This is a genomic window from Neobacillus sp. Soil_C_43 (assembly GCF_057656715.1).
This window is the reverse complement of sequence record NZ_JBDGJV010000003.1, coordinates 1-115343: the sequence shown is the minus strand read 5'-3', so window position 1 is coordinate 115343 and position 115343 is coordinate 1. Positions and strand designations below refer to the sequence as shown.

Annotated in this window: 120 protein-coding genes, 5 pseudogenes and 1 riboswitch (1 of these 126 running past the window's edge); of the genes and pseudogenes, 108 read left to right on the top strand and 17 right to left on the bottom strand. The window is 37.5% G+C overall.

Annotation, left to right across the window (positions count from 1 at the left end; genetic code table 11):
* From AC3A54_RS06875 to AC3A54_RS06840, 8 genes are all read left to right on the top strand, one after another.
* Window positions 1-308 carry the final stretch of an ABC transporter substrate-binding protein gene (locus tag AC3A54_RS06875; RefSeq protein WP_487653898.1) on the top strand. 907 nt of this gene lie to the left of the window's left edge, so only the last 308 of its 1215 coding nucleotides appear in the window; its start codon lies off the left edge, out of view; its stop codon occupies window positions 306-308.
* Between the two features lie 491 nt (window positions 309-799).
* Entirely contained in the window at window positions 800-1753 is a 954-nt protein-coding gene (locus tag AC3A54_RS06870; protein WP_487653897.1) for an MBL fold metallo-hydrolase, read from the top strand.
* Window positions 1750-3270 (top strand): class I adenylate-forming enzyme family protein, encoded by a 1521-nt coding sequence (locus tag AC3A54_RS06865; protein ID WP_487653896.1) that lies wholly within the window; start codon window positions 1750-1752, stop codon window positions 3268-3270. The genes AC3A54_RS06870 and AC3A54_RS06865 overlap by 4 nt, the downstream gene beginning before the upstream one ends.
* 24 nt (window positions 3271-3294) lie before the next feature.
* Window positions 3295-4188, top strand: a complete 894-nt coding sequence (locus tag AC3A54_RS06860; protein ID WP_487653895.1) for a R2-like ligand-binding oxidase — start codon at window positions 3295-3297, stop codon at window positions 4186-4188.
* A gap of 135 nt (window positions 4189-4323) precedes the next feature.
* On the top strand, window positions 4324-5847 hold the full coding sequence (locus AC3A54_RS06855; RefSeq protein ID WP_487653894.1) for an aldehyde dehydrogenase family protein: 1524 nt from the start codon (window positions 4324-4326) through the stop codon (window positions 5845-5847).
* 19 nt (window positions 5848-5866) lie between these two features.
* The gene (locus AC3A54_RS06850; protein ID WP_487653893.1) at window positions 5867-7078 is read left to right on the top strand and encodes an iron-containing alcohol dehydrogenase; all 1212 of its coding nucleotides are present in this window, start codon (window positions 5867-5869) and stop codon (window positions 7076-7078) included.
* Between the two features lie 477 nt (window positions 7079-7555).
* Complete coding sequence (locus tag AC3A54_RS06845; RefSeq protein WP_487654002.1) at window positions 7556-8767, top strand: acyl-CoA dehydrogenase family protein; 1212 nt, start codon at window positions 7556-7558, stop codon at window positions 8765-8767.
* Window positions 8768-8923: 156 nt separating this feature from the next.
* Window positions 8924-9778 carry a GNAT family N-acetyltransferase gene (locus tag AC3A54_RS06840; RefSeq protein WP_487653892.1) on the top strand — a complete coding sequence of 285 codons (855 nt, stop codon included), beginning with the start codon at window positions 8924-8926 and terminating at the stop codon, window positions 9776-9778.
* A 44-nt stretch (window positions 9779-9822) separates the two neighbouring features.
* Here AC3A54_RS06840 and AC3A54_RS06835 read toward each other — a convergent pair whose 3' ends face one another.
* Window positions 9823-10584 carry a flagellar motor protein MotB gene (locus AC3A54_RS06835; protein ID WP_487653891.1) on the bottom strand — a complete coding sequence of 254 codons (762 nt, stop codon included), beginning with the start codon at window positions 10582-10584 and terminating at the stop codon, window positions 9823-9825.
* Window positions 10568-11371: a flagellar motor stator protein MotA gene (gene motA, locus AC3A54_RS06830; protein ID WP_308084193.1), complete on the bottom strand. Its 804-nt coding sequence runs from the start codon at window positions 11369-11371 to the stop codon at window positions 10568-10570. Before motA ends, AC3A54_RS06835 begins: the two co-directional genes overlap by 17 nt.
* Before the next feature lie 295 nt (window positions 11372-11666).
* On the opposite strand from motA, the gene AC3A54_RS06825 reads away from it, so the two are divergent.
* From AC3A54_RS06825 to AC3A54_RS06720, 22 genes and pseudogenes are all read left to right on the top strand, one after another.
* A complete protein-coding gene (locus AC3A54_RS06825; RefSeq protein WP_487653890.1) occupies window positions 11667-12509 on the top strand; it encodes a CheR family methyltransferase in 843 nt (280 codons plus the stop codon).
* Window positions 12478-13515: a protein-glutamate methylesterase/protein-glutamine glutaminase gene (locus AC3A54_RS06820; protein WP_487653889.1), complete on the top strand. Its 1038-nt coding sequence runs from the start codon at window positions 12478-12480 to the stop codon at window positions 13513-13515. The genes AC3A54_RS06825 and AC3A54_RS06820 overlap by 32 nt, the downstream gene beginning before the upstream one ends.
* Before the next feature lie 197 nt (window positions 13516-13712).
* Window positions 13713-15530 (top strand): flagellar hook-length control protein FliK, encoded by a 1818-nt coding sequence (locus AC3A54_RS06815; RefSeq protein WP_487653888.1) that lies wholly within the window; start codon window positions 13713-13715, stop codon window positions 15528-15530.
* A 16-nt stretch (window positions 15531-15546) separates the two neighbouring features.
* Window positions 15547-15984, top strand: a complete 438-nt coding sequence (gene flgD / locus AC3A54_RS06810; protein ID WP_430119492.1) for a flagellar hook assembly protein FlgD — start codon at window positions 15547-15549, stop codon at window positions 15982-15984.
* Between the two features lie 34 nt (window positions 15985-16018).
* Window positions 16019-16909, top strand: coding sequence for a flagellar hook-basal body complex protein (locus AC3A54_RS06805; protein WP_487653887.1), 891 nt, complete (start codon window positions 16019-16021; stop codon window positions 16907-16909).
* Between the two features lie 59 nt (window positions 16910-16968).
* Entirely contained in the window at window positions 16969-17943 is a 975-nt protein-coding gene (gene fliM, locus AC3A54_RS06800) for a flagellar motor switch protein FliM (RefSeq protein WP_430119487.1), read from the top strand.
* A gap of 1 nt (window position 17944) precedes the next feature.
* Window positions 17945-19069, top strand: a complete 1125-nt coding sequence (gene fliY, locus AC3A54_RS06795; RefSeq protein ID WP_487653886.1) for a flagellar motor switch phosphatase FliY — start codon at window positions 17945-17947, stop codon at window positions 19067-19069.
* A 30-nt stretch (window positions 19070-19099) separates the two neighbouring features.
* Window positions 19100-19462 carry a response regulator gene (locus AC3A54_RS06790; protein WP_487653885.1) on the top strand — a complete coding sequence of 121 codons (363 nt, stop codon included), beginning with the start codon at window positions 19100-19102 and terminating at the stop codon, window positions 19460-19462.
* Window positions 19463-19527: 65 nt separating this feature from the next.
* A complete protein-coding gene (locus AC3A54_RS06785) occupies window positions 19528-19929 on the top strand; it encodes a flagellar protein (RefSeq protein ID WP_487653884.1) in 402 nt (133 codons plus the stop codon).
* Window positions 19930-20105: 176 nt separating this feature from the next.
* On the top strand, window positions 20106-22265 hold the full coding sequence (locus AC3A54_RS06780; protein ID WP_487653883.1) for a methyl-accepting chemotaxis protein: 2160 nt from the start codon (window positions 20106-20108) through the stop codon (window positions 22263-22265).
* A gap of 236 nt (window positions 22266-22501) precedes the next feature.
* Complete coding sequence (locus AC3A54_RS06775; RefSeq protein WP_487653882.1) at window positions 22502-24505, top strand: chemotaxis protein CheW; 2004 nt, start codon at window positions 22502-22504, stop codon at window positions 24503-24505.
* Between the two features lie 21 nt (window positions 24506-24526).
* Window positions 24527-24970 carry a chemotaxis protein CheW gene (locus AC3A54_RS06770; RefSeq protein WP_487653881.1) on the top strand — a complete coding sequence of 148 codons (444 nt, stop codon included), beginning with the start codon at window positions 24527-24529 and terminating at the stop codon, window positions 24968-24970.
* 25 nt (window positions 24971-24995) lie between these two features.
* The gene (locus tag AC3A54_RS06765) at window positions 24996-25508 is read left to right on the top strand and encodes a chemotaxis protein CheW (RefSeq protein WP_487653880.1); all 513 of its coding nucleotides are present in this window, start codon (window positions 24996-24998) and stop codon (window positions 25506-25508) included.
* A gap of 14 nt (window positions 25509-25522) precedes the next feature.
* Window positions 25523-27730, top strand: coding sequence for a HAMP domain-containing methyl-accepting chemotaxis protein (locus AC3A54_RS06760; RefSeq protein ID WP_487653879.1), 2208 nt, complete (start codon window positions 25523-25525; stop codon window positions 27728-27730).
* A gap of 385 nt (window positions 27731-28115) precedes the next feature.
* Entirely contained in the window at window positions 28116-28559 is a 444-nt protein-coding gene (locus tag AC3A54_RS06755) for a YaaR family protein (protein WP_308079711.1), read from the top strand.
* A gap of 22 nt (window positions 28560-28581) precedes the next feature.
* Window positions 28582-29016 (top strand): hypothetical protein, encoded by a 435-nt coding sequence (locus tag AC3A54_RS06750; RefSeq protein WP_487653878.1) that lies wholly within the window; start codon window positions 28582-28584, stop codon window positions 29014-29016.
* Window positions 29017-29032: 16 nt separating this feature from the next.
* On the top strand, window positions 29033-29911 hold the full coding sequence (locus AC3A54_RS06745) for a flagellar hook-basal body protein (RefSeq protein WP_487653877.1): 879 nt from the start codon (window positions 29033-29035) through the stop codon (window positions 29909-29911).
* 24 nt (window positions 29912-29935) lie between these two features.
* Window positions 29936-30793, top strand: a complete 858-nt coding sequence (locus tag AC3A54_RS06740; RefSeq protein WP_487653876.1) for a flagellar hook-basal body protein — start codon at window positions 29936-29938, stop codon at window positions 30791-30793.
* A 155-nt stretch (window positions 30794-30948) separates the two neighbouring features.
* Window positions 30949-32550, top strand: a complete 1602-nt coding sequence (fliD, locus tag AC3A54_RS06735) for a flagellar filament capping protein FliD (RefSeq protein ID WP_487653875.1) — start codon at window positions 30949-30951, stop codon at window positions 32548-32550.
* A 340-nt stretch (window positions 32551-32890) separates the two neighbouring features.
* Window positions 32891-33220, top strand: coding sequence for a carbon storage regulator (locus AC3A54_RS06730; RefSeq protein ID WP_487653874.1), 330 nt, complete (start codon window positions 32891-32893; stop codon window positions 33218-33220).
* 110 nt (window positions 33221-33330) lie between these two features.
* Window positions 33331-34404 (top strand): flagellin N-terminal helical domain-containing protein, encoded by a 1074-nt coding sequence (locus AC3A54_RS06725; RefSeq protein ID WP_487653873.1) that lies wholly within the window; start codon window positions 33331-33333, stop codon window positions 34402-34404.
* A gap of 341 nt (window positions 34405-34745) precedes the next feature.
* Window positions 34746-34862 (top strand): annotated as a pseudogene (locus AC3A54_RS06720) (flagellin); the annotation flags it as partial.
* Window positions 34863-34920: 58 nt separating this feature from the next.
* On the opposite strand, the gene AC3A54_RS06715 reads toward AC3A54_RS06720, so the two are convergent.
* Window positions 34921-35850 (bottom strand): endonuclease, encoded by a 930-nt coding sequence (locus AC3A54_RS06715; protein WP_487653872.1) that lies wholly within the window; start codon window positions 35848-35850, stop codon window positions 34921-34923.
* A 165-nt stretch (window positions 35851-36015) separates the two neighbouring features.
* Between AC3A54_RS06715 and flaG the strand changes: the two genes are divergently transcribed.
* The 32 genes from flaG to AC3A54_RS06555 all read left to right on the top strand — a co-directional run bounded on the left by flaG (window position 36016) and on the right by AC3A54_RS06555 (window position 62507).
* On the top strand, window positions 36016-36378 hold the full coding sequence (gene flaG / locus AC3A54_RS06710; protein WP_487653871.1) for a flagellar protein FlaG: 363 nt from the start codon (window positions 36016-36018) through the stop codon (window positions 36376-36378).
* Window positions 36379-36394: 16 nt separating this feature from the next.
* Window positions 36395-36970, top strand: a complete 576-nt coding sequence (locus AC3A54_RS06705) for a DUF6470 family protein (RefSeq protein WP_487653870.1) — start codon at window positions 36395-36397, stop codon at window positions 36968-36970.
* A gap of 201 nt (window positions 36971-37171) precedes the next feature.
* Window positions 37172-37447, top strand: coding sequence for a flagellar biosynthesis anti-sigma factor FlgM (gene flgM, locus AC3A54_RS06700; RefSeq protein ID WP_308079701.1), 276 nt, complete (start codon window positions 37172-37174; stop codon window positions 37445-37447).
* 11 nt (window positions 37448-37458) lie between these two features.
* Window positions 37459-37944 carry a flagellar protein FlgN gene (locus tag AC3A54_RS06695; RefSeq protein WP_487653869.1) on the top strand — a complete coding sequence of 162 codons (486 nt, stop codon included), beginning with the start codon at window positions 37459-37461 and terminating at the stop codon, window positions 37942-37944.
* A 26-nt stretch (window positions 37945-37970) separates the two neighbouring features.
* Window positions 37971-39416, top strand: a complete 1446-nt coding sequence (flgK, locus tag AC3A54_RS06690; protein WP_487653868.1) for a flagellar hook-associated protein FlgK — start codon at window positions 37971-37973, stop codon at window positions 39414-39416.
* A 10-nt stretch (window positions 39417-39426) separates the two neighbouring features.
* Window positions 39427-40317, top strand: a complete 891-nt coding sequence (gene flgL, locus AC3A54_RS06685; RefSeq protein WP_487653867.1) for a flagellar hook-associated protein FlgL — start codon at window positions 39427-39429, stop codon at window positions 40315-40317.
* Window positions 40318-40448: 131 nt separating this feature from the next.
* Window positions 40449-41075: a flagellar brake protein gene (locus tag AC3A54_RS06680; RefSeq protein WP_335548698.1), complete on the top strand. Its 627-nt coding sequence runs from the start codon at window positions 40449-40451 to the stop codon at window positions 41073-41075.
* A 521-nt stretch (window positions 41076-41596) separates the two neighbouring features.
* Window positions 41597-42490 carry a hypothetical protein gene (locus tag AC3A54_RS06675; RefSeq protein WP_487653866.1) on the top strand — a complete coding sequence of 298 codons (894 nt, stop codon included), beginning with the start codon at window positions 41597-41599 and terminating at the stop codon, window positions 42488-42490.
* Between the two features lie 347 nt (window positions 42491-42837).
* Window positions 42838-43218, top strand: a complete 381-nt coding sequence (gene fliS, locus AC3A54_RS06670; RefSeq protein WP_487653865.1) for a flagellar export chaperone FliS — start codon at window positions 42838-42840, stop codon at window positions 43216-43218.
* A 14-nt stretch (window positions 43219-43232) separates the two neighbouring features.
* Window positions 43233-43580 (top strand): flagellar protein FliT, encoded by a 348-nt coding sequence (gene fliT, locus AC3A54_RS06665; protein WP_487653864.1) that lies wholly within the window; start codon window positions 43233-43235, stop codon window positions 43578-43580.
* 199 nt (window positions 43581-43779) lie between these two features.
* A riboswitch (cyclic di-GMP riboswitch) is annotated at window positions 43780-43865 on the top strand.
* A gap of 150 nt (window positions 43866-44015) precedes the next feature.
* Window positions 44016-44330, top strand: a complete 315-nt coding sequence (locus AC3A54_RS06660) for a hypothetical protein (protein WP_487653863.1) — start codon at window positions 44016-44018, stop codon at window positions 44328-44330.
* Between the two features lie 133 nt (window positions 44331-44463).
* Window positions 44464-45132, top strand: a complete 669-nt coding sequence (locus AC3A54_RS06655; RefSeq protein WP_487653862.1) for a glucosaminidase domain-containing protein — start codon at window positions 44464-44466, stop codon at window positions 45130-45132.
* Window positions 45133-45289: 157 nt separating this feature from the next.
* Window positions 45290-45682 carry a flagellar basal body rod protein FlgB gene (flgB, locus tag AC3A54_RS06650; RefSeq protein WP_487653861.1) on the top strand — a complete coding sequence of 131 codons (393 nt, stop codon included), beginning with the start codon at window positions 45290-45292 and terminating at the stop codon, window positions 45680-45682.
* Window positions 45683-45687: 5 nt separating this feature from the next.
* The gene (flgC, locus tag AC3A54_RS06645) at window positions 45688-46137 is read left to right on the top strand and encodes a flagellar basal body rod protein FlgC (protein WP_487653860.1); all 450 of its coding nucleotides are present in this window, start codon (window positions 45688-45690) and stop codon (window positions 46135-46137) included.
* 12 nt (window positions 46138-46149) lie between these two features.
* Entirely contained in the window at window positions 46150-46449 is a 300-nt protein-coding gene (fliE, locus tag AC3A54_RS06640) for a flagellar hook-basal body complex protein FliE (protein ID WP_487653859.1), read from the top strand.
* 30 nt (window positions 46450-46479) lie between these two features.
* Window positions 46480-48075 carry a flagellar basal-body MS-ring/collar protein FliF gene (fliF, locus tag AC3A54_RS06635; protein ID WP_487653858.1) on the top strand — a complete coding sequence of 532 codons (1596 nt, stop codon included), beginning with the start codon at window positions 46480-46482 and terminating at the stop codon, window positions 48073-48075.
* Window positions 48076-48080: 5 nt separating this feature from the next.
* Window positions 48081-49091 (top strand): flagellar motor switch protein FliG, encoded by a 1011-nt coding sequence (gene fliG / locus AC3A54_RS06630; RefSeq protein WP_308079687.1) that lies wholly within the window; start codon window positions 48081-48083, stop codon window positions 49089-49091.
* Complete coding sequence (locus tag AC3A54_RS06625; RefSeq protein ID WP_487653857.1) at window positions 49078-49896, top strand: FliH/SctL family protein; 819 nt, start codon at window positions 49078-49080, stop codon at window positions 49894-49896. The genes fliG and AC3A54_RS06625 overlap by 14 nt, the downstream gene beginning before the upstream one ends.
* Window positions 49883-51202 carry a flagellar protein export ATPase FliI gene (gene fliI, locus AC3A54_RS06620; RefSeq protein ID WP_487653856.1) on the top strand — a complete coding sequence of 440 codons (1320 nt, stop codon included), beginning with the start codon at window positions 49883-49885 and terminating at the stop codon, window positions 51200-51202. The genes AC3A54_RS06625 and fliI overlap by 14 nt, the downstream gene beginning before the upstream one ends.
* Window positions 51199-51633: a flagellar export protein FliJ gene (gene fliJ / locus AC3A54_RS06615; protein ID WP_430121570.1), complete on the top strand. Its 435-nt coding sequence runs from the start codon at window positions 51199-51201 to the stop codon at window positions 51631-51633. Before fliI ends, fliJ begins: the two co-directional genes overlap by 4 nt.
* A gap of 12 nt (window positions 51634-51645) precedes the next feature.
* Window positions 51646-52503 carry a MotE family protein gene (locus AC3A54_RS06610; protein ID WP_487653855.1) on the top strand — a complete coding sequence of 286 codons (858 nt, stop codon included), beginning with the start codon at window positions 51646-51648 and terminating at the stop codon, window positions 52501-52503.
* 26 nt (window positions 52504-52529) lie between these two features.
* A complete protein-coding gene (locus AC3A54_RS06605) occupies window positions 52530-53096 on the top strand; it encodes a flagellar biosynthetic protein FliO (RefSeq protein ID WP_487653854.1) in 567 nt (188 codons plus the stop codon).
* A 5-nt stretch (window positions 53097-53101) separates the two neighbouring features.
* Window positions 53102-53848, top strand: coding sequence for a flagellar type III secretion system pore protein FliP (gene fliP, locus AC3A54_RS06600; RefSeq protein ID WP_487653853.1), 747 nt, complete (start codon window positions 53102-53104; stop codon window positions 53846-53848).
* A gap of 17 nt (window positions 53849-53865) precedes the next feature.
* The gene (gene fliQ, locus AC3A54_RS06595; RefSeq protein WP_308079680.1) at window positions 53866-54135 is read left to right on the top strand and encodes a flagellar biosynthesis protein FliQ; all 270 of its coding nucleotides are present in this window, start codon (window positions 53866-53868) and stop codon (window positions 54133-54135) included.
* Complete coding sequence (gene fliR / locus AC3A54_RS06590) at window positions 54136-54915, top strand: flagellar biosynthetic protein FliR (protein ID WP_487653852.1); 780 nt, start codon at window positions 54136-54138, stop codon at window positions 54913-54915. It abuts the gene before it with no gap.
* Window positions 54916-54917: 2 nt separating this feature from the next.
* Complete coding sequence (gene flhB, locus AC3A54_RS06585) at window positions 54918-56012, top strand: flagellar biosynthesis protein FlhB (RefSeq protein WP_487653851.1); 1095 nt, start codon at window positions 54918-54920, stop codon at window positions 56010-56012.
* A complete protein-coding gene (gene flhA, locus AC3A54_RS06580; RefSeq protein ID WP_487653850.1) occupies window positions 56009-58042 on the top strand; it encodes a flagellar biosynthesis protein FlhA in 2034 nt (677 codons plus the stop codon). The genes flhB and flhA overlap by 4 nt, the downstream gene beginning before the upstream one ends.
* Complete coding sequence (gene flhF / locus AC3A54_RS06575; RefSeq protein WP_487653849.1) at window positions 58039-59346, top strand: flagellar biosynthesis GTPase FlhF; 1308 nt, start codon at window positions 58039-58041, stop codon at window positions 59344-59346. The genes flhA and flhF overlap by 4 nt, the downstream gene beginning before the upstream one ends.
* A 1-nt stretch (window position 59347) precedes the next feature.
* Complete coding sequence (locus AC3A54_RS06570; RefSeq protein ID WP_487653848.1) at window positions 59348-60232, top strand: MinD/ParA family protein; 885 nt, start codon at window positions 59348-59350, stop codon at window positions 60230-60232.
* A gap of 12 nt (window positions 60233-60244) precedes the next feature.
* Entirely contained in the window at window positions 60245-60583 is a 339-nt protein-coding gene (locus AC3A54_RS06565) for a hypothetical protein (protein WP_487653847.1), read from the top strand.
* A 46-nt stretch (window positions 60584-60629) separates the two neighbouring features.
* Window positions 60630-61433, top strand: a complete 804-nt coding sequence (locus AC3A54_RS06560; protein WP_487653846.1) for a sigma-70 family RNA polymerase sigma factor — start codon at window positions 60630-60632, stop codon at window positions 61431-61433.
* Between the two features lie 135 nt (window positions 61434-61568).
* The gene (locus AC3A54_RS06555; RefSeq protein WP_487653845.1) at window positions 61569-62507 is read left to right on the top strand and encodes a manganese-dependent inorganic pyrophosphatase; all 939 of its coding nucleotides are present in this window, start codon (window positions 61569-61571) and stop codon (window positions 62505-62507) included.
* 54 nt (window positions 62508-62561) lie between these two features.
* Here the strand turns inward: AC3A54_RS06555 and AC3A54_RS06550 are convergent, their stop codons facing one another.
* The 3 genes from AC3A54_RS06550 to AC3A54_RS06540 form a co-directional block, all read right to left on the bottom strand.
* Entirely contained in the window at window positions 62562-63107 is a 546-nt protein-coding gene (locus AC3A54_RS06550) for a DUF3231 family protein (RefSeq protein WP_487653844.1), read from the bottom strand.
* Window positions 63108-63296: 189 nt separating this feature from the next.
* Window positions 63297-64088, bottom strand: coding sequence for a hypothetical protein (locus AC3A54_RS06545; RefSeq protein WP_487653843.1), 792 nt, complete (start codon window positions 64086-64088; stop codon window positions 63297-63299).
* A 516-nt stretch (window positions 64089-64604) separates the two neighbouring features.
* Complete coding sequence (locus tag AC3A54_RS06540) at window positions 64605-65426, bottom strand: Cof-type HAD-IIB family hydrolase (protein WP_487653842.1); 822 nt, start codon at window positions 65424-65426, stop codon at window positions 64605-64607.
* 230 nt (window positions 65427-65656) lie between these two features.
* On the opposite strand from AC3A54_RS06540, the gene AC3A54_RS06535 reads away from it, so the two are divergent.
* Complete coding sequence (locus tag AC3A54_RS06535) at window positions 65657-68020, top strand: alkaline phosphatase PhoX (protein ID WP_487653841.1); 2364 nt, start codon at window positions 65657-65659, stop codon at window positions 68018-68020.
* A 116-nt stretch (window positions 68021-68136) separates the two neighbouring features.
* A complete protein-coding gene (locus AC3A54_RS06530; RefSeq protein WP_487653840.1) occupies window positions 68137-68712 on the top strand; it encodes a DNA-3-methyladenine glycosylase I in 576 nt (191 codons plus the stop codon).
* A gap of 74 nt (window positions 68713-68786) precedes the next feature.
* Here AC3A54_RS06530 and AC3A54_RS06525 read toward each other — a convergent pair whose 3' ends face one another.
* Window positions 68787-68948, bottom strand: a complete 162-nt coding sequence (locus AC3A54_RS06525) for a hypothetical protein (RefSeq protein ID WP_309863702.1) — start codon at window positions 68946-68948, stop codon at window positions 68787-68789.
* 302 nt (window positions 68949-69250) lie between these two features.
* Between AC3A54_RS06525 and AC3A54_RS06520 the strand changes: the two genes are divergently transcribed.
* The 3 genes from AC3A54_RS06520 to AC3A54_RS06510 are packed head-to-tail and all read left to right on the top strand — an operon-like array spanning window position 69251 to window position 71171.
* Window positions 69251-69901 carry a TetR/AcrR family transcriptional regulator gene (locus AC3A54_RS06520; protein ID WP_487653839.1) on the top strand — a complete coding sequence of 217 codons (651 nt, stop codon included), beginning with the start codon at window positions 69251-69253 and terminating at the stop codon, window positions 69899-69901.
* Window positions 69902-69937: 36 nt separating this feature from the next.
* Entirely contained in the window at window positions 69938-70672 is a 735-nt protein-coding gene (locus AC3A54_RS06515) for a GTP pyrophosphokinase (RefSeq protein ID WP_487653838.1), read from the top strand.
* Between the two features lie 31 nt (window positions 70673-70703).
* Window positions 70704-71171 carry a CBS domain-containing protein gene (locus AC3A54_RS06510; protein WP_487653837.1) on the top strand — a complete coding sequence of 156 codons (468 nt, stop codon included), beginning with the start codon at window positions 70704-70706 and terminating at the stop codon, window positions 71169-71171.
* 739 nt (window positions 71172-71910) lie between these two features.
* On the opposite strand, the gene AC3A54_RS06505 is transcribed toward AC3A54_RS06510, so the two are convergent.
* A complete protein-coding gene (locus AC3A54_RS06505; protein ID WP_487653836.1) occupies window positions 71911-73035 on the bottom strand; it encodes a metallophosphoesterase in 1125 nt (374 codons plus the stop codon).
* Window positions 73036-73225: 190 nt separating this feature from the next.
* On the opposite strand from AC3A54_RS06505, the gene AC3A54_RS06500 reads away from it, so the two are divergent.
* Window positions 73226-73987 (top strand): MBL fold metallo-hydrolase, encoded by a 762-nt coding sequence (locus AC3A54_RS06500; RefSeq protein ID WP_487653835.1) that lies wholly within the window; start codon window positions 73226-73228, stop codon window positions 73985-73987.
* A gap of 60 nt (window positions 73988-74047) precedes the next feature.
* Here AC3A54_RS06500 and AC3A54_RS06495 read toward each other — a convergent pair whose 3' ends face one another.
* Window positions 74048-74560: a DinB family protein gene (locus AC3A54_RS06495; protein WP_487653834.1), complete on the bottom strand. Its 513-nt coding sequence runs from the start codon at window positions 74558-74560 to the stop codon at window positions 74048-74050.
* Window positions 74561-74899: 339 nt separating this feature from the next.
* Window positions 74900-75352, bottom strand: coding sequence for a DinB family protein (locus AC3A54_RS06490; protein ID WP_487653833.1), 453 nt, complete (start codon window positions 75350-75352; stop codon window positions 74900-74902).
* Window positions 75353-75542: 190 nt separating this feature from the next.
* Here AC3A54_RS06490 and AC3A54_RS06485 point away from each other — a divergent pair, with 190 nt between their 5' ends.
* The 3 genes from AC3A54_RS06485 (at window position 75543) to AC3A54_RS06475 (ending at window position 78744) form a co-directional block, all read left to right on the top strand.
* A complete protein-coding gene (locus tag AC3A54_RS06485) occupies window positions 75543-76307 on the top strand; it encodes an MBL fold metallo-hydrolase (protein WP_487653832.1) in 765 nt (254 codons plus the stop codon).
* A 135-nt stretch (window positions 76308-76442) separates the two neighbouring features.
* Window positions 76443-77315 carry a LysR family transcriptional regulator gene (locus AC3A54_RS06480; protein WP_487653831.1) on the top strand — a complete coding sequence of 291 codons (873 nt, stop codon included), beginning with the start codon at window positions 76443-76445 and terminating at the stop codon, window positions 77313-77315.
* A 166-nt stretch (window positions 77316-77481) separates the two neighbouring features.
* Entirely contained in the window at window positions 77482-78744 is a 1263-nt protein-coding gene (locus AC3A54_RS06475; protein ID WP_487653830.1) for an SH3 domain-containing protein, read from the top strand.
* A 130-nt stretch (window positions 78745-78874) separates the two neighbouring features.
* Here AC3A54_RS06475 and AC3A54_RS06470 read toward each other — a convergent pair whose 3' ends face one another.
* Complete coding sequence (locus AC3A54_RS06470; RefSeq protein WP_487653829.1) at window positions 78875-80542, bottom strand: multicopper oxidase family protein; 1668 nt, start codon at window positions 80540-80542, stop codon at window positions 78875-78877.
* 262 nt (window positions 80543-80804) lie between these two features.
* On the opposite strand from AC3A54_RS06470, the gene AC3A54_RS06465 reads away from it, so the two are divergent.
* From AC3A54_RS06465 to AC3A54_RS06445, 5 genes are all read left to right on the top strand, one after another.
* On the top strand, window positions 80805-83231 hold the full coding sequence (locus AC3A54_RS06465) for a heavy metal translocating P-type ATPase (RefSeq protein WP_487653828.1): 2427 nt from the start codon (window positions 80805-80807) through the stop codon (window positions 83229-83231).
* A 10-nt stretch (window positions 83232-83241) separates the two neighbouring features.
* On the top strand, window positions 83242-84057 hold the full coding sequence (locus AC3A54_RS06460) for a hypothetical protein (protein ID WP_487653827.1): 816 nt from the start codon (window positions 83242-83244) through the stop codon (window positions 84055-84057).
* A gap of 97 nt (window positions 84058-84154) precedes the next feature.
* Complete coding sequence (locus AC3A54_RS06455; RefSeq protein WP_335548908.1) at window positions 84155-84499, top strand: metal-sensitive transcriptional regulator; 345 nt, start codon at window positions 84155-84157, stop codon at window positions 84497-84499.
* 12 nt (window positions 84500-84511) lie between these two features.
* Window positions 84512-84718 carry a copper chaperone CopZ gene (gene copZ / locus AC3A54_RS06450; RefSeq protein ID WP_335548907.1) on the top strand — a complete coding sequence of 69 codons (207 nt, stop codon included), beginning with the start codon at window positions 84512-84514 and terminating at the stop codon, window positions 84716-84718.
* An 87-nt stretch (window positions 84719-84805) separates the two neighbouring features.
* Window positions 84806-85576, top strand: coding sequence for a TatD family hydrolase (locus AC3A54_RS06445; protein ID WP_487653826.1), 771 nt, complete (start codon window positions 84806-84808; stop codon window positions 85574-85576).
* 163 nt (window positions 85577-85739) lie between these two features.
* Here the strand turns inward: AC3A54_RS06445 and AC3A54_RS06440 are convergent, their stop codons facing one another.
* Entirely contained in the window at window positions 85740-87014 is a 1275-nt protein-coding gene (locus tag AC3A54_RS06440) for an MFS transporter (protein WP_487653825.1), read from the bottom strand.
* Window positions 87015-87027: 13 nt separating this feature from the next.
* On the bottom strand, window positions 87028-88335 hold the full coding sequence (locus AC3A54_RS06435) for an alkaline phosphatase family protein (protein WP_487653824.1): 1308 nt from the start codon (window positions 88333-88335) through the stop codon (window positions 87028-87030).
* Between the two features lie 191 nt (window positions 88336-88526).
* Between AC3A54_RS06435 and AC3A54_RS06430 the strand changes: the two genes are divergently transcribed.
* The gene (locus AC3A54_RS06430) at window positions 88527-89447 is read left to right on the top strand and encodes an alpha/beta hydrolase (RefSeq protein WP_487653823.1); all 921 of its coding nucleotides are present in this window, start codon (window positions 88527-88529) and stop codon (window positions 89445-89447) included.
* A 55-nt stretch (window positions 89448-89502) separates the two neighbouring features.
* On the top strand, window positions 89503-89790 hold the full coding sequence (locus AC3A54_RS06425) for an HNH endonuclease (protein ID WP_487653822.1): 288 nt from the start codon (window positions 89503-89505) through the stop codon (window positions 89788-89790).
* 29 nt (window positions 89791-89819) lie between these two features.
* Here AC3A54_RS06425 and AC3A54_RS06420 read toward each other — a convergent pair whose 3' ends face one another.
* Window positions 89820-91904, bottom strand: coding sequence for a metallophosphoesterase family protein (locus tag AC3A54_RS06420; protein WP_487653821.1), 2085 nt, complete (start codon window positions 91902-91904; stop codon window positions 89820-89822).
* 224 nt (window positions 91905-92128) lie between these two features.
* Between AC3A54_RS06420 and AC3A54_RS06415 the strand changes: the two genes are divergently transcribed.
* The 22 genes and pseudogenes from AC3A54_RS06415 to AC3A54_RS06310 all read left to right on the top strand — a co-directional run bounded on the left by AC3A54_RS06415 (window position 92129) and on the right by AC3A54_RS06310 (window position 106742).
* A complete protein-coding gene (locus AC3A54_RS06415) occupies window positions 92129-92626 on the top strand; it encodes a flavodoxin domain-containing protein (protein ID WP_487653820.1) in 498 nt (165 codons plus the stop codon).
* Window positions 92627-92721: 95 nt separating this feature from the next.
* Window positions 92722-93759 (top strand): ATP-grasp domain-containing protein, encoded by a 1038-nt coding sequence (locus tag AC3A54_RS06410; RefSeq protein WP_487653819.1) that lies wholly within the window; start codon window positions 92722-92724, stop codon window positions 93757-93759.
* A gap of 72 nt (window positions 93760-93831) precedes the next feature.
* Window positions 93832-94107, top strand: a complete 276-nt coding sequence (locus tag AC3A54_RS06405; protein WP_487653818.1) for a hypothetical protein — start codon at window positions 93832-93834, stop codon at window positions 94105-94107.
* A 237-nt stretch (window positions 94108-94344) separates the two neighbouring features.
* Window positions 94345-94512: a hypothetical protein gene (locus AC3A54_RS06400; protein WP_487653817.1), complete on the top strand. Its 168-nt coding sequence runs from the start codon at window positions 94345-94347 to the stop codon at window positions 94510-94512.
* Window positions 94513-94706: 194 nt separating this feature from the next.
* A complete protein-coding gene (locus tag AC3A54_RS06395; RefSeq protein ID WP_487653816.1) occupies window positions 94707-95090 on the top strand; it encodes a MarR family transcriptional regulator in 384 nt (127 codons plus the stop codon).
* Window positions 95091-95108: 18 nt separating this feature from the next.
* Window positions 95109-95285 (top strand): hypothetical protein, encoded by a 177-nt coding sequence (locus AC3A54_RS06390; RefSeq protein ID WP_487653815.1) that lies wholly within the window; start codon window positions 95109-95111, stop codon window positions 95283-95285.
* Window positions 95286-95398: 113 nt separating this feature from the next.
* Window positions 95399-96271, top strand: coding sequence for an AraC family transcriptional regulator (locus AC3A54_RS06385; protein ID WP_487653814.1), 873 nt, complete (start codon window positions 95399-95401; stop codon window positions 96269-96271).
* 426 nt (window positions 96272-96697) lie between these two features.
* A complete protein-coding gene (locus tag AC3A54_RS06380; RefSeq protein ID WP_487653813.1) occupies window positions 96698-97351 on the top strand; it encodes an NAD(P)H-dependent oxidoreductase in 654 nt (217 codons plus the stop codon).
* Between the two features lie 32 nt (window positions 97352-97383).
* On the top strand, window positions 97384-97923 hold the full coding sequence (locus AC3A54_RS06375) for a GNAT family N-acetyltransferase (RefSeq protein WP_487653812.1): 540 nt from the start codon (window positions 97384-97386) through the stop codon (window positions 97921-97923).
* 310 nt (window positions 97924-98233) lie between these two features.
* Window positions 98234-99169, top strand: coding sequence for a DNA/RNA non-specific endonuclease (locus AC3A54_RS06370; RefSeq protein WP_487653811.1), 936 nt, complete (start codon window positions 98234-98236; stop codon window positions 99167-99169).
* A gap of 171 nt (window positions 99170-99340) precedes the next feature.
* Window positions 99341-99826 carry a GyrI-like domain-containing protein gene (locus tag AC3A54_RS06365; RefSeq protein ID WP_487653810.1) on the top strand — a complete coding sequence of 162 codons (486 nt, stop codon included), beginning with the start codon at window positions 99341-99343 and terminating at the stop codon, window positions 99824-99826.
* A gap of 194 nt (window positions 99827-100020) precedes the next feature.
* A pseudogene (gene fabZ, locus AC3A54_RS06360) lies at window positions 100021-100446 on the top strand (3-hydroxyacyl-ACP dehydratase FabZ).
* A gap of 236 nt (window positions 100447-100682) precedes the next feature.
* A pseudogene (locus AC3A54_RS06355) lies at window positions 100683-100972 on the top strand (N-acetyltransferase family protein).
* 57 nt (window positions 100973-101029) lie between these two features.
* Window positions 101030-101323: an RNA polymerase alpha subunit C-terminal domain-containing protein gene (locus tag AC3A54_RS06350; protein WP_487653809.1), complete on the top strand. Its 294-nt coding sequence runs from the start codon at window positions 101030-101032 to the stop codon at window positions 101321-101323.
* 106 nt (window positions 101324-101429) lie between these two features.
* Window positions 101430-101927: a DinB family protein gene (locus tag AC3A54_RS06345; RefSeq protein ID WP_487653808.1), complete on the top strand. Its 498-nt coding sequence runs from the start codon at window positions 101430-101432 to the stop codon at window positions 101925-101927.
* A 552-nt stretch (window positions 101928-102479) separates the two neighbouring features.
* The gene (locus tag AC3A54_RS06340) at window positions 102480-103205 is read left to right on the top strand and encodes an alpha/beta fold hydrolase (protein WP_487653807.1); all 726 of its coding nucleotides are present in this window, start codon (window positions 102480-102482) and stop codon (window positions 103203-103205) included.
* A gap of 79 nt (window positions 103206-103284) precedes the next feature.
* Window positions 103285-103578: pseudogene (locus AC3A54_RS06335) on the top strand (antibiotic biosynthesis monooxygenase family protein).
* Window positions 103579-103726: 148 nt separating this feature from the next.
* A complete protein-coding gene (locus tag AC3A54_RS06330) occupies window positions 103727-104107 on the top strand; it encodes a PaaI family thioesterase (RefSeq protein WP_487653806.1) in 381 nt (126 codons plus the stop codon).
* Window positions 104108-104352: 245 nt separating this feature from the next.
* Window positions 104353-104814 (top strand): DinB family protein, encoded by a 462-nt coding sequence (locus AC3A54_RS06325; RefSeq protein WP_487653805.1) that lies wholly within the window; start codon window positions 104353-104355, stop codon window positions 104812-104814.
* A gap of 194 nt (window positions 104815-105008) precedes the next feature.
* Window positions 105009-105215 carry a hypothetical protein gene (locus tag AC3A54_RS06320; protein ID WP_487653804.1) on the top strand — a complete coding sequence of 69 codons (207 nt, stop codon included), beginning with the start codon at window positions 105009-105011 and terminating at the stop codon, window positions 105213-105215.
* A gap of 124 nt (window positions 105216-105339) precedes the next feature.
* Window positions 105340-105528: a hypothetical protein gene (locus AC3A54_RS06315; RefSeq protein WP_487653803.1), complete on the top strand. Its 189-nt coding sequence runs from the start codon at window positions 105340-105342 to the stop codon at window positions 105526-105528.
* 185 nt (window positions 105529-105713) lie between these two features.
* On the top strand, window positions 105714-106742 hold the full coding sequence (locus AC3A54_RS06310) for a DUF1835 domain-containing protein (protein WP_487653802.1): 1029 nt from the start codon (window positions 105714-105716) through the stop codon (window positions 106740-106742).
* Window positions 106743-106946: 204 nt separating this feature from the next.
* Here the strand turns inward: AC3A54_RS06310 and AC3A54_RS06305 are convergent, their stop codons facing one another.
* Complete coding sequence (locus AC3A54_RS06305; RefSeq protein WP_487653801.1) at window positions 106947-107708, bottom strand: hypothetical protein; 762 nt, start codon at window positions 107706-107708, stop codon at window positions 106947-106949.
* Window positions 107709-108052: 344 nt separating this feature from the next.
* Here AC3A54_RS06305 and AC3A54_RS06300 point away from each other — a divergent pair, with 344 nt between their 5' ends.
* The 4 genes and pseudogenes from AC3A54_RS06300 to AC3A54_RS06285 all read left to right on the top strand — a co-directional run.
* Window positions 108053-108541 carry a CBO0543 family protein gene (locus AC3A54_RS06300; protein ID WP_487653800.1) on the top strand — a complete coding sequence of 163 codons (489 nt, stop codon included), beginning with the start codon at window positions 108053-108055 and terminating at the stop codon, window positions 108539-108541.
* Between the two features lie 11 nt (window positions 108542-108552).
* The gene (locus tag AC3A54_RS06295) at window positions 108553-108759 is read left to right on the top strand and encodes a hypothetical protein (protein WP_487653799.1); all 207 of its coding nucleotides are present in this window, start codon (window positions 108553-108555) and stop codon (window positions 108757-108759) included.
* The gene (locus tag AC3A54_RS06290; protein ID WP_487653798.1) at window positions 108756-109040 is read left to right on the top strand and encodes a hypothetical protein; all 285 of its coding nucleotides are present in this window, start codon (window positions 108756-108758) and stop codon (window positions 109038-109040) included. Before AC3A54_RS06295 ends, AC3A54_RS06290 begins: the two co-directional genes overlap by 4 nt.
* Before the next feature lie 47 nt (window positions 109041-109087).
* A pseudogene (locus AC3A54_RS06285) lies at window positions 109088-109174 on the top strand (excalibur calcium-binding domain-containing protein); the annotation flags it as partial.
* Window positions 109175-109439: 265 nt separating this feature from the next.
* Here AC3A54_RS06285 and AC3A54_RS06280 read toward each other — a convergent pair.
* Window positions 109440-110036: a hypothetical protein gene (locus AC3A54_RS06280; RefSeq protein WP_487653797.1), complete on the bottom strand. Its 597-nt coding sequence runs from the start codon at window positions 110034-110036 to the stop codon at window positions 109440-109442.
* A 230-nt stretch (window positions 110037-110266) separates the two neighbouring features.
* Between AC3A54_RS06280 and AC3A54_RS06275 the strand changes: the two genes are divergently transcribed.
* Together AC3A54_RS06275 and AC3A54_RS06270 are read left to right on the top strand one after the other, a co-directional pair.
* Entirely contained in the window at window positions 110267-110764 is a 498-nt protein-coding gene (locus tag AC3A54_RS06275; RefSeq protein WP_487653796.1) for a P-loop nucleotide/nucleoside kinase family protein, read from the top strand.
* A gap of 279 nt (window positions 110765-111043) precedes the next feature.
* Window positions 111044-111499, top strand: a complete 456-nt coding sequence (locus tag AC3A54_RS06270) for an NUDIX hydrolase (protein ID WP_487653795.1) — start codon at window positions 111044-111046, stop codon at window positions 111497-111499.
* A 64-nt stretch (window positions 111500-111563) separates the two neighbouring features.
* Here the strand turns inward: AC3A54_RS06270 and AC3A54_RS06265 are convergent, their stop codons facing one another.
* Entirely contained in the window at window positions 111564-112508 is a 945-nt protein-coding gene (locus AC3A54_RS06265; protein WP_487653794.1) for a helix-turn-helix transcriptional regulator, read from the bottom strand.
* Between the two features lie 148 nt (window positions 112509-112656).
* Here AC3A54_RS06265 and AC3A54_RS06260 point away from each other — a divergent pair, with 148 nt between their 5' ends.
* Together AC3A54_RS06260 and AC3A54_RS06255 are read left to right on the top strand one after the other, a co-directional pair.
* Window positions 112657-113160 carry a DinB family protein gene (locus AC3A54_RS06260; protein ID WP_487653793.1) on the top strand — a complete coding sequence of 168 codons (504 nt, stop codon included), beginning with the start codon at window positions 112657-112659 and terminating at the stop codon, window positions 113158-113160.
* Between the two features lie 684 nt (window positions 113161-113844).
* Window positions 113845-114621: a class I SAM-dependent methyltransferase gene (locus AC3A54_RS06255; protein WP_487653792.1), complete on the top strand. Its 777-nt coding sequence runs from the start codon at window positions 113845-113847 to the stop codon at window positions 114619-114621.
* Window positions 114622-115343: the final 722 nt, after the last annotated feature.

Here is a 115343-nt window from a genome sequence, read left to right as displayed (position 1 = left end):
TTATTGAATCAAAAAGCCCGGCTATTCCTGATTTTGCGAAGAAATATCAAGAAAAGTATGGAGAGACTCCTGGATCAGAAGCAGGTCTTAATTACATTGCGATGTACATCTTTGTAGAGGCAATGAAAGCAGCAGGCTCTGTTGACGATGCAGAAAAAATCCAGGCCAAAATGCAGGATGGCGTAAGCAATATTCCTGATAATGTGAAAATCTATGAGTTTACGAAATTTACTGGCGGCGGATTCGATGGTGAATTAGAGGTTGCAGCGGTAGAGGACGGAAAAATCGTACCAATCAAGATTAAATAATAGGTAACTATGTAACTCTCCCCCTTGTATCACATCCGACCACCACTTGGTGTTTAGTTTACAAGGGGGATTTTAATAGTTTTATGACATAATCTTTGTTTACTAGAAATATAGTCTATTGGTCAACCCTCCTTTGGACGTGATTGGTCCTACACGACTAAAATCATTTGACAAACGAAAAAAAGGTCTCCTATCAGGATTTTAGGCGACCGAAACAACTGAAAAAACGAAAGAAAGGTCTCCTATAAGTGTTCTATGCGACCGAACCAGCTGAAAAAACGAAAGAAAGGTCTCCTATAAGGCCTCTACGCGACCGAAACAACTGAAAAAACGAAAGAAAGGTCTCCTATGAGGGTTCTAAGCGACCGAAACAACTGAAAAGACGAAAGAAAGGTCTCCTATGAGGGGTTCTACGCGACCGAAACTTCTTGAAGTTCAAAAGATTTGGCGCATTCAAAGCCTCTTATCGTTCAGAAGGGAGGAGCCATCACATGTTTAAAATTATTCCTCTAGAGCTACAAACACACTTTGCCGAAGGAACGGTCAATGCCTTCTTGATCATTGGGGAAACCGTTACCTTAGTGGACACCGGAAACCCTGGCAGAGAGTCCTATCAACAGTTAAAGAAACAACTACATAATCATGGCATTCAATTAACAGATATTGACCATATTGTCCTCACCCACATTCATATAGACCATGCTGGTGCCATTCCATATCTTCAAGAAGAAGTCGATATTCCAATTTTTGTACATGAACAGGCGGCCGGGTCCATCAACTCTGATATTCACGAATATGAAAGAGTTCAGCAATTTTTTGACCAATTTGTAACAAGCTGTGGTGCCGACCCGAAAAAGCATATTATTAAGCGTCCATTTCATGAGGAAATTTGGCGGAATGTTACTTTTTTAAAAGAAGGAGACCAGGTTCCTCTAGGTGGAAAGAAGTTTGAGGTGGTGCATGTTCCAGGACACAGTCAGTGTGATCTGTTGCTGTGGAACCGTAAGACGGGGGTAACATTCGCTGGCGATCATTTATTAAAGGCTTTTTCCGTGAATGCCTTTATTGAACCGCCAAATCCGGGGGAGCTTAGTCGACCGCAACCATTATTACAGTATAGGGATTCGATGGAAAAAGTCAGTCGGCTGCCTCTTGGAACGGTATATCCTGGACATGGGGAGGTATTTACTGATCACGTATTATTAATCAAAACAAGATTGAGTGAACAGGAAAAACGCTGTGAACAAATTTTATCCATTCTTGATAGTAGCGAAAAAAATATTTTTGAGATTTGCAGCGTGATGTATCCCCGATTAAACGGTAGAACGGTGTTTTTGGGGCTATCTCAAATCCAGGGGCATTTAGATTTGCTTGAGCAAAGACAGCAGGTCAGTTACGAAAAACAAGGTTCTATAGTGGTGTACCGAAAGGAGCGGATTGGATGAAGCTTAAGGAGCTGCTTGAAACAAATATAACTAATTTTGGAGAGTACCCATTTTTATTTTTTAAAGAAAAGTCCTACACAAATGTAGAAACGAAACAATTTGCAGACCAATTTGCTCATGGCCTACGGAAACTCGGAATAAATAAGGGCGACCGTGTGATGATTTGCATGCCCAATTGTCCTGAAGTCCTTTTCTCCTATCAAGCGATCACAAGAGCGGGTTCCATCATAGTACCAGTCATGTTTACCCTTCACCCGAAAGAGCTTCACTATATTGTGGAAAAATCTGGTGCCAAAGCAGTGATTACCTCCTCGTATGTGTTAGCTAATGTGGAAAAATCGCTGGAAGGCTTAGCGGCCAAACCAGAGGTAATTGTGGTCGACCAACCTTCGTCGGGTCAGGTGAAAAACTTTTACGAGGTGATGGTTAAGGACAATGATCCACTAGATAAAGGGGTAACAGAAGAAGATACAGCAGTGATTTTATACACCTCGGGAACAACTGGAAATCCAAAAGGAGTTCTCTTGACCCATAAAAACTTATTTTCTAATGCTGAAAATTCGGCGAAGCATAACGAAACAGAACGGGGAACAACACTAGGGGTCCTGCCGCTTGCCCATGTCTATGGCCTAACAGTCTCCAATGTTTGCTACTTAACAGGCAGTTCGATCGTTGTTTTTTCGAGCTTTGATGTAAAAGAAGTGTTTAAAGCCATTGAAACCTATAAGGTTCGGACGTTTTCCGCAGTTCCGGCGATGATTCATGCGATGTTATCCTTTCCCGGGGCGGACCAATATGATACCTCCAGCCTAGAATCGGTCGGTTCAGGTTCTGCGCCGTTACCTGTTGCACTGCTGCATGCGTTTGAACAAAGGTTTGGAGCGAAGGTGTATGAAGGATACGGATTATCTGAAGCCGCACCGGTTGTGACGGCCCATCGTAAAGGGATCGAGATTAAACCTGGCTCAGTCGGCATTCCGATTCCAGGGGTCGAAGTGAAGGTAGTCAATGAGGAGGGCGAGGAGCTACCCACTGGTGAAGTGGGGGAGTTGATTGTCCATGGCGACAATGTCACGCCAGGTTACTATCAAAATCTAGAGGAATCGAACCGTGTATTAAGGGAAGGGTGGTTATATACAGGTGATATGGCTCGAATCGATGATGAGGGCTATGTCTATATTGTTGACCGCAAAAAAGATTTAATTATTCGCGGCGGCTTTAATGTCTATCCACGTGATGTAGAGGAAATCCTTAACGCTCATGAACAGGTGTTTGAGGCTGCTGTTATTGGCGTTCCAGATGAGCGAATGGGCGAAGAAATGGTGGCATGTGTCGTGAAGAAGCCAGCGTCTGAGGTAACTGAAGAAGAACTAATTCGTTACTGTCAGGATCATTTAGCGAAAAATAAAACTCCAAGAAAAATTGTTTTTCTAGAAGCGTTGCCTAGAAATGGTGTGGGAAAAATTTTAAAAACACACTTACGCCAAACTGCGTCCGAAATTGTAATCAAACCGTAAAGGGAAATGAGGAGGAAAAGCATTATGGAAAAAAGAACCATTTTAACGACGAGCTCGAGAGGTCTGCTGGAGGATTCCTTCCCGTATCGACTCTATCAAAAAGCCAAACGTTTAGGCACCTGGAATCCTGCTGATATTGATTTCAGCCAGGATCAACGCGACTGGAAAGCAATGAATGTAGAGCAGCAGCAGGATATTTTACGATTGATCTCTCAGTTTCAAGCGGGTGAGGAAGCGGTTACCCTCGATTTGCTGCCGTTGATAATGGCGATTGCCAAGGAAGGCAGACTGGAAGAAGAAATTTTTTTAACGACCTTCTTATATGAGGAAGCGAAGCACACAGAGTTTTTCCGACTTGTATTGAATGCGATTGGGGAGAAGGGGGATCTCTCCCATTTCCATACCGAGACCTATCAGAAGATATTTTATGAAATTCTCCCGACAGCGATGGAGCGTCTGGTTACAGATCAGTCTCCTGAAGCGATTGCTGAAGCATCTGTTGTGTATAACATGTTTGTTGAGGGCGTATTAGCTGAAACAGGCTATTATTCGTTCTATGCTGCATTGGAAACAGCCGGAATAATGCCTGGATTGCTTGAAGGAATTGGGAACTTGAAGAAGGATGAGTCGAGACATATCGGGTACGGCACGTTCCTTCTGCAACGATTGATTTGTGAGCACCCACATCTTTTTGATTTTGTTGCAGCTAAAATGGGCGAGTTGACGCCACTAGCGATTCGCCTAAACCAGGAAGGCATCGCAGGAAGGGAGGTTAGTTCATTCGGAGGAAATCCTGATGACATCATGAACTTTACACTCAAACAACTATCCGTACGAATGGAAATTTTAGCGAGAGCCAAAGGCAAAAAAATCGAAGAGATTTATAGATATTCAGATAGTGAGTTAGGAGTTTTGTAGGTTTATTGTGCCCGTGATCGGAAATTTGGAGACAAAATGGTCACAAAAAAATTTATTATGCCCTAAACAAGAGCAGTGGCGGCGAAACAGTCACAAAAAATGCAGATGTCGAAGATTAGTAGAGGAGGAGTTACGATGACAGTTAAAGTTGAGGTGCAAACATTTCCCCATTTTATCAATGGGAAATGGGAGCCAGCCAGCAGTCAGGAAACCTTTGATGTGTATAACCCTGCCAACGGAGAGCTAGTGGCAAAGGTAGCAAAAGGAACGAAGGAGGACGTGGATCGTGCGGTCATGGCTGCACGCGAAGCATTTGACCAGGGTGACTGGAAAAACATGAAACCAAAGGATCGCGCTAATGTTCTTTATGCCATTTCCCATCAAATTGTCGAACACGCACAAGAACTAGCTTACCTAGAGGCAATTAGCTCTGGCGGAACGGTACGCCGAATCGGCAACAGTGACATTTTACAAATGGTCGACTTATTCCAAACATTAGCGAAATTCACTTTAGAGTATCCATTTTCGGAAACGCTTCCAGTCCCGCCGTTCCCAGGTCCAGCACATAACTTTATTTGGCGCGAGCCAATCGGCGTATGTGCAGCGATTACACCATGGAATCTCCCAATGGTCATTGCCACCTGGAAGATTGCTCCGGCACTGGCCATGGGGAACACCATCGTCATGAAGCCGGCAAGCTACACACCGTTATCAACTTTGAAATTAGCAGAAATCATCTCCAAGGTCGTGCCTCCAGGTGTCATCAACGTGGTCGCAGGTCCAGGTGCTGAGGTGGGTGAAGCATTAGTCAGCCATCCAAAGGTAGATAAAGTGGCCTTCACCGGTTCAACAGAAGTCGGCAGAAACATTATGGCTCTTGCTGCAGGTACGATTAAAAATACCACGCTCGAGCTCGGTGGAAAGTCGCCCAATATTATCTTAGAGGATGCGGACCTGAACATCGCTCTCCCTGGAAGCCTCTTTGGAGTGTTTTTACACTCAGGTCAGCTTTGTGAATCTGGCACACGTTTATTTGTCCCAGATAAGCTCTATGACCAAGTAGTCGAAGGACTAGTGGCACTCGCTAGCAAATTAAAACTAGGCAATCCACTTGATCCGACAACTGACGTGGGTCCGGTTATTTCGAAAAAGCAGAAGGAATCCATTCTTTCCTATATCGAGTCAGGTAAGCAAGAAGGTGCTACGCTTGTTTGCGGCGGGAAGGAAGTGAAGGTGACTGGCTGTGAGGAAGGTCATTTCATTGAGCCAACCATTTTCGCAAATGTAACCAATGATATGAAAATTGCTCAGGAGGAGATTTTCGGACCTGTTTTATGTGTCATCCGATACTCCGATTTAGATGATGCGATTAAAATGGCGAACGATACTATTTATGGTTTAGCAGCGGGTGTCTGGACACGCGATGTGAATAAGGCCTACGAGGTGGCTAGAAACCTTCAGGCAGGAGTGGTTTGGATCAATGACTGGCATATGCTTCGCAGTGACGCACCATTCGGCGGTTACAAGCAAAGTGGAATCGGCCGCGAAATGGGTCAGCATTCCCTAGATGCCTATACACAGGTAAAACATGTTCATACATCGATGAGTCCGGAGCTTGAGAGACGCAACTGGTACGGAATTCTTTTTGGCCAAAACTAATGAAGAGGTGAAGATAACCATGAAAACAACCTTATCACAGTTCATGTTACGTACGGGAATCTACAGCGGCTCGAATTCACGGGCAATGGTTCCTAGTTTGTTTGCCGGCCTTGGTGCCAAACGAGTGCTGCTATTGAGTGATAGAGGATTAGAACAAGCAGGTGTGGTCGAAAAAGTGGCATCCATTTTTGACTTAACAGGACATGGCAGCGGTCCTCAATTAGTGGGCATGTATTTGGATATCAAACAGGATGCCGAAAGCCGCTGCATAAATGATGCCGTTCGTTATGCACGAGAAATTGGCGCTGATTCCCTGCTTGCTGTTGGTGGCGGCAGTGTGCTTGATACGGTAAAAGGGGTGAAGTATGCGCTCCACAAAGGGCTCGCTGATATTAAGGAAGCGATTCCTGGTGGCTTGCTGTACGAATCTTTTCCAAAGGCAAATTATATCCCGATTCCGCACATCGCGATTCCAACGACAGCGGGTACGGGTTCAGAGGTTTCCCCAATTGCCGTTATTTTTAATGAAGATATTCAAATGAAAACCAATATTATCAATCCATTTATTAGCGCCGATATGGCGATTTTGGACCCTGACTTAACGGTCGGTCTTCCGCCGCTAATTACGGCCTTTACTGGGTTTGATGCTTTAACCCATGCGATTGAAGCGTTGGCCTCACCTACTGCTACGGGCTTAACGGATGCCTATGCCCTTCATGCTATTCGTTTAATTGAAAAAAATCTTCCTGTGGCCGTGTCCGACGGAGGGAACCTAGATGCGCGCATGGATTTATTGCAGGCGAGCTTAATGGGAATCACGGCCTTCAGCTTTGCTTTGAATGCGATTCCAGTTCACAACATGGCTCACGCGTATGGTGCTTTGTTCCGTATTCCACACGGCCTGGCAAATGCTGTCTTTTTACCGGTAGTAATGGAAATGGTACCAGATTTATATTTGCCGAAGGTGGCAGAGCTAGCTCAGGCATTGAATGTGGATGTGGATGGTGATGATACGCCACGAGAGGCATTAGCTAAGGTTGTGGAAAAAATTAGATTGCTTCAGCATAAGGTGGGACTACCTGCTGACTTTAAGCAGTACAACATTAGCGAGGAGGCGCTTCAAACCGCGATTCCAGCTGTCATGAAGGACCCAGCGGCACTAAGCTTCCCAATGCCTGCAGAGTTAATTGCGGCGATTGGGCAGAAGGTTTGTCCGGTTGGGGTGAAGTGAGCGGGTGGGACACCTTTTTGGATGGGGACAGTCCCCCGGCGCGGTAGTGCGGTGAAGTGAATCCTGTGCAAAGGTGCAGTTTCCTGTACCTTTGCTTCTTTCATTATTGGTTATGAGGGTTTGGCTGATAGGGGCCAGGGTTAGCGACAGTAATTGTTGGTTGTGCGACAGTAACGGGTGGTCATGCGCCAGTAAATGGAGACTATACGCCAGTAAATGTGCTATCTGACAGTAATGGGTGGTTATCCGACAGTAAGGGCAGCTTATCCGACAGTAATCAATGACCAAACGACAGTTATTGGAGGTTATCTGACAGATAAGTTGTTCTAGGCTAATTAGACAAGCTTATCCGCTGATTGGATAGGCGTATCTGCTGATTGAGAGAGGTTATCCGCCAATTGGCACCGCTCATCCGCCAATGAACTACAATTTATATAAAGATCACACTTAAAACACGATGGGAGATGGAGCAAAATGATGGATTTTTCCTTTTCAGAGGAGCAAGAAATGTTAAGAAAGACCGTTCGCCAGTTTGTGGACAAGGAGATCATGCCGTATATTCGCGAATGGGATGAAAAACAGCATTTTGAGACAAATATCTTAAAACGACTCGCTGATTTAGGCTTAATGGGGGTTTGTATCCCTGAGCAATATGGCGGTAGCGGTATGGACTACAACTCATTGGCGATTGTCTGCGAGGAATTAGAACGTGGCGATACAGCATTCCGTACAGCCGTATCAGTCCATACCGGTCTAAACAGCATGACACTCCTTCAATGGGGCAATGAGCAACAAAAGCAAAAATATCTTACCGCACAAGCAAAAGGCTTTAAGGTTGGCGCATTCGGTCTAACGGAACCGAATGCCGGGTCAGATGTGGCAGCGATGCAGACAACTGCCACCAAACAAGGTGATTATTACATATTAAACGGATCAAAAACATGGATTTCACTATGTGATGTCGCGGATTACTTTTTGGTATTCGCCTACACCGATAAAAACAAAAAGCACCATGGCATTTCTGCCTTCATCGTAGAACGCGAGTGGGAAGGATTTTCCTCAAAGGCAATCAAAGGAAAGCTTGGCATCCGTGCTGGTAACACTGGCGAGCTCTTTTTCGATAACGTCAAGATTCCAAAAGAAAATCTGGTCGGGGAAGAAGGAGAAGGATTCAAAATTGCCATGTCTGCCCTTGATAATGGCCGTTTCACAGTCGCAGCCGGTGCCTGTGGAACAATCATGGCTAGCCTTGAGGCGAGCTTGAAATATTGCCATGAACGAAGCACCTTTGGTAAAGAGATTGGCAGACACCAACTCGTACAGCAAATGATTGCAAAAATGGAAGCAGGTCTGCAACAGTCAAGATTACTTGTTTTTAGAGCTGGATGGCTGAAAAATCAGGGAAAACGGAACACACGTGAAATGTCCCTAGCTAAATGGCAGGCCTGTGATTATGCCTATGAAGCAGCCAATGATGCAGTTCAGATTCACGGGGCTTACGGTTTTTCCAATGAGTATCCGGTCGAACGATACCTCAGAAATGCCAAAGCCCCAGTGATTTATGAAGGAACACGCGAAATCCATACGGTTATGCAGGCAGAATATGTGCTTGGTTATCGAGAGGATAAACCACTATCCAAGACTCTGCCGGCATGGCCTTTCCAGGAAGTAGAAGAAGTGGTCAAATAAACACGTCACCCAAATCCCATTATGGCTCTTAATGGGATTTTTCGAATAATCAAAAAACAGTTGCAAATGTAAGCGCTTTTTGATTTAATTAAAATAGACTGAATAGTCGATTTTAAACTTGATAATGAAAAGGCAATTTTTCATAGGAGGGGTGTTATGAACTTACAAATTAAGAGATTAACAGATTGTACCATACAAGAGATGATTACCGCTTGGAATAAGGGCTTCGAAGGGTATTTTGTTCAATTGGAAATGACTCCTGAGATGTTCTTCAATCGTCTGGTCAATGAAGGACTTTCGTTACCGCACTCCATCGTTGCCTTTGATGGTGAGGCACCCGTGGGCATTGTCTTAAATGGATTTAGAGTAATCGATGGGAAAAAGACGGCCTGGAATGGCGGTACCGGTATCGCAACGGAATATCGGGGCAAAGGGGTTTCCACGTTACTCATGGAAGAGATTCTAAAAATCTATGAGGAAGAGGGTTGCGAGGTCGCTACCCTTGAAGCGATTAAAGAGAATGAGAGAGCGATCCGTTTGTATGCGAGATTCGGCTATGACGTAACCGATTCGCTTGTCTATTTAGCTGGTACTCTTGAAGGTAAAAATAACTCTCTCGTACAATCCGAGTTTATTCGTCCTGAGCAGCTATCAACCTACTCTTTTTATAAACAAAATGTTCCATGGCAGTGCCAGTGGCAGAGTGTTAAGGCTGGTGAAGCACAAATTTATTTTGACGGAAGCCAGAACCCGGTAGGCTATTCACTTTTTAAACGAGTGTGGAACCAAGAAGGGCAGCTCGAGAAGGTATTTTTATTTCAAGTGGAGTTACTGGGAGAGGTAACGGATGAGAGATTGCAAGCAGTTTTCTCAGCGATAACCGAACAACAAACCCATCCTATCAGCTTTATGACCGTCAATGCCTCACAATCAAATCCAGTCATCCAATACTTGTTGGAGCAGGGGTTCAAGAAAACGACGGAGCAGGTACAGATGGTGAAAACCTTATAAATTCAAAAAGCCAGCTTCCGTGGTAAAAGGAAACTGGCCTTTTTTTAACCTTTGCGCAAGATCACAATATTGACGCGGCGATTTGCCTGTTTGTGTTCTTTCGTATCGTTTGGAAAGAGTGGCTGGTACTCGCCGTATCCAACAAATTGCAAGCGTTCTTTAGCAATGCTTTTTGATTCAAAAAAATGAAGAACGCTGACAGCTCGGGCTGAGGAAAGCTCCCAGTTAGACTGATACTTCGAATTTTTTATCGGAACATTATCTGTATGTCCCTCTATACTAATCGGATTGGTTACAGTTTTGGATAAGCCGACTAATACATCTAGAGTCTTAAATGAGATAGCTTTTAAATCTGCTTTTCCAGGGTCAAAAAGAATAACATCTTTCAAGGAGATTTCTACACCGCGTTTTGTATCTTGAAGAGTGATTACTGCTTGAAGGTTGTTGTCTTCAATATATTTAGTTAATTGTTGCTTCAATTGTTCAAGTTCGATTTCCTCTTTACTTTGTGCTTCTTCAACGACAGGAGCCGTTGCTTGTTCCTGTTGATCAGTCTTTTCGTCTGATTCCCTATCCGAAGGTTTAATGGAGAGTCCAGAATCCTTATTCTCAATTTTGGTTCCAGTTAATTCAGATTTAAAAGCTTCCATAATAGACTCATATTTAGCTTTATCAACCGTACTGGAAGCAAATAAGACAATGAATAATGCCAAAAGTAGAGTTAGAATATCAGCATATGGAATCAACCAGGATTCATCGATATGTTCTTCATGCTCTTCGTCAAAATTTCTACGCTGTTTTCTCATTCGCTACTTCCTCGTTTACCTTCTCAATCTTTTTACGTTCATTTGGCGCAATGTAGACAGTTAGCTTCTTTTCTAATGCGCTTGGAGATAGTCCTTGATAAACAGCAAGCAATCCTTCAATTGTAAGAAGCTTAAATTCCTGCTCGCGTTTTGAAAGACGTTTTAATTTATTTGCAAGGGGATGCCACATAACATAACCGGAGAATATACCAAGCAAGGTTGCAATAAATGCGGCAGAAATGGAATGCCCCAATTTTTCTACATCATTTAAATTTCCAAGTGATGCAATAAGACCTATTACAGCTCCAAGAACTCCTAAGGTTGGAGCATATGTCCCTGCTTGGGTAAAGATAAGAGCTCCTGTTTTGTGTCGTTTGTCAATGGCTGCTACTTCCTCCAATAATACTTCTTCAATGAATTCAATATCATGGCCGTCAATAATCATTTCAAGGCCTTTTTTGAAAAAGGGATCTTTCGTTTCACCAGCAATTTCCTCAAGCGCTAAAAGACCCTCTCTTTTCGCAATTTCAGCACATCTTACTAAGCTGGCAACTTGCTCCGACTTTGATGGTTGTTTTGGTTCTAATAGAGCAATTTTTAGAATGATAGGAAACTTTTTTATCTCGCTGAATGGAAATGCTATTAAAACTGCAGCTGCTGTGCCTCCAAAAATAATGAGATATGCTGCCGGATTGATTAATGCAGATAAGGAGGCCCCTTTTAATACCATACCTACTCCTATCGCTATTAACGCCAATAAAAAACCAATAATACTAGACATCATAATCTCCTTTATTGTAAAAGTTTTGTAATGTAATTGTACGCTAATCGCAAATTTTCGACAATAATGTTTTTTGTTTTATTTTGATTGTATCAAAATGTTTTTGTTAGTTCTTTCAAAAAAAATCTATTTGACGGTTACCTTTTTATCTAGTAATTTTATACTACATATTTGATTATATTGAAGTATGAGAGGCAACTAAGAACGGTTTATATAAACTACATAAAAGAGTGTGTGAAATAGAAAACATTGCTGCTCCTATTATTTATATGAAAGTGTAGCGAGGAAAAAGGTGATACACATGCTAGAGAATGGGTTATTAAGATTAAGCGAAATGGTATATGACTATTGTGGATTGGGATATCATGATCGGCTTCCAATTCTTAAAGATAAAATTTCTAAACGGATCATGGAATTAGGAATAACCTATGAGGATTATTGTGGTTTTTTAACAAAATCAGCTACGGAGTGGGATATCTTAATTGACTTATTAACTATTAATGAAACCTATTTTTATCGAGAAGAGGAACAATTAAACGAGTGTTGTTCTTTTGTATTGCCATTATTGAAAAGTAGAAATATGAACCGGCCAGTTAGGATATGGAGTGCTGCCTGTTCAAGTGGTGAGGAGCCATATACACTAGCTATGTTAATACAAGAAACTGGTCGGTTTTTACCAGGGACTGTAGAGATTATTGCAACTGATATTAATAAGAAGGTACTCGAGAAAGCGGAGATGGGATGGTATCATAATAGTTCTTTCGCTTTTCGACGAATACCTGAAAGCTTATTAAAAAAATATTTTATAGAAGAAAATGGTGGATACCAAATTAAAGCATCTACTAAAAGAATGGTGAAGTTTCAGCATTTAAACCTACTTAACCAAGAAAAGGTTGCAGAAATTGGCGAAGTTGATATCATTTTTTGCAGGAATGTATTGATCTATTTTGATCGAGATAAAACTAAACAAGTGATTCATAGTTTATATCAAAATTTATCATCTGATGGATACTTGTTTCTTGGCCATGCTGAATCGATAACAGATACGAACATGGGATTACAAAAAGTGCGCTCTGATAAGAGCTTTTATTATCGAAAGGAATCTGATTCGAATGAAACAATACGGAGTATTAGTAGTCGATGACTCTGCTTTTATGCGGAGGGCCATAAGTCTAATGCTGGAAACGGACCCTCGATTTTTTGTAATTGGAATTGCAAGAAATGGAGTGGATGCAGTTGATAAAGTGAAACGACTAAAACCCGATCTTGTTACAATGGATATAGAGATGCCCGAAATGAACGGTCTTTGTGCATTGGAGCAGATAATGAAAACAAATCCTGTTCCTGTAGTCATGATTAGCTCCCGGACTGGAGAAGGGGCTCAAGAAACTTTACAAGCTCTAGCACTAGGTGCGGTTGATTTCTTTTTAAAAGAAAACCTGATTAGAAATCAAAACGGAGACGATCAGAGTATAGATTTTAGACAGCGCTTAGTAGGGATAGTAGAAGCTAAACTGCCTACTGTTTTATCAAAAATTAAATTGCCTGAAATGGAAGTAAGTATTGAAACTAACCAAAATACGGAACTTATTTTTATTGGCTGTTCAACAGGGGGACCCAAAGCATTACAAACGATTTTACCTTGTTTTCCGAAAGATTTTCCCATCCCTATTGTCATTGCACAGCATATGCCACCTGGTTTCACAAAGCATTTGGCTGAAAGATTTGATTCCTTATGTCAAATGGAGGTACAAGAAGCTCAAAATGGAAAAGAAGTTAAACCAGGGACGATATATATTTGTCCTTCAGGGTACCAAACCCGTTTTGAAAAGATTGCAGGGACTATCGTATTCAAAGTGGACGATTGTGATAAGCTGAATGAATTATATAAGCCATCTATTGATATTACTCTCGGTTCAGCCGCTCCTATTTTCACCGATAAATTGTTATCAATCATTTTGACAGGAATGGGCGTCGATGGTGCAAAAGGTTGTGGGGAGGTAAAAAAGTATAGCGGAAAAGTGTTTGTAGAATCAGAAGAATCCTGTACAGTATATGGCATGCCGAAAGCTGTATTGGAAGCTGGTTTTGCAGATGGACAATTTGTTTTGTCGCAGATGTATAGTAAGATCACTTCATTTGTATTGTAATTTAGAGAGAACAAGGAGTATCTATGGATGCTGCTTGTTTTTTTATATGTTGGCAACAAAATCTATCAAAATATTTGTCGATATAAAAGACAAAAATTGAAAAAGTGATCGAAAATTGTCATGACGAATTCAAGTCCATGAGGTATAATGTAGATTAATTGAAACTTTGGATATTAGAAATGAGAGGAGGTAACTGTTTGGGTATCACTCCAATTGACATCAAAATAAATCAAACAAACGTGGGCAAACCCAAGATTGCTCTAAAATCAGGAGCTACAGAAAATTCCTTCAATCAAGTGTTAGCTATGGTTAATTTTATAGGTCAAACCCCTTCAATAGATGTACCGGTTAATAAATCCTCCTTGCAGAGTGTTTCAGCAAAGCAATTAGGAAATAATCCTACTGAACTAATTAAGTTCAACCAAGCTGACGTAAAGGTTAATTTGGATCTCTTACCGGAATATAATGGGGGGCCTGTTATAGTAAAGAATACTGACTCTGAGCAGGAATCTAACGGAATAATCGTAAGTTCTGATAGTTTAAAGCAAAATGATGCTGATACTGAATCTAGAGAAACTAACTTAATTTTCGGGAATTTGTGGAACTCTGATACTGAATCTAGTGAAACAAACTTAAATGATGATTACTCAATGAATAATTTTGTAATGTTCACTCCTGTATCTGGTATAAATAATCCTGTTAATCTAGAAAACAGCCAATCGAGCTTTGATGATATTAATGCAAATGAAGTCCAATCTAGCAAGGTACAATCTAATATTATAAACAACATATCTGACCGGGTTGATCTTCTTGATAAAAGTAAACCGATTGATTCATTAAAGGTAAGTGATGAAAATATTGCGCAGATAGATTCTATGTTGACTGCTCTGGCGAATGAGCTAAAAAAGCTTCAGCAGACACCAGGAATTATAAATAATTCTTTAGTTAGTGATTCTTCGCAAGTGGGGACAAAATTATCAGTTGATTCAAATAGTTTGAGCCAGGTACCTAACTCTTCCCAAGAGATTAATAAATTGGTAGCTCAGGGAGTGGAGTTGGTGGAAGCTGTGAAAACACAGTCGCCCGAGGATTCAACTCAATTGTTACATAAAGTAACCCAAATACTTGGGGAACTACAGTTCAATGATGATCAAAAGACTGCATTGAAAACTCCAGCTATTACTGAAGAGAAAATTCAAATAATTTTGAATGAAATAAATGCAGCACAAAAATCTGACACTTTTAAAGATGAGGTAAATCCGAAACTTATTGATGGAATAAAGCAAAATCTGAATACAAAAATAATCCATGGAGTAAGCTTGGATAAAAATCAAGTGCTTCATTCATCAGCTATACCAAATTCAGGGAATCCAATCCCGGAGGTTAATCGGTTATCTAGTACACCGTATATTCCAAAAGTAGATGATTTAAGCAAAACGAATGAACAACCCATTTTTATGAATCATCAACAACTGGTGTCAAGTAATGATTTAAGCGAAGTAAATTTACCTAAAAATGTAGAAGTTATTAGATTTGCTCCCGAAGTTAGTGAATGGATTAATCGTTTCATGAAGGTAACCAATGGGAACTCTGGTAGTACAGAGGCTAAATTTTCACTGTTTCCTGAGCATTTAGGTCATATTGAAATAAAAGTAACTACGCAGCATGGACAGGTCTCTGCACAAATATTGACAGATACACCAATGGCGAAGGAAGCCTTGGAAGGACAGCTTCAACATTTGAAGCAGACACTTCAACAATCTGGTTTGCATGTACAAAAACTAGATGTGGTTCAGCAAACTTCTACAACCACTGATTCGAGTCAGGCCGGGTTAGGTTTTTCCCAAGATGGATCACACTCTTCCCGTGAACAACGAACCTACACCTCTTCGCCAAATAAAAGCAAAGAGCAAAATGAGTTAGTTGAGCAAATAGATAGTGAAGGGGAAATCCAACCTGTGACTTATGGTGGAACTGCCCTGAAGACATCATCGCGAATTGACTTCACAGCATAGGAAGGAGCATCTGTTAATGAGTAATTGGGTAGATGTCACAACAGTGACTAAGAATAATTCCATTTACAGCAATGTAAAGCCATTTGAACAAAAGAGCGCCCTTGGTAAGGATGAGTTTTTAAAAATCTTGACAACACAATTAGCCCATCAAGATCCTTCAAGTCCGCTTCAGGATAAAGACTTTATTGCACAAATGGCAACGTTTAGTTCACTTGAGCAAATGACCAATCTTAATAAGGCTTTTGATAAATTTGCAGGAAATCAGATGAGTCAATATGCAGCGGTGATTGGCAAAGAAATTACCTGGACACCCGATGGGTCAGTACAATCTGTAACTGGTGTTGTTAATGGTGTATCCAACCAAGATGGCAATTACTATTATTTAGTTGGAAATGAAAAAGTCCCAATGTCAATAGTATCTCAGATAAAGGAAGTCACTTCCGAAACAAAATAATCAACATTATGATTGAAAAATAGGAGGAAACACAATGTTAAAGTCGCTATACTCTGGCGTTTCAGGGATGAAGGGGTTTCAAACGAAACTCGATGTAATTGGAAATAACGTCGCTAATGTCAATACAGTTGGATTTAAAAAAGGCCGTGTAATGTTTCAAGATATCATTAGTCAGAATATGGCTGGTGCTACAGCTCCATCAGGTGAGCGCGGCGGGGTTAATCCAAAGCAAATAGGTTTAGGAGTGAAAATCGGATCAATAGATACAGTTTTTACACCAGGAAGCCCGATGACAACCAACGTTGGAACCGATTTAACTATTGATGGTGATGCATTTTTTATTGTAAGTCCTGAAGCCAATGGTGGTGCAAACTTTTTAACTCGAGCAGGTAACTTTACACGTGATGCCAACGGGGATTTAGTTACTTCTAATGGATTCTATGTAATGGGTGTAAATGAAGCAGGAGACTCAATTCCAATTAACATCAAATCAGATGATAAAAGTGATATGCCTTTCACCTCCTATTCTATAGACTCCAACGGTTATATTTATGTAGTACGTGAAGATGGCGCGAGTGGGAAACTTGCTTTTGATACAGCTACGAAAGAATATTACTTAAATGATACTAACGATCAAACAAATAATATTTCTTTAGCAACAGCAGTGGTGTCCAATCCTGGAGGGTTAACTAAAGTTGGGAATACGTTCTTTCAAGTTAATGGGAATTCAGGTCCTGCAGTACTTAGCCGTATTGAAGATAATAAGGGTGGAACCATTAATGCCGGAGTATTGGAAATGTCAAACGTTGATTTGACAGAGGAATTTACGGAAATGATCGTAGCACAACGTGGATTCCAAGCAAATGCTAGAACAATAACTACTTCCGATTCTATTTTAGAAGAAGTAGTAAACTTAAAACGATAATAGCGTACTAATAGACTAAAATGATTGAATAACTCAGGGAAGAGTTAGGGGGATGCCCTTTGGCAGATGTATTATCACAGCAAGAGATCGATGCCCTGTTATCAGCCTTAAATAACGGTGAAATACAAGCGTCCGATGTAACGGTTAAAGATGAAAAAGTAAAACTATATGACTTCAAACGTGCCATGCGTTATTCCAAGGAACAGCTGAGAAGTATTACGAGAATTCATGAGAATTTTACTAGATTGCTAACTTCTTATCTTTCTGCCCAACTTAGAACCTATGTTCAAATTCAAATAGATTTGGTAGACCAAGTAAACTACCAAGAATATATCGCGTCTATCCCCTCGCGTACAATTTTGAACGTGTTTGAGGTTCAACCGATGGATGGAAAAATGGTTATGGAAATGAATCCTATAGTAGCCTACGCAATATTAGAACGTTTGCTGGGCGGACAAGGGGATACATCATCACGTAATGGATCATTAACTGAGATAGAAACTGTACTTTTACAAAAGATATTTTCAAGAGCTTCAGACATATATCAAAACGCGTGGAAAAACATTGAAAATATGAAAGTGAGATCGGAAGCGATTGAATCAAATCCGCAATTTATACAAATTTCTTCTCCAAATGACACAGTGATTGTCATAGCTCTCCACACTACTATTGGAGAAATAACAGGAAGAATGACTTTATGTATACCACATCTAATTGTGGAACCTGTTTTGCCAAAATTATCAACACATCAATGGCTTTCTTCGATGTCCAAAACAAGTGCACCTCAGCAGGATAAAATTAAGCAAAACCTGGATACAGTAGGTGTACCCGTTATTGCAGAGCTAGGAAGGGCTACATTACCGATATCCGAACTCTACAACCTGCAGGTTGGAGATGTGATTGGTATTGAAACGGGTAAAATTCAAGTCAAGGTGGATCAAGTGACTAGATTTATAGGCAATCCGGGTCTTCAAAAGGGACGTTATGCAGTCCAAATCGAAGAAACAATCGACTCTGAAGGAGATGACATATAAAATGAACGAGGGGTTATTATCTCAAGAAGAGATCAACGCACTGTTTAATCAAATGAACGAGACACCTAGTTTGTCTATAGATGATTTTTTGAGTTCCTTGGAGCAGGACGCTTTAGGAGAGATTGGAAACATTGCACTAGGGAGCTCTACCACCGCGTTATCTTCACTGCTGAACCAACGGGTAGAGATTACCACACCTACACTGGCTGTGATTGAGCAGGAGAAAATGGAAGAGTTAATAAGAGAAAAACATGTAGCAGTGCACGTGGATTATACAGAGGGCATCCGTGGAAAAAATTTGTTAATGATCAAAGAGAACGATGCTAAGATCATTGCCAATTTGATGATGGGTGGTGATGGTACTGTACTTGAACCTGAACTATCTGAACTGCATCTAAGTGCCGTTCAGGAAGCAATGAACCAAATGATGGGTTCTGCAGCAACATCAATGTCCACCATATTTAGCCAAAAAGTGGATATCTCGCCACCAACAATTGATGTACTTGGATTTCCACCTAAGAAATTAGAAGATCTTGAAGACGATATTATTTTAGAAATATCTTTCCAGTTGAAGGTAGGAAGTCTAATTGATTCCAATATGATTCAATTTATTCCTTTGTCCTTTGGAAAGGATATGATCCAAAAAATTATGTCGCCAAGTAAGCCTGCGGAACCAAGTGTGAAGATTGAAAAAGAAGCGACTCCAGCACCTAGTCAACCGGTTTCGATGCAAGAAGTTCCTTCTGCACATTATCAAGAACAGGTTGTTTCACAAAGCAGTACTCAGCAAACCTCATTCAATGCTAATGTTCAAAAAGTTGAATACAGTACCTTTACCGAAACTAGATCTGGTGATGCTCATCCTGGAAATATTGATATGTTATTTGATATTCCACTTGAAATAACAGTTGAGTTAGGGCGTACAAAAATGCAAATTCGCAAAATTTTGGAGTTAGGTCCTGGCGCTGTTATTCAATTAGATAAATTGGCAGGAGAACCTGTGGATATTCTTGCAAATCATAAGTTGATTGCCAAGGGTGAAGTGGTCGTAATAGAAGAAAGCTTCGGGGTACGAATTACAGATATTATCAGCCAAATTGACCGTATTACTAATATGACCAATTAATATCAACAAAGAATGTAGGAGGAGAAAACTATGGCTAGGGTATTAATCGTTGATGATGCAGCATTTATGCGTATGATGTTAAAAGATATATTGACTAAGAATGGGCTTGAGGTTATTGGTGAAGCAGTAAATGGAGCTGACGCTATTGATAAATACCGTGAACTCAATCCTGATATTGTGACAATGGATATTACAATGCCGGAAAAAGATGGAATTAGTGCTGTTAAGGAAATCAGAGCTTTTCATCCGCAAGCTAAAATCATTATGTGCTCAGCAATGGGGCAGCAGCCAATGGTATTAGAAGCTATTCAAGCTGGGGCAAAAGATTTTGTAGTGAAACCTTTCCAACCTGACAGAGTAATGGAATCAATTAAAAAAGTTTTAGGCAGCTAATCATTTACTATGCTCAGCATGGTTAGTAGCTATTAAATTCAATTTGTTAAAAGGGAGTGGGGCTCTTGGCCACGCCACAACTAGGTAATTGTCCAAAATGCAGGAAACTTTATCTTCGCATTAGAAATATATGCGATGAATGTTACCAAAAAGCGGAAGAGGATTATTTGAAAACAGCTGCCTATCTCCGTGAATATCCGGGAAGTAACATTCAAGAAGTGAGTGAAGAAACGAAAGTCTCCGTAGCTCAAATTCGGGAATATATATTAACTGGACGTATTCTAATGGGAAGTTTTCCTAACTTAACCTACCCTTGCGAAACATGTGGGAATATGATTCGGGTGGGCAGGGTATGCAAGAGCTGTACGACACAGATAAAACAGGTAGATCCTAACAGTCAAAAAGAAGTAGAGCGCAGCACAGAACGCGATGACAAGGCTGGCGGCTACATAACAAGATACTTATAAGTAGAAAGAGCGAGATGTTAAAAGAACCTTTCATGGTTCCTAGCACTCTCGCTTTTTTAATAAAATACCTATATAGAAAACTATCAAAAAATTTCGATTTCGAATCAAAATATATGCTACTATGTAGTATATATTCATTGATGTAGTAGTTGCGCGTAAAGGAGATGTAAGTAAAGTTGGAGAAAATAAGAAATTTATCAATGGGTGTTAAGCTATGGGGTAGTTTTATTATTGTACTGTTATTTTTGGGATCTATTTCTATCGCTTCATATAATAAGATTAATACATTAAGTGATCATGTCGGTGAAATGGGCAGTACCCAAGTACCAGTTCTAGAAATCATCGGAAATTTAAAAGAAGAAGTAACAAGTATTAGAATGTATGCCTCTCAGCATGCCTATGAACAAGACGCTTCAACCAAAGCTAACCTTGAAAATTATATTAAAGTAGAAGCAACAAAAGTAAGAAAAAATATTAAAGAGTTACAAAAACTAGAACCTACACCAGAAAACAAAAAGTTTTTAAACGAATTTAGTAAAGACTTTGAAAAATATGTAGCCTATACTCCTGACTTTTTTGAAAAATCTAAGAGTAATAATTATGAAGAAGTACACGGGAAGATGGGGCTATTATCAGCTCTTGGCGGTAAAACAATGGTTTCCCTTGATCATTTGTCAAAGAGTGTCAAAAAGACAAATGATGGAATCATTGAAAAGGCAGATAAGGATTCATCAAGTGCTATTATTGAAATCATTGTGGTTTCGATTATTGCTATGTTCTTTAGTATATTGGTTGCATTTCTTATTAATAACCTCATTAGACGGTCGGTGTCTGGAGTGGTTAAAAATGCAGAGATTACCACGAATTCTGCTGACGAAATAAAAAAATCAATCGATAAGACAGCAACAAGTGCACAAGAGTTAGAAGAATCTATGAATAAAGCGAACGATTCAGTAGGGGAACTGGTAGCTTCTATTCAACAAGTGGCCGGAAATACCAATGTAACTGCCTCGGGTGTCGATGAAATTTCTGCTGCTGTTGAGCAAATGAGTGCCTCAATTAATTTAGTTAAAGGTAGTGCAGATTATTTGTCAGCTTCAGCTGAGGAGACTTCTTCTGCTATCCAGGAAATGATGGCTTCTATTGAACAGGTTGCTGCAAGTACAAGTAATGTGAATGAAAGTGTAGAAAAATTCTCAGAAGCGATTGAGGGAATGAGTGAATCAATTAAAGGAGTCAGTGAATATGCAGTTAGTTTAACCGATACTGCTGAAAAAACTTCTGAAACCGTTGAGGAAATGGTTGTTTCCATTAAGCAGGTGGCTGCAAGTGCACAAACAGTTAACCAGCTAAGTAACGAAGTAAAAGATGACGCATATAAAGGAACAATCTCTCTAAATGAAACCCTAAATGGAATGAAAGAGATTTCTTATGTGATTGAACAAGCTAGTGATGTAATGGAGAACTTAGGTAAAAGTTCGGAGGAGATTGGAAGCATCGTTGCTGTAATTGATGATATTGCTGATCAAACAAATTTATTAGCACTTAATGCAGCAATTGAAGCTGCGCGTGCCGGTGAACATGGTAAAGGATTTGCGGTAGTAGCCGATGAAGTACGTAAGCTTGCAGAGAGATCGGCAAAAGCAACAAAAGAAATTGCAAGCCTAGTAAAAGGCATTCAAAATGAAACGACTGTAGCTGTAGCCTCTATTAAAGAGGGCGCTGATAAGGTAAAAGTAGGAAATGACCTAGCTGAACAAACGAATCAGGCAATTAAGAAAATCGCAGAAGGTATTGCGCAGGTAACAGATGAAATGAATCAAATCGCTAAAGCGACGGAAGAACAAACGAAGAATAGTGAATTTATTACTAAAGCGGTAGAAAGTGTTACGACTCAGGCTGTTCAAATGACTCAATCAGCACAAGAACAAACGGTTACTTCTGAAGCAATTGTTAAAGGGATTGTCGATACAAAAGAACAAATCCAACAAATTTCAATTGCAACAGCTGAACAAGCAAAAGGAAGCCATGCAATCGTAACAGCCATTGAAAATGTGACTAACCAATCTAGTTCAGTGACAAGTGCAACAAAAGAACAAGCATTAACTGCTGAAGAAATTGTACGAAATATTAACAGTATTAAAGATATGGTTCAACAAATGCTAATTGCAACAAATGACCAAGCAAGATATGGACAGGAGATTGCATTAGAGGTAGCAAATGTTCAAAAACAAACCGAAGAGTTGAATTCAAGCATCGAAACGCAAACAAAAGAAGTCGATGAGGTAGTACTAGCAATTACAGATGTAAACTCACAGATTAAGAAACTAAAATAAATAATCAAAGGGCGCTTTCGCGGTATTTGCGGAGGCGTTTTATTCATACTTTAGTATTTTGATGAATGCGATAAAATATATTTATGATTTTGCTATCAAAAACTAAAAAACTATCAAAAAATTTGGTTATATTTATCAAAATATATGCTAATATGAGGTATATATCTGTCTTTTTTTGGGTTATTAATGTATCTCTAGAACTACTTTTGTATGCTACTTAGCGAGGGGAAGTTGAAATGGATTTAAATAATTATTTAGAGATGTTTATCGAAGAATCAAAAGAACATTTACAGTCGATTAATGACGAACTTTTAAAGCTTGAATCAGATTCAACGAATACAGCTATTGTAAACGAAATATTTCGTTCTGCCCACACACTTAAAGGGATGGCTGGCTCAATGGGATTTGATGACCTTGCCTCATTAACGCACGAAATGGAAAATGTCCTGGATCTTCTTCGTAATTCTAAATTAACGATTACTTCAGAAATAATGGACGTTATTTTTAAATGTGTAGATTTAATAGAAAGAATGGTTGACAGTATTGAGTCGGGTGGAGATGGAAAAGAAAACGTCACAGAAGTTGTGTCTCAATTAAAAAAAATCCAAAATCCTAATCACACAGAACTTGTCAGTGCTTCACGTGAGGTAGCCGCCACTGCAGAATTTGTACTGGATGAGTTTCAAGCAACAGTCATAAGTGAAGCTACGAAATCTGGAATGAATATATATCAGATTAAAGTATCACTTGATGCTAACTGTGTAATGAAATCAATTAGAGCTTATTTAGTTTTTCAGGCTGCTGAAGAATTAGGGGAGTTAATTCAAACCATCCCAACTGTAGAACAAATTGAGGAAGAAAAATTTGAAGATTCTTTTACCCTTTTAATGTTGTCAGAGCGTAGCTCACAGGAAATACATGCCGCATTAATCAATGTTTCAGAGGTAAGAGAAGTCATTGTGGACGAGAGAACCGGAATAGAAAATCCAGAAATGGCAAACTCATCTGCAACAGTAGAATCGGAAAAGGTTGAGTCAGTGAACCGTCAGCAAAATAAAGATGATTCGAATGTGGCTAAGAAAAAACAACGCTCCAAATCCATTCGTGTCGATATAGATAAACTAGACCAGCTGATGAATTTATTCAGTGAATTAATTATTGACCGAGGAAGACTGGATCAGATTGCACGGAAATCTCAGCTTTCTGAATTGACTGAAACGGTTGAACACATGACGCGAATTTCAACGGATTTGCAAGGACTCATATTGAATATGCGTATGGTTCAGGTAGAGCAAGTATTTAATCGTTTCCCTAGGATGATCCGAGACCTTGCCAAAGAATTGAATAAAAAAGTTCAATTAGTTATTGAAGGTTCAGAAACAGAGTTAGATAGAACGGTGATTGATGAAATAGGAGATCCATTGGTACATCTACTAAGGAATGCTTTAGACCATGGACTTGAGACAGCAGAAGAGAGAGCTGCAACTAACAAAGTCGAAGAAGGAACCATTTCATTAAAAGCATATCAAAGTGGAAATCACGTATTTATTGAAGTTTCTGATGATGGAAAAGGTATCAATCGTGAAAAGGTATTAAACAAAGCAATTGAACGCGCCGTAGTTTCAGAGGCGGAAGCTAAAACTCTGACAGATCAACAGGTTTATTCATTACTATTCTCGTCAGGTTTTAGTACAGCAGATAAGATTTCAGACATTTCTGGCCGTGGTGTAGGTCTTGATGTAGTAAAAACGAAAATTGAATCATTAGGTGGTTTAATTACGATTGATTCTACCCCTGGTAATGGCTCTGTTTTTCATATCCAATTACCTCTGACTTTATCAATCATTTACGCGATGTTAGTGAAGGTGGAAGAAGAGACATTTGCTATCCCGTTTAACTCAATTGTGGAAATCACAACAGCTGATGAGAATCCAGTTACTACTCTTCAAGGTCAAAAAGTAATCCAATTTAGAGGACAGGTTGTTCCATTAGTATTCTTAAATGAAGTCCTGCAAGTTCCACTAACCAATGCATCGGTTGATAAGCAGCAACAATTTATTGTAATTGTTCGAAAGGGTAACCAAAGCAGAGGAATCGTTATTGATTCAGTAGTTGGACAACAAGAAATTGTCTTAAAATCATTAGGTGGATATTTAACAAATCTTCCTGTTATATCTGGTGCGACAATCCTTGGAAATGGACAAGTAGCACTAATTATTGACTCGAATCAGTTTTTTTAATAGAAAGGGTGAACCTAAGTTATGGAGAATATCAAAGTAATCGCTTTTTCATTACGAGATGAAGAGTATGGATTGAACATTGATTATGTTCAATCCATTGAACGGCTGTCTCCGATTACAAGAGTTCCCAATGTCCCGTCTTATGTAAAGGGTGTCATTAACCTCAGGGGAAATATAATCCCCCTGATTGATCTCCAAAGTAAGTTAAACCTAGGACAAGTGGAATACTCTGAAAGCGCGCGAGTTATTATTGTGAAACTTGAAGAGATTGAATTAGGTTTCATTGTAGATAAAACCAGTAATGTAATTAATATTCCTTCAGATGCAATAGAAGCTGCAGCATCCAGCGGTTTTAATACAGACTATTTTGAAGGAATTGCAAAATACGAGGGACGATTAATTATCCTTGTAAATTTAGAAGAAATAATAAAAACTGAGGCAAATGAATCGGACGTAGAGGACTAAGTAATTCAAGAAGAGGGGATCACGTATGAAAGATCAAGTCAAGTTTCAGGATGCTAAAGTACTTATTTTTAAATTAGGCCAGGAAGAATATGGTGTACATATCAATCAAGTTGTCTCCATTGAAAGAATGCAGACGCTTTCTATTACTCCCTATCCAAATCGGGCATCACATGTACTAGGAGTTGCCTCCATTCGTGATGTTGTGATTCCTATTGTTGACATGCGCGCGGCACTTACAGGGGAAGCACTGAAACAAACAGATGTGACAAGAATCATAATTGTAAGAGTGTTCGAAAAAGAAATTGGCATTATAGTAGATGCGGCGACTGATGTGCTCGATCTTCCAGCAGAATCGGTTGAGCAAACCAATATTTTGGAAACAAATAATGTTTCTTATCTGTTGGGTATTTCAAGGTTTGATAATCGTATAGTTATTCTTCTAGATATTGAAAAGCTATTGGAAAATACAACAAATCTTGATGATTTGAGAGATATGATCCAAAGTTTTATCAATAGCAATGAAGGAGCAGAAGCCTAAAGGAGAGGTATACAATGCTGAAAAAAATGCAGAAAAATGGTTCAAGTAAATCCTACAAGTATCTAAAGCTAGCAAATAATGTTTCTATGGGTGTCAAACTATGGGGCAGTTTTATCATTCTTCTAGTATTCTTAGGATCAGTTTCGATCGTGTCTTATTATAAAATAAATGTGTTAAGTGACGACGTAACTTATTTAGGGAATACTCAGTTGAAAGAGGCCCAAATCATCTCAAAACTTAAAGACAGCATTACAGACATTCGATTAAATTTAACCAAATATTCATATGAGAAAAGTGCAGATGAAAAAGCAAAGATAGAAGATATAGTAAACGCGGATATTAAAAAAGTTAAAAGTGATGTAAAGGATTTGGAAAAACTTGTAGTGAATTCAAAAGATAAAAAGCTAGTACAGCAGTTTAATATTAACTTCGGTTCATATGAAAATACCATTCCAACAATCTTTGAAGCGACTGAAGGTGAGAATTACTACACTACCCATGCAAGATTAGGGGTTTTACAACATAATGGGGACAATACCATCAGTTCGCTTGAGAGAATGGCCAAAAGTTCACAAACAAATACCAATAAGATTATCGATGATGCTAAGCAACGCTCAACTAATTCTCTTATTCAGATTATAGGTGTTTCTGTATTAGCAATGGTATTAAGTATTTTGGTCGCATTTTTAATTAATGGACTCATTCGTCGTACAGTAAGCAGAGTATTGAAAAATGCAGAAATCACCACTAATTCTGCTACAGAAATTAAAAATTCGATAGATAAAACAGCCATTAGTGCGCAACAACTAGATGCTTCTATGAATAAAGCAAATGATGCCATAAGCGAATTAGTTGCATCCATACAGCAAGTTGCTGGGAACACGAATATAACGGCTTCAGGCGTAGATGAAATTTCTGCTGCTATTGAACAAATGAGTGCTTCCATTAACTTAGTTGCAGCAAGTGCAGACCATTTTGCATCCTCTGCGGATGAAACTTCTTCGGCAATCCAAGAGATGATGGCTTCCATTGAACAAGTAGCAAGTAGTGTAGGTAATGCTGGTGCGAATGTGGAACAAATTTCTGTTTCGATTGAAGAAATGAGCCACTCTATTAAAGGTGTAAGTGAACATGCTGTAAGCCTAACTGATACGGCTAAACAAACAGCAGACACAGTGGAGGAAATGGTTGTTTCCATTCAACAGGTGGCTGCTAGTGCCCAGACAGTTAATCAGCTCAGCAATGCTGTTAAAGATGATGCCTATGAAGGAACCATTTCATTAAATGAAACATTGAACGGAATGAAGGAGATTTCTAAAGTAATTGACCAGACTAGTAGAGTAATGGAGAACTTAGGAAAAAGCTCTGAGGAAATTGGCAGCATTATTGCAGTAATTGATGATATCGCTGATCAAACAAATCTATTAGCTCTAAATGCAGCAATTGAAGCAGCACGTGCAGGGGAACACGGAAAAGGATTTGCAGTTGTTGCTGATGAGGTTCGTAAGCTTGCCGAAAGATCTGCAAAAGCAACGAAAGAAATTGCTGGTCTTATCAAGGGGATTCAGAATGAAACGACAGTTGCAGTATCTTCTATTAAAGATGGTGCTCAAAAAGTAAAAGTAGGAAACCAATTGGCGGATAAAACGAACCAAGCGATTAAGAAGATTTCTGAGGGGATCTCTCAAGTAACGGTTGAAATGAATCAAATTGCAAAAGCAACGGAAGAACAATCAAAAAATAGTGAGTTCATTACCAAAGCGGTGGAGAGCGTAACAAGCCAGGCTGAAGAAATGACTCAATCTACAAAAGAACAATCGATCACTGCTGAAGCAATTGTAAAAGGAATTACCAGTACGAAGGAACAGGTACAACAAATTTCTATTGCGACGGCTGAACAAGCCAAAGGAAGTCATGCTATTGTTGCTGCTGTAGAAAATGTAACACACCAATCAGGCTCTGTAACTAATGCAACGAAAGAACAGGCACTGACGGCGGCAGAAATCGTTCGCAATATTAATAGCATCAAAGAAATGGTTCAGCAAATGATGATGGCAACCAATGAGCAAGCAAGATATGGCCAGGAAATTGCGTTAGAGGTAGGAAATGTTCAAAAACAAACAGAAGAATTAAATTCCAGCATCGATACGCAATCAAAAGGTGTTGAAGAAGTCGTACTTGCCATTACGGATGTAAATAAACAAATTCAAAGATTAAAATAATTAATAGATGACGAAACGCCTTCGCAATATAAGCGAAGGTGTTTATTTTTGGCTGTGTTAAAGAACATTGTTGATTTTTATAACCTGTTGATTGGAGCGGAAGGCGCGAAGACTCCTGTGGGAGTACGGTTCAGGGGAGACCCCGCAGGCGCAAGCGCCGAGGAGGCTCGCCGAAACGCCCACGGAAAGCGAAGCGCCTGGAGCGGAAATCAACAGACAAGTTTAACAGAGTATTTTTTATAAAAAACTATCATCCTTTCAACATACTTTTCTCAACTTTTAATGAAATTTATGTTCACTTAAGGTATAATTACAACATAATTTTGATTTATTTTGATACTTTTGCAAAAGATGATTTTGAAGAAGTAAGATGGGGTGAATTCACTTGAAAATACAGGATCCGGTAAGAATAAATATAGGTGATTCCCGCCTCTCTCCTAGCGACCGTTCATCGACAAACACAGCATCCTTTCAAAAAATCATGAATACCTTTTCGAAAGAACTGACTAAAGAACATCTTCAGCAAATATTGCAAGAAATCGACCAACAGGGTCAGAGATTAAGTGAGAAACCGACCTTTGCTGAACTCAGGAAATATAAAGAAGTGGTCAAGCGGTTTATGGGTGAAGTAACAAAGAATGGTGTTGGTCTCTATCAAACAGATAGCTGGGACCCATATGGAGGAAATAAAACATTAAAAACTGTCCAAGTTCTCGACCGTAAATTAATGGAATTAACTGACCATGTTTTAAAAGAGCAGGATGAAGGGTTATCTATTCTGGATCGCATTGGTGAGATTAAGGGATTATTAATTAATTTATATACTTGATCAATAGAAAGGGGAAGAACACGTGCAAGAATATCTAAATGTAGCAACTTTAATAGTCAATTTTATCGCTGTGCTGTATTTAGTCATCAAGAGTTCTTTCCGAAAAAAATGGGACTATCAGCAGGAACTATCCTTAAAGATGGTATCCAATCAAGAAAAATTGATGCGTCAATTAACTGATATAAAAATAACTATTGAGCACCACCATATGATGACTCAAAGAGAGAATGAACAATGGAAGGTAGAATTGGTTCAAGCATTGAATGCGGTGAAAATTGAATCTGACTCTAATTCAAAAGCAAACAATGATCAGCATTTATTTTTGAATGATCGATATAAGGAAGTTTTTGATTTGAAAGCTAAAGGTCTCTCAGTGGAAGAGATTGCAAAGCAACTGGGTAAAGGCAATGGTGAAGTCGCTTTTATTCTCCAACTGGCGGAACAGGCACGTACTTAAGAAGAGAGGTTTTTTTATGCTAAGAGGGTTGTATTCTGCAGCTTCAGGAATGTTTTCTTTGGAGCGAAGACAAGAAACTTTATCAAATAATCTCGCAAATGCACAAACACCTGGGTTTAAAAAAGATGATACCGTCCTACGTGCATTTCCCAAATTATTAGTGGAACGAATTAGAGACTTTAATGAAAATATACCGGGTTCCACAGGATTGCCAGGACAAGGAGTACCTATCGGTGAATTAACGAATGGTGTGTATGCGCAGGAACGCATCCCAAGCTTCCTTCAAGGGACACTTGTTCAAACAGACCAACCCTTGGATATTGCCATCGAAGATCAAAATATCCCTCTGCAGGTTGTTAATGGTCGGACAGTAAAACCAACTGCATTCTTTGCCGTAGAGCTTCCAGATGGATCGGTTGGTTACACACGGAACGGAAAATGGGACTTAGATGCCAATGGGAATCTAGTCACATCGGATGGATATCGAGTCTTAGGAGCAGACCATAAACCGATTCAAATTACTGGTGGTATTAGTAAAGAGGATTTGTACATAAATGCTGATGGTCAACTGATTGCTAATCCTAACGATCCAGCTAAGTCTAGTAATGTTGGACAAATTGGTATTGCGGTCGTGCAAAATCCGTATGAGCTTACACGTCAGGGAGGCAATGTATATAAGTCTGAAAATCCATTGCCGTTTATTCAAGATGCGGGGGGAACAAATCCGGGTGTGGTCCTACACCAAGGGGTTATTGAACAGTCGAATGTAGATCCTGGTCAAACAATGGCTGACATGATGATGACAGTCCGTGCCTATGAGGCCAATCAAAAGGTGGTTGGAGTGTATAATCAATCGCTAGAACAACTTTACTCTGTAGGAAAAATTAACGGATAACCATACAGTTAGGAGAAAAGTCATTTGAATACGTCACTATATATTTCATCTGGTGCACTGCAGGCCTACCAACAAAAAATTGATACATCCGCAAACAATGTGGCCAATGTGAACACCCCAGGATTTAAACGAAAAGACCAAAGTTTCTCTGAAATATTAGCCTCTCAATTAAACAATCAAGGACGCGTTGATCAAGAAATCGGGCGCTTGACTCCGAATGGCGTGCGTGTTGGCTATGGAACCCGTACAGGACTTACGCAACTTGTCATGGAACAAGGCCAAGCCATTTCAACTGGAAATCCTTTTGATTTAATGATCCAAGGAAAAGGATTTTTCCAAGTAGGTTATCCTTCTGCAACTGCTGGCGGAGCGGACGAGGTAAGATATACACGCGATGGGAATTTTCATTTAAGCCCAAACCCTAACAAACAAGGAAGCTATAATTTAGTTAATGCGAACGGTGGTTATTTACTCGACCAAAATGGGAAACCAATTGAATTAGATGGGCAATATGATGTCAGTATTGATGCAAACGGTCAAATGAATTTGAGAAGCAAAGATGGTAGCGGTGCTCCGTCTATTTCGGCCCAGCAAGTGGGAATTGTTGATATTCAAAATCCTCATGTTTTAAAGAACATGGGTGGGAATGAATTTTCTATTGATACTACCGTGTTACCTAATGGATCTAACGCTTTAGACTATGTGAAAAAGATGCAGCCAGGAGAGGTGCAGGTTACATCTGGCTTTCTAGAAGGATCTAATGTGGATTTAACGAAAGAGATGACGGACCTTATGACCACTCAGAGAGGGTTCCAAATGAATGCTAGAGCAGTGTCTTATGCAGATCAGATGATAGGGATTGCTAACGGAATTTTAAGGTAGATTTTTAGTAGTGAGACGTTTTTTTGCGTCTCTTTTTTTGTATTGTGTAATAAAACTTAGGGAAAATACTTAACTATATGGTTTTTTCTCCGATAATAAAATACAAACTATTTTTTATCTAAATAATATAGATGATAGAAAAGGAGTGAAACGGAATGATTGATAGTAGTAATACATTGAGAGTCAGCGGGCTGGCTTCTGGTATGAATACGGATGAAATTGTGGCGAACCTTGTTAAAGCTCAAAGCAGCCGGTTATTCAAAATGCAGCAAAACAAAATCACGTCCTCTTGGAAACAGGATGCCTACCGTGACGTAAACAAAAAAGTAGACGAATTTCGAAAATCGATGGAAGCTTTGCGTTTGCAATCGACTTTTAATAAGCAGACTTCAAGTTCTTCGAATGAAGGTATTGTTTCTGCTATAGTAAGTGGCGTACCAACTCAAACATCTTACGAAATAACAAATGTGCAGCAAGCGAAACCAGCAACTGCAGCATCAGTGAAGTTTTTTCAATCAACCACTTTAGATACAACTAAGACATTGGCTCAATTAGGTGTTGCGGATGCTACAACGGATGGGAGTCGAAAAACATCATTAACAGTAAATGGAACATCTTATGATTTTAGTATTGATGCAACACTTTCTACGGTCTTAACTGAGATATCAACTAACACACCTTTAACTGCAAATTATTCAGCAACGGAAAAGTCTCTTACTTTTACTAATGATGCTGCTGGAATAAGTGATATAACTCTAGGTGGACAGGCTGATTTTCTTACTGCCCTAAAAATTCAAGCAGGTTCTACTATTGATCCAGCTCCTAGTGACCCTGCGGTTGAAGCAAGCTACGTAAATGGGTCAAATATGTCAGTAACAAAAGGCTCTAATGCTGAACAAGCTAAAATGTGGATTAACGGAATTGAATTTCGTTCTGATACAAATAAAATTACGTATGATGGAATGACATTTGATATTAAAGCAAGCATGACCAGCGGGACTCTAAGTGTAACAAATAAAAGTGACACTGATTCGGTTTTTAACAGTGTAAAAACTTTTGTGGATAAGTATAATGAGTTAATAGATGACTTAAACGGTAGATTGACAGAAAAACGATATCGAGATTATCCTCCATTACTTGATGATCAGAAAAAAGATATGAAAGACAATGATATTAAGTTATGGGAGGAAAAGTCAAAGAGTGGGTTGCTTGCAAGTGATTCAACCATAAGATCTTTTTTGACAGAAATGCGTGATAGTTTAGTAACCCCAATTCAAAATATTGCAGTAGCATTAGGTTCTACCTCATTAAAAGAAATTGGGATTAATTTTTCTACAAATTATAGAGATAATGGTAAATTAGTTTTGAATGAAGAAAAGCTAAAAGGAGTCTTAAATACAAATTTAGAGGATGTGAGTAAATTTTTTACAATGAAGGATCCAAGTGCAACTACAACCTCTACAACAGCGACAAGTAGTACCATACATGATAACAGTGGATTTGGCTGGAGAATATATGATAGGTTAAATGTGACAATTAAACAACTTGGTGCACTAGCTGGTTCTCCCAATTCCTCAGTAGATACCCAGAGTTTCATGGCAAAACAAATTAGATCATTGGATGATAACATTAGCAGGGAACAAGATAAAATAAGTGCATACGAACAAAGACTTTGGAAGCAATTTGGAGCGATGGAAAAAGCATTGCAACAGCTTAATTCACAAGGATCCTGGTTGTCACAACAATTAGGAATGTAATAAAAATAAGAACCGTTTATCTCAAAGGTATAAGCACTTTTGGATAAACGGTGTTTTTTATGAATTAATTAAATTAAAAACTATCAAACAAAATTTTTATAAAAATAGCTAAACAATATTTCTGTCATACCGATATATATAAACAAGAAGAAAATTCTTTAAATAGTAAAAACAAAGTATAAAATAATTACACATTTTGCTCATACAACCGATAAATAAGAATAACCAAGAATTATTTGTAGATCAAAACTGAAAAACTTTCAAAAAAATACTAAACAGTTCAAAAAGTTATCCGATAATAAGAATTGTAATAGTAAAAGAATCAATGGAGGATGGTAACGTGCTCATTGTAGGCAGAGAAATTGGGCAATCAGTGATTATTGATGATGTTATCAAGGTTACTGTCTTACAAGTTGGTTCAAAACTTCGCTTAGTTATTGACGCACCAAAGAGCATGTCAATTTCTAAATTGAAGGATAGTAAAAGTGGTAAATACTTAAAAAAAGGGACTAGAATTATAGAGTCCTCAACACAAATTGGTAAAAAAATAAAAATTACAATTTTACAAACTGAATCTGGTTTACTAAGGTTTGCAGTTGATGCACCTAAAGAAATTAGTATTTTCCGAGAAGAATTGTATAAAGGAAAACAAAAAGAACAAATTATTTGAGATTTGATTATTTTAATTTTGATAATAACCCTAAGGGTTTATTATAGATAATTTTTAGGGGATGTCCCCAAATAATTTATTTTGATTTAATTCTAAGGAGGAAAAATATTATGCGTATTAATCACAACATTGCAGCACTCAACACACACCGTCAGTTGAATGCCGCTTCAACAGCACAAGGTAAGTCAATGGAGAAACTTGCTTCAGGTCTTCGTATCAATCGTGCAGGGGACGATGCAGCTGGACTTGCAATCTCTGAAAAAATGCGTTCACAAATTCGTGGTCTTGATCAAGCAGCAAAAAACTCACAAGATGGAATCTCTATGATTCAAACAGCTGAAGGTGCATTAAACGAAACTCACGACATTTTACAACGTATGCGTGAATTGTCTGTTCAAGCATCTAATGATACTAATACTCTTGACGATCGTCAATCAATTGGTGACGAAATCTTTGAACTTAAAAAAGAAATTGATAGAATTTCTGAAACTACTAAGTTTAACGGTAAAGGATTATTGAATGGTGATATGTCAACTTCTCAAGATGCAACATCTACAGCGAAGCTTGGTACAGCTGTTGGTGCAGCAGTAGTATCCAAAGTAGATGTAAGTGGTGCTGTAGCTGGAACAACTTATACATTTGCTGATGGAACTGCAGCCGATGGAAAACTTACTCTTAATGCTACTGTAAACGGAAAAACCGTCTCAGAAACAGTAAGTGTGGCTGCAAATAGCCAAACATTAAACTTCTCAAGCCTTGGCATTAGCATTGAACTTGCCGGTACTGAAACTTCAACAAATATCGAAGCAGGCTTAAATAATAAAACAGTTATAACTGCTGCAGGAAATGGAAATGCCACTTTCTTAGTAGGTAGTAACGGATCAGCATCTGAAAAAATTACTGTTGATTTCAAGAAAATGGACACAACAACATTAGGTTCAGGTGGTCTAAACGATATTGGTGACAAAGTAACAGATAACACAGCTGTAAATACTGTCGCTAAAGCAGATGCACTTACTGCAATTTTAGATGATGCAATCAAGCAAGTTTCTCAACAGCGTTCAAATTTAGGTGCTAACCAAAACCGCTTAGAACACACTATCAATAACCTAAACACATCTTCTGAAAACTTAACTGCTGCGGAATCTCGTATCCGTGACGTTGATTATGCTTTAGCTGCCTAAGCGGTGACAAGCACAGTCGTCCTAGCTGGTAACGGCTAGAGATCATTATCGGGTGAATTGCTGGAAAACCCTTAGAGCTTTTCTTACCACAACGAAATTGGAAACGACAAGCGTGATGGTTTGATAAAAGAAAAGATTGGGCAATCAGCAGCCAAGCTCCTGTCTCGAAAGAGTGGAGAAGGTTCAACGACTAGGATAAACCATCTAAGGCGAAAGCTATGATGATGAAATCCATAGGTGAAACAATGGTCATCAGCATTGTGAATCCGAAGTGCCCGACCCCTACTAGAATACTTGAGGGTGAAGATATAGTCTGGTCATTTATGAAAGTAAATGTTCGCACGATGGCGAAAGAAATGATGAATCAAACTAAGAACTCTATTCTTTCTCAGGCAGCTCAAGCTATGCTGGCTCAAGCAAACCAAGCGCCTCAAGGAGTTCTTCAACTTCTTCGTTAATAGTATTAAAATCAGACTCCAGATTTATCTGGGGTCTTTTTTAAATTTTTTTGGGTTGTTAAGAATTTTCATCTAGCATGAAACAAATGGTTATAATTTGACTTTTTGTTAGTCCTGTTTGATTCTGAATTAATTCAATGAGGAAACTATATATTTCACCAATGATTATTTGAAAACCCTTGGTGTTTTGTTTCCTCTGAACTATTAAAATTATATCTTTATAAAAATTAATGTAGTTCTTTCTATCTACAATTATTTGGTGCAGTGTCTTAATATTGACTAGTTTTTTATGAATTTCGTTTGTTAGTTTTGTTAGTTCAATGTTATTTGGTAAATATATTGTTGTTCTTTTATTAGTAGGTTGTGGAATTCGGTGTGGAGTCTTTTTTCGTTTCATCGAAGAATGAATATAGGGTTCAACTAAATACATAAAGTAATAGATTTGTAATTGATCATATAAAATAAGGCGATTTTGAGAGTCTAAATTAAATTGAAGAGTAAATTTTTTCTCTAAGAGATCTATAAGTTGAAGATTTTCAGAAGGAGGAAAATTATCAGTAGAGAGGATAATCTTTTTGGGAATCGTTTCTTTGATAGTTAAATGCCCATCATCCTGGTACCACCAAGCTAATGCTACTTCATATAGGTATACTTCCAAAAATTGAAATGGTAAGATTTTTTTACGATTTTGATACCAAATTGACTCTAGCCATGTAATAATAGGTGCCGTACGAGATTGTACTTGATAATATTCCGTGTAGCCCTTTAAAACTCGACTATCTTTTACCTTTTTATAGTAAGGAGAAGTGAGGGGTAATGTATGCATTAATTTTTTATAACAATAAAAACACCAGTCTTTATCACTTGTAGTATGAATAAACTGAAAACGGGGATTGCGTCCCTTTTGTGTAGTAATGCATCCGTCCCCTAATAATTTTCCGGTTACCATATTTAGTTTTTCAATCATTTCGGAAGATAAGTTATACATAGAATCACCCCAAATAGATATAGAACCTATGTTCTGTTATAACGTATTCATAGTTTTTGACCTAATAATACCAAAACTAGTGTTAAATTTTCCAATTACTCTAAACATTCCCTTTTCCCATCCGATAATAGGATTAATAGAAACTGTACAAAAGGGGGACATGAAATGATAGATAAATTGTCCAATTCTACTAACCAATCAGTTGATTACACCGTTCCTAAAGTGGAGGGAACCGCCAAGATTAAAGAAGTATTGCCCGAGAAAAAAGAGCAACCTCAATCACCACCACAACAACAAGCACAGACAAAAGAAAAAACTGAAAAAGTCATCAACAGTATGAATGAATTTCTAAAGGCTTCCAATACTCATTTAAAATTCCAATTTCATGATGAGTTAAAAGAATACTATGTAACCTTGGTTGATGATACAACAAACGAAGTAGTCAAAGAAATTCCTTCTAAGAAACTCCTAGATATGTACGCAGCAATGACTGATTACCTCGGTCTCTTAGTTGATAAAAAAGTATAGGTAATGGTGAACTATCATGCAGTTTCCACAAATTAGACTACATCAAACCTATGCCCAGATTGGACTCCGCATAACACAGCCCGTCCAAGAGATTGAACAAAAGCCAGCTGATCAATCGATTAAACAGATTCCCGCCATGATGACTATAGAACGTAACCCGAGCCACCTTGATATTGATCAAGAGCAATTATGGAATGAGCTAAACTTTAAAAGTAATAGTGTATTTAGTGAAGATATGGCAGCGTTCGCAAAACAAGAAGCATTAGAAGCGGTAGCCGAAAAAGCACAAGAAGGCGATCAATTCGCGGCAATTGAAAAAAAAAATGATGCGATACAATCTGTTGTGTCTGCTAAAGCAAACCCAGGGCCAGCTGAATTTAATATTGGTTTTATCCCAAGTTACGGTTCTGTAAAAATTCACTTTACACCTACTGAGCTAACTATTGACTGGAAACAAGGCGGGGCAGAAATAGAAACGACTCAAAATAAGCCAATTCATAACTATACACCAGGGAAGACCGAAGTATACCTTCGTCAGATGCAGGACTTACAAATCGACTTTGTCGGTGGAAATGTGGATAGTAAATCATAAAAATGACCAGCAGCGGAAAGCAACCCTTTCGGCTGTTTTGAATTTTATGTTGTTAATAACATAATGAAATCAAAAGAATAATTTGATACAATTATATAGAATATGATCTTTTCGATAAAAGAAACAAAATTTATTACAATAACTAAACTTTTAAATAAATATACCGATAAGAATTAATAAAGGAATAGGAGGGAACTACAAATGAGAATTAATGATACGAAAGTTGGTTTTTATTCCTACCAAAATCAATCGAATCGTTCAAATACAAATAACACCACTAAAAAGACATCTACTTCTGCAGACGTTAGCATTTCATCACGCGGCCGTGAAATCTCTCAAGCCATGATGTCTGAACAAGCACAACGTCAACAGCGCATTCAGGAATTGAAACAACAAATTGCTGACGGAACCTACAAAGTAGACAGCAGCAAAATTGCTGAAAAAATGACTGCGTTTTGGAAAAATACATCTATCTAGGAGACAAGTAAATGGAACCCCTGAACACAATTATTCAAACCTTAGAAACAATGGTCGAAGCACATACACGATTACTAGACCTGGCCAAAGGGAAAAGAAGCTTGCTGGTGGAAGGTAATATTCAGGGTCTTCAAAGTCAAATTCATCGTGAAGCCATGTGCGTAGATGAAATTCAAAAACTAGAACAAATTAGAAAACTTAAAGTGCAAGAATATATGGTTCAGAAGGGCATCAATAGTGTTTCCTATACCTTAGAAGAATTAACAAATATACAACAAGATAACACTTATAAGGCTAAACTAACAAATGCCGCAAAACAATTGCGCAGGTTAATTCAGGAAATTTCTCAGATCAATGAGAATAACCAACAATTAATCCAAACTTCTCTATCATTTATACAATATTCTATTGGAATGTTTGCTAGGAAAGAACCGGCTATTGGCTACGGTCCAAATGCTAAAAATCGCTATACTAGCATGTTGGATGCTAAGATTTAGAGTTTTATTTTTTAGGAGGATTTGTCATGACATCAACCTTTCATGGGATCGAATTAGGGAAAAGAGGACTTGCGGCACAACAAACTGCCCTTTCTACCACTGGTCATAATATTGCGAATGCAAACACTACAGGGTATACACGTCAACGGGCAGAAATGATCGCAACTAAGCCAGTTTCCATCCCAGGTATGCAAATCCAGTTAGGGACCGGTGTAGAAGTAGATAAGCTTGTTCGCTTACGTGAGGATTATTTGGACGTGCAGCTGCGTGGCGAGAATAAGAGTTTGGGTTACTGGGAAGCAAAAAGTGATACTCTTACCAAAGTGGAAGAGCTATTAAACGAGCCATCTGACGATGGTTTAGCTCATACAATGGATGAATTTTGGAAGGGCTGGGAAGAACTGTCGAAGAATCCAGACAGTGCTGCCGCCCGTGCCGTTGTAAGCCAAAAAGGGGTAGCAGTAACCGAGACTCTTAGACATATTTCCGAGTCGTTAAATCAAATTCAGGATGATCTTAAATTAGTTATTAAAACGAAAACGGATTCAGTTAATTCGTTAGCAGCACAAATTGGAAACCTCAATGATCAAATTGGTCGGCTTGTTCCAAATGAATATCAGCCGAATGATCTATATGATCAACGGGATGTTTTAATTGATCAGCTATCTAAGCTAGTTGATGTAAAGGTTTCCCCTCCGAATAAAGATACAGGTGTAGTTGACATCTCTGTCGGTGGCGTTTTACTTGTTTCAGGAAAAACAGCTAACACACTTACGGTTGATACTTCAAGCGGGGTTGTGGATCCAGCTAATATAAAAATCGGTAATACTCAAGTAACCTTAACTTCCGGTGAATTATTAGGAAGAATTGAGTCGTTTGGAATTTTAGGAGGGGGAGTAAAATCCACTATACCTACGATTCAGGAGAAAATGAATAATTTAGCGATGACATTTGTCAATGCCGTTAATACCGTTCATGAAAAAGGGATGAATTTGGATAATATTAACGGAACTTCTACCAATAAAGTGCCGTTTTTTATTGGAACGAGTATGAATGATATTGCCGTTAATCCTGACATTTTGAAATCTCCTAGTTTGATAGCTGCAGCTAAGGAGGAATCATCCGGCCAATCATCAACAGGAAATGGTAAAAATGCGCAAGACATTGCTAATATTAAATTTACTGCTCTTGGTTTTCCTGGAATCAACTCTACGGCAGATGATTATTACCGGAATATTATCGGTCAGCTAGGTATTGACTCACAGGAAGCTCAGAGAATGCAAAGCAACTCAGAAGTGATTATTCAACAAGTAGAGAACCGCCGCCAGTCTGTATCTGGTGTATCGTTGGATGAAGAAATGGCGAACATGATTAAGTTTCAGCAGGCATACAATGCTTCAGCAAGGATGGTAACAGTAGTGGACCAATGTCTAGATAAAATCATTAACGGCATGGGCCGTGTAGGCTTGTAGGAGGGATAATATGACCTTGCGTGTCACTCAAAATATATTGAATCAGAATTTGTTGTTTAATTTACAGCGAACCAATAAGACGATGGACCAATTACAAGAACAGGTATCATCAGGCAGAAAGATCAATAAACCCTCTGATAATCCAGTAACAGCAGTACGAGGCATGTTTTATCGTTCATCATTAAACGAAATTGATCAGTATAAAAGAAATGCAGATGATGGACTTTCCTGGATGACTTCAACGGACGAAGCACTTGATGAATCCACCTCTGTACTTCAACGGGTAAGAGAGCTTACAATACAAGGTAAGAACGGAACGAATAGTGAAACCGACCGGAATGCTATTGCTGAAGAAATCAGCCAATTAAAAGAGCATCTAGGGGAGATTTCAAACTCTCAGATAGCTGGAAAATATATTTTTGCAGGTACCGATGTAAAAACTCCTCCATATAGCAGTGCTACAAAAGAGTTTACAAATGCTAACAATGAAAAACTAGAATTAGTGGTGGGGCAAAATAACACAGTGCAAATCAATGTGAAGGGCATAGATGTATTTAACAACGATGGAGCTGGCGGGATCTTTAAAGTACTTTCAGATATTGAAACTGATTTTCGTTCTCCCAATCCAGGATCAACAGACCATTTAGCACAATTAGACGGCCAAATGGACAACCTTCTCAGACATCGGTCTGAATTAGGGGCACGAATGAACCGGATGGAATTAAGTATCTCACGAATAGACGGGCTTGAGGTATCTACTACACGGTTATTATCGGGTGAAGAGGATGTTGATATGGCAGAAGTTATCACCAATCTAAAAGCCCAAGAGAATGTGCAGCGGGCTGCATTATCTGTTGGTGCTCGTATTATCCAACCCTCTTTAGTAGATTTCTTACGTTAATCATATGGGGCAGCGCAATTTTTTTGTGATTGCCCTTTTTTTATACAATTTTATCCTTAACTTTTTTTTCCAATATCCGATAAAATATAAATAAGACATAATTTAATTGAACAGATTATCAGGAGGACTCTATGTATCCAAAAGTGAACCAAAACATAATGATCGATATACTAACCCATGAACTATCCTGTAAGTCAAATATTGCCGAGATTGGAGAAAAAGAGATTCTCATTAGTATTCCACTTGATAGAGAAATAATTGGTCTGTTATCTATAGGGACAAAATTAGAAATATCTTATATTATTGGTGAAAATAAATTTGAATTTAGGACTGAAATTATTGGCAGAACTAGAGATACCATCCCACTGCTCCGCCTAGCGAAGCCGAATGAAAATGAGATTATCAAAATCCAACATAGAGAAAATGTACGAGTGAATTCAAATTTACGTTTATTGATTGACGGGAGTGAACTACATACCATCAATATTAGTGCTGGCGGAGTACTATTTTCATGTAAACTAGATTCTCAATTTCATGAGGGTGAAGAAATTGCTGGTACCTTATTCGTTCCAGATTTACGGAGTAAGGAACTAGTACAAGTCCCAATTCAAGGAAAAGTAATTCGAAGTAGTTTGATGAGAGAGATCGAAAGAAGATATGTAGCTCTAGAATTCACTTCAATCAAACGACCTGATCAAATGAAAATTATCCAGCATTGTTTTGAAAAACAAAGACAAATCCGCTTAAAGGAACGATAATATTTGTTTATAAAAAGGCTGCTTTAAAGAATAATGTTGATTTGTATACCCTGTTGATTGGAGCGGAAGGCACGAAGACTCCTGTGGGAGTACGGTTCAGGGGAGACCCCGCAGGCGGAAACGCCGAGGAGGCTCCCCGAAACGCCCACGGAAAGCGAAGTGACTGGAGCGGAAATCAATAGTCAATTTTACACAGCCTATAAAAAAAGCCTTCTTCATTTAAAAAGAGAGGCTTTTTTGTTGTTTTCTACTAAAAAAGCCTCTATTAATATTTAAATAAGTTGTTTACAGATAATTACAAATTTTATATAATTAACATGTTCATGTAAATACTAGTAATAGATTTTTTTGATTGAACGACACCCATAAAAAATTCATAAGATCGAATACATATAGTAAGAGAATGATAACGAAAGTGCGTTTGAAATGACAAATGATTTTGATGCTTGTATTATTGTTGTTTAAGATTATTGCTTTTGTACCAATCGTTCATTTCTAATAATCATGTAGGAGGTATTCTTATGAGTTTAAAATCCGCACTATCTGAGCTGAAAGAGGCATTTGCGAATCAGGAATTAGGACAATCAGAAGAGTCTTTCATTCATGACTTGGAGAATAAAAACAATTTGACTTCTGGATCATTAGTTTATTATTTTAACAATTTGATGATGTTTAATATGAATGAAAATAATCAAAATAATTTGGATTCAAAAAAGACGAATCGTAAATGGACCAAAAATGAAATTACCTTTATGTTTCAATATATTAAAGACCGGCAAGAAGAGGGTGCACTGAATATTACGGAGATATTAGAGGAGGCAGCACAACTGCTGAACCGAGGCTATCAATCTGTAAACTATAAATATTATTCCACATTAAAGTCGAATGAAAAAGAGTCAAAATTAAATCAAAATGCCCTTCAATTTACAACGATTAACGAAAATAACGTACCGGTAATCTCAATTGAAGCAATTAACGAGGTACCTACAGTTCCTCAAGCTACCTATCAAAATACTGAACAGAATACTGATTTGCTAGATATTTTGTCAGGGCTTATTACGAACGTACAACAACTTCCCGGTCTAAACCTAAATGAAATGTTGAGAGGGTTATACCAATTAACCAATATGGCACTTCAAAACCAGGAAGCTGTTCAACAAGTTGAGACAATGAAATCGACAATCAATCATGAAAAAGAAGCCCTTAAGGAAAAGCTAGTTAAGAGGGAACAGCAACTAAGACAAGAGAAAAAACGAAATGACGAATTACAGTTAGAAGTTTCTAAGCTTGCTAGAGAAATTACTGCATTTAATAAATTGGGGGATGCAGCTAAAATTCAAAACCTCAAATCGTATAATCAAAGACTTAACTATCTTATTGATGGGTTTGGAATTGTTCTCCAGGTCGGCAGCTAAGCAAATAAAAAAAAGATACTCCATTTTGAATTGGACTATCTTTTTTTTATTTGGCTGTGTTAAAGAACAGTGTTGATTTATACACCCTGTTGATTGAAGCGGAAGGCACGAAGACTCCTGTGGGAGTATGGTTCAGGGGAGACCCCGCAAGCGCTTTTTTGGCCGAGGAGGCTCGCCGAAACACCCACGGACCGCTTGTGCCTTAAGCGGAAATCAACAGGCAAGTTTAACAGACCCTTTTATTTATATTTTTTGTTATGTTTTTTTTCAAAGAACTTAACTATTACATAGTTTATCCGATAATCTTTTATAGACGAAAATGTGTGAATGAAAAAGGAGAAATAATTATGGGTCTAAATAATCCTTATCAAACTTATCAAAAACAAGCTGTCACAACTTCAAGACCAGAAGATCTTACCTTCTTGTTATATCAAGGAGTAGTCAAATTTATTCGATTATCTAAATCAGCTCTAAAAAATAACAACTTTGAAGATAGCAATAACTATAATTTAAGAGCACAGGATATTTTAAGTGAATTAATGATAACCTTAAAAAAAGAATATAGTGTAGCGGAACAATTACTTACTATGTATGATTATATGAAATCCCGGTTAATCGAAGCGAATCTTAATAAGAATTCGGAAATACTAGATGAAGTTGAAGGATTCGCTGTCGAATTATCGGATACCTGGTCAACTGCAATGAAACAAGCCAAAATAAAAAGCTAAGGTCTGAGATAAAAATGGAAGAAATACTAAAAAGTATTTATGAAGTAACACTAGAGATGTGCAGTTCCTTAAAAGAAGAAAATTATGAGGAATTTGAAAAACTACTTAATGACAGACAGGCATTAATGAGTAGAGTGGATGCGCAAAAAAACCACGAAAAGAATTATGTATATACTTCAAATGAGCAGCAATTGTTAAAAGACACTTACTTGTTAGATCAACAAATGGCACCTCTATTAGATGAAAATCTCAAAGAAACAAAAAACCTTATTAATCAGCAAAAGAAGCAAAAACTTGTCTCTCAACAATATAGGACTTATAGTAAGCAAACAAATGGAATTTTTTTAGATTCTAAAAGGTAAAAAAGTCATAGATCGAGTCATAAAAATTTGAATAAATGACAATTTATGACATGATTCTTAATAAATCTACGTAATATTCTATAATTTAGGACTAAATACCCAGTAGATTCGACAAAAATGGGAAAATGGTCGGATATTCGATATTGTTAAAACATTCTATTATTTGATTAGAGATTATTTAGATACTAAAAACATTGAATCTCGATCAAGGCAAAACTGATGAAAATCAGTGGCGCAAAGCTAAAGGGGCTAAGGAGAAAATCACTATGCCAGCCAGCTGCCAAAAGATAGGGTGTTTTACCTAGGTATAAAATGTCTACAAAGGTATAGGACTTCTATACCCAACTGAAAGATATTTTTGTCTGTTAACCCCCCTTCAAAAAGGCGGGGTTATTTTTATATTCTTTAACATTCAGTTAAGGAGAGGAAAAAAGAATGTTCCTGCAACAAATTAAAACAGACGAACGTGCTAATAGTAAGATTTTAAATTTAATGGAATTTAAAAAGAAGAAACCATTTTTCAAGCATCCAATTAAAATAACGCTTGGATACCCAATCAATCGGTCCTACTTTATTGTGAAAAATGTAGTTTATATGGGGAAACAAATTCTGGCAATGAAACAAGAACATGATACCAATACGATTGTCCTAGTTGAAGGGAAAATTGAAAATGGTCAGCTAACATGCATTTCAATGCTTACGGAAGAATGTTTAGGTGATGTAAGCAAGATTTTAGAAGGTGCAATTTAATGCAATCGTATTTAAAATGTTGTCAAGTTTGACACATACTTGTGCGTGACCACGGATGCATTAATCGTAGTCACGCTTCTTTTTCGCTATGGACTTAGCAGAATATAAAAATGAAGAAGAAAGGAGCTTTCCATTGAAAATAGGTGATGATTGGTTTACCAAAACTATGTTAACTAGTACATTGTCCCGTAATGAAAAATTAACTTCACAAATGGGGACGACTAATTCTGAATTTGCAAACCTTTTTACATCGGTTTTAAATGAAATGATGAATGGCGATGCACCATCTTCCATCCAACCCACGTTTCCTTCCTTTATAGAAAACATGACCTTTACCAATGAAAATTCAAATATGGGAATGGATTCGTTTGCGGCTAACTCAGGAGAATCTTTACGATTTCAATCCATAAGTGCTGAAAAAATTAATCAAGGGCTTGGCGGAAAATTGCAAGGGATGGGACAAACATTTATTCAAGCTGGACAAAGATATAATGTTGATCCAGCATTATTGGCAGCGATTGCTCAACATGAAACGGGTAATGGAACATCAAAAGCAGCCAATGTTAAAAATAACATCGCTGGAATGATGGGGAAAAATGGGTTAAGATCCTATTCCTCTATTGAAGAAAGCATTATGGATATGGCTCGAAATATAAGTAAGAATTATCTTGGAATGGGGCTAACAAGCATAACTAAAATTGCTGGAAAATATGCCCCTGTTGGTGCAGAGAATGACCCTACTAATCTGAATAATCATTGGGTTACAGGCGTGAGTAAGTTTTTTGGCCAGTTAAAAGCTTGATATTCAAATAATGTTCCTATAACACACTTTTACTATGTAAAAAAAGTGTAGATTTAAATACCTTTTTTATAGTATATTGATGATTGAATGTTAATAATTTTGTTGATATTTATCGAAAAATGTCAAAGTTTTATAGGTGGAAAGGAGGAGGAGAAAGTTGACTAATATTAACCTCCTACAAAAGGCATTAGATGCTTCTAGTTTACGCCAACAGGTGATTTCTAATAATATATCAAATGCTGAAACACCTGGATATAAAGCCAAACAAGTAGTTTTTGAGGATATATTGAAAAAACACTTAACTAATCAAACAAATTTTGAAGGAAATCGTTCCGATGCCCGCCATTTGGTCATTGGAAGACCATCCATTATTCCTTCACCAAGCGTTGTTGAGAATACGAACACCGTCATGCAAAACAGCGGGAACAACGTAGATATTGATGAAGAAATGACTCGCATGGGAAAAAATTCACTCTGGTATTATACACTTACGGAACAAATTAACAGTGAATTTCAACAATTATCAATAGCGATTAAAGGAAGGAGTTAAAGAACATGTTCGATTCGTTAAATATTAGTGCATCTGCCTTGACCGCACAACGTCTACGAATGGATGTTGTCTCTTCCAATATTGCGAATGCAGAATCGACAAGAGGAACTTTTGTAAATGGAAAATGGGAACCCTACCGACGAAAAATGGTGATGATGGAACCAAGAGAGAAATCATTTAATCAAGTTTTACAAGGGGCAATGGAAAAACAATCACAATCCCAACTCCAAGGAGTTAGAGTTTCAGGCATAGTTAATGAAAAGACACCATTCAAAATGGTTTTTGACCCATCAAATCCTGATGCGAATGCGGATGGCTATGTCATGATGCCAAATGTTGACCTTTCAAAGGAAATGATAGATTTATTGGCTGCCTCAAGAGCATATGAAGCGAATGTCACTTCATTTAATACTGGAAAATCAATGATGTTAAAGGCTTTAGAAATAGGCCGTTAGGGGGAAACATAAATGAACGTTTCTGGTATAAATAGTGGACTAATCAAAATTAATCAAAATCCTATTCAAAATGTGGAATCAAGTTCGACTCCAAACACGTTTTCGGGCGTACTTAAAGGGTACCTGGAAAACGTCGATACAACAGTAAAGCAAGCCTCTGATTTAACCGTCAAAGCTGCGGCAGGGGAAATTGATAATATACATGATGTAACCATTGCATCACAAAAGGCGAAGGTTGCTTTAGAACTAACCGTTACTATTAGGGACAAGGCAGTAGAGGCTTACCAAGAAATGATGCGGATGCAATTTTAAAGAATGATAGAAAGCTAGGCAGGGTGAGAAATGAATCGATCATGGATAGATCAACTTAAACATACAGGAGAGCTATTTGGCAGTTGGTGGAACTCCAAAAGTTCAAAACAAAAAGGACTCATCATAGGGACATTTTTATTTCTTTTAGTTGCCCTTTCTACCTTTATCTTCTTTGCGTCACGACCTCAATATGTACCATTATACACAGGTCAATTATCCCAAAGGGAAGTTGGAGACATAAAAGCAGAATTGGACAAGGAAGGCTACACAGAGTATAAACTTTCCGACACGGGAACAAGTATAGAAGTGCCAAAAAAAGATGCACCAGATCTATTAGTTAGTCTTGCCTCTCAAGGGTATCCAAAAGACAACAAAATTAACTACGATATTTTTGGTCAAAATCTTTCTTTTGGAGCAACTGACAGACAGTACGATATTCTTGAACGTGAAGCGATGCAAAATCAAGTAGCTGAAGTGATTAAACATGTGGCTGGAATTAAAAATGCGGAGGTCATTGTGACCTTACCTGAAAATTCAGTGTTCATTCAACAAGGAGATGAACAAAAAGCAAGTGCTTCAGTAATGGTAGAAGTGGAACCGGGTGAAAAACTAAGTTCCCAACAAATAAAGGCTTTATATACGCTAGTTTCCCGCAGTGTCCCTAACTTGCCGGTAGAAAACATCACTATTATGAATCAGTATAGCGAGACATTGGCACTGGCGGATCCTGAAGATGATGACCAAGCTTTGGATAAATATGATGAACAACGCAAGGTGCAGCAAGATGTTGAACGGGATATTCAGCAAGATCTTCATAGTTTATTAGGTAACATACTTGGAACGGATAAAGTATTCGTTCACACGTTTGTAAAGATGAATTTTGATAAAGTCAAAACAGAAGAAAAATTAGTTAAGCCTACCGATGATAATAATAACGGAATTGCAATCAGTTCAGAAAAAACCTCCAAGTCTTACAATGGAACGGGTTCAAATCCTGGCGGGGTAGTTGGAACAGGTGAAACCGATGTTCCTGGTTATGTTGGGACTAATTCAGGTGGCGATAGCAATTATGAAGAGTCTGAAAATAGGGTCAATTATGAGGTTAATAGAATCAATAACGAAATCATAAAAAGTCCGTATCAAATAGAGGATATTACTATCAATGTTGGTGTAGAGCCGGATTCTGCTAAAGCCAATACATTATCAAAAGCCACACAAGATAATATCAGAAATATTGTGGCTAATACGGTACGTACGGCACTGGGGCATCCAAATTTAAGCCAAAAAGAAATTGATCAGCGGATCACTGTTTTTCCTCATTCATTTGCAAAGAATACTGCTGTGGAAAGTGCATCTGCACAAAATTGGCTGTTAATCGGCGCTTCAGTTGCTGGAGGACTCCTATTACTTGGAGGACTAACATGGATGTTATTACGTAGAAGAAAACAGAAACAAGAGGAAATGGAAGAAGAACTTGATTTATCTACATCAGGACCAGTTAAAGAAGCGGATTATTTTGCTGAGCAGGATATGAGTGTGGAAAGTCAATTGAAAAAGCTGCTTGAGCAAAGACCGGAAGATTTTTCAAAAGTTATTAGAACATGGATACATGAAGAGGAGGTTTAAGTCCCATGGCTACAGCACTAAAGTTGACTGGAAAACAAAAAGCAGCGATATTGCTTATTGCGATGGGCAAGGAGGGCTCTGCCAAGGTATTTAAGCATTTACCTGAGGAAGAGATTGATCAGTTAACCCTCGCGATTGCTAATATTCAGAAGGTGGACCAGAAAGAAAAAGAAGAAGTGTTGAAGGAATTTCATGAAATGTGTATAGCACAAGACTTCCTGCAAATGGGTGGTATTAGCTATGCGCAAGATGTATTAGAGTCGGCATTAGGTAAAGATCGTGCACAGGAGATTATTTATCGTCTAACGACACAATTACAAGTGAAACCCTTTGATTTTGCTCGTCGTGTGGACGCCATGCAAATATATCATTTTCTTCAAAATGAGCATCCGCAGACAATTGCATTGGTATTAGCCCATTTGGAGCCGCAGCAATCTTCAATGATTCTTTCTTCTTTACCTGAAGAATTACAATCGGATGTTGCAAGGAGAATAGCGGTATTAGAACAAACTTCTCCTGAAGTAATTAAGGAAGTAGAAAATATTCTTGAACAAAAGCTGGCATCGACGATTCGTCATGACTTTACTGTGGTCGGTGGAATTGAGTCCATTGTCAGCATCCTTAATGGTGTTGATCGTACAACTGAGAAGACCATTCTTGAACAGCTTGAATCGAAGGACCCTGAACTTGTGGATGAAATCAAAAAACGGATGTTTGTATTCGAGGATATCATTACATTGGATAAGCGTGCAATTCAGCGCGTCATCCAAGAGGTGGAAAATCAGGATTTACTTCTTGCCTTGAAAGCCTCAAGTGCAGAAGTCAAAAAAGTTATTTTCGAGAACATGTCACAACGTATGGTCGAAACGTTCGAAGAAGAAATGCAGTACCTTGGACCGGTTAGAGTTAAGGATGTGGAGGAAGCACAAGGAAGAATTGTTTCTATCATCCGCCGTTTAGAGGATTCCGGTGAAGTTGTTATAGCTCGAGGTGGTTCGGATGATGTCTTATTCTAAGGTGTTTAAGTCTTCCAATCTATCGGTACTTGAAGAAAAAAAAGTAATTTCTCAACCACGGATAGTTATTAATCGTAACGACCAAGAGACACCGCATCAAGAAACTAATGATGCGGTGAATAGTGTTTATCTGCAACAAATAATTCAAGCGGCTGAAGCAGAAGCACAAACCATTGTAGAAAATGCAGAGAAAAATGCGCGATTACTAGAATCAGCAACAGAAGAAAAAATAAGCCAATGGTGGGATGAAAATCATCAGAAACTTGAGGATTTATCTATTGAAGCGAAACAAAAAGGTTATCAGGAAGGTTACACCACTGGAAAACAAGAAGCTGAGTTTGAAGTTTTAAGAGAATATCAAGGGAAAATGGAACAGGTTCAAAACTTGTTGGAACAAGCATACGAACAAAAGGCAGCCATTATTTCAGAGGCAGAACCATTTTTGCTTGAGCTAAGTACTGTGATTGCTACACATATTATTAAGTCAGAATTAACTAGTAATCCAAATCAGTTTGTTGAGTTAATCAAACAACATATCCTTCGTTTTAAAGAAAAAGAATTTATTACCGTTTGTGTTCATCCTGATGACTTTGATTTTATCCAATCGCAACGAGCTCACCTTGTCGCTGTTGTAAATGGTGAAACTGAAATCAAAATTATTCCGGACCATTCCGTTTCTATCAAGGGGTGTATTATTCGAACCGCATATGGCAGTGTAGATGCACGTATTGATACACAAATTGAAGAGATTAAAAAGGTCATTCTAGAAGCGAGAAGGGAGCCGGAAAGTAGTGTTATCAGTTGAAAACTATGCCAAGCTTATTCGAAGTGTGGATCCGGTAAGAGTGAATGGTAAAATAACTCAAATCATCGGACTTACCATTGAATCACAAGGTCCTGATGTAAGAATTGGTGAATTGTGCTCCATCTATCCAACAAATTCACAAATTCCTATTCAAGCTGAGGTCGTCGGTATTAGGGAAAATAAGGTGCTTCTCATGCCTCTTGGTGAAGTTCGGTCTATTGGACCAGGCTGTGACGTTGTCGCTAGCGGGAAACAGATGATGGTGAAAGCAGGTCGCCAGCTGCTGGGAAGAATTCTAGATGGTCTCGGCCAGCCCATTGATGGCAAACCACTTCCATTAGGACTAGAGGAAGTACCTACTCATGCAATACCACCCAATCCACTAGCTAGGCCTCGTATTCATTCACCACTAGGGGTAGGAGTACGGACAATCGATGGCTTACTCACAATGGGCAAAGGACAGAGAATGGGTATTTTTGCTGGAAGTGGTGTAGGTAAAAGTACACTGCTAGGAATGATTTCAAGAAATACGACAGCTGATGTTAACGTTATTGCCTTAATTGGAGAGAGAGGGCGGGAAGTTCTCGATTTTATAGAGCAAAACCTAGGTGAAGAAGGATTGAAAAAATCGGTTGTTATTGTAGCTACATCCGATCAGCCCGCACTTATTCGAATAAAAGGCGCACTAACAGCTACCTCTATTGCAGAATATTTCCGTGATCAAGGAATGAACGTGATGCTTGTGATGGATTCTGTTACTCGGTTTGCCATGGCTCAAAGAGAAATTGGCTTAGCCATTGGAGAACCGCCGACGACTAAAGGGTATACTCCCTCAGTATTTGCCATGCTACCACAGCTTTTAGAACGAGCTGGAACTGGTCCAAAGGGATCTATTTCAGCTATTTATACGGTTTTGGTAGATGGGGATGACATGAACGAACCAATTGCTGATGCAGTGAGAGGGATTTTAGATGGTCATATTGTTTTAAATCGCGCAATTGGTGCAAAAGGAATTTTTCCTGCAATTGATGTGTTAAACAGTGTTAGCCGTGTGATGACTGAAATAACCTCGGACGAACACCAACACGCTGCCCGTAATTTTAAAAATCTATTAGCTTCCTATAATCAGGCAGAAGATTTAATTAATATCGGAGCATATAAAAAAGGATCAAACCGTGAGATTGATTTGGCGATGCGTTTAAAGCCACAAATGGATCATTTTTTACGTCAAGATATCTATGAAACTTCTAACTTAGAGGATTCGGAATCCTTCTTAACTTCACAATTTGGAGCGATCATGCGATGAAATTTAATTTTTCCTTTCAGAAAGTGCTTGATTTTAAAGAAAATGAGAAAGAAATTGCACATCAGGAATATGGTACTGTAAAACTTCAACAAACCCAAATTGAGGAACAAATTGAAGGATTAGAAATGGTAAAGGATGAAATTTTTAATCAATATAACCAAGTCCATCGCAAAACAGTGTGGGAGATATTAGAAGTCCAACAAGAAATTGAACATGTAAATCTTAAGATGAAACAGCTGGAAAATCAATCACAGATTATTCATAAGAAAGTGGAAGAAAAACACCAATTGCTAATCGAAAAATCACAAGAAGCAAAAATGTGGAACCAGTGGAAAGCGAAGTCCAAGGAAGCTTTTCAAAAGCAAATGGATCGAAAAGAGCAAGCCATGTTAGATGAAATGGCCATCCTTCGATACTCACGAAGGATATGAGGAGAGAAACAAATGGAAGAGAAACACCGTTCAAAACTAGCAAATATTTTTTACATTGGTATCATTCCGTTACTGTTTACTGTTATCTTAGTAGCCTTTTTGTTGAATTTTATGGGTTTTCCAGTTGTAAAAACCTTTCAGGAATGGGGAAATGCACTTCCATTGGTTAATCAACTGATCGATGATCCTCCTTCTGCTGAAGCGCAAAAGCCCGATAATGCAGATGAATGGAAAAATAAGTACTTAAAAAGTCAATCAGATGTAAAAGAGTTAGATCAAAAACTATCAAAATTAAAAAAGGAACTTAGCTCTAATCAAAATGCATTAGGGGAATTAAAACAAGAGAATGCAGATTTACAAAATCAATTAAAGGAAAAAAAATCTCAACAGTCTCAAGAGGAAATGAAGCAAGTAGCTGGTATTTACACCAATATGTCTGCATCAAAAGCAGCTGCTATTTTTGAAGCTATGCCTTTGGAAGATGCTGCACTAACAATTAGGATGCTGGATCAAGAACATCAAAGTAGCATTATCGGAGGAATAAAGGACCCGAAAAAGGCTGCAGAAATAACGATGTTGCTCAAAGAAATTGCTTCAATTAGTGAGACTGAGTCCTTAACTTTTGAACAGCAAGTACATGAACTTGCATTACAACATGAGAATCCGACAGAAACTTTATCAGAGACAATTGCAGGAATGCCGCCTGCTCAATCGGCAGTTATTATTCAATCCATGATGGGCACCAATTCTATTGTGGCAATGGATATTATGAAAAAAATCAGCACTAGCAGCCGTGCTCAAATTTTAACCGAAATTGCAAAAATCGATGCGAAATTAGCGGCACAAATTACTGGCGAATTAAACAAGTAGAAATAACTCCAAGGAAGGAGAAAATCATGAAACGCACCATGTTGTTTTTTGTTATGTTTTTTTATCTATTTTCTTTTCAATCCACAAGTTTTGCCGCTGGTTCATCATCAAGCGGCGAGCCTTCCGTCTATGATTCTATCCAAAAAGGGGATAAAAAAACATCTCCTTCAACGGGAAAAGTTGAGGATAGTCAATCACCTTCTTTATTCCCCTTACTTATAAAATTTATAATCTCGTTTATTTTGGTTATAGGACTTTTATTTCTATTATTACGATTCTTATCAAAACGAGGGCGCTTACTGCAAACCAATGGACCTGTACTACCTATAGGCGGACACAGCCTGGGTAATAACCGTTCCATGCAGATCCTGCTTATTGGCCAAACCATATATGTCGTGGGTGTTGGCGAAGATGTTACACTGATTCGTACCATCTCTCAAGGAGAAGAGTATCAGCACCTTCTCGAAAGCTATGAAAACCAAGCTGCAGAAAGTAATACACCGATATGGTTTCCTAAGGATTCTAAAAAAGTCTGGGATACTGTTTTTCGCAAACATTTACAAAAGATGCATCAAGAAAACAGAGAGGAGTAGGAACAATGAAACGAAAAATAGCTATTCTTGTTCCGCTCCTATTACTCGGATTTATTTCGGTAGCTCATGCGGCTAGTCCAGCTGGGAACATTATTCCTGGAATTGATTTAGGTTCAAGTGAACCAGATAAAGTTTCTAATACAATGCGTATCATTATGTTAATTACGGTACTGTCTATCGCACCGGCTATCCTAGTTTTAATGACAAGCTTTACTCGTATTATTGTAGTATTTGGATTTGTTCGAAATGCTCTAGGAACTCAGCAAATACCACCAAACCAAGTGTTAATTGGTTTATCGTTATTTATGACATTTTTTATAATGGGACCGACTTTTTCAGAAATAAACCATAACGCTCTACAGCCTTATTTAGCTGGTAAAATGACACAGCAGGAAGCATTCAAATCCGCTAGTGATCCGTTAAAGGAATTCATGGCAAAACATACACGTGAAAAGGATTTAGCACTTTTCATGGATTATGCCAAGATGAAAAAACCGGATCAAATTAGTGATATACCACTAACAGCACTCGTGCCTGCATACGCAATAAGTGAATTGAAAACGGCTTTTCAAATGGGATTTATGATTTTTATCCCTTTCTTAGTCATCGATATGATTGTTTCAAGTGTCTTGATGTCAATGGGGATGATGATGCTCCCGCCAGTAATGATTTCACTGCCCTTTAAGATACTATTATTTATTTTAGTTGATGGATGGCATCTAATTGTCAAATCATTGCTCGTGAGTTTTTAAAAAAGGGAGTGTAATAAATGTCTACCGAACTAATTTTACGAATTGCTCAGGAAGCAATATATACGATTCTCATTGTAATCGCTCCAGTGGCAGGTATTGCTTTAATAGTTGGCTTACTCGTGAGTATTTTTCAAGCTACCACTCAAATACAGGAGCAGACGCTTGCATTCGTTCCGAAAATCGTGGCAGTGTTCCTATCAATCTTATTTTTCGGACCGTGGATGCTGCGTCACGTTGTAGATTTTACACAAAGTTTATTAGGAAATCTTTCTCAATTTGTGGGGTAAATGATGGTTATGGATGCTTCTTCTTTGTGGACCTTTTTACTAATTTTTGTACGCATCACGACATTTATGGTCACAGCTCCATTATTTTCAGGACGACAAATACCAACACATTACAAGATTGGTTTTAGTGTATTCCTAAGTATACTCTGCGTTGGAATCGTAAATGAACCTATTGATTCATTGCCTGAATCAAAGATTGTCATGTTAATACTCAAAGAGTTTATGGTTGGTATAGTACTAGGATTGGTGGGGAATATTCTCCTATATGCAGTACAAATGGCCGGATCAATAATGGATGTATTAATCGGTTTTTCAATGGCCAGCCTTTTTGATCCTACGTTTGGGACAAATTCTCAACTAACAGGACGTATGCAGAATGCTCTTGCTTTATTAGTTTTATTAACGACGAATGGACACCATCTATTGATACAAGGGGTTTTAGCAAGTTTTGATTGGATTTCACTGCAATCTACAGTGCCAGCATTCACCGATGGCAAACTCGCATCCTTTATCTTGGATTGTCTTCAACAAATGTTTTTGATCGGATTTATGATGGCAGCGCCTATAATAGGTACATTGTTTGTCGTGGATGTAGCATTAGGAATTATTGCAAGAACGGTGCCACAAATGAACTTGTTTGCGGTGTTTCCACCTATGAAAATATTAATACACTTTTTTATCTATATATTCATTTTACCTAGCTTCTTCTATTTATTAAAAATACTATTCGAAAACATGTTTGGTTCTATGTCTGAAATCATTAAAATAATGGGGGTGTAAGGATGCTTCTTCGTTTAGATTTGCAATTATTTTCTGGTGAAAAAACGGAAAAAGCCACACCGCAAAAGCGGAGGGAGACGAGAAAAAAAGGGCAGGTCGCGAAGAGTCCAGAAGTTTCTTCAGCCCTTACACTGCTACTTAGTTTCGGCTTTTTCATGATTGCTGGTAAAAGTTTTATTGAAGGATGTTTAAACATCTACCGGCATAGTTTCCAAGAATATTTACTTTGGAATCTTTCAAATTCAAGCTCTCAGCTTTTATTTAACCAGCTTCTGTGGGATGTTACAAAATTAGTAGGACCCTTTCTTGCTATTGTCCTTGTTGCAGGTGTTCTTGCCAACTATATTCAGGTAGGGTTCATGTTTAATCTTGAGTCGATTAAAATGAATTTCGGAAAGCTTAACCCTCTACAAGGTGCAAAGCAAATTTTTTCTATGCGCTCGGTTGTAGAATTAATAAAATCAATTTTAAAAATCGTTATTACCTCGGTGATTGTATTTTTAATGATTTGGAATCAAAAAAATGAATTATTTTCTATTGGTGAAAAAAGTCTTTTTGATTCTGCAAGGTTTATAGGCTCATTGACGATAAAAATTGGGATGACAATAGGAATCTGTTTGGTAGCTTTGGCAGCGGCTGACTATTTCTATCAATGGTTTTCCCATGAAAAGAAAATCCGGATGTCAAAACAAGATATAAAAGATGAACATAAAAAAATGGAAGGCGATCCTTTGATTAAAGGAAAGAGGAGAGCCAGACAGCAGCAATTGGCCATGAATCGAATGATGGCAGAGCTTCCAAAGGCGGATGTGGTCATTACCAATCCAACGCATTTTGCCGTTGCTATTCGGTATGAGTTTAATACGATGGTGGCTCCCGAAGTCATTGCCAAAGGTAAAGATCATATTGCACTAAAAATAAAAGAAATTGCTAAGCAAAATAAAATAATGACAATAGAAAATAAACCATTGGCTCGTGCTCTTTTTGCTGCAGTGGAAATAGGGCAGCCAATACCAGAAGAATTGTTTAATGCGGTAGGGGAGATTTTAGCGTATGTATACTATCAAGAAGGTCGGCATAAGGGGATGATGGCATGAAAATAAAAGAGTTTTCCGTATTCATTGTTGTCATTTTGATTGTCACAATGATGATCATTCCACTACCAACGTTACTATTGGATTTTCTATTAATCTTCAACATCTGTGTTTCTTTGATGATTTTATTAGTAGCCATGAATACAAAAGAACCACTGGATTTTTCAATTTTTCCAACGGCACTATTAATAACAACATTATTTCGGTTAGCGCTTAACGTGTCTACTACCCGTTCCATTCTATCAAAGGCGGATGGCGGAAAAGTAATTGAGACATTTGGTTCCTTTGTAATTGGGGGAAGTCCAGTTATCGGTTTTATCGTCTTTTTAATACTGGTTGTTATTCAATTTATTGTTATCACCAAGGGTTCGGAAAGGGTAGCAGAAGTAGCTGCTCGTTTTACATTGGACGCGATGCCTGGGAAACAAATGAGTATTGACGCCGATATGAATGCCGGATTGATCAGTGAACAAGATGCTCGTGCACGACGTAGGAAAATAGAGATGGAAGCAGATTTCTATGGAGCAATGGACGGTGCAAGTAAATTTGTAAAAGGGGATGCGATAGCAGGTATTATTATCCTGTTAATCAATGTTATTGGTGGTTTTATTATCGGTATGTCCATTCATGGTATGGGCTTTGCTGAAGCTGCCAGTACGTTTACTCTTTTATCTGTAGGGGATGGATTAGTTAGCCAGGTGCCTGCGTTGCTGATTTCTACTGCGACAGGAATCACCGTTACCCGTGCGGCTACAGATGGCAGTCTAGGTACGGATATAATGCAGCAGATTTTTAACTATCCTAAGCTGCTATATATTGTTGCAGTAACAATATTTTTGCTTGGATTATTAACACCAATTGGACTTCTCTTAACACTTCCTGTGGCTGGAATTCTAGCTTATGGCGCGTATTCCATACAAAAAACTGTCAAGAAGGAAGAGCAACTTAATGAGCAAGTGGAAATGGAAGCGGCAGAGGATGATATAAGCAATCCAGAGAAAGTGATTAGTTTGCTTCAGCTGGACACTCTTGAACTGGAGATTGGTTATGGGTTAATTCCATTGGCTGATCAAAAACAAGGGGGAGACATTCTTGACCGCATTGTCATGATTCGAAGACAATTTGCACTTGAATTAGGATTGGTCATCCCTACGATTCGGATTCGGGACAATCTACAGTTAACACCAAACCAATATGTCTTAAAGTTTCGTGGTAACCGAATTGCGGAAGGTGAAGTATACCTGGATCATTTTCTAGCTATGAATCAAGGCGGAGAAGGAGAAGAATTAGATGGTATTCAGGTGATTGAACCAGCATTCGGTCTCCCTGCGACTTGGATAAGTATGGAAGCCAAACAAATGGCAGAACTCATGGGATATATGATTGTTGATCCTCCTTCAGTCATTGCTACTCATTTAACAGAAGTTTTGAAGCAGTATGCTTATCAGTTACTTCGTAGAGAAGAGACGAAAGAATTAATTGAGAACTTAAAAGGAACACACCCTAATTTGGTTGAAGAACTGGTTCCTGGTTTACTGTCAGTAGGCGATATCCAAAAGGTACTACAAAATCTTCTTCGTGAGCAGATATCTATTCGTGACTTGGCTTCTATTTTTGAAACATTAGCTGACTATGCTGTATATACGAAGGAACCAAGAGTATTAACAGAATATGTACGCCAATCCTTAACACGCCAGATTACAGAGCAATTTTCAGAAGGCGGCGTGATTAATGTTTTAACTGCTGGAGCCACATTAGAAAAAGGTATATCTGATTCTATTCAGCAAACAGAAGCTGGGGGTTATTACCTTTCTATGGATCCACAAACATCTAGAAGAATTACAGAAGTTTTGCAAGAACAAATTGAGCGGGTGGTTAAAGCTGGAGGTCTTCCGATCTTTCTAACTTCACCAAATATTCGCATGTATTTAAAACAATTTGTTGATAAAATCATGCCTACTGTACCTGTTCTTGCGTATACGGAGCTGGAACCTAATGTTGAGATCCAAAGTATAGGAGTGGTCAATATATGAAAACCAAGAAAATCGTGGCAGACTCTATGCCCCTTGCTTTAAAAATGGTGCGCCAGCAATTAGGTGAGAACGCAATAATTGTTAATACTAGGACCATCCAAAAAGGTGGCGTTTTCGGTCTTTTTTCTAAGCAAAAATATGAAGTGACTGCTTATGCCATGGAAAAGAAAAGCCCTAGTTCAGAGCCGAAATTCGCTCTGGAATTAAAGGATAAAACAGAAAAACCACTCTTAAATATAAACAATATCGAAAATGAATCTGAGGAGCAAGAAGAGACTATATCAGGCTTTCATAGGAATCCTCAAGGGTTATATAATTATTATTCAAAAAAACCAGTTGGAACAGAAAAACCTATTCCGTCTACAACCACCACCAAGTCTCAAGAAGGTGATAAAAAAGTATCTGTGTTATCAAAGGCAATGGAAGAGCAAAATCCTTTACTCGATGAGTTACAACAGATGAAAAAAATGATGATGACCTTCATGATGAATGGCAAACAAGATGAGGGACTACCGCCTAATCTGAATAATTGGGTCACACGTTTGAAAAAGCAAGGTGTGGATGATGAAGTTGTAGGGGACCTAGTGAATCGTATTCTATTGAAATATGAGTCAAAGGCTGATTTGGCGGATGACATTATTGAAACTGAGTTTTTCGCAATGATTACTGGAATTATTGAAAAGAAACTACCTGTTTCAAATATAGTTCATGAGAAAACGCGCATGATCAATGTCATTGGGCCTACAGGTGTAGGAAAAACGACATCAATTGCAAAACTTGCAACTGAACAGGTGTTAAAGCAAAAGCGCAGAGTGGCAATGATTACTACGGATGTCTATCGGATTGCTGCAGTTGAACAATTAAAAACCTATGCTGGAATCCTAAATGTACCTGTTGAAGTGGTTCGTACTGCGGATGAATTAGGATCAGCACTTAAAAAGTTGGAACATTATGATTTAATTTATATGGATACAACTGGACGCAACTATAAAGAAGTGGAATACCGTGAATCTATTAATCAATTCTTAAATCATCCTTTGGAAAGTGATAATTATTTAGTATTAAGTATGACTACGAAGTTTGAGGATATGGAAATATTGTTAGATGAGTTTTTAGAAAGCCCAATAAAAAAATTGATCCTTACTAAATTTGATGAAACGAGCAGTTATGGTTCGATTCTTAATATTGCCTATAAATATCCATATCAATTAGCATACATCACAAATGGACAAAGTGTTCCTGAAGATATTACGAACATCGATGCGACTTTGCTTGCGAAATCCTTATTAGGAAGGGAACTTTAAAATGGACCAAGCACAAAGTCTACGAGAATACATGCATCGATTTAATGTTCAACAAGAAAAAGAACATTCTGCTCGTGTTATAACGATTACCAGTGGTAAGGGTGGGGTAGGAAAATCAAATTTCACCCTTAACTTTGCTTTAGGTTTAAATGCAGTCGGTAAAAGGGTTGTGGTCTTGGATTTAGACTTATCGACTGCAAATATTAATATATTAATGGGGATTACGCCACGGAATAGTCTAGCAGATGTTCTGCATCGTCAGAAGTCAATTTGGGACGTATTAGAAAAAGGAACGGCTGGAATCGATTATATTTCCGGAGGACTTGAAATACAAGACCTAATGGAGTTAGACCCACATACACTTTCGTATTTTTGGAGTCAAATTCAGGAACTACAAACCTATGCAGATTTTATACTACTAGACACAGGTGCCGGGATATCAAAGGAATTAGTAGATTTTATTTTAGCTTCTGATGAAACCATATTGGTTACCACACCGGAACCGACTGCTATTGCCGATTCCTATGCGGTTTTAAAAACAGTCATTCAGTTTACGAAGCAAACCCCCAATTTTCGCTTGGTAGTGAATCGCGCGCAATCTTATCGAGAAGCTGTTGACACTTCTAGAGCAATAAAAAATGCTACTAGTAGTTTTCTAAAATTTAAATTAGTGACATTAGGGTTTTTGATGGAAGATGCACATGTAAGACAATCTGTAAGAGCTCAATCACCATTTTTTATGATTTACCCTAATTGTGAAGCATCTAAGAACATTAAACAAATTGTTAATTCCTTTTTACCTCAGTCTGAAGAATCATCAAAAGAACAAACCAAAGGGATTCGGGGATTTTTTGAAAAAATGTTTTCACTCGGTAAAACAATGTAAAAGGGGGTGCCTATGGAATTGAATTGGAAAGTTAATACCTTATTGGGGACTACGGCATTTCTACTTACCTACTTTTTTTCAATTACAAATAACATATGGCAAACATCCATCTTAAGAGCAATTTTTGGATTTCTATTCTTCTTTTTAATAGGCTATATTTTACGATTCATTTTAAGTCAAATGAATGTAAAAAAATTAGAGAATAACTCAAACCTAATCCATGAACAATTTACAGAAGATGTCCTGGAGCAGGCACAGGAAGAACTATTAGGTGAATTAAACAAGGAAGATATTTTGTTCCAACAAATTCCCCTGCATTCGTTACATAAAGGGGAAGATAGATCATCCTAAAAAACTCATTCCGCAAATGTAAACCCAAGAAAAGGAGGGATAAACGTTGAAAACAGATATTAACGAAACCAAACTGCATGATTTATTGTGGAGAAGCTACCGAGAGGGGCACGATTCAAGGTCACAGGAACATTTAGTCAAACAATACATGTATTTGGTTGAGCAAATGGCTAATCGAATGAGTCTTAGTATCCCGCAACGTATTATTCCGAAAGAGGACTTAGTTGGGTTAGGCTATATAGGCTTGCTTGAAGCAATTAAGAAATTTGATTACAAAAAGGGTTATCAATTTGAAACTTTCGGCTTGTGGAGAATAAAGGGAGCCATGTTGGATGGGATCCGGCAAATGGACTGGGTACCAAGAGGGCTTAGAGACAAAGCCAAAAGACTAAACAGTGCTTTTCGGGAGTTAGAGCAAAATTTGATGAGATCTCCCTCTGAAGAGGAACTCAGCCAATATTTGAACATTCCACTGGATGAAGTCGACCAAGCCATGGCTGCGTTATCAGTGTCCACACTGCTTTCACTTAATGAACCGTTTAATTCTAACGAGGATGATGGGAAACAGCAAAGTCGGATGGATCAAGTTAAGGATGATAGCTTCAGCAATCATGATCGAGGGTTACAAATGGCAGATTTCAAGCAAATGATGGCTGCATGTATTGATACAATGCCAGAAAAAGAAAGACTAGTCATTTCATTATTATATTATGAGGGTTTAACTCAAGTAGAGATTTCAGAAGTTTTGAATCTCACAAAGGGAAGAATCTCTCAAATTCATTCAAGAGCGATCTTACGGTTGAGACAAAGCTTCGAAGCCAATGGGTATTCTTTAGATTCCTTTTTATAGAGATGTAGGATTTATTGTGTTAAGGGGCAGTTTTTGTTTTGAATCCTCTAACAGAATACTATATAATTTTTGATGGGGTCATTCCCATCTGTTTGGGCTTGTCCTACATAATTTCATACGATTAGGAGTAGTAACATGGAAAAAGTACTTATTTTCGGTCATAAAAATCCCGACACAGATACAATTTGTTCTGCTATTGCATATGCAGATTTGAAAAAACAATTAGGCATGGACGTTGAACCTGTCCGCCTAGGTCAAATTAACGGTGAAACACAATACGCACTTACTCAATTCAAAGCTGAGACTCCTCGTTTAGTAGAAGCAGTGGCTGCTGAGGTTAACTCCGTTATTTTAGTAGACCACAATGAGCGCCAACAAAGTGCCAACGATATCGCGGATGTTCGTGTACTAGAAGTAATCGACCATCACCGTATTGCCAATTTCGAAACAAGTGATCCGTTATACTACCGTTGTGAGCCTGTAGGCTGTACAGCTACGATTCTAAATAAAATGTACAAAGAAAATGGGAAAGAAATTAAGCCTGAGATTGCTGGTTTGATGCTATCAGCAATTATCTCTGACTCATTACTATTCAAATCACCAACCTGCACACCAGAAGATGTAGCAGCTGCACGTGAACTTGCTGCAATTGCTGGTGTTGATGCGGAAAGCTATGGACTTGAAATGTTGAAAGCAGGGGCAGATGTTCGTGATAAATCAATCGCTGACCTTCTAAGCCTTGACGCAAAAGGCTTTGAAATGGGCTCAAGCAAAGTGGAAATCGCGCAAGTAAACGTGGTTGACACGGCTGATGTGCTTGCTCGCCAAGCGGAAATAGAAGCATCTATTTCTTCCATCATCGAAGAAAAGAACTTAGATTTATTCCTATTTGTTGTAACAGATATTTTAACAAATGATTCTGTTGGATTAGCTTTAGGAAGCAAGGCGGCTGCTGTTGAGAAAGCATACAATGTTACTCTTTCAAACAACACAGCTACTCTAAAGGGCGTTGTTTCTCGTAAGAAACAAATTGTTCCTGTGTTAACAGATATCTTTAATAAAGGTGAATTTTAATATTCATTAAAAAAACCGTTCATGCCGGATGATGTTGGCATGAACGGTTTTTGTTTAATTTGGTGAGCCTGGTGGATAGTAATAGGGAGGGACCTTTAGCCAGCCACGTTCACGCATCAATTTTTTTAGCGAAGAGCCATACTTAAATATTTCAAATTGTATTTCAAAAAACATTTTGCATGCATCGTTTCTAACACACAGAGCTATTCCTTGACCTATAAGCGTAATCTCAGCTGCAACCTTAGCAGATACTAAGTTTGCTAACTCCTCATCGGTATATTTTACCCCAAGTGGGACCGCATTTGGATCTGATTTTGGTTTATTCTCTGAGGATGGTGGTAATGGAATACCTTCATTTATAAAAAAGGTACGTAGCCGCTGACTTACGTCTTTCGCGGATTGGTGTCCATTCGTAAAAGCATGAATTAATTGATCATCCGTTGTTGTATTTAGTCCTAATTCAAATATCATAATACCTTCTTCTACTAAGGTAAGTAACAGCCAAAAGTGGTTCACTTCTCCAATATGTAAGGGATTCTTTCTCTCACCGTCTGCCAATGGTGTAAAAAGGTCTTTTAGGGATTCAAATATATTGGTCATAGACAGCCTCCTTTGGATTTATTAACATATATAGTTTGGCTATTTTTTGGTATTTTATTTCCAAATTATTTGTAAAAGATGAAAATTGGATGGCTGGCCAATCAAATCTTACGTTTAGGATAAGTAGTTGGAAAAGACTCAAGTACACGATGAAACCATTAGTTTTATAAAAAAAAGTTCACCGCTATTTTAATCTAGCGGTGAACCATCTTTTTGATTCACTGTTTCATGCTCCTCGTGTTTTTCATCCTTTTTATGATTTAATAAGAAAAACGTTAATGGTTGGTCCGAACCTGTCATTAATTTGTAAACATAGGAGGAAGTGAGTTTATAGCCGTCATCGATTTTTTCGGCCAAGTAATTGGTCCGTTCAAATAGGATGGAACGGATATGGTTCACTTGCCGAGCGATTTTGTCTAATAGTGCTTCCTGAGTATCAAGGCGCTCTAACACCCCGCCATGAAATTCCTCTTGTTTCGTGATTTTTTCCGCTGTTTCTTTTTGCAATTCCAGCTGTTCCTGCATCTTTAAGGCAAGCTGCTGGTTGGCGTCTTCACTTCGTTCCAGCCTGCTGGCAATTTCCTGATAGCTTTTGTTTAACTGGCTGACTTGATCTGTTAAAGATGATCTCGACACGGATTCCTTTTCTAAGATGGCTTCTAGCTGCGCGTTTTTCTCATGAATGGCCAGCAAGCTCTTCATCATTTGATCTTCCATGTCTTTTTGCTGCAGGTTGCTGTTTTTCAAATCATTGAGCTGATCGTCGACCTTTTTCCACTGTATATCCTGTGCTTCCTCTTGATGGATGGTACGAACATGGAGGTTGTTTAGAGCCTGTTTGAGTGATTTATTCGCTTTTTCCTGTTCATTTATTAGGTCAGTTAGGAAATCCTGTCGTGAAAAAACCTGATTGGGTTCCTTAAGCTTGTGGTTCGGTTTAAACACTTCTGGATGCTCATTCTTATTGATGAATAGTCCCATACCTCTCTCCGCCTTTTTTATTTTTGCTTGTAATAGCTTATGCTTAGGGAGCGGAAGTGGGGACAGACTTGGGCTAGGCTATATTTAGTAAAAAACGCCCAACTTTTTGAGGAAGTTGGGCGTTTTGAATGATTTTTGAACTGATCAATGGGGGACTCTGATGAGAATTGCGGATTTATCTACACAAAAATGATGGATATCTACACAATTTTGAGATATATCTACACAAAATTAATAGATATCTACACATATTTGTGATATATCTACACAAAAATCAAGGATATCTACAAATTTTTAGATTTCTATATAAAGTGAATTTTGGAATTCTACACAAAATCAAAGGAATTCTACACAAATTAGAATTAATTCTACACAAATTCAAGAGAATTCTACACAGATTAGTTATAATTCTACATAAAATTCAAGGAATTCTACAAATTTACGAGTTATTCTACAATTGTTGTAAAAAAATACCACTTCTCATAAAAAGCTGTCCAAGATACCACCATAAAACTATTAAACCAGTACGGCACCATTCAACACAAACTTCTCAACAACTTTCGCAACGCCATCATTCATATTGGTGTCGGTAACATAGTCGGCTTTTTCCTTGATATCATCAGGTGCGTTGCCCATGGCCACGCCAAGCCCTGCAAACTCAATCATCGCCAGGTCATTGTAGCTGTCACCCATGGCAATTACTTCTTCACGAGTAATGCCAAGCTGCCCAATCAAATGGTTAAGGCTAGTCCCTTTCGTTACACCATCTTCCGTAAACTCTAAAAAGAACGGCTTCGAGCGCATCACACTAAGCTCTCCAGCAAACTGCTCTTGCAGCTTTTTTTCAACAATAGCAAGCTTTTCTGGATCCTCAAGCATTAACACTTTAACAACTGGTTCATTTACTGAATCCACAAAGCTGTCCACTTCAAAAACTTCTAGGCCGGTAATAGTAGCTTCCACATCTGTATATTGATTGCCCGCTTCTGTCACAATATAGTCCCCAACATACGTGTGAATCCAAACATCTTCACTACGACTTACCTCATATAAGTGGTGAACCATTTTTGGCGATAAGGTGCTGCTAAACAGCTCTTCACCTGATTGGCAGTTAGTAATTTTGGCACCATTAAAAGAGAGAATAAAACTACCATAGTCCTTTAAGAGTAATTCTTCAGCAATATCAAGCATGGCGGAAGTTGGGCGTCCAGATGCTAGAACTACCTTAACACCAGCTTCCTGTGCATCCATTAATGCTTGCTTGGTACGAGGAGAAATCGTGTGGTCGTCTTGTAATAATGTATCATCTAAATCTAGGACAATCATTTTATAGGTCATTTTTGATGAATCCTTTCTGTTCTATATTTCCTTCCTCATCTTACTATAAGTCTAGGAAAAAAACTCATAACAATTGTAGGAAAATAATTACCTAATACGATTCAAGCCTACTTTTGTTAAGGTAAATTTACATTAATTAATGATATCTCAACATTCGTTTAATCTCCCCTTAATAGTGTTGCGTTTTAATAGAGTAGTAGTAGTAATTAACACACTTGGAGGGAAAAATTATGAAAAAGAGATTAACAGTTGCACTAGCTCTAGGATTAATGATACCAGCAGTAACACCTGCGGCGGCTGCAGGTAAAGATATTTCCATTGATTCATTTAAATTCAATTCAATGAAGGCACCAGCTTCAATTGAAGATATGGTGAAAACATATACTAGTGCTTCAATGGACGTAACCTACAGCGACGGAAAAACAAAAAAATTCCCTCTTACGTATAAACAATTATTCCTTTCAGATGAAAAGATTGTAACAAACAAAGGAGAAAAAATTCCTGCGGGAACACCTATTGATGTGAATGGAAATCCAATCGTAGACAAGAGTGTCCCTGGTCAGGAATCCTATTATATTTCAGATGCGCCAGACTCGAATAGCTTAATGAATGTAGGCGGAAATCTATTCATGGTATCTCATTTTGAATATGATTCAATAGATAACTCTGGTAAATCAGCGTATGGAGTGGTTCCAGCCTCCATGACACTAACACACCTAAATCAAGACAATAGAACTGGAGTATTATCTGTTAAAGATGCTAAAAAGATTGATTTTTCAAGCGTAAAGGGCTTATGGATTCCATGTAATGGATCAACTTCCCCTTGGGGAACCCATTTAGGATCAGAGGAATATGAACCAAATGCTCGTCAATTCGAGTCAGAAATCGGAACAGATAAAGATTCTACGAATGTTAAAGGCTTTGCAAATCTTTACTTTGGGGATGAATCAAAAGCAAACCCTTATAATTATGGTTTTATTCCAGAAGTAACTGTCAAACCGAATGGTGATACGAGTGTCGTTAAACACTACAGTGCAGGTCGTTTTTCTCATGAAATTATGACAGTAATGCCTGATAATAAGACAGCATTCTTCGGTGATGATGGTAACTACACCGTAACGTTTATGTATGTGGCCGATAAAGAAAAAGACTTATCTGCAGGAACTCTATATGCAGCCAAATTCGTTCAAACAAGTGCTGAAAATGGTGGATCTGGTGACCTTGAGTGGGTGAAGCTAGGACATGCTACAGATGACGAAGTTAGAGCGATTATAGACAAGGGAACAAAATTCAGTGACATATTTGAAACAGCAAGTGAGCCAACTGAAGGTTTTACCGCAATCAAGACTGACTCTAGTGGTGGAAAAACGGAATATATCAAATTAAAGCCTGGCATGGAAAAAGCAGCAGCGTTCTTAGAATCTCGTAGATACGCAGCTTTAAAGGGTGCGACGGCAGAGTTCCGTAAAATGGAAGGTATCACAGTTAACGCAAAAGATAAAAAAGTATATATGGCAATCTCTGAAATTGGTAAAGCCATGGTGGAAGATACAACCCATGTGGACCCTGTAGATGATGTTCATTTAAATAAAATCAATGCTGGTGGAACATATGAGCTTAATTTAACTGGTGGTTTAAAAGACAAGGATGGCAACAAAATCAATAGTGAATACGCCGCTTCTGATATTAAAGCAATGGTAGTAGGGGAAGATTTAGCTGCTCCTGATGCATATGGAAATAAAGCGAATCCTGACAAAATCTCTAAGCCTGATAACCTGAGCTATTCTGAAAAAATGAGAACATTATTTATCGGTGAAGATGGAGGGGAGCATACGAACAACTTTGTATGGGCTTATAATGTAGATACTAAGGAGCTATCTCGTGTGTTATCTGTTCCAGTGGGAGCAGAAGCCACAGGATTACGTGTCCTTGACAACTTCAATGGCTTCTCCTATGTATTGAGCAATTATCAGCACCCAGGTGACGAGCTCGAAAACTTCCAAGGTACAGCTGTGAATAAGGAAGAGCTAGAGAAGGCAATTGAAGCAGGAATTGGAATCGACAAAAAAGGTGGAGTAGGCTATATTGCTGGTTTACCACAGCTAAACGGGAAACATATTGGCTGGAATTTAAAGGATGGAAAATGGTATTTCCACAATGAAAATGGTGATGTACAAACAGGTTGGGTGAAAGATCGTGCAAAATGGTACTACCTCGAAGCAACTGGAGAAATGAAGACTGGTTGGGTAAAGACAGGGAACAAGTGGTATTACCTCACACAATCCGGTGAAATGAAGACTAGTTGGGTAAAGACAGGGAACAAATGGTACTACCTTGCCGAATCTGGTGAAATGAAAACGGGCTGGGTAAAGACGGGAAACAAGTGGTACTATCTTGCTGAATCTGGTGAAATGAAAACGGGGTGGGTAAAGATAGGTAACAAGTGGTACTATCTTGCCGAATCTGGTGAAATGAAAACAGGCTGGGTTAAATCAGCAAACAAATGGTATTACCTCAATATAGATGGCAGTATGGCAGTTAATACTACTATTAACGGTTACAAAGTGAACCAACATGGTGAATGGGTACGATAGGTACAATAAAATGGTGGAATCCTTTATGGGATTCCACTTTTTTAATATATATAATAGAACATTTGTTCCTTTAGATTTTTTCTGATATACTTAAAATAAAAAGGGGAGGGTTAAGTATGAATAGGTGCGGTTGGGTGAATCAGGATCCGTTATATATTGACTATCATGACCATGAATGGGGCGTACCGGTTTATGATGATCGATTATTGTTTGAATACTTAAATCTCGAAGGGGCTCAAGCAGGGCTTAGCTGGTATACGATTTTAAAGAAGCGGGAGAATTATCGAAAAGCATTTGATCAATATGATGCAGAAAAAATTATCCGTTACGACGATAAAAAAATCGAAGAGCTTTTACATAATGAAGGAATTGTTCGCAACAAGCTAAAGATTAATGCCGTTATAACCAATGCGCGGGCATATTTGAAGGTAAAAGAGGAGTTCGGCTCCTTCCGGGAATATGTGTGGTCCTTTGTCAATGGGAAACCGATTCAAAATCATTTCAAAGATTTATCTGAGGTCCCCGCAACAACCGAAATCAGCGATAAGTTAAGTAAGGACTTAAAGAAACGCGGATTTAAATTTGTAGGGTCGACAATATGTTATGCGTTCATGCAAGCAACCGGAATGGTAAACGACCATATCGTTACATGTGATTGCTACCAAAAAGCCCTTCCGGTTACAAAATCCTAAAAAAAGCGATGCTCTCTTAAGAAAGAGGCATCGCTTTTCTGTGAGTAAAATGAAATGTTGAAAAATCGTAACAACTACTTGGATGGTTTATCCACCAGGAAATCTGAAGCAGGGATCGGAATAATCTTCCCGCCAATTTGGACATGTACGGTATCGTTGAAAATGGCTTTTACAATCCCCTTTAAAGAGATTGTTGAATTAACAGAGATTTTTTTTGATTCAGATTGATTGGCCAAATTAATCAACACCTTCCGATAGTTGGTAAAATATATGTTAAAAAACGATAAATCGTGATAAAGATACTATAAATAATTCGAAAAAAAATGAAGAACTCCTGCTTAATAAAAATATTTTTGGAAAAATCGGAGGAAGAAGGTTATGTTACAATCCTTTTCATTTTAAAAGGGGTGTGAAACAATGAAAAAATTATAACATGAACCTTAGTTCAAGTATTACACGTCAGTGAAAACCTGTCAACAAAAACATGAACTATGGTTCAATTTTAAAAAAAGTGGTATGATAATCATGAGGTGATAAAATGTCTGAGCATGAAGACATTCAAGTTGGTGAGTTCCCATTTATTCCAAAGCAGGAACGAGCCCAGCAAAAGAGAAATGCGTTGCTTGAAAGTGGACATGCATTGTTCATTTCAAAAGGGTACGAACAAACAACGGCAAAAGAAATTGCCGCCCATGCAGGGGTAGCCACCGGGACTTTTTATCGTTATTTTTCAGATAAACGACAGCTGCTGTTATCATTGTTAGAAGATAAATTAGATAGGATTCTCCCGCCTGAACCGAGCTTGGCTTCTTGCAATCCAGAAGAGGTATTAGCGACAACTCTGGAGGCGCATTATAAGCGGTTAAGTGAATTAGGGCTTAACCGGGTCTTGCCTGAACTGCTACTTAAAGACATAGAGCTTTCTGAGGTGATAGTGACGGCAAGGAGGAAGGTCCTTAACAGAATTCATTTAGGATTAAATCAAGCTCAAGAAAAAGGATTAACATGGGAGGACTTGGACCTGGAAACAGTCTCTTGGGCCATCATGGTACTAGTGGAGAATGGATACGAAAAAGAGCGTCAAACAGGGAAAAAGGCAAATTATCAAAATATAGCTAAGGTCATCTGTAGGATGATTTTTCCCCCTGAGACTTTGGAACGGTTGGGAACCAATCATACGATGGAATAATACTGATTAATTCATTTTCAGAGAGGAAGTTATCGTTTGCCAATTGGACAAGGTATTGATTTAAAAGAATTGAAGGCAATAAAGGTTGAATTAACTCGATTCATGATGGCATATAAGTTTGCCTTAGATGAAATGAATACAAAAACTAATATCTTAAAAGATGAGTTTAATTATATTCATGATTATAATCCAATAGAACATGTGAAATCACGATTGAAGTCACCTGAAAGTATATTGAAAAAAGTGTATCGAAAGGGTCATGACTTTACCCTTCAATCTATTAAAGAAAATGTAAAAGATATCGCAGGGATCCGTATTACTTGTTCGTTTAGTTCCGACATTTATGAATTATATACAATGATTGCAAACCAAAAGGATATCCGGGTGGTTGAAACGAAGGACTATATTAAAAATCCTAAACCGAATGGTTACCAAAGTCTTCATCTCATACTAGAAATTCCGATCTTCATGTCAGATCGTGAGGAGTTAACGTATGTTGAAGTTCAAATTCGTACCATTGCCATGGATTTTTGGGCAAGTCTAGAACACAAAATGTATTATAAATACAATAAGGAAATTCCAAAACACATGCTTACGGAACTAAAAGATGCAGCCACTATGGCAACACAATTGGACACCAAAATGGAACACCTCCATAGAGAAATTTCTGAAATTAAGAAGGCAGATGTGGAACAAGAAAAGCATCTGCTGATTGATAAAGGTAAATTCGATATTACATTTTTAGAAACAATTTTACAAAAAAGCAGATAATAAAAATTAACTATTGAAAGTGGTGACGAATATGAAGGTCAGAGATTTCATGGTGAGAGATGTTATTTCAGTTAGACCCAATAGTTCCATTAAGGACGTAATGACAACGTTTGTTGAGAAGAAAATTGGCGGGGTTCCGATTGTGGACGAAAATGGCAAGCTTTCAGGCATTGTAACCGATGGGGATATTTTGCGGGCGATTAAGCCTATTGACCGCAGAATCCAGGATTACTTCAGTTTTATCACTTATATTGCAGAAGAAGATTTGGAAGAGCGGTTGGATGAGATGGCTAAAGTGGAAATCATTCGAATTGCTAAGACCAACGGAATCGTGTCCGTGCATCCAAATGATGATATGAAAACCGTGATAACACTTTTATCAAAGCACCACTTTAAGAAACTTCCTGTCATCGATGAAACCAACCATATAGTCGGGGTAATCAGTCGAGGCGATGTGATAAGAAACATCCAGCAAACTATAGTTAAAAACATGGAATAAGGAGTTTTTTTACCTAGCATGTTGCTAGATTTACTTTTTACTTTAGGATTTTGGTAAATGTAGAAGTAGAAGGGTTCTACGTATACTTTTTGTTAAAGCGAAGGATGAAAAGTCGAAGTAGAAGTGTTCTACGTATGATTTATGTTTAAGAATACGTTGAAAAGTAGAAGTAGAAGGGTTCTACGTATACTTTTATCTAAAGATGAAGAGAAAAAGTAGAAGTAGAAGGGCCCTACGTATACTTTTATCTGAAGAAAAGGTGGAAAAGCTGAATTAGAAGGGTTCTACGTATACTTTTATCTAAAGATGAAGAGAAAAAGTAGAAGTAGTAGGTCCCTACGTCTACTTTTATCTGAAGAAAAGGATGAAAAGTGGAAGTAGAAGGATTCTACGTCTGCTTTTTGTTAAAGAAGAGGATAAAAAGTAGAAGTAGAAGGACTCTACGTCTGCTTTTTATTAAAGAAGAGGATAAAAAGTAGAAGTAGAAGGACTCTACGTCTGCTTTTTGTTAAAGAAAAGGATAAAAAGTAGAAGTAGAAGGTCGCTACGTCAACTTTTATATGAAGAAAAGGATGAAAAAGTAGAAGTAGAAGGTCTATACCTACACTTTTTCTTGAAAAATAGGTAAAAGTTTAAGTTGAGAGGCTAAGATAGTGCCTTTTCTTAAATATTTTCCCAAAACAAATACAAAGAAAAAAACTCCCAGCAGAATTATGCTGGGAGTTTTTGTATTAATTTATTAAGATTCACCCACATCAGTAAACGTCACATCTATCTGGATAACTTCTGAACGGCTACCTATCCGTAGGGGGGGACCCCAAAAACCATAGCCAGATGAGACGATGGTATGAAGCTGCTCTCTTTGGAGATAACCCCAGTCCACTTCAAACATTCTACGGGTAATCAAGTGGTTCGGGGCCATTTGCCCTCTGTGGGTATGACCTGAAAGCAGCAGGTCCACTTGATTCTGTGCCGCTTGCTTCACCTCAGCAGGTTGATGGTCCATCATAATAATTGGCAGGGAATGGTCAATATCAGTGAGTAGGTTGTCAATCGGCATTCTGTTGCTATCGGTCTTATCCTTCCTACCTACCAAATAAAAACTATCTGCAATCTTGACGACTTCATCCATTAAGATGGTAATCCCGTTTTGTTTCATTTCCTGCAGGTACTTCGGTATCCCGCCTCCATAATATTCATGATTACCTAGAACACCATAAATACCTAGAGGTGCTGATAACCCGCTCATGATTTTTCCCATGTTCTTCTTGATAAATGGCTCAGGATCATCATCAATAATATCACCTGGCAACAAAATAATATCTGGCTGAAGGGCATTCACTTCCCGAACGAGCCGGCGTGCATGGGCTGGGCCCGATAGTCTGCCAAAGTGCATATCAGAAGCCATGGCAATTTTAAGATGAGACCGAGATTCACCCTGTTTTGGGATCGTAATGGAGAATTTCCGTACAACAGGGCTATAGGCATTAAACGTACCAACAATGAATAGGACAATAAAGGCAGTAAGTACAATCCCTCCTATCCAAATGACCACCGTTGTCTTAGGCAGTCCGAAAAATATTAATGTCAATGCAATCAGGTTGGCAATGGGTAAGAACAAAATAGCATACTGGAGAACTCCAAACCAATAAGATCCAATCATTTTAAATACCGGCAAGCTTTTTAGGAAATGACCAATAATGTAGGAAAAAGAAATTAATGCAATTAGAATCCCATAGGTCCATTTTGTCTCAAGTCCAAAGGAGGAATGGAGCCACAACCAACCGTTCCAGCCAATGTAGAAGGTTAAAGCAGAATAAACAACAATCATAAGCAGGAAATTTATAATATAGCGTGGTTTCATATGACAGCTCCTTCGATATAAAAAACATGAATAGTAGTTCAAGTATTGCATGTAGAGAAAACACTGTCAACAAAACACCACTGTGGCATTCCATACTATAACTTCTAGTAATGAATGTATAAGTTTTATCTATTTCCTATTTTTGATTCTTCACTATATTCTATTCTTATAGAAACCAATACAGGAAGGAATGAATACCTTGAACATTCAATTAATCAGACATGCAACAATAAAACTCCAGTTTAACGGGCAGACAATACTAGTTGATCCGATGTTTAGTTTAAAGAGTACACTTGCACCGGTCGCAAATGCAGCCAATGAATTCCAAAATCCTTTAGTTGATCTGCCTATACCGGTAGAAGAAATGGTAAGTGAAATAAACGCAATAATCATCACCCATTCACACCGGGACCATTTAGATGATCGAGCAATCGAATTTCTGCCGAAAGACCTCCCTGTTTTTTGCCAGCCAGAGGATGAAGAAAAACTGATTAGTCTAGCATTTAAAGATGTGAGGAGCGTGGAGCACGAAACAGTATGGAGAGGAATTCAATTCAAAAGAACCGGCGGACAACATGGGACGGGTGAACTAGGGAAACTTATGGGCCCAGTGTCAGGGTTTGTTTTACAAGCGGAAAATGAGCCTGTTGTCTACGTAGCAGGGGATACCATCTGGTGTTCGGAAGTAGAGGAAGCAATTTCAAATTATTCGCCGGAAGTTATTGTACTAAATGGAGGGGAAGCACAATACTTAACGGGAGACCCAATAACGATGGGGGTAATGGACATTGAAAAGGTTCATAGGGCCAGCCCTTCTTCAAAAATAGTAGTGGTCCACATGGAATCATGGAATCATTGCTTGTTAACCAGACGGGACCTAAGGCAATATATCGAAACCAATAAGCTGTCAAATATATTTGTTCCCAATGATGGGATGATTCTTAATTTCTAGTTATAGTTTTTTGTAAAAGAATAGCTTGGCAGCTACTCGCCAAGCTATATTTTTAACTTTTCATGTACCGATTCCTAAAAGAAATTTATTTTCTTTAATTTGGTCAATATGCCGTTGTTCATGTAAATATATTAGTTCAACCCATTGGTCTAGAGGCAATTCACCAAAGACAGGATGAACCACTGATTTTTCCTCCAGGATTGACTTGTCTTTTACTGTCTTAAGAACAGTTAACAAATAGTTTCTCGAATCATTTAATAAATCAATTACTTCTAGAACATCAATTGGTTCCAAATTTGGTTTAACTATTTCTGGAGCCTCAATCTTCTTCGTTCGATCCAACGCATGATGGAGGTTTTTTCGTTTTACCTGATTGTTAGGTATTTGTTTTAGTCCATATTCAATAGCACGCGTAAATGATTTTTCCGTTAGAACTAAGTGATGACTAACTTGAGCTATACTCCACGTATTAGTATCAGGACTTTTGTTGAATTCTTCATAACCAAGTAGACTAATTTCATTTAACAGTCTATTTCTTGTATCTGACAGATTTTCATTATGTAGATTACTCAAAAATACTCCCCCTTACAACTAATAGAATCCAAGGTAATTCTTCCTCTGAATAAATCCTCTTTATAAAAACAAACTTTTCTACTTAATTTTATTTTATCACTTGTTCCTATAACCTAGTACTTAATTCTGAAAAAATATGGAAAAAGATGTATGACAATAGTGTAAAGGTATTATTTTAATAGTTGCAACAATTACTTAATCAAGTAGGTGGAATCGTAACCATCTTGCACAACAAGAATTACCCTTCCTCCATCATATTGCCAATTGTAAAATAAAGATAAAAGGCTGTTGATTGGAATCTACAATCAACAGCCTTTTTTAGTCATTCACAGCTGAATATTACCTTTGCTCGTACACTTCTTTTATTTGTTTCATATGGTGTTCATCATGTTCCACCATACCTAATAAATAGTTTTCAAGTGTTAATGTTGTCTCTCCTATGGTAAAGGAAGTCTGAAGATTAGCTTTTTCTAACGCATCGAGTAGGTTTTTACGGTTGGTGATAAACCTATCGATCAAGTTATTTTTACTTATACCGGAATGGGCAAAGTTTTGAGCATCAGAGTTAATCGCTTGGACATCGACTTGTCCAGATGGCAGGGTATCACCACTTAACATCAATGGTAGTCTTGAATTTTGTATGTACTGATCCCACAGTAAAAGATGGGCAACGATGGCAGCGGACGACCACTTTCCTTCACTAATAGGTGAGAAGAAAATACGATCGTCTTCCACTTGTTTTATTTCCTCTAAAAATGGAATGATGGTGCCGAATTGTGAGACAACATTCATAGAAAAACCTCCTTAATTTATTTTACTTTAATCATAGAATACCAGTTTTTAGGTGCACTAGGGAATGTTCTTTTGTCATACGATAATAACAATTAGTTATAGGTTTATTACTTTTTAGAATTACCTTTGCTAACCGCAAAGCTGATAGTATAAAAGCAGAAGATGTTCCAAGAAGTGGAGGTAAAAATTAATGAAGCTTAAAAAATTATCATGGGCTAGTATATTAATAAGAACGAAAGAAACAACTGTCCTAGTTGACCCACTAGGGGGACCCATAAAGGGACAGGATAAACCACTGGCTGCAAAAATTGGTGATCCCTTGGAACCACTGATTTCATTGGAAACGATAGAGCAACCAGACGTGATTTTGATAACACATGTTCATCCAGATCATTTTGATTATCAATCGGTTCTTCAACATTTTGGTGAGAATGTAAAAATCTTTGTTCCAATGGATTCTAGTGATTATGTAAAAAAGCTTGGTTTTCGTCATGTGGCGGGGGCTCATCCGAATGATGAGTTCGGCTATAAGGATGTAAGGATGATTGCTTCCTATTCAGTGGATGGCTTTGGTTCCCCTCAAGTCTCTTGGATCATTAAGGATGAAGAGCATACGGTCCTACATTGCGGTGACACTCAGTGGCATGGATATTGGTGGAGAATGGAGAATCAATATGGGCCTATTCATGCAGCATGTCTTCCAGTCAATGGTCCAATCTTACAAGTAGTAGGGTTAAAGGAACAAAGTCAATTACCAGCATGCTTAACCCCAGAAGAGGCAGTAGAAGCAACAAAAATATTAGGTGCTAAGCTAATTCCTATTCATTACTCCACCTTTAACAATCCTCCATATTACAGTGAAGCTGAAAATATTGAAGAAAGATTAATGAAGCAAGCCAATCTGCGTGGTGTTGAAGTAACATTCCTGAAAACAAATGAGCAGATAATTATTTAGATATTGTCTCAATTGACCTCATTAAAAGGGGTCTTTTTAGTGTGATTTTCATTCACATATGGTCCTCTTTAATGTAATCTGAAGGTAAGGGAAAAATTGGATGAATAACTAAATCATTAAGAGGATTTGATATCCATGTTAAAACTAATTCAGTTAAAATATTTTGTTACTACGGTAGAAGCAGGTAGTGTTACGACAGCGGCAAGAAGTCTATTCATCTCACAACCAGCGCTCTCAAAACAGATCACGCAACTTGAGAGTGAGTTAAATTGTGAACTGTTTTTAAGGAAAACGACTGGAATAGAATTAACCGAAGCAGGTAAACATTTGTACCAAAAAGGGATTGAATTATTAAAAGCTGCCGAAGAGCTTTCGTCTGAAATGAATCAATATGCAAAAAAACAAACCATTAAGATCGGAGCGCTGCCAAGCATTGGCACACATTTTCTTCCTGCCGTGGTGAACAGGTTAAGAGAAGAATATAAAATCGAGGTTTTAATTAAGGATACAACTGAAGAATTGGTGCGGTTAGTCGAAAACAATCAGGCTGATTTTGTTTTTGCTCAAGATGTGGTCAGTAATCGGAATTTTGTAATGGAGAATATATGTTGGGAGCCATATGATGCGATCCTACCGATGTCAGTGATTAGCAGGGGGGTATCGCCACTTTCAATAACCGAATTTGTGGAAAATCAACTAATTATTCATAAGCATCCATGCGACATTCGCTCATTTTTTGAGAAGTATTGTAAAAAGAATAAAATTGAATTTGAACTGGGGATCGAATTAGAAACAAATGAATCCATCGTTGCCTTTGTTTCGAGCGGTCTAGGTGCTTCTATCATGCCAAGAATGGTTTCCCAAAATGTCAAAGACCAGTCGGCTTTAATTATGGAATTTGCAGATGAACAATTCGGCAGAAGTATTGACCTTTTATATAAACCATCTTCAAAAAAGCTCGCAAAAACAATCATTGTTTTTTCAAAAGAATATATATCTGAAAGTTAAAAGGTACACTCACGTGTGCTTTTTTTCTCCTATTTTTATCCTATAGTAATTTTTTTTACCTCTAGAGTGGATTTATGGAAGAAATGAGGACACAAAATCACAACATTCCTCGAATACACTATGGGGAGAAAGATACATCTTAAGAGAGAAATAGGAGAAGAGTAATATGACTAGAGAATTATTTATTAATGGTGAACTGACATTAATTAGAACAGAAACGCATGGAAAAAGAAAGAAAACAAAAAGTGAACCACCAATTTTTACTTCAAGGATGGAAAAGAGGGAATACTATAAGTCTTTCAATTACTTTGACATCCGAAATGTAATAGATGTAAAAGGACTTCTTCATGATATTCATACAAATTTACATACATATGTTTTAAAAGTTAACGAATGGGTTCAAAACAGTCCAGTAAAAAAACTTGTAGTAACTGGCATTTTTACCGTTATGTTCGGGATTTTTTCCAATACTGCAAATGCATCATTTATACAGGAATACACATATCAGGTTAAAAATAGTGAAAAAATTGAGGATATTGCTGCTGCACATGGAGTAACAGCTCAAGAAATATTAGAGGCCAATGGGCTGTCTTCAATTGAAGGTAAAAAAATTTTATTACCAAAAGTTCAAAATCAAACGGTTACCGCTAAGAAACTAAATATTCGATCACAACCCAGCACTGCAAGTAGTATTATTGGTCAATATCAAAAAGGCGATATTGTTAAAGTTTCATTTATTGAAAATGGATGGGCGGCTATTCTTATTAAAGGACAAGTTTGTTTTCTGAGCGCTGAATATCTTACAACCAGCGCACCAACTGGAGACCAAAATAGTATAACCACTAATCCTCAAATAAAAACAACCATGTATGTAACTGCTTCATCGTTGAAAGTCAGACAGGCAGCTTCTACAAATAGTGCGGTATTAGATTCATTAAAATTAAACGAGAGTGTATCTGTAATATCTATTGATAGTGGTTGGGCTAAGATTAATTTCAATGGAAAAGTGGCGTTTGTTAGTGAAGTCTATTTAATTGGTAAGGAACAAACAAATACAAATACAAATACAACTGTGTACGTGATCAAAGTCGGAGATACTTTTACAAAAATTAGTAAGGTGTTTGGTGTCTCTGTTTCATTAATCCAGGAATTAAATCCAACAGTAGATCCGTCAAAGTTGAAAATTGGACAAGAAATCAAAATCCCTTTAGCTACTTCATCTAATTCTAATCAATTAATAGTAACAGCTCATATAGGAGGGATAGACCCCCAGGGTACCTTTCGTTTTATCACATCTGACGGTAAAACACATGTAGCCAAAGCAACGGGCAACATGATAAATGAATTATTTCATCAGCAAGGAAAAACAATAACATTAACACTAGAAGGAAATAGGGGTCAAATATTGACTTTACTATATCTTCAATAAAAGCATACAAAAAATATTTTTAGCCTCCATGTGGGGCTTTTTTTTACAGGTAAAAAATAGATTGAAAATAAAAAAAAGCTGCCACCATTAGAAATATAGGTGTCAGCTTGCAGTAATAAAACTTGTGTTGTCAATGTTCGTCATCGTCTTCAAAATCACTATCACAGTCGAAACACTGAGCGAACGAATCATCTGGACATTGTTCAGGAATCGGTTCACATGGGTTAAAGTTATGATTATCGAGTACTTCCAATGGTCTCATCATTTCATGGTCTTCATGCTCAAGGATGTGGCAGTGCCATGGGTAGATTCCTTTAAACGGTCCAAAACGTGCAATAATACGAGTGACCTCTCCTGGGTTGGCACGAACGGTATCTTTCCATCCCCTCTCGCTTGGTTCAGGTGGATGTGGCGGCCATACTATAAGATTAGGACCATTTGGATCACCTGTAAACGGAGCACGATTCAATATTTGAAAGGTAACAAGGTGCAAGTGGATAGGGTGTGTGTCCGGTGTAGTATTGTAAAGTTCCCAAATCTCTATCGTCCCATTATATGGTGTTTCTGTAAGTGGCAACTGATCCCATTCCATGTTATTTAATAATAGTTTTAAACGCCCGAATTCATCTGTAGATTCGACTAAGAGGTTTTTTCGTACGATTACAGCATCCTTTGGATCAAGGTGTTCCAAACAACTCAACTTTTTTGGAATTTCACTATTGTCTGGTTCGTGCAATGTATCTTTGACACGAAATTCCATAATCTGTGTAAGATCTTCAGAAGGTGGTTCGCCGTTAGGGAATGGTGCTGGCGCGTCATTTGTTAAGAGGATTCTTTCACCTTTGTGATTAGAAAAATCAATTATTACATCAACACGTTCAGCTGGTGCAAGGGTGATATGGGATACGGTGATGGGTTTATCCAAAAGTCCTCCTTCCGTACCAATTTGGATAAATTTTTGTCCAGAGCTCAACCGTATATGGTAAAAACGAGCATTGGAGCCATTAAGGATACGGAACCGGTATTTCCGCGGCTCTACCCTTAGATAAGGCCATACTTTTCCGTTGACTAGGATGGTATTGCCAAAAAACTCAGGTACAACTGAGGGATTTGGTAGGTTTGGATCTACTGGTGGAGGCGGTTGTGGTGCTGGAGGCGGCTCATGGCCTGGCTGGGTTGGATAGAACAGTTCACCATTAGGATAGAACGAACGATCTTGGATGACCAGCGGAATTTCAAATTTTCCACTTGGCAGGTTCAATTCTTCCTCTTCTTCATCTCGGAGGAGATAGAAGCCTGCAAGCCCTGCATAAACGTTCAAACGAGTGATTCCAAGTGCATGGTCATGATACCATAGCGTTGCAGGGCGTTGACAGTTTGGATAATAGTAGATTTTATGCGCGAATTTCGGACCAACATTTTTAAAATCTCGTGTAAACCAAGCCTCTGGATATCCGTCATTTTCCGGTTTAACCCGACCTTCATGCAAATGTACAACTGTCCTCACAGAAGGTTTGTCTGGTTCTGCCCCATGAATAGTTCGATCCACAGGTAGCAGGTGTTCAAAGGGCAATTTATTTTTCCACTTGACTAAAATAGGGTGATTTCTTCTTGCTTCAAATGTAGGACCTGGATACATCCCGTTGTAACCCCAAACGGTAGTTGGCGGCAAATCGCGATGTAACTTCTGTGTGACTTGTTTCATAGTAACTTTATAAAATGGGAGGCCATCACGTTCACCTTTTGGTCTTATGACAGAAGGAATCGGTAATGCATCAACAAATTTTTTTAAAGACATTTATCCGCCACCTTTCAAAAAATTAGAATCTCCCTTCAATCTATTTTTTACCTATTTATGTTATGCGAAAAAAAACCGGAACAGAACCTTTATAAATTACTCTATAATAAGGCTTTTTGGCTTTATTAAAAAAATTGGTTATAAATTTTATTTTTTTGTTGACATTATAGGGTAGGGGGGTATAGTATTAAAACATAAGATAAATTACCAAATCAAGGAATATCAAAATCATCTAACGGTTGAATAGATGGGAGGAAGAAAAATGAGCGAATTAAAAGAAACACAACTACCAATAACCGGGATGACCTGTGCTGCTTGTGCCATCCGAATCGAGAAAGGTTTAAATAAGCTTGAAGGGGTAGAAACCGCTAACGTGAACTTAGCCCTTGAAAAAGCGACCATAAAATTTGATCCTGCTGTAACAAACGTTGACGATTTTATGAAGAAAGTAAATGATCTCGGATATGGTGTTTTAGCAGAAAAAGTCGAACTCGATATAATCGGTATGACCTGTGCTGCCTGTGCAGCAAGAATTGAGAAGGGACTAAACAAACTTAGCGGAGTTAATAAAGCAACTGTAAATTTAGCTTTGGAAACAGCCAGTGTAGAGTTTAACTCATCGCAAATCACCATCCAAGAAATTCTGAAAGCCGTTGATAAGATAGGGTATGAGGCGAAGGTGAAGAAAGAGAAAACCACCGAAGCTGCCGACCATCGTGAAAAAGAAATCGAAAAACAAAAAGGAAAGTTTCTCTTTTCACTTATCCTTGCGTTTCCACTATTATGGGCAATGGTTGATCATTTTGAGTTTACATCTTTTATTTATCTGCCTGACATGCTGATGAATCCTTGGGTGCAATTAGCACTCGCAACTCCGGTTCAATTCATTGTTGGAAAGCAATTTTATGTAGGAGCATTTAAGGCTCTTAGAAATGGTAGTGCCAATATGGATGTGCTAGTTGCGCTTGGAACATCTGCTGCTTTTTTTTACAGTCTATATATCATTATTTCAGCAATTGGGTCCGGCCAAATGATGTTTGAATTGTACTTTGAAACAAGTGCTGTATTGATATCCCTTATTCTGTTAGGAAAATTGTTTGAGGCTCGGGCAAAAGGTCGTTCCTCTGAAGCCATCAAGAAACTAATGGGGCTTCAAGCCATAACGGCAACTGTTGTAAGGGATGGTAAGGAAATAGAAGTTACATTAGAAGAAGTAATAGTTGGTGACCTGATTCTTGTGAAGCCGGGGGAAAAGATTCCGGTTGATGGAGAAATTATTGAAGGACGTTCTGCACTCGACGAATCCATGCTGACAGGAGAAAGTGTACCAGTGGATAAAACTATAGGAGATCCAGTTATCGGTGCTACGATTAACAAAAATGGGTTTCTAAAAATCAAGGCAACCAAGGTTGGAAGAGATACGGCCCTTGCACAGATTATTAAAGTGGTTGAAGAAGCGCAAGGATCAAAGGCACCTATCCAACGTTTAGCAGACCAAATCTCCGGAATATTTGTTCCAATAGTTGTAGGGATTGCGGTTGTAACATTCTTGGTATGGTTTTTCTTAGTGAGTCCTGGGAATTTCGCTGAAGCTTTAGAAAAAATGATCGCCGTTCTTGTTATTGCTTGTCCGTGTGCATTAGGTCTGGCAACACCAACCTCTATTATGGCGGGCTCCGGACGTGCAGCTGAAGCTGGAATTTTATTTAAGGGTGGAGAGCACCTAGAAAGAACACACCGCATTACTACTGTTGTTTTAGATAAAACAGGTACGGTTACAAATGGAAAACCAGAACTAACTGATGTCATCGTAACAGCTGATCTTGAGGAAACAACATTTTTACAATTGGTAGGTACTGCTGAGAAACAATCTGAGCACCCATTAGCAGAAGCAATTGTTAATGGCATTAAAGAAAGAGGTATCGATTTATTAGCTGCCGAAGAATTTGAAGCTATTCCTGGATATGGAATTAGAGCTACTGTTGACGACAAAGAGTTATTAATTGGTACACGAAAATTAATGAACAAATACTCTATTGCATTCCAATCAGCGGAGTACAGGATGGAATCTCTCGAGGAAAACGGGAAAACAGCCATGCTAGTGGCGATTGATCAACAGTATGCTGGAATTGTTGCCGTGGCTGATACGGTAAAAGAAACGTCAAAAGCGGCGATCCGAAAATTAAAAGATATGGGCCTTGAAGTCATCATGATGACGGGTGATAATACACGAACTGCGAAAGCCATTGCGGATGAAGTAGGTGTCGATGCAGTGGTGGCAGAAGTTTTACCAGAAGGAAAAGCGGATGAAGTGAAGAAGCTTCAAAACCAAGGTAAACGAGTAGCGATGGTTGGTGATGGAATCAATGATGCACCAGCCTTGGCCATTGCGGATATTGGCATGGCAATTGGAACCGGAACTGATGTAGCTATGGAAGCAGCTGATATCACATTAATGAGAGGCGATTTAAATAGTATTGCAGATGCAATCGACATGAGTAAGAAAACCATCCGAAATATTAAACAAAATCTTTTCTGGGCCTTTGGTTATAACACATTAGGAATTCCAGTGGCAGCAATTGGTTTCTTGGCACCTTGGCTGGCGGGAGCTGCAATGGCGTTTAGCTCCGTGTCCGTTGTTTTAAATGCACTCAGGTTACAGCGAGTGAAATTAAATAATCAGGAATAGGAGCGGTTCTATGAAAAAGTGGGCAATATCCGCCATTGTGTATCTACTGATCGTCATTGGTGCCTATACGGCATATGACAAATTTTCTGATAAAGAAGTGGATCATAGTAAAGCAAACAGTCATGAAACAGCGGCAAATACAGAAGGACATGGTCATAAAGAAGCAACAGGAGGACATGAGCATGAAGGAGGTGAGGTGAAAACAACCTTCTTATATAAGGATGGAAAAATAACCATTGTTCTGAATGACGCAAATGGCAAACCAGTAGACGATCTAGAAGTAAATCATGAGAAACTCCTTCACTTAATCGTAGTAGATGAACATTTAAATCAATATTTGCACTTACATCCCGAAAAGGTAGGGGAAGGTAGATTTCAGTTATCGCAGGAATTAAAGGATGGAGCCTATAAAGCGTTTATCGATATCAAGCCTGAAAAACTAAACTATCATGTGACTCCAGTGGCTTTTACAGTAGGAAAACAACAAGATGCACATAGTCATAACAACCTTAATGCTGATCAATCTTTCGTAAAAACGATTGATGGAAAAACAGCCGAAATGGAAGTTAGTTCGTTTGATGCAATAAAACCTGTTACACTTACATTTAATGTGGATGAATCATCACTAGAACCTTATCTAGGTGCAGCAGGGCATGTTGTTATCTTAAATGAAACAGCGGACCAATACCTGCACGTTCACCCTCTGAATGAAAACGAGCCAGTCTTTGAAACACAGTTTGATCAACCAGGAAAGTACAAAATTTGGGCTGAATTTAAACAAGATGGAAAGGTAAGAGTGTTTTCATACGTCATCGAAATCAAATAAGGGAATAAGCCAATAAGTTTGAAAAGTTGTCAACTTACACCCTTCGCATTACCATACGGGGGTATGATATAATGAATCAAAAAAGGGAGGCGTATAAATGGCCAATGAACATGAGGTGGACGCGATGGTTGAGGAGTCATGCTGTGATCATGAAGGAAGTCATCGAAAAAGCCACCATTCGGATAAGGTGAAAAATAACCTGGTGACTAGATTAAATCGAATTGAGGGTCAGATCCGCGGGATTAAGGGGTTAATTGAAAAAGATACGTATTGTGATGATGTGATTAACCAGATCTCTGCAACTCAATCCGCGTTAAATAGTGTAGCCAAAATCTTGTTGGAAGGCCACATGAAAAGCTGCGTAGTGGAGCGAATCCAAGAAGGCGATTTCGAAGTGCTAGATGAAGTTCTAGTAACTATTCAAAAATTAATGAAAAAATAGGAGGAATTTATAATGGAACAAGTAACTTTAAATGTAAGCGGAATGTCTTGTGGTCATTGTGTGAAAGCAGTAGAAGGAAGTGTTGGCGGCCTTCAGGGTGTGAAGAAAGTTGCCGTACAACTTGATAAGGGTCAGGTAGATGTAGAATTTGATTCTAGTGTTGTTACACTTAGCACGATTAAAGAAACAATTGATGATCAAGGCTATGATGTAAAATAAAATAGGTTGGAGCACTTGGGTTCGATAGCCTGAGTGCTTTTTTGTATAATTTTAATTATGAACGTTTCAAAAAAGGGGATGGACATAATGAGAATGATAGATGCACATATCCATTTAGATCAATATAGTGATCAGGAATTAACTAGTTTACTAGACGACTCCCAATCGATTCATGCAATGGTTACCGTTTCGAATCATCTTACATCGTGTAAAAGGAATCTCCAATTATCACAAACCTTCACTAAGGTGAAACCGGCGTTTGGTTTTCACCCAGAACAGCCTCTTCCAACAGATGAGGAGAAAAGTGAACTCCTTTCGTGGATTGATGACCATCAGGATGAAATGATTGCGATTGGAGAGGTGGGACTTCCTTATTACCTACGGCTTGAAAATAAAATAACTGCTAGTCAGTTTGACCAATACGTGGAACTAGTAGAGGTTTTCATACAACTAGCCAAGAAATATGACAAACCTGTTGTGCTCCATGCTGTTTATGAGGATGCACCTGTTGTGTGTGATTTATTGGAAAAGCATTCAATCTTAAAAGCACATTTTCATTGGTTTAAAGGGGATAGCAAAACGATAACAAGAATGATAGGAAATGGATATTATATTTCGGTTACACCGGATGTTGTGTACAAAGAAGAGATTCAAGATATAGTTGCTAAGGTTCCGTTAGAGAGACTTATGGTCGAAACAGATGGCCCATGGCGCTTTAAAGGCCCTTTTCTTGGACAAATGACTCATCCCAACATGATGCAACATTCAATCAGTAAAATCGCTTCTATAAAAAAAGGTAAACCAACTGAAGTTGCCGACATCCTACTGCAAAACACAAGAGATTTTTATTCGATTTAAGGTGAATGGCTTATTTTTCGGTAAACTTGGCTCATTTTGTGTGGGGACTGGCTTATTTTTCGGTAAACTTGGCTCATTTTTTCAGAGTATCGGCTTTTTTACCTATATTTTCCAATAAAACTCTGTTAAAAAACCAGTTCCCCAACGGAAACTGGTCCTAAAATTATTGAGATAACGTAGGGGACTTCGAAACATCTTCTGCTTCCGGTACCCGCAATAGAATGATGCCACCGATGATAAACAAAACAATCAAACTGAACACGCCGCTATTCGTATTGCCTGTCATTTGGGCCGTAAATCCGACTAAAAACGGTCCTAATATCGCAGCAAACTTATAAAAAATACTATAGAACCCAAAGAATTCGTTAGAGCTTTCTTTTGGAACAAGCTTTGCAAAATAAGAACGGCTTAGTGCCTGAATCCCACCTTGGGAAGATGCGACAAGCATCGCAAGAATCCAGAAATCTAAAGTCGTCTTTAGGAAATAAGCATACGTACAGATCACGATATAAATAAAGATTCCAACGAGCAGCATCGTTTTACTTTTGAATTTATCTGCAAGTCTGCCATATAAAACGGCAAACGGTGCAGCCACTACTTGTGTCGCAAACAAAATAATTAATAGGTTGGTTGAATCAATACCCAAATCAGAACCGTAGGCGGTAGACATAGTAATAATGGTATTAACTCCATCAATATAAAAGAAATAGGCTAATAAGAATAGAAATAAAGGACGGTAAAGCTTAATTTTCTTAAAGGTGACAAAGAGCTGCTTGAAACCATTTGAAATAGGGTTTGCGACCCTTTCCTTATAATAAACCTGCTTTACATGTTTTAGCATAGGAATCGTGAACAATCCCCACCATAAAGCGGTGATAGCAAACGCTGCCTGACTTGCTACCGAAACGGTTAAAGGAAGGACTCCTCTATCAGATAAAAGAATTAGTGCGATTCCGATAATAAAAGGGATTGTACTACCGATATATCCCATCGCATATCCCCGCGATGAAATCTTATTCATTCGTTCCTCGGTCGTGACATCCACCAGAAAGGCATCATAGAAAATATTTGTACCACCAAATCCGATAACGGTGATCATATAACAAATTAATAAAATGAGCCATTGGTTACTCGGGACAACGGCTAACAACAAAGTAAACACAATTCCTAGCGCAAAGAAAAAGGTAAAGAACCGTTTCTTAAACCCCTTGAAATCAGCAATGCTTCCTAAAATAGGAGCACAAAGCGATATTAGGAGAGTAGCAAACGAATTTGCATATCCCCAATAGGCTGTAGACGTGGAAGCAGCAAGGCCTGCATCTTTAGCAGCGGCCTTAAAATACAACGGAAAAATGGCTGTGGTAATCAGGATAGAGTAGGCAGAGTTTGCCCAGTCATAAAACACCCAGCTCTTTTCTTGCTTTGACATCCGACTCATTCATTTTCCCCCTTTAGAAAGCTAATAGTTCTTCGATAACCCTTCCATCTGTATTTCCTAAGCTGACACCTAGAAGTCTCGCAAATGTTGGGCCTTCATCAATGAGACGGATTGAAGGCAGGGTGATGGGCCTAATTCCTTTCCCTGATGCCATTAAAATGGTTCCGTAATTTTCTTTTTCGGGAGAATAACCGTGACAGGCTAATGTATACTTTTTATCAGCTGCAGCATCCTCTTTAGTGACCTGCTTGATGTACTCCCCTTCAAAATCTTCTAAAAAATAATAACCACGAGCCGCTTCGACCATAAACGCGCATGTTCCATCTGCTCCTTTTTCAGCGGCTTGTTCTCCTGTTAAAAACCCCTCAATTCCAGAAGTAGGATCTTTGATTAATGTTTCTAATAATTGCTTTACTTCATTTAAAGTAGCTGAATCATGTGCATCTTTTATGTAAATATATGCAGAGCCATCACAACTTTTACAATAAGCCTTCCAATTTATTATTTTCCCTTTTGAATTGGTCGATAGTAGATTTTGCTTCTTGAACAATACATTTAAATTGACAGCTTTATTTTCATCAAGGGCACTATGGTCACCTAATGCAACTATGGTTGAATTTTCATAGATACCACTTTCCTTTAACGCATCAATGATTCTCCCTAGACGAAGGTTATGGCGTTTTAAAGCAGCCATGGCTTCTTCTGAAGAAAAACCATGAAAATGGCGCTGGGTATCTAGGTCCGTAAAATGGACCATTAATAAATTTGGCTTCTTTGTTTTAATTGTGTGAACCGTTGACTCTAACACAAAGTCATCGAGTTCTGGCTGATTCAACCCGTTACGGATATGGCCGAAACGTTGATTTAGCTCTAATTGATAGCGGGGAGTTCCGTTCATGAGAGACACCACAATTTGATTATGCCATGGGCGGTTTGCAAAGATTTCGGGCATATTATAGTCAATATTTGCTTTGCCCGTTACGGGCCATAATAATGCCGCAGTTGTCATATTGGCCTTTTTCACTTCATCATATAAAGTAGTCCCTCGAATACAATTTCTGAACCAATTCCAATCTGGCGATATCATACCTGGCTGTAAGAGTGTATTATTTATGATTCCATGCCGATTAGGATAATTTCCAGTTACGATAGTCGCATGACAAGGATAGGTAACAGAAGGATAGATTGTTTTAACATTTTCAACGTAGGATCCATTGTTTAAAATGGTTTGAAAATGAGGCATGTCTTTTAGGATTGGAAAATCTAATGCGGATAGACAATCAAATGAAATGATTATTAAATGTTCGGTAAGACGAGTCATGATATACCTCCAAAAATAGTACCTCTTATTCAAATTGTACTACAGCAATTGGTCAAAATGTTACAGAATTTTTACAAAATTTATAATATATATGCAAAACTGAGGAATCCAAAATTTGTTGTTATAATAGAGGAAGATTTTTCTAGTATAATGAAAGTAGTCACTTTTTATGAAAAAAAGGAGTAAACGCCATGCCGAGTTTCCGAAGTTATTTTATCGAAAAAGGAATTAAATGGTCGGTGAAAAGAGCATTTCGCAAGGAAGTAATTGATAAGGGGATGGACGAGAAAAGGCAGATGCTAGATTCAGCGGCCAGGAGGTTAGGAAAACTCCCAGAAGACTGCAGAATCGAAAAACTTGAAATTGAAGGATTATATGCAGAATGGATTTCTACGAGCCGAGCAATGGATGGAAAGGTTATTCTTTATTTACACGGAGGCGGTTACGCCTTCTGCTCAGCGAATACTCATCGGCCACTAGCAGCAAGAATTGGGAAAGCGGCAGGTGTAAAGGTGTTGTTCCCTGAGTATCGGCTTGCGCCAGAGCATCCATTTCCAGCCGCCATTGAAGATGCGATCAATGTGTACCGATGGCTTATCCGTCAAGGCTATCATTCTAAGGATATTATTTTTGCAGGGGACTCTGCTGGCGGTGGCTTAAGTATAGCCGCAACATTAGTCTTAAGAGACCAAAATGAACCAATGCCAGCCGCGATTGTTTGTCTCTCCCCGTGGGTGGATTTAACAAGTAGTGGGGAAAGCTATAGGAAAAATAAAGAAAAGGATCCTTACTTAAATCTAGGCGGTGTGAGGAAAGCCGCTAGTATGTATGCAGGAACTGAAGCACTTGATCATCCGCTTATTTCTCCTGTGTTTGCTGATTTTACAGGATTTCCACCCCTGTTTATTCAAGCTGGTAATCATGAAATCCTCCAAAGTGATGCAGAAAAATTGGCTGCTCAGGCTCGAGCCGCAGGTGTAAATGTATCGTTTAAGGTTTGGGATGGAATGTGGCATGTTTGGCAAATAAGTGGGAATGTATTGCCTGAAGCAAAAAGAGCTATTTATGAAATAGGGGAGTTTGTGAAAAGGACCTTCAGACAAAAGGATTGAGTGGAAACTTTTTTAAACTTCAGTTAGCTTTGAATGACAAAAAGTAGGTGAAAAGTTGTTTGCATTGTGTGAATTATGTGCGCGAGAAGGTGTTGAGATTACCGAGCACCATTTAATCCCTCGAGAAGAAGGAGGCGGGAAATTAGCAAAAGCTAACCTTTGCATTCCATGCCATAAACAAATCCACGCCCTATATACGAATAAAGAACTTGCTTTACGCTTAACTACAATTGCGGATTTAAAGAAAGATGAAAAGGTTAGTAAATTCATTAAGTGGATCAGAAAACAGCCAGCGACCACCTTGATTAAAACAAAACGATCAAATGATAATCCTAGAAGATAAAAAGTGAAGGTGTAACAAGAACCTTCACTTTATTTGTTTTCTTCAGGTAACTCTTTAATTAAGACATTGGTAATAGAATGAGAGGAAATAGAAACGAGTCCAAGATTGTTATTCGGTTCAATGATTGACCCCTTTTCTAAAAACTGATAACGTAATTGATCTTTCCATAAAAATGGCTTGTTATCATCTTCCTTGTCAACATGGCTGATGGTATAAGACGTGTCACAAATCCGGAAAATATCTTTATTTTTCCTTTTAATAGAATTGAAACTTATCACTCCTTTCATAAGCACGCCCCAAATACCAGAAAAGCTCATGTTTTTAAAAGGGCTGCTGGTATATTGATGAATAGGCAGGGTCTTTCCATCTGGAAAAGTAACCGTTGCTTTTACCGCGGAAGCATAGTGTACATCTCCTGATAAAAAAATACACTCAGATGGTTCCCATTTTGCCATTTGGTATAAAAGCTTGGTAAAGCCTTCTCCGTTATACTTCCAAGCCTCAAAATCAAAGGACGTTCTCACCTCTACTCCAATTATCTGGAAAGGATAGACATAATCATGCAAAAAGGATTCAATCAGGCCCATCCCGTAAACAGGGGTAGCGGAAACAATTAATAAAGGAGTGTGCATCTTCCAACTACTAGACAACAGTTTGTTTGATACAATTACCCATCCTTGATCGCTTAGGAGCTGGGGACATGCTGTTGTCTCCTTTATGATATGCCCCAATTTTACTAGTTTTGGAGTTGTAGTATATTCCCGTTGAGTACGAGTATCTAAAAATACAGCTTTTGGATGGGATGGTGCGACAAAATGCCACGAATGAAACTGCCAAAGACTGTTTCCCCATTTTTCATGTGTGGATGAATGAAAGCTTCCTTTCCTGATTGTTTTAAAATACGACCCCATTAACTCGATAAAATTTTGATCAAAGTTATCAGGGTCATTTCCCCAGCCCTGGAAAGCCCAATAAGCTGAAAGTCCGTTTGCTATGACATGTCTGCCTAGTGGTGATTCCGACACGTTCTTTTTCCATTCTGCGGAAATGTTCCAATCATCAGTTAGGTCATGGTCATCGAAAATCATGTAAGTAGGGATGTTTGCAAGCAGTCTCCTTACGCGGTTAAGAGATGCGCGAAAAGACACTAGTGCTTCCTGCTGTTCATTGAAACGATTTAAAAGTTGGTTACGTTCGAATCGATGATCTTTAGAATCGCCTTTTTCATTAGTAGAAACGAAATGAATTAGCTTCCTTTTTTCCAATTCGTCAAAGCTTTCAAAAAAATGATTGGATTGTGCGATATCCCAAATCTCGGGGCTCCAGGACAATAAGTACATTGCAGCAAACTCACCAAATTCAATTAAATGGTTTTGTGCATGTGAAGAGGTGAATTGACAAAAGGTCTCCATTATAAATTGTCTGCCGTTTACCTGATCAAGGGAGGTACGAAATGGTTCTTGATGCATGCGATTTTCCAAATAATTGAGAGGTTCCCTTTTCCCTATTAATTCACTATTAATCTTGGAAATCACACCAAAGAGCGGGTCGGCAACATCATCAGCATAAATTTGGTCTCCCATGAGAAATAGCGAGTCAGGACGGTTCTGGACATTAGCATGATGTTTATCAATGATGGAATCGGCATAAGCAAGAGTATCTTCACCATCGCCATGCAACTTTCTACATGACCCATATAAAATATGGCTCGAACTCTGACCACTCTTAATCTGAAAAGTTGGGTATTTAAGATTCCCATACACAAGGGAGCCTGGATGATTAGAATTAAGTAATTCAAGACTCTCCAAATCATCAAGTCTAGAATCATCATTAAATCGCAAATTATATCCAATTAAGGTATCTGTGGGAAAGGATTCATTTTGGGGGGTAATCTTAATTAAGTAGACAAAAAGTTGTTTGCCGATCTTCACTTTCATCGGCTCACAATCGGTATCAAGTTTATGATACAGAAAGGAATGGGGCTCACTCCCTTTTTCTACCTGAAAAAAATCTGGTTCTATTTGAACTCTTTTGCTTGTTGCAATCCAAATATAAGCACGGGTCGGTTCCACTCGACGAACAATCGGCCCGGATAAAATCAATGGAAACTGCATTTTTTCCACCTCACATAGTATTGATACTATTTTATTCGCCGATGGAAAAAGACGTTCATTGGTGCCTGACACCATAAATATTCGCCAGTTGTACTAATATTGCCAATATTTAAACGAAGGCGACTTTCTAAATGGATTTATAATAGAGGTGATATATATACATCCAGCCTGTCTACACTATTTATGGCTGGTTTTTTTGTAATGAAAGAAGGAGGAGAATTGACATGAAGACTTTAATTGTTTATTGCTCATCCCATGGGACTACAGAAAAAGCAGTAGGATTATTAAGTGAACACATCGAAGGAGAGATTTTATCAGTTGATTTGAAAAGAGAGAAAACCATTTTCGATCTTAACAACTTTGATACCATTATTATCGGTGGTTCGATTCATGCTGGTGCCATTCAAAGAAAAATCAAACAATTTATTCAAAAGCATCATGATGTGCTATTAGAAAAAAATGTAGGACTTTTCCTATGTTGTTTCCGCGAAGGAGAAACCGCCATTCAACAATTCAATGATGCCTTCCCACAGGATTTACGAAAAAATTCTGTAGCCATGGGATTGTTTGGTGGGGAACTTCTTGTATCTAAAATGAATTTTTTTGAAAGAAAGGTCGTTAAAAAAGTAGATGGAATTACGACCGACCAATCTCATTTAGATATGGAAGCCATTTACGAATTTGCGACCAGGTTAAATCGATTAAAAAGCTTAGTCTATTAAAACCAATCGATATTTCAACATAATAAAACTTATAAAATGACCTCTATTAGCACATAATGGAAAAAGTCTTAACTACAACATGAAAGAGGATTCAGATGAAAATTTGGTTTAATCGATGGTTTACAACAGTATCACATTATATTGATATGATTCGGGCAAACGAGGAAAATCGAAGGTTTATCATATATGGAACACATCCCAATAAGGATGCGCTATATTTACAAAATTGTGATTATGCCTTTGTCGAGCCTGATATATCTGGGGATGAATATATAGCTTTTTGTCTAGATTTTTGTCAAACACATGCCATTGATATTTTCATTCCTAGAAAAGAGAATGTCCTTATATCAAAACGGTTGGCTAATTTTGAAGTTATAGGGGTGAAGGTGTTAGTTTGTTCCGATGCAAAGCTTATGGAGACAATGGATAATAAAGCAGCTGCATATCGAGAAATAGCGCGTAATAACCCTATCGTATCCATACCTGATTATGAAGTAGTCCATACGGTTGATGAGTTTAAACTGGCATATGCAACATTGAGAGAGAAGGGTCATCAAGTGTGCTTTAAACCGGTAATCGGTGAGGGGGCAAATGGATTCCGGGTGGTTAAGGATCAGATCGAGTCCATCCAGCAGCTACTTTATCAGGGTGTAGGCCACAGGATTCCATATGAGTATGCATGTGAAATATTAAGTCAGCAGGAGACTTTCCCTGAGTTAATGGTATTGGAGTATTTAGAAGGCAGAGAATACAGTATCGATTGTCTTGCTTCCGATGAGAGGTTGTATGCTGCCATACCACGTATGAAAGGGGAGGGACGTGTAAGGGAGTTAGTTGAAAGCTTAGAGCTTATTCAGATCGCGCATAAATTCCATGATGAATATAAACTGCCATATGTGTTTAACATTCAGGTGAAATATAACAAAGGTATCCCTAAGCTGCTTGAAATCAATCCACGAATGAGCGGTGGGATGCATATCAGTTGTTTGTCAGGCATCAACTTTCCATACCTCGCTTTAAAGATTTTATTAGGAGAAAAAGTAGATCCATTGAAGCCACGTTTTGGCATACGTGCCAGCCATATAGAAAAAGAAATGGTTCTTAAATATGATGGCAACGAAAAAGCCCAATAAAATAGAAGGTAGACTCTGCCTTCTTTTTTTACTTTCAAAAAAAATATTCTTCCAAAAGTGTAATTTTTTTGAATGTTTATACGCTTAATAAATGTAGAGATTTTTGTCTTAGCGGTTCCTGCGGTGTCTTATTCTTATGGTAACAGTCGGGTGGAAATTATTTTTATTGAAGGCAGTGCCAAAATTATGACTCTGTTTCCTGCTAGTTATTGTGATTACTTTAAAGGGTTAAGCCAATGTCTCGCTGGTATGGGAATTAAAGCTGATAAATTTGAGTATAAGGGTCAGACAGAAATGCAATCAAGAATCAAACATGCCTATAATGTCAGTGGTATTGAATTTTTTTGAGGTTGAACGCTATACGATGGGAACAAATCCGGAGATTGCAAGAATTATGGCGGTGACCGAGAAGAAATACAATCCCATTATTAATATTGACGTTGATTATTCACAATGAGTTTGAACGGTTTCTGATACGAAAGGGGAAGTATAGTTAAAGAAGCTCTCTCTTTTAGTATCAACTATTAATACTAAGTGATAAAAGAAAGCAATAAATAGATTTATTCAAAATATATGGGGGCTTTAATGAATGAAAATGAAGAAAATCCTGAACCGTTCCCAATTTACATCCAAGAAAAAGATGAATACATAGAAGCTATTGGATTCAAAAATGACAAAGGAATGTGGGACATTTTTTTGAGGATGATTCAGAGGAAGAGGGCCACCCAGAGGATACTTTACTTTTTACCGTAAGACTTCATTCTGAAGCCGAAGAGAAATTCAAACAATTTGTTGAGGATGTTATTCTAAAGCGTCGAGGGGATTAAAGGAGATTGACTCGTAGTTGAACGAACGGGTGCGTTGATCCTAGAAGGATTAACGCTTATTTATGTTGAAATAAATACGCAACATCGAACTGGTCGATTATTAGGGATGGAGGCAAAAGGATGGGTGCTTGGGGTACTGGCTTATGGGAAGATGATTTATCTTACGATATCCAAGATGAATGGAATGAACTGATGGATGAAGGGGTAATTCCAAGAAAAGCTACAAAGATCATTCTTAAAACGTGGCAGGAGGAATTTTTTGAATATGATGATGAAGAAGATAAACAGGCAGATGAATCAATTCTGTTGATTTCTCTCGCAAGTCTTCAAATGAGACATAAGGCACTGACCACTTCGATTAAAAAAAAGGCTCTACAGCTAATTGAAAAAGGTGCAGACCAAGCTCTATGGGAGGAAGCTGGTGATGAAAGTTATCAGGAAAGAAAAAAGGTACTGGAAAAGTTTGAAAATAAATTAAAAAACACAAAGTCTAGTCTATTTTGATTTTTAGTTATAGAGCTATTGTCCTTTTTACGTATTGAACGGACTTGGGAATGTGAACGTACTCTCTTAGGAATGCCGATTTCAAAAAACATGCCTGGAAGCAAGATTATCGGTGAACTTCTTGATGAGTCAGTGGAAGAAGTAAAAGAGGAATTGAAGGGGTATATTAAAGAATTTTTAATCGAAGGAATTTAAAGTTATTCATGTGTTAACAGTTAAAGCTAGGATTATACCGACAAAATGGTGCACATTATGTCGGACGGTCACATTCAAATCCTGTTATTCTATGGATGAAAGGAGGTCATATAATGGATTTGCTTAAGAGCATGAATGATGCAATGAGGTATATCGAGGATAACCTCACTAACGAAATAGACTTCAAAGTGGTGGCACGAATCGCTCATTGTTCTGAATATCATTTTAAAAGAATGTTTTCATTTCTTGCAGGTATTACATTATCAGAATACATCCGTCGTAGACGACTTAGCTTGGCAGCATTGGAGCTTATAAATAGTCATATAAAAATAATTGATGTGGCGATGAAATATGGATACAGCTCGCCGGACTCGTTTACTAGAGCTTTTCAAATTTTACATGGTGTAACACCATCAGAGGCAAGAAACAATGGACAGCAATTAAAAGCATATCCACTAATGACCTTTCAATTATCCATTAGAGGAGGATATGAAATGAATTACCGAATGGAACAAAAAGAGGCATTTAACATAGTTGGTATCATGAAAAGAGTTCCCATTATTTTTGAAGGAGAAAACCCGGAAATTACAGCAATGTGGAAATCCTTGACTATGGAAAAAATAGATCAGTTAAAAAAACTCTCTAATGTTGAACCTAAAGGGATGATTCAAGCATCTACCAACTTTTCTGAAGGACGCATGGAAGAAAAAGGAGAGCTTGATCAGTATATAGGTGTAGCAACAACACAAGAATGCCCTGATAACTTTGCAAAACTTGAAGTTCCTGCCTTAACCTGGGCGATTTTTGGATCAACAGGACCTTTTCCTAGTACGCTACAAGAAACTTGGGGAAGGATTTATTCAGAGTGGTTTCCGTCTTCCAATTATCAAGTAACAGAAGGACCTGAAATCTTGTCAATCAAAACCAAAGATTTAACATCACCATCTGTGACCTGCGAAATTTGGATTCCAGTTTTAAAAAAATAAATGGACCATAGGGACGGTTCTGGTGGTTTTTTATCAAGATTGAAATTAGAGCCAAGAGAACCGTCCCCTTGGTTTTCCCCTTGGTTTTCCCCTTGGTTTTCGTTGTCCGTGGTGTGGTGCGAAGTTATAATTTATGAATCTTTTTCTTTACTGATAGAATAAGAGTTTAAGATCATAGCTGCCATTTTGGCGGCTTTTCTTATTTGGACGGAGCAGGTTATTTTAAGAAGGATTTGATCACTTTTGTACCGAATATATAGGAAAAAAGAGGAAGCGGGGGGCCTGGGGGACGGTTCTGCCGGTTTTCTTTCTCTTCAAGTGTTTTCGCTCTAAGAGTTCGTCACTTCTAAACTATTAAAAAACCACTAGAACCGTCCCCATGGTTTTACCATGGCGTTTAAGTATGAGTAAAGTGGGGTTGGAAAAATGAAAGTTCTAATCGTATTTGCCCATCCAGATGGTCAATCGTTGAACGGTGCACTTAAAGATATAGCAGTAGATATACTAGAACAGAACGGTCATGAGGTAGTAGTATCAGATCTATACAAAAAGAAATTTAAAGCAGTTGCTGATAAAGATGACTTCCTTTTCCTTAGAAATCCAGACCGTTTTAATTATATTTCCGAACAATTTCACGCATTGAAAAATAACACTTTCTCAGCTGATATTGTCGAAGAACAAAAACTAGTAACCTGGGCAGATTTGATTATTTTTCAATATCCTATGTGGTGGACTGACGCACCAGCGATAATAAAAGGCTGGTTTGATCGAGTTTTCTCATACAACTTTGCATACGGTCCAGGGAGATATAAAGAAGGGAAATTAAAAGGGAAGAGTGCTATTGTATCGGTAACTCATGGAGCGGATGACCTCTCGGAGTATGGTGAAACCGGCATCAAGGGCAAAGTTGAAGAACGATTATTTAACATTCAACACGAGAAGCTTTTCTATTGTGGAATGACAGTATTAGAACCGTTTTTGTTCCCTTCTGGTGCAGAAGAGGCAGCGAGATTGCAACACATTGAAGATTGGAAGAAGCGACTGGTGAACTTAATAGATGAAAAACCTTTATATGTTTGAGCCATGTGCGTTAATAGCGCAAGCGCGGTTCAGTGAGGGGGAGTATTACAATTTACAATTTGGAAGCAAGTAACCATATCATTCAGATAAAGCCTTGGGAGGATAATGACCTTGATTTACTTTTTCTTATAAACGCTCCAGAAATGATGCAGCATCTTGGAGGTCCAGAGAGTAAAAAGCAGATTTTGAAGCGACATAAACGATATCTTGAACTGGGTAATAGAGGACGTATGTTCAGCATTAAATTGTTACCAGAATTAGAACCAGTAGGTTCTGTAGGTTATTGGCAAACTACTTGGAATAATGAAAGTGTATATGAAACTGGATGGAGCGTTCTACCCTCTTATCAAGGGCAAGGAATAGCTACAAAAGCGGTAAAGTTAGCAATTGAAGAAGCATCTAGTGAGAACAAATATAAATACATCCACGCATTCCCATCGATTGATAATCCTGCTTCTAATACAATTTGTCGGAAGCTTGACTTTCAGTTTATCTCTGAATGCGAATTTGAATATCCTCCAGGAGGCTTTATGCGGTGCAATAATTGGCGTTATAACTTAATTGGACAATAGCTGAACTTTCAATTCTTAATTTTTATAAAAGAATATGAAGAAATGTACTTAAGCTAATAGGGGCTTTAATTAAATAACAATCTTCAACGATCGGGCGCAATTCTTGAATTGGAATTGTGCCTTTTTCAGTGCAATGGACGACTTCTACTAATCTTTATTGTAATTTAACACTACATACTTCGAACTAAGTATCTACTGTAATAAAATTAATATGTTAATATACTACTATAAATAGGTTTACAATGTTAGTTTATGTTTTAATCATAGATTTCTAGAATATCCAGTAAAAAATACTATAAGGAGCCCTAAAATGAAAAAGAAAATAAACTATTTAATCTTACTTTTAACTGCCATCTTACTAGTTGGTTGTACTAACGTAGAAGAAGTATCGAATACTGATGGGAAAGCTGATTCACAAGAAGTAACTACAAAAAATAGTGAAAAAGAAAAAACTACTACTGAAAAACAAGTGGTAGAGGAAACATCAACTGAATCAAATGATCAATTGTTTAAAGGTTACAAACTAATTGAAATTGATGGTGGTGATTTGTCTGGACATCGAGAACCTAACGTTGTCGTTGACATTGGTTTTGGGGACCGAGAGTATTGGTCCTTTACGAATGAACACGGGCAAGTAGTCCGTGTCATTGCTGAAGAAATCGTTCTACAAGATGATCGTATCGAACCTGTAACATCGTCTGGCAGATACTACGAAGATGAAGCAAAAGTTCCTGGTGTAGAAAGAGCAGATTTAGATGAAGGACATATCATTGCAGATTCTCTCGGAGGGGTATCTAATGCTTACAATATTACTCCACAAGACAGTACGCTTAACCGACATGGTGATCAAGCATATATGGAAGATGCCATTCGTAAAGCTGGTGGGGCTACTCATTTTGAAGCAATTATCACATATCCTAATACGGAAACGCAGATTCCTTCTCATTATAAGTACACTTACACTTTAAAAGGGAATAAGATTGTAGATGAGTTTGATAACGGCAACCCTGATGAGATAAATAAATCTCTAGGCTTAACTGAAAGTAAATCAACTAACTCAAATAAGCCAACTAGTTCTAATAAGTCGAATGGCACTGAAGATATTTCTAGTGTTGATACAGATGGTAATGGACAAGTGACGATTAAAGAAGCAAAAGCAGCAGGTTATAGCATGCCAATAACGAGTGATCACTGGCTTTATAAATATATGGACGATCGAGATGGTGATGGACTAGTAGGTGAGTAAACAAGGCTATATACAAATATAAAACAAAAATGAAGAAAGGCCGCTATATTTGGCGGCTTTTTTCTTGTTGTGCGAACAGAGCAGTTTAGTGAAAGAAGGTAAATTACCCATAGATAGCGAAAATTGTTAAAAAGGAACTTATGACGCTTTAGGAGAAATGGAGGGAATAAATTGAGTTATAAAATTATAACGTTACCGGCCTATCGGACAGTAGGATTAAAATGGGAGGGAACATTCTCTGAAATTGTACCGAATTTAAAAAACGTCATTCAACAAGTTGAAGATCGTGCCGATGAGTTAGAGAATAAGGTGAATCCTAATGTTCAATTAGGTCTATCTTATCACATAATTGAGAATGGATTCGCACATTACGCGGTGTATGAAGTGAGTGAAGAGCAGGAGATTCCTGATGGGATGATTGAAATATGGGTTCCTGAATGGACGTATGTGAAGACGACACATAATAAAGGAGAAGATATACAAAAGACCTATACGGATTTACATCAATGGTTATTTGATAGTGACTATACAGCATTTAGAGAAGCTGGTGTAGATTACTATGATCCTTATATGCCGATTAAACATGAACATTATCCAGTTGATCATGATCCAAATGATCCGCATTTTGATATTTATATACCGATTGTAAAAAAATAATGTTTTATTATTAAACAAACGGGGTTCAAGAGTTAAAGATGGGGATAGCTGCGGGCTATCCCTTTTCTTTTTAAGCTAATGGTGCAGTATAGTTAAATAAGCTCACTCTTTTAGTATCAACTATTAATACCAAGTGGCAAAATATAGCAATAAATAGATTTTTTCAAAATATTATTGTTATGAGGGTTTTAATGATGTTTGATACTCAAAAAATTAAGGAAGTTATTTAACATCGTTATCCATTTGTTTTAGTGGATAGAATTTTGGAATTAGAAGAGGGAAAAAGAGCAGTTGGTATTAAAAATGTGACTGTGAATGAGGACTTTTTTAACGGACACTTCCCCAATTATCCAGTTATGCCAGGCGTATTAATTGTAGAGGCATTAGCCCAAGTAAGTGCAGTTGTCATGTTAACTAAAGAAGGAAACCAAGGAAGATTAGGGCTTTTAGCAGGTATAGATAAATGCAGATTTAAACAGCAAGTAAAACCAGGAGACCAACTCCGTCTTGAGGTTGAAATAATACGATTAAAAGGGCCTATTGGAAAAGGCAAAGGCATAGCTACAGTTGATGGAGAAGTAGTTTGCGAAACAGAGAGCATATTTGCATTTGGTGATTAAAAGCTATTAATTTCTAAAATGTCATTCAAATTGTTGAACAAAAGAGTGTCTTATTGAACTAACCGGCTCTATCCAAGCAGGATTAGTGCCTTTTTTGTTGAAGTAAATGGAAGTAGAATATCTAGCAGCTACATAAGGGAATCTTATTAGAATACATAAAATAATTACAATTACCTTATAGTGGAAATTCAGTCAGCATTTGAAAGTAAGGTTTACTAATTAAAGGGGGTATTTTAATGGAGACAGATATAAGGTTTAGGGAGGCTACTGAAAAAGACTTAGATGCTATTGTTGCCATGCTTGCTGATGATGTTTTGGGAAGTAAACGGGAGCGGTATGAGCATCCACTTCTGTAAGAGGTAAGGGTGTAGGAACTAAACTCATAAAATGGGCAATTCAACGTGCAGAAGAACGTGGTTGTCATTTATTACAACTAAAAACGGATAAAAAAAGACCAGATGCTTTACGGTCTTATGATAGGTTAGGTTTTAAAGCAACACATGAAGGTTTAAAGCTGAAGTTATAATGATTTTTATTAAACTGTTGGGTGTGTTGAATTTATAAAGCAAGGAGGCGTTTAAATATGACAACTCCCAATAAAAATGTAAGGATTTGTAACAAAGGCCATAAATATTATAAAAGTAGCGAATGTATAACCTGTCCTATCTGTGAGCAGGAACGCAAGCCTGAAAATGGATTTCTTTCATTGCTTTCGGCACAAGCAAGACGAGCATTGGAGAACAATGGTGTAACTTCTTTAGATGAGTTATCATCCTATAGTGAAAAAGCGATTTTGAAATTTCACGGCATGGGTCCAGCCTCTTTACCAAAACTTAGGTCTGCATTGAAGGAAAAAGGGTTATCTTTTAAAAACTAGTGTTCTATCATTTAAATAAGTAGTCATAGAATAAAATAGTAATTACATATTGGTTGTCCATTGTTTTAACTTTGAAAGATTACACTTAATAGAGGAGAGTGGTTTTATGCAAGTTGTATCCAAAATGTTTTTAGAACAACTCGACATGCATTGCTATGAGAATGAGTGGTTTGCTTCCATGGATCAGGCGCTTCAGGGAGTCACCGCAGCTGAGGCAGCATGGACAAGTTCGGGGAACAGCAATTCGATTTGGCAGATTGTCAACCACTTGATATTTTGGAATGAAGACGTGATCCATCGAATTAAGGGCACAGAGAATCCGCATAATGCAGAAAGCAATGAAGAAACCTTTGGAAATCCAGGGGATCCAGAAGACGAAATTGGTTGGTCCCAGACAGTGCAGCGCCTTCATGAAGTCATGAATAAATTAAAAACGGTCATTGCGGACCTTGATGATGAAAAGTTAACAGCTCCGTATGCACCTAACAGTTACTCTATTGAGCGTTTACTTAGCAATATCATGATGCACGATACATACCATGTCGGCCAAATTGTTCTGCTCAGAAAGTTGCAATCCTCTTGGAGTGGCCTTGATTGGTCTTAACGAAATGTTAATGCAGAATTTAAAATAAAAAACACTGCGAACAGGTATATAAATAAACCTGTTTGTAGTGTTTTTTTATTGTGTCAAACCAATTACGTTTTCAGGAATGTTTAGGCTCTTGTAGTATTCATTGATTTTCGTGTAGGTTGGGGAACATAGGCGGATAATTTCGGGCTATTGTATCAACAGGAAGCTAAAGAAGCAGATATAAGCGGAAAAATTCCGATTAACTGCTCTAAATAAGACGAAATCCAACTGTTTGGATAATATAAGCGGAAAAACTTCCCTTATTTTAATGGAATTTGAGTATTTCCCAATTTAACCGGAATTTTTCCGTTTATTTTTCAAATACCATGAATCGGAATTCAGTTTTAATAGATTATGATGGAAAAAATATTTAGTAAAGCTGAGATCCACTCTTTTGATAGTTTATTAAGGTATATTACATAAGAGGGACCATGGGGACGGTTCTGGTGGTTATTTTTTTAAGGTGTTATGATAAACCGGGAGAACCGGTCCCGTGGTTTAGGGAAAATGAGAGGAATGGTCTAAATGACTAAAGAAATGTTTGTGCAAATAAGTGATTGTAAGCTATATGCAAAATTAGTTGGAGAAAATACCGGCAAGCCAACAGTCATAATGGACGCTGGATATGGGGATTTTTCAAAGGCTTGGGATTCAGTAATTGGGGATATTTCAATACTCTCTAATATTCTAATTTATGATAGAGCAGGACTTGGAAAAAGCGAAAAAGGTTCTAACCCCAGAACTAGCCGTGAGATGGTAAGAGAATTGAGGGAGCTTCTGATTAAAGCTAAGATTCAACCTCCTTACATATTAGTTGGCCATTCATTTGGTGGAGTTAATATGCGTATGTTTGCAACTGAGTATCCAAATGAAGTTTGTGGATTGATCTTAGTTGATTCTACTCCTGAAGATTACAGAGAAAGATTTCTCCCAACGATGTCACAAGAATTTCAAGAAGCATACAACAAGCAATTCGTTCTTGAAGGCAATTATGATGAATTTATGGAAAGCCTAAAGCAGTTAAAAGAAACTAGACTTAAATTACATATCCCATTAATTGTTCTATCAGCTGGTAAGAAGGCTCATTATTCTAAGGAATCACAAGAGTTATGGAATGAAATGCAAAGAAAAATCCTTGAAATATCTTCATATGGTGAATTGGTGATTGCTGAAAACAGTGCTCATTATATACAAAATGATGAACCAGAAGTGGTAGTCAGTGCGATTAAAATGATGATTGACCTTATTTAAGAAAGGAAAGTACTTCAACTAAAGGTGGCGTTAGCTGCAGGGAGTTGTCAATGTAACAGTATAAAAAGGGGGGAGATAAATGATTTTAGAAGCTGTAATGTTACAAGTTAAGCAAGGTATGGAAGGGGAATATGAGGTAGCATTTCGAGAGGCATCAAAAATTATATCATCAATGAGAGGCTACATATCTCACGAATTACAACGTTGTATGGAAGTTAAGGGGAAATATTTATTGTTGGTGAAGTGGGAGACATTAGATGACCATACAGTTGGATTTAGACAATCGAAATAGTATCAAGAATGGAAAAAGCAACTACATCATTTCTATGACCCGTTCCCAATAGTTGAACACTTTGAGAATGTTCTATCTTAATAGGTTATTTAAGTAACGGGTGCAAGAACTTAAGATCCCATCTGCCATTTCGGCGGCTTTTCTTATTGAAGTAACGGAGCAGGATTGTTTAAGAACTTAAAAAAATATGTAATGTAGCGTTAAATTAAATATATAAGAGGTGTATGAGATGTTTATAAAACAGCCATTTGACGAATTTTTAGGTTTGAAATACAAAAAGCTTGATGATAATAATTTGCAAATTATATTGCCAGTTCAGGACCTATTCATTAATAGTGCAGGGGTTATACATGGTGGTATCATTTCTTCATTGGCTGATGTAGCCGTATCAAACTTGTTACCAGCAAATGAAGATGGTATACAACAAGCTGTAACCGTTGATTTAAATGTTTCTTTTTTGAAACCTGCTACTGGTACATACTTGATGGCAAATGCCAAAATTGAAAAACAGGGCAAAACTTTAATTCATACGGAGTGTTCGATTTATAACGATAATCAAGAAATTGTAGCTAAATCTAAAGCAATCCTATTTCGCACAAACCTAAAGTAAGCCCACAAGAATCCCAAGAGGGCTTTTATCGTTTCGAGGATAAATACACCCGCTAAACATTAAAAAGAGCAGGACAGGGGCTTTTTCTGCTAACAGGTGCAAGAGTTTAAGAAGGATCGTAAGTGCTGCGGTCCTTTTTTCTTATTGAAGTAACGGGGCAGGATAGCTCAAGAAGGAAAATTGACGGAACGAGCGAATTATAAAATATAAGGGATAAAAATCCAATTATTTGAAAGGAGTAAAAAATGAAAGAACGCCATATAATTCTCTTCAAACAGTTAGAAACTTACCGAAAAGAAATTTTAGATAGTTTAAACGGAATAAGTGCAGATGCAGCCGAAATAGTCCCGAATAAGTTTAATAATAATATTAGATGGAATATGGGACATATTTATTTGGACCAATACCTATGGATTGAGGCTTTAACAAAGGAGAAGACAGAGGTCCCAGATATTTTTCGTAATTGGTTTAGTTATGGTACAACACCAGTTCATTTCTCAGCGGAAACGCCCTCTTATATAGAACTAAAGAAATTGCTGAAAGAACAACCGTTCAAGTTGATGGAAAACTATGGACATCGTTTGGAAGAAGAGTATCCTCCTACTGAAATGGGGATGCGAACAATCGAACAAGTGTTAATTCGAACCATCTTCCATGAAGGAATACATTTACAAGCTATCAATGATATTAAAAAGTGTTTACAATAATATATTTGTCTTAGCTGCCTTTGGTAGCTTTTTTTGCTTTATACTACAAACAGGGCAACAGCATTTCTACAATAATGGAAAATGAACAAGTTTGTGAAAAAATACACTTAAACAAACGGGGCAGTTTACTTTAATAAACGTTGTGCAGTTTTGAGAAAATATACTAACATATTTTGCACCAAGGAGACCTTTTTATGATTTTTGAGATTATTGCGGGATTGCTTGGTAGTGTCGGACAAGATGATTCTTTAAATACAAAGAAAGTAGATAAGCATATTGAGGAATTAAGAAAATATAACTGGTTCAATGAGTTATATAATGATGAAAAGTATCACCGTTTGTTTTTCGTCAATAGACGGGTGAGGAAGTTTTTGCAAAGTAAATATCTAATAAAAGGTTGATTAGCAATTCAAAAGCACAAAACTCCTTTAAAGCTTTCCTTGATAAACAATTAAGTAAATAATCGTTAACAGGTCAGTTTAGCTTAACAAAAACTAGATATAAAAAAGAATGGAGCTAGGTAATGTGAAACCAAAGTTTTGCCCTAATTGTGGTAAGGAACTAATTGATGAATCATTTCATCTTAAATCATTTTCAAGCCTAATTTTTAATAAAGGAAAACATAATGAATTAGTTGTACCAGTTAATGGATGGGGAATCGATTGTTTTCATTGTGAATGGGAAGGAGAAGTTCTTCCTTCCAAAAATGGATAGCGTCTCTAATCGTCTTCTTAAGCTACCGGGTGCATTCGTATAACAAAGGGGTGCTGCGGCAGCTCTTTTTTCTTGTTCCACTAACTGACGGGTTAGTGTTTAAGAGTATTTGGAGAAAATATCTTCAAAAGTACAATTTTAATTTATGATTAATGCTCTTAATTGATTATAGAAGGAGTTTTTAGATGGATATTCTCTACGATATAAAGAATAAAGTAAAGGACTTGCCAGAACAGGAAGTAAGGTCATACTTGCAATTTATTCTTTATAGTATTGCATTGTTAGAGGATAAAGAGAATTCTTTAGTTGAGTTTGTAAAAGAACTTAAAGAAATCTTTAATGAAATTCTCTATCCAAAAGTTACAGACTCAGACCCATTTGGAAAAAGTAATTACAAAAAAATTCATATACAATTTGGATACCCATATTTAAGACAACCATTAAAGGAATTAAATATTCTTGAAGAAGAGTTTATTATAGCTTTCCACGAAAATTTCTCTATTGCTCCTATATACAGTTTAGATACCGAAAAGGGACAAACAGATAGATTTGAATGGTTGAAAAACAACCTATCTAATGAATATGAAGTTGAATTTTATAAAGAAAGTTTGCCGAAAGTCATTTCTCAAGTAACATCGATTCCAGATGAACTTCCAATTTACATATGGGTATCAGAAAATGCAAATGAACAGACAGCACTTCTTTTTACTCTATATTTGTTGCGGGAACGAAAGAATAACATTTATATCATTGATACCGTAGCATTGTACAGGAAATTATTCGAAAAAAAGGCTAAGAAATATGTACCCTTTTATTCAGGTGAAATCCCTTTAAAAGAATTACAAACCATATATAAATATAGCCAAGATGAAAACCAGATTTTATCTCAAATAGAAAGAAAGCATTATGAAAACAAGTGGTTAGACCTCTCCACGAATCCTGGTACATTAAGAATATGGGAAAATGAAGAAATTAAAGTTGTACCTGAAGACTACTTCGATGATTTTATTATTGAAAAAGCAAAGAAGTTGATTGGGAAGAAAAAGGGGTTTATTATGAGTGCAAGACTAATCGGTGAAGTGTATGGGCATATTCTTCAGTATATTGGGGACAGTTTTTTTGAATATAGGGTTAGGAAATTAATAGAAGCAGAAATTTTTGAATATAAAGGTAGCCTAGAGGCAATGCGGTGTTACAGTATTAAATTTATGTAAATGTTCTGCTGGAGGGAAGCGCTAAAAATGCTTCTCTTTTTTGTAATAAATCAATAACAACTTAAAAAAGTATGTGAAAAAATGCACTTAAATTAACGGGTGCGACAGTTGAATCCAGCTGCCAATCAAAGTGGCTTTTTTCTTATTGAACTAACGAACCAGGAAACTTCAATAAGAATCTTCCTGAAAAATGAAAAAATACGCTTAATTAGGCGTATTTTTAAACCACCAAGGCAGGTTTTGATTTCGATTAGTTTGTTTTATCCAAAAGTCAGGTGGTTGATAATTAATCAGTGAATAATCGAGTTCATACCTGTCAGTAGCCAGTTGGATAAGCAACATTTTCTTAAAATCAAATGGATGTATATCTCTTGTTTTAATAGTTATAACCTCAACTCCATTGCGTTGTGGATTTCCTACAACAACGACTTGATTTCCTTTTGTATAAACTTCAGTAACCTTTGTTTGAAAGACAACCATATATAAGTCAAGGTCGGTTGGATTTTGATATGTTGGAAAACCAATACCGAGATGATGGCCAAAATTAAATAAACCCGCAAGTCCAATATCATAGATAGGGAATATACGATGTTGTGCGTAATAAATTCTACTAGGTATATAACTCCATCTCCCGCCCCCATAGGTGCTATGCCATTGTTTTTGATAAACAGGTCTTTCATAGTTAGGCTCATTTGTAATTTTTTTGAAAGGGATTTTTGTCCCTTTACTTAATACCTCAGAAATAGAAATGGTTTTTGAAGGGTATTTTCCCTCCGTTTCCTTTTGCTCTGGAGATTTGAGAAGATTGATTGGTTGAGGAGGCTCAAGGCTATTTAACCTTCTTTCTAGTTCAGCGGACAAATTATTATTTTCTTGTTGATGATTTGATGCGTTAGTGGGTGTACTAAAAACAACACACAAAGCAAGGGAGAATAAACAAATATCAACAATACTCTTTTTTGGCATATACAACACCTCAAGGTTAATATGGGTTTCATTTAGATAAATTAGTCGAGTTGGTAAATGGATGTATCATTTAATCAGGGAAAGCTGTAAAAGGCAATACATAGCAAGATTGTGAAGCATTGTACTTAAACTAATGTGGGCAAGAGTTAAAGATTGGGATGGCTGCGGCGATCCCGTTTTCTTTTTGTGCTAACGAAGCAGGTTGAAGAATTGAAAGCATTAATCCATAGGACCATTTTGTTAGTTTTTGTTTAAAAAATTAGTAAAAGAGGCTACAGGTATTAAAAATTAGTTATGGGTAATATAAAAATATCGTGTTACATCAAATGAGAGGGTGTTAATAAGTGGAGAAAAAATTGTTAAACTTCCTACTAGCAGTCTGTATTGCTTCTTTTCCATTTTTATTCAAGGGACCAAAAATGAGAGAAAATCTTTTGATTTTTTTCTCAAAGGGCGTTATTGCTACTCTAATTGATGCTTATGTTGTTGGAAAACAAAAGCTTGAATATCCAGTTCGTCCTTTTCCGAAAATTTTTAAAACGAATATTATTTATGACATGTTATTTTTCCCAATTTTAAGTGTTATATGGGTGAAAATCTCGTATAATGATAATTTTGGTAAAATTTTATTAAAGAGTTTGATCTTTAGTGTACCAATGAGTGTTGGGCAATGGTTTATGGAAAAGAATACCGGTTTGTTTAAATGGAAAAAATGGTCACCTTTCCATACATTTGCCAGTGTTAATTTCACTTTGTTTATGATTAGAGGGTTCGTTGGCTTAATAAAAATATTAGATAAGTTAAAAGGTAAGCAAGAAATAACAGAATCTTAAAGATTGATACTATGAAGAAAACGTATAAGTTAGAAGCAATTCTCTGGAGTGTTGCTTTTCCAGTCTTTGGTCAACTGTTAAATGGTCACCTTATTAAAGGAATTTTGTTTATCATTTTAGAATTCACTATTAAAGTGAACAGTGTGTTTAACCAAGCTATCATGTTTAGTTTTCTTGGGAAAATAAAAGAAGCTGCAGCAGTGGTGGATCACCAATGACTTCCATTACAGATGAATTTGACAATGTAAACCCATATGAAGTGAACAAGAATTTAGGGAAAACGACAGGTACGAGCAGTACGCCACCGAAAACAGATAATGTACCAACAAACGAAACGGTTAGTAGTAATGAAGATGTTAGTAAGGTGGATACCAATCATAATGGAAAAGTTACGATCGCTGAAGCCAAAGCTGCTGGCTTTAAAATGCCAATTACGAGAGATTCATGGCTTTATAAATATATGGATGACCGAGATGGTGATGCCTTAGTAGGTGAATAAATGGGGTTATGATTTCCATGCGATTATGGAGCGTCCTTTTTTATTTAAAACAAAAAAGTGGCGTACCTTCTGATCATCCAGCCTATCAATCTAAAATGGATAGAGATAACGATAATTTTGCTTGTGAAAGATAGTGTTTTATCGCTTAGTAGACCTTTCTAAGGTATTGAATTATGAATGATCCCATCTCAAATAATGAGATGGGATTATTTTTTGTATTTCCTTAATAATTCTTAAACTGAATGATTAATTGATATATCCAATGAAGAGTTGAGTCGTAAGTGCTAGAAAAGTAGAAGGACTCCAAGAAAGAAGAATGCTCGTTTTTATGCATGAACATGTACAGCTAACAAGGGCAATTAAAGTGGTGATTAAATAAAAGTCCAAAAGCCAAGGCTTTCAGACTTTTCCTTCAAGTATTTGCTTCCGAAGTTGGACGGCCGACAGTAATTTATAACCTCTTAACTTAGGTATCATTTTTTCGAGCAGCGCAACCGCCTCATCCTTTTTCCCATCATAAACAGCTTGATCGACTTCCAGCATGTTTAAAAAAAACTCGTCATTTATCTTCTCTTTATATTGTTTGATTGAATCAGCGTCCTCTTCCTGAATAGCGATATCCGCCAACATGTACCACTTGGTCTTATGTACACTCATTTTTGCAAGGAGATCTTTTGCTTTTCCGTATTCTTTTCTTTCCCTTAAGAGCATCAATTCAGAGTGTTGTTTCGCTTTTTTCGAGCGGATATTCCCCAGCTCGTGTTCTGCCGCCGACAGGTCCCCCTGAAGAAAATGGTACAGGAATTGCAATTGCGGCGCTTTTGATTTTTTTAGGTACGCCATCATCTTTTCGGAATCTTTTCCAAATACAAGCGGGTTTCGGATGAAAAAGAAAACAATCATGATCGCCAATACGCTATACATAATCCAAATTGGAACCTGGAAAAATCCCATTACTAAAGCAAAAATAAATACAAGCAACAAAAGCCAAATCATAGCCATCCTCCGTAAGTGGTTTTTATTCCCATTTTACCATATTGTTTTTAGGACCACCGAATTATAACCAAATGGTGCAGATCTGTTAAAAAAAGGAATATAGATGGAATCGGTAGAATAAGTAAGTTTGATGTAAATCTTAACGTCTAGATAGTAATAAGAAGAGAATGTCTATGGGAACTAACGAAGTAAAAAGTTTAAACTAAAATAAGTGCGGGGGGTTAAAAGATATGAAACAATTGGGGACGCTATACTTTTTTTGTGGAAAAATGGGAGCTGGAAAATCAACTAAATCCAAACAATGGGCTATTGATAAACATGCGGTACTGTTGTCTGAGGATGAATGGCTTTCATCTCTTTATCCCAATCAGATTGTATCATTTGAGGACTATCTAAAATTCTCAGCGCAGCTCAAACCGTTGGTGAAAAAGCATGTACAAAACATATTAAGTGTGGGTACCGATGTAGTGATGGATTTTCCAGGTAACACTAAAAAACTGCGAAAGTGGTTTTTGGATATGGCGTCAGAGGTCAATGCAAGCCATCAATTAATTTTCCTTAATCTAACTAACGAGCAATGCTTACGTCAAATTGCACAAAGGCGTATCGAACAACCTGAAAGAGAAGCTTTTGACACGGAAGCGGTGTTTATACATGTTTCTAAATTTTTTGAAGCACCAGAGGCATCTGAGGGTTTAAATATTTTAGAGTTTAGCGGAAACGAATAACAAGGAATTCAATAATTCGTGTGGATAGAGTACCTTTTGTTCTGTGAGGTGCTCTATATGATATAAAATGAAATGTGAGTAAGAAAAGTTTCAATGTTTATATGTTAAAATCGATGTAATTTTGTGAAGTGGTACACTTAAAGTAATGGGGGCTTTGGCTAAGGATGGGTCGCTGCGGTGGTCATTTTTCTTGTTGAGCAAACGGAGTAGATTAGTGAAAGAAAGATAACAGGTATAATAGAGATAAATGTAATTTTAAGAGGGAATTGGGAGGATCAGATGTTGCAAGATGGAATTGTTTTAGTAGCAAGTGTGTCAATATTTAATGACGATAAAGTCTTGATTATAAAAGAGAATAAACTTACTGCTATTAATAAGTGGAACTTTCCAAGTGGTCATGTCGAAAACGGTGAGGACATTCTCTATTCAGCTCAGAGGGAAGTTAAAGAGGAAACAGGGTTTGATGTAAAACTAATTGGTACTACTGGTGTATATAATTTTGTTAGTAGTACAAACAATCAAGTTATTTTATTTCATTTTGTTGGTGAGGTTACAGGAGGTTCTCTAAATCTCGAAGAAGATGTAATTTCTGACAGCAAGTGGATAAAAGTAAATGAACTTGTAACATTTGAAAACAAGGACTTACGAGAACCCAGTGTAATAAGGCAAATAATTAATAACTTATTACAAGAGAAAATACACCCAATTAGTGTGTATAATGAGCAACTAATTTGAATCGTCCTTGTTCAACTACCGGGAGCGTTGATCCAAGAAGGATGAACGCTTATTTTTGTGGAGATTATTTATACTGATTTAAAACTTTGTTTAATATTTCTTTAGTACTTTCAATTAATTCAAACGGCTCTTTAATAATTGCATTTTCTCCATAGGTTATAAAGTAGGTTGATAAAAAGGTAATATCCTGTTTTGCAATAATTCCCCTTATCCATCCAGAACCATCTTCCCTTTTTCTCAAATAAATATTTGGCCAATTAACAGATTCAAATTTTTCTACTCCATGTTTAGTTAACTCCACATATAGTTCTGTCGTTTCCTTATTGTGATTCAGAATTGAAAAACGATTCTTCAAATTGATATTCGATAAATCAATAGGACCATTTTTTTCATCATGTTCTACAGACTTTATACGATCACATCTGAATACTCGATAATCTTTTCTAAAAAAGCAATAAGATGGACAATACCATTTTCCTTCTTTTGCGTAAATACCAATCGGTTGAATGCTTCTTAAACTTGTCTTTCCTCTTGTTTCATAACTAATTATTAGAACTTCTTGATGAATGGCCGCATCTAAAAGCTGTTTTAAATAGGGGATTTCTTCTTGTTGAAGTACATATACAAAATCAACTCTATCTTGCATTTTATCAATTGTATCTCTAATATCACCGGACAGATTTAAATAAAATTTCTTTCTTATTGACTCATACTCAATATCAAAAGGAAGAGATATATAATGTCTTAGTGCATGAATGGCAAAAAATATAGAAACCGCTTCATCCTCACTAAATACTATTGGAGGAAGAATTCTTTCGTTTAAGACTTGATACCCTCCATGTGGACCTGCTTCTGAGTATAATGGAACTCCCATTCCACTTAATTCTTGTAAATCTCTTAAAATGGTTCTTTTTGATACCCCAAATTCTTGTGCTAATTCTTTAACTGTAAATCTTTTTTTTCGATTTACCATCACGATCATTTCATTTAATCTTTTTGCTCTAGTCATACGTTCCTCCATAAAAGATAACAGTGACATAAATTGTCACCATTATAATATATAATCACAAATAGATAAAGAATAAGGAGGATTTAAGCTGAAATAAAAAAACCATTTCGTGATCTATCTTTAAATATGAATTTTGGAGGAATTATACATGTATGTTACAATTTCAGACTTTATGAAAGAATGGAGCAAGGAAGCTACATTAACACAAAACATATTAGATGGTTTGACTGATGATTCACTAAAACAACAAGTTTATCAAGAAGGTCGTAATATAGGAAGAATTGCGTGGCACCTAACCATATCTATTCCAGAATATTTGGCTGAATTTGGGTTGACGATAGAGAAAGGAAAAAATGCGGAAAACGTTCCAACCTCAGCAAAAGAAATTGCTGAAACTTTTAAAAGGATAAGTGTCAACGCTGCTAAAGTGATCGAAGAGCAGTGGACTGATGATTCACTGAAACAAATACAAGTGGCTTTTGGAAGGCAAGAATCAAATGCCTCCATACTAATGGGATTAATCAAGCACATTATTCATCACCGTGGACAACTGACTGTTCTAATGCGTCAGGCAGGATTGAAACCATTTGGAGTTTATGGACCACCGAAAGAAGATTGGATCCATTTTGGGGTTGAAAATCCACCTCTGTGAGAATAGATTAAGCTATGACAAAAATAATAAAATAGTCCAAATTCTTCGTGACAGCAACCTATGGTGGCTTGACTGCTTTAAAGCGCTGACTCGATCATGAAAGTCCGGAAGCCAATGCTTTCGGACTTTCAAACTTTTCCTTCTAGTATTTACTTCCGGAGTGGGACGGCCGTCAGTAATTTATAACCTCTTAACTTAGGGATCATTTTTTCGAGCAGCGCAACCGCCGAATACCCCTTCTACGACAACCAATACTCGTTCCTTCCTCGTTGATCCTAAGGATAAATTGATCCAATTTTTTAAAGCAAAAATCCTCCGCCTATAGGATAATAAACATAAATTTACCTTTTTTAAAACTTTTTCCCATTCACTTACGAATATAGGCAGTGAGCCTGTTACGCAGCTTTTATGGTCATAACGACTGCTTATATCCTTTCCTTATGGTCGAGGGAGAAGAGATTGGATATAGTGGCTTAATGCCTGTAGCCATTGATGATTTACTATGAAGAGCTTAAGATTCAAGCTGCCAATTCGGCGGCTTTTCTTATTGAAGTAATGGTAGGTTAGTAGAACAAAAATAATCCATAAAAAAGTAATCAATTCAAACTAGAAAGTATAGATTTAAATAGCAACAATTGAAATTATAGGGAAAATAATAAAACTTGCAGAGGAGGTGTATTATTAATGGAAAATAAAAATGTCTTTAATGAAATAATCTCAGATTACGAAATAGCTCGACCAGGTTATCCAACTGAATTGTTTACGGATATTGTTGAGTACTCAATGATAAAGAATGATGCAAAAATACTTGAAATTGGTCCAGGTCCAGGTCAAGCTACTGAATATTTTGTGAAAAATCACTATTCTATTACAGGATTAGAGATTGGAGAAAAGCAAGTTGAGTATTTGTTAAAAAAATATTATAAAAATAAAAATTTCAATGCTTTATGTACGTCCTTTGAGGATTTCAATGGTAAACAGGAAACATATGACCTAATCTTTTCAGCTACAGCATTTCATTGGATTAAGCCAGAGATTGGATACCCTAAAGCATACAACTTACTGAAAAAAAACGGAGTAATGGCTGTTTTTTGGCATATGTCATCAATCATTGAGCCCAAAACAGAAATGCTAAATCAAATAAGAAATATTTTTCGAAAATATGCTCCTAAGCTTGATTCTTATATAACGATGGAAGAAGCTAAAGACCTACATAATCTTAGGATTTCAGAAATAGGTACAAATAATCTATTTGATAAGCCAGTAACTAAGATTTACAGATGGGATGATGAATATACTACTCAAAGGTATCTAAAATTAATTAATTCCTACTCCCCTTTTCATGGACTGAGTGACAATAAGAGACAAGCTATACTTAATAATATTGCAGTCTATATTGACAGTAAAGGAGGTCAAATAGTTGTTCCACAAGAGGTAAGATTATATATGGCGAAAAAATGATTCGAAAGATTTTTAAAAGTATTATAAAGATTGTTTCTACTAAGCTAACTGTAAAAGAGTTAAACAAGGTATTGCTACGGTGGTCATTTTTTCTTGTTAAACGAACGGGCAGCTTTTCCTTTCTATATAGAGGGAGTTTAGTTGAAAAAGAAAAGGTTATATGATCTAAAAGATAGAATTATAAATAGAGAAAAAATGAACAGGTGAAAGTCTCTATGAAATTCAAAATGATATTTCTGTTGTTAGTAGTGTTGATTTTCGGCTTGTTTTCAATGTTTGGTGTTCCCATTGAAAAACGCTTTCTTTGGATAGCTATTATTTCATTCATCGTTCTTGTTTCCGAAGTGCTATGGCTGGTTTTCGCTTTTATTTGGATACTGATCCTTAAGAAAAAATCGTATGATCGATATTTTTTTTGGATAAAACCCAAACCAAATTCAAAAAGAAAACTAAAGAAAAAAAGAAAAAAGTCAATAGGTAAGTAAAAACTATTTAAACTTAAATTTTGTTGTCTATATTTTATGTTACTAACGGGTGCTCGACCAAAAGATGGGGACTACCACGATTCATTACTAAAATACAATTTTTCAAAAAATTCATGATAAAATAACAATGAATGGAGGGAGATTTTTGAAAACGTTTGAAGAAAAATTAAAAAGCTATGCAGAATTGGTTGTAAAAGTAGGATTAAACGTTCAACCGAACCAAATCCTTTATGTAAG

Excerpts from the sequence above, each read along its gene's own strand:
- AC3A54_RS06745 (WP_487653877.1), top strand. The coding sequence starts at position 29,033 with ATGCTAAGAGGGTTGTATTCTGCAGCTTCAGGAATGTTTTCTTTGGAG.
- AC3A54_RS06330 (WP_487653806.1), top strand. The coding sequence starts at position 103,727 with ATGTTTATAAAACAGCCATTTGACGAATTTTTAGGTTTGAAATACAAA.
- AC3A54_RS06470 (WP_487653829.1), bottom strand. The coding sequence starts at position 80,542 with ATGTCTTTAAAAAAATTTGTTGATGCATTACCGATTCCTTCTGTCATA.
- AC3A54_RS06305 (WP_487653801.1), bottom strand. The coding sequence starts at position 107,708 with ATGCCAAAAAAGAGTATTGTTGATATTTGTTTATTCTCCCTTGCTTTG.
- fliS (WP_487653865.1), top strand. The coding sequence starts at position 42,838 with ATGGGTCTAAATAATCCTTATCAAACTTATCAAAAACAAGCTGTCACA.
- AC3A54_RS06345 (WP_487653808.1), top strand. The coding sequence starts at position 101,430 with ATGCAAGTTGTATCCAAAATGTTTTTAGAACAACTCGACATGCATTGC.
- AC3A54_RS06775 (WP_487653882.1), top strand. The coding sequence starts at position 22,502 with ATGGATTTAAATAATTATTTAGAGATGTTTATCGAAGAATCAAAAGAA.
- AC3A54_RS06610 (WP_487653855.1), top strand. The coding sequence starts at position 51,646 with ATGGAAGAGAAACACCGTTCAAAACTAGCAAATATTTTTTACATTGGT.
- AC3A54_RS06770 (WP_487653881.1), top strand. The coding sequence starts at position 24,527 with ATGGAGAATATCAAAGTAATCGCTTTTTCATTACGAGATGAAGAGTAT.
- AC3A54_RS06420 (WP_487653821.1), bottom strand. The coding sequence starts at position 91,904 with ATGCAGTTTCCATTGATTTTATCCGGGCCGATTGTTCGTCGAGTGGAA.
- AC3A54_RS06840 (WP_487653892.1), top strand. The coding sequence starts at position 8,924 with ATGAACTTACAAATTAAGAGATTAACAGATTGTACCATACAAGAGATG.
- AC3A54_RS06845 (WP_487654002.1), top strand. The coding sequence starts at position 7,556 with ATGGATTTTTCCTTTTCAGAGGAGCAAGAAATGTTAAGAAAGACCGTT.
- AC3A54_RS06350 (WP_487653809.1), top strand. The coding sequence starts at position 101,030 with ATGACAACTCCCAATAAAAATGTAAGGATTTGTAACAAAGGCCATAAA.
- AC3A54_RS06520 (WP_487653839.1), top strand. The coding sequence starts at position 69,251 with ATGTCTGAGCATGAAGACATTCAAGTTGGTGAGTTCCCATTTATTCCA.
- fliD (WP_487653875.1), top strand. The coding sequence starts at position 30,949 with ATGATTGATAGTAGTAATACATTGAGAGTCAGCGGGCTGGCTTCTGGT.
- flhA (WP_487653850.1), top strand. The coding sequence starts at position 56,009 with ATGAAAATAAAAGAGTTTTCCGTATTCATTGTTGTCATTTTGATTGTC.
- AC3A54_RS06870 (WP_487653897.1), top strand. The coding sequence starts at position 800 with ATGTTTAAAATTATTCCTCTAGAGCTACAAACACACTTTGCCGAAGGA.
- AC3A54_RS06725 (WP_487653873.1), top strand. The coding sequence starts at position 33,331 with ATGCGTATTAATCACAACATTGCAGCACTCAACACACACCGTCAGTTG.
- AC3A54_RS06325 (WP_487653805.1), top strand. The coding sequence starts at position 104,353 with ATGAAAGAACGCCATATAATTCTCTTCAAACAGTTAGAAACTTACCGA.
- AC3A54_RS06760 (WP_487653879.1), top strand. The coding sequence starts at position 25,523 with ATGCTGAAAAAAATGCAGAAAAATGGTTCAAGTAAATCCTACAAGTAT.
- flgM (WP_308079701.1), top strand. The coding sequence starts at position 37,172 with ATGAGAATTAATGATACGAAAGTTGGTTTTTATTCCTACCAAAATCAA.
- fliE (WP_487653859.1), top strand. The coding sequence starts at position 46,150 with ATGAACGTTTCTGGTATAAATAGTGGACTAATCAAAATTAATCAAAAT.
- AC3A54_RS06385 (WP_487653814.1), top strand. The coding sequence starts at position 95,399 with ATGGATTTGCTTAAGAGCATGAATGATGCAATGAGGTATATCGAGGAT.
- AC3A54_RS06500 (WP_487653835.1), top strand. The coding sequence starts at position 73,226 with ATGAATACCTTGAACATTCAATTAATCAGACATGCAACAATAAAACTC.
- AC3A54_RS06530 (WP_487653840.1), top strand. The coding sequence starts at position 68,137 with ATGAATAGGTGCGGTTGGGTGAATCAGGATCCGTTATATATTGACTAT.
- AC3A54_RS06395 (WP_487653816.1), top strand. The coding sequence starts at position 94,707 with ATGGGTGCTTGGGGTACTGGCTTATGGGAAGATGATTTATCTTACGAT.
- AC3A54_RS06260 (WP_487653793.1), top strand. The coding sequence starts at position 112,657 with ATGTATGTTACAATTTCAGACTTTATGAAAGAATGGAGCAAGGAAGCT.
- fliP (WP_487653853.1), top strand. The coding sequence starts at position 53,102 with ATGAAACGAAAAATAGCTATTCTTGTTCCGCTCCTATTACTCGGATTT.
- AC3A54_RS06540 (WP_487653842.1), bottom strand. The coding sequence starts at position 65,426 with ATGACCTATAAAATGATTGTCCTAGATTTAGATGATACATTATTACAA.
- fliJ (WP_430121570.1), top strand. The coding sequence starts at position 51,199 with ATGAAATTTAATTTTTCCTTTCAGAAAGTGCTTGATTTTAAAGAAAAT.
- AC3A54_RS06370 (WP_487653811.1), top strand. The coding sequence starts at position 98,234 with ATGAAAAAGAAAATAAACTATTTAATCTTACTTTTAACTGCCATCTTA.
- AC3A54_RS06380 (WP_487653813.1), top strand. The coding sequence starts at position 96,698 with ATGAAAGTTCTAATCGTATTTGCCCATCCAGATGGTCAATCGTTGAAC.
- AC3A54_RS06485 (WP_487653832.1), top strand. The coding sequence starts at position 75,543 with ATGAAGCTTAAAAAATTATCATGGGCTAGTATATTAATAAGAACGAAA.
- AC3A54_RS06400 (WP_487653817.1), top strand. The coding sequence starts at position 94,345 with ATGAATGAAAATGAAGAAAATCCTGAACCGTTCCCAATTTACATCCAA.
- fliG (WP_308079687.1), top strand. The coding sequence starts at position 48,081 with ATGGCTACAGCACTAAAGTTGACTGGAAAACAAAAAGCAGCGATATTG.
- AC3A54_RS06790 (WP_487653885.1), top strand. The coding sequence starts at position 19,100 with ATGGCTAGGGTATTAATCGTTGATGATGCAGCATTTATGCGTATGATG.
- flgD (WP_430119492.1), top strand. The coding sequence starts at position 15,547 with ATGAGTAATTGGGTAGATGTCACAACAGTGACTAAGAATAATTCCATT.
- AC3A54_RS06850 (WP_487653893.1), top strand. The coding sequence starts at position 5,867 with ATGAAAACAACCTTATCACAGTTCATGTTACGTACGGGAATCTACAGC.
- AC3A54_RS06545 (WP_487653843.1), bottom strand. The coding sequence starts at position 64,088 with ATGGGACTATTCATCAATAAGAATGAGCATCCAGAAGTGTTTAAACCG.
- AC3A54_RS06680 (WP_335548698.1), top strand. The coding sequence starts at position 40,449 with ATGTATCCAAAAGTGAACCAAAACATAATGATCGATATACTAACCCAT.
- AC3A54_RS06280 (WP_487653797.1), bottom strand. The coding sequence starts at position 110,036 with ATGATTTGGCTTTTGTTGCTTGTATTTATTTTTGCTTTAGTAATGGGA.
- AC3A54_RS06605 (WP_487653854.1), top strand. The coding sequence starts at position 52,530 with ATGAAACGCACCATGTTGTTTTTTGTTATGTTTTTTTATCTATTTTCT.
- AC3A54_RS06320 (WP_487653804.1), top strand. The coding sequence starts at position 105,009 with ATGATTTTTGAGATTATTGCGGGATTGCTTGGTAGTGTCGGACAAGAT.
- AC3A54_RS06555 (WP_487653845.1), top strand. The coding sequence starts at position 61,569 with ATGGAAAAAGTACTTATTTTCGGTCATAAAAATCCCGACACAGATACA.
- AC3A54_RS06705 (WP_487653870.1), top strand. The coding sequence starts at position 36,395 with ATGCAGTTTCCACAAATTAGACTACATCAAACCTATGCCCAGATTGGA.
- AC3A54_RS06460 (WP_487653827.1), top strand. The coding sequence starts at position 83,242 with ATGAAAAAGTGGGCAATATCCGCCATTGTGTATCTACTGATCGTCATT.
- AC3A54_RS06435 (WP_487653824.1), bottom strand. The coding sequence starts at position 88,335 with ATGACTCGTCTTACCGAACATTTAATAATCATTTCATTTGATTGTCTA.
- flgL (WP_487653867.1), top strand. The coding sequence starts at position 39,427 with ATGACCTTGCGTGTCACTCAAAATATATTGAATCAGAATTTGTTGTTT.
- AC3A54_RS06825 (WP_487653890.1), top strand. The coding sequence starts at position 11,667 with ATGCTAGAGAATGGGTTATTAAGATTAAGCGAAATGGTATATGACTAT.
- AC3A54_RS06410 (WP_487653819.1), top strand. The coding sequence starts at position 92,722 with ATGAAAATTTGGTTTAATCGATGGTTTACAACAGTATCACATTATATT.
- AC3A54_RS06835 (WP_487653891.1), bottom strand. The coding sequence starts at position 10,584 with ATGAGAAAACAGCGTAGAAATTTTGACGAAGAGCATGAAGAACATATC.
- AC3A54_RS06455 (WP_335548908.1), top strand. The coding sequence starts at position 84,155 with ATGGCCAATGAACATGAGGTGGACGCGATGGTTGAGGAGTCATGCTGT.
- AC3A54_RS06860 (WP_487653895.1), top strand. The coding sequence starts at position 3,295 with ATGGAAAAAAGAACCATTTTAACGACGAGCTCGAGAGGTCTGCTGGAG.
- AC3A54_RS06490 (WP_487653833.1), bottom strand. The coding sequence starts at position 75,352 with ATGAATGTTGTCTCACAATTCGGCACCATCATTCCATTTTTAGAGGAA.
- AC3A54_RS06565 (WP_487653847.1), top strand. The coding sequence starts at position 60,245 with ATGGAATTGAATTGGAAAGTTAATACCTTATTGGGGACTACGGCATTT.
- AC3A54_RS06675 (WP_487653866.1), top strand. The coding sequence starts at position 41,597 with ATGAGTTTAAAATCCGCACTATCTGAGCTGAAAGAGGCATTTGCGAAT.
- AC3A54_RS06445 (WP_487653826.1), top strand. The coding sequence starts at position 84,806 with ATGAGAATGATAGATGCACATATCCATTTAGATCAATATAGTGATCAG.
- flgC (WP_487653860.1), top strand. The coding sequence starts at position 45,688 with ATGTTCGATTCGTTAAATATTAGTGCATCTGCCTTGACCGCACAACGT.
- AC3A54_RS06535 (WP_487653841.1), top strand. The coding sequence starts at position 65,657 with ATGAAAAAGAGATTAACAGTTGCACTAGCTCTAGGATTAATGATACCA.
- AC3A54_RS06805 (WP_487653887.1), top strand. The coding sequence starts at position 16,019 with ATGTTAAAGTCGCTATACTCTGGCGTTTCAGGGATGAAGGGGTTTCAA.
- flhF (WP_487653849.1), top strand. The coding sequence starts at position 58,039 with ATGAAAACCAAGAAAATCGTGGCAGACTCTATGCCCCTTGCTTTAAAA.
- AC3A54_RS06625 (WP_487653857.1), top strand. The coding sequence starts at position 49,078 with ATGTCTTATTCTAAGGTGTTTAAGTCTTCCAATCTATCGGTACTTGAA.
- AC3A54_RS06570 (WP_487653848.1), top strand. The coding sequence starts at position 59,348 with ATGGACCAAGCACAAAGTCTACGAGAATACATGCATCGATTTAATGTT.
- AC3A54_RS06340 (WP_487653807.1), top strand. The coding sequence starts at position 102,480 with ATGACTAAAGAAATGTTTGTGCAAATAAGTGATTGTAAGCTATATGCA.
- AC3A54_RS06855 (WP_487653894.1), top strand. The coding sequence starts at position 4,324 with ATGACAGTTAAAGTTGAGGTGCAAACATTTCCCCATTTTATCAATGGG.
- fliY (WP_487653886.1), top strand. The coding sequence starts at position 17,945 with ATGAACGAGGGGTTATTATCTCAAGAAGAGATCAACGCACTGTTTAAT.
- AC3A54_RS06270 (WP_487653795.1), top strand. The coding sequence starts at position 111,044 with ATGTTGCAAGATGGAATTGTTTTAGTAGCAAGTGTGTCAATATTTAAT.
- fliF (WP_487653858.1), top strand. The coding sequence starts at position 46,480 with ATGAATCGATCATGGATAGATCAACTTAAACATACAGGAGAGCTATTT.
- AC3A54_RS06820 (WP_487653889.1), top strand. The coding sequence starts at position 12,478 with ATGAAACAATACGGAGTATTAGTAGTCGATGACTCTGCTTTTATGCGG.
- AC3A54_RS06765 (WP_487653880.1), top strand. The coding sequence starts at position 24,996 with ATGAAAGATCAAGTCAAGTTTCAGGATGCTAAAGTACTTATTTTTAAA.
- fliR (WP_487653852.1), top strand. The coding sequence starts at position 54,136 with ATGATGGTTATGGATGCTTCTTCTTTGTGGACCTTTTTACTAATTTTT.
- fliT (WP_487653864.1), top strand. The coding sequence starts at position 43,233 with ATGGAAGAAATACTAAAAAGTATTTATGAAGTAACACTAGAGATGTGC.
- AC3A54_RS06310 (WP_487653802.1), top strand. The coding sequence starts at position 105,714 with ATGGATATTCTCTACGATATAAAGAATAAAGTAAAGGACTTGCCAGAA.
- AC3A54_RS06550 (WP_487653844.1), bottom strand. The coding sequence starts at position 63,107 with ATGACCAATATATTTGAATCCCTAAAAGACCTTTTTACACCATTGGCA.
- AC3A54_RS06415 (WP_487653820.1), top strand. The coding sequence starts at position 92,129 with ATGAAGACTTTAATTGTTTATTGCTCATCCCATGGGACTACAGAAAAA.
- AC3A54_RS06440 (WP_487653825.1), bottom strand. The coding sequence starts at position 87,014 with ATGAGTCGGATGTCAAAGCAAGAAAAGAGCTGGGTGTTTTATGACTGG.
- copZ (WP_335548907.1), top strand. The coding sequence starts at position 84,512 with ATGGAACAAGTAACTTTAAATGTAAGCGGAATGTCTTGTGGTCATTGT.
- AC3A54_RS06465 (WP_487653828.1), top strand. The coding sequence starts at position 80,805 with ATGAGCGAATTAAAAGAAACACAACTACCAATAACCGGGATGACCTGT.
- fliQ (WP_308079680.1), top strand. The coding sequence starts at position 53,866 with ATGTCTACCGAACTAATTTTACGAATTGCTCAGGAAGCAATATATACG.
- flaG (WP_487653871.1), top strand. The coding sequence starts at position 36,016 with ATGATAGATAAATTGTCCAATTCTACTAACCAATCAGTTGATTACACC.
- AC3A54_RS06430 (WP_487653823.1), top strand. The coding sequence starts at position 88,527 with ATGCCGAGTTTCCGAAGTTATTTTATCGAAAAAGGAATTAAATGGTCG.
- AC3A54_RS06290 (WP_487653798.1), top strand. The coding sequence starts at position 108,756 with ATGACTTCCATTACAGATGAATTTGACAATGTAAACCCATATGAAGTG.
- AC3A54_RS06865 (WP_487653896.1), top strand. The coding sequence starts at position 1,750 with ATGAAGCTTAAGGAGCTGCTTGAAACAAATATAACTAATTTTGGAGAG.
- AC3A54_RS06510 (WP_487653837.1), top strand. The coding sequence starts at position 70,704 with ATGAAGGTCAGAGATTTCATGGTGAGAGATGTTATTTCAGTTAGACCC.
- AC3A54_RS06475 (WP_487653830.1), top strand. The coding sequence starts at position 77,482 with ATGACTAGAGAATTATTTATTAATGGTGAACTGACATTAATTAGAACA.
- AC3A54_RS06480 (WP_487653831.1), top strand. The coding sequence starts at position 76,443 with ATGTTAAAACTAATTCAGTTAAAATATTTTGTTACTACGGTAGAAGCA.
- AC3A54_RS06715 (WP_487653872.1), bottom strand. The coding sequence starts at position 35,850 with ATGTATAACTTATCTTCCGAAATGATTGAAAAACTAAATATGGTAACC.
- AC3A54_RS06255 (WP_487653792.1), top strand. The coding sequence starts at position 113,845 with ATGGAAAATAAAAATGTCTTTAATGAAATAATCTCAGATTACGAAATA.
- AC3A54_RS06505 (WP_487653836.1), bottom strand. The coding sequence starts at position 73,035 with ATGAAACCACGCTATATTATAAATTTCCTGCTTATGATTGTTGTTTAT.
- flgK (WP_487653868.1), top strand. The coding sequence starts at position 37,971 with ATGACATCAACCTTTCATGGGATCGAATTAGGGAAAAGAGGACTTGCG.
- AC3A54_RS06265 (WP_487653794.1), bottom strand. The coding sequence starts at position 112,508 with ATGACTAGAGCAAAAAGATTAAATGAAATGATCGTGATGGTAAATCGA.
- AC3A54_RS06405 (WP_487653818.1), top strand. The coding sequence starts at position 93,832 with ATGTTTATACGCTTAATAAATGTAGAGATTTTTGTCTTAGCGGTTCCT.
- AC3A54_RS06295 (WP_487653799.1), top strand. The coding sequence starts at position 108,553 with ATGAAGAAAACGTATAAGTTAGAAGCAATTCTCTGGAGTGTTGCTTTT.
- flhB (WP_487653851.1), top strand. The coding sequence starts at position 54,918 with ATGCTTCTTCGTTTAGATTTGCAATTATTTTCTGGTGAAAAAACGGAA.
- AC3A54_RS06275 (WP_487653796.1), top strand. The coding sequence starts at position 110,267 with ATGAAACAATTGGGGACGCTATACTTTTTTTGTGGAAAAATGGGAGCT.
- AC3A54_RS06660 (WP_487653863.1), top strand. The coding sequence starts at position 44,016 with ATGTTCCTGCAACAAATTAAAACAGACGAACGTGCTAATAGTAAGATT.
- AC3A54_RS06695 (WP_487653869.1), top strand. The coding sequence starts at position 37,459 with ATGGAACCCCTGAACACAATTATTCAAACCTTAGAAACAATGGTCGAA.